Here is a 101234-nt window from a genome sequence, read left to right as displayed (position 1 = left end):
GAAAGCATCTAAGCGCGAAGCGAGCCCTGAGATGAGTCATCCCTGATACTTTAAGTATCCTAAAGGGTTGTTGGAGACTACGACGTAGATAGGTCAGGTGTGTAAGTGCTGCGAGGCATTGAGCTAACTGATACTAATTGCCCGTGAGGCTTAACCATACAACACCCAAGGGGTTTTTACGGACTCCACGAAACRCTTGAATGGTGTTTGAGAGACTAGTCAGATTTTCCCAGATTGCTATTTACTGCCATTAGGTGGTGAATAAAACAGAATTTGCTTGGCGACCATAGCATTATGGACCCACCTGATCCCATGCCGAACTCAGTAGTGAAACGTAATAGCGCCGATGGTAGTGTGGGGTTTCCCCATGTGAGAGTAGGACATCGCCAGGCTTCTAATTTAGATATTCATATTGAACGATGGATATCGGATAGATACGTAAGTATTTATCACCGTGTGGAGCGGTAGTTCAGTTGGTTAGAATACCGGCCTGTCACGCCGGGGGTCGCGGGTTCGAGTCCCGTCCGCTCCGCCAATTATACTAAACCCGAGTCTAACGACTCGGGTTTTTTTATGCCTGAATAATGTGATTGTTTGCCCTTCGGTCGAATGAGTACTGCTGGAATGTTAGCCCAGCCAGCCCTCTACCACTGATACTAAGCCCAAGACTAGGCGTCCCCCGACGAAAGACTTGGGCTTTTTTACGTCTATATATTTGTGATTTGTCCTAAGGATAAATGAGTCCAGCTGGAATGCCTGCTCAGCCGCTCCGCCTCTGATATTTATCCCTGAAGTTTAAAGCTGTTCAACAGTATGGCGAATATGGTTAATAGTGTCAGCCCCAACTTTTTGCATGGTTTCCTCTTTAAAGTGATGGTGGTTATAGGTAAATGTGATCTCTAATTCACCGTTGCGTACGGTATAGATGATGTACCAGAGACTCTTACGCATTAGCTGTTCATTACGCCAGATTTCATCGAGCTCAAGTGCATCATCAAAACGTGGGTTAAACCATGGGCTATTAATAGCTTCAGGTTCACTGAACTCTTCAAGTTGGAAGTTGATTGCGACTTCCGGAGTACTCAGAGAGGAGATAAAGTGCTGAGTAGAGGCTTCATCATTGCAGTATTTCAGTAAGGGGAAGCCTGGTGCTCGTCGATTGAATTCACTAAATTGTTCGACCGTATACTGTAGCTGTTGTATCGGCGTACCAGTACTTTTCAGGGTGAATGGAATACTGAACATCTCAGTGAAGTAGCCGACGGTCCGGCTCATATCAAGTGGTAGCCCAAGTTCATTCCGGCCATGTTTTTGGACATCGATCAACACTTGCTGGTTGCGACTACGCTGGCTAATTTGATGTAAGACAGCATCTAACACTAAGGCTCGTAGTGATAATTGTCGATGAGGTTGGAGCTTATCTTTTATCGCTAAGACTTCTTCTCGAGGAAGGGTAACGCTTATCCGTCGGTCGTCTCTAGCAATGTTGTTGTGATCTGCTCCAGTATGATCCTTATTCATCGGTGAATGGCCATGCCAATCCAAGTTCCGGATAAAATCAAGTTGCTCTTGAGCCTGAGATGACCGACAAAAGGCTTGTAACCCTTGGGTATAACGGATAAATGCATGATCATTAACGGCTTTCGTTACTGCTGAGGCCGGCTGGGTTAGTGCTCTACCATAATCATCACTTAACTCATCAAACATGATATTGAGGGAGTGCCCGTCAGCTAAAAGATGATGAATGATATTGAGCAGGTAGCGTTTGTTGTATTTAGGGTAGCTAACTAAACAGAAGTGGACTGGCGAACTGGCCAAAGTGATATCTTTTTGGAGCTCGATAAGCACACCTTTGAGATGTGTAGTGAGGTCTGGTATCTGCTCAGTGAAAGTTAGCTGGCTGAAAGGAAGTGGTGAGTCATCGGAGTTAATATGCTCAAAACACTGTTTAGCTTTGAAGTGCATATTGACTCTTAGGGAATCGTGCCTCTGGTATAGAGCCGTTAAAGCCTGTCTGAGTGCCGCCAGATTAAAGTCTTTATGGGTGATTTCAAGTACTGTTAGCGCATTCCAGTGGTTAAGATCGAGATGGTCCCGTGCCGGCTGAATACATTCTTGCATTTCATAACGGTTAGGCAATGAAAGTAGTTCCTGTGACTTCCCTTCGGGTGTGAGTTCAACATTTAGTGCTGGTATTTCTAATGGAGGGGTTTCAGTCAGTTGTGCCAAGTGCTTGAGAGTGGCATTTTCACGAAACTGGTTTAGAGCAAAGTCGAGATCTTGTCGAACACATTCAGATTTAAGCATAATGAGACTTAGAGAATCACCTCCTAAGTCAAAAAAGTTATCTTCACGGCCTATTTGAGGCTGGCCTAACAAGGTTGACCAGATCTTGCTGAGCTTTATTTCTTTTTCCGTTTCGGGAGCTGTATACATATTACCAAGTAGCTGCTGAGAATCGGGCGTTGGTAATGCCTTACGATTAACTTTACCGTTTGGCGTCAGTGGTAGGCTATCAAGTAATTGATAAACCGAAGGTTGCATGTAAGCGGGTAAGTGCTGCTGGGCGTGTTTTTTTAATTCCTGAATGGCGGATTGACCCTCAACGCCTTTCCCTGTCACTAAGTAGGCGACAAGTTTTTCAGGCTTTCCTGCCACTTGAACAACAGCTTGATTGAACGATGGATGCTGTAGTAAACAGGTTTCGATCTCTCCCAGTTCAATCCTGAATCCACGTAGTTTTACCTGAAAATCGGTACGGCCAATGAATTCTAGTTCCCCTGAATCTAGGCGGCGTACGAGATCGCCAGTTTGGTAAATACGTTCATGGCTAAGCTCTGGTACTGGGTGCTTGATAAAGCGCTCTGCGGTGAGGTCGGGACGGTTATGGTAACCTCGGGCCAATCCATCCCCCCCTATAAATAACTCACCTGCAACCCCTTGTGGTACTGGGTGGCCTTGCGGGTCAAGAATATAAAAGGTCGTATTAGCGATTGGAGTTCCAATACGGGCTGGTGCTGTGTGCGTGACTTCACTAACGGCTGACCAGACACAGGTTTCGGTTGGACCATACATATTCCACAGCTGTAGGCTAGGAGATGCAAGTAAATTGTCTTGTAGGCGCTGGGTTAAAGCTTCGCCGCCACACATTGCCTTAAAGCCTGAGGGAGCTCGCCATTGTTGCTGAGTCAACATTGTCCAAGTGGCTGGTGTGGCTTGCATTGCCGTCACATCATGGTGTTGGATAAGGCTATCGAGTGCCTGACTGTCGAGAGTTTGCTCTCGGGTTGCAATAACAACTGTTCCGCCTTCTTGCAGAGGTAAGTAAAGCTCAAGTGTATGAATGTCAAACGAAATTGAGGTGACAGCTAGAAGTGTATCATCGTCAGTCAGCCCAGGTTGTTGCGCCATTGATGACAGGAAGTTACTGAGATTACGATGCTCAAGCATGACGCCTTTGGGCTTGCCAGTACTTCCTGAGGTATAAATAACATAGGCAAGATGGTTAGGTTTTAGTCCTATGTCTGCTGTACTTAAATTGGTACAGGGTTGGTGTGCTAGCTCAGTTTTATCGTCAAGAGAGATAGAGCGATATCCCCCGGCGGGTAGTTGCTCTTCAAGGTGATGCTGAGTGAGAACAAGATGAGCGTTGGCATCAGCCAACATATACTCGATACGCTCTGTTGGGTACTGTGGGTCAAGCGGCAAGTAAGCGCCGCCCGCTTTCATGATACCTAGCAAGCCGATAAGCATTTCCAGAGAGCGATCAACGTATAGTCCTACAAATTGATCGGGCCCTATCCCTTCTTGACGAAGTCGATGAGCCAGCTGATTTGCCCGTTCGTTTAATGCCTGATAGGTCAGTGCATACCCCGCGCAGTAGGCCGCAATGCTCGATGGGTTATGCTTTGCTTGTTGCTCAACTCGCTGATGAAGAAAGGCGTTTTGCTGGGTGTCTGTTGGCACTGGGTTCCAGTGGTTGAGCATTCGTTCCCGCTCTCGCTTTTCCAATAATGGCGTTGTTAGGCACTTAGCGTTAGGGGTCTGACAGATATGCTGAAGTGCAGTTAAGTAATACTGTCCGGCTGCTTGAGCTTGTTTGTTAGAGATATAATCTTGCTGATAGGACAAAGCAAGGTTGATGTCGCCAGTTAATCCCTGATGGAATGAGGTATGAAATTTGAAGCTATTTTCTTCACGGATCTCTCCATTAATAACATTGAAGCCTCTGATATCTTGCACATGCTTATAGATGTGAAAGTGGGTGTAGTTAAAGCCGAAGTCACTGAGTGGCGTAGCGTGTTGCTTGACCAGTTCCGCAAAAGGGTAGCGGCGATAAGGTTGGTGTTGCTGGAGCTGAGCTTCAATAGCTTGAGCCAGGCTTAGCCAAGAGTGATCAACTAGGTCAATAGCCAATGGAAGGCTATTGATAAATAAACCGATGACGCGTTCACCATCTATTTTTTCTAGACGACCGTTAGTCACCGTGGTGCTACACGTATCGGTACGGTTGGTGAGTAAGCCGATGACTCGAAGGTGAGCGGCTTGAAGCAAACTAGTTAGGCGTAGACCATGGCTTTTAGCCGTCTCTGCCAAATTATTGATCAGCGGTCTTGGTAATGCTGAGCGCCATTCCGCTATGCCTCCGGGCCGCTCGTTATCTGGGCGTAAGTTTGGTAGTTCATGGTACTCAAATGCGGCTAGCTGTTGCTGCCAATACTGACGGGTTACTTCATCTTTCAAGCATTTACGCTCAGCTTTGATAAAGGCTTTATAGTTTGATTGAAGCGGTTGGTCGGGGACCTCTGGGAGTAACCCCTGAATTATCAGGTAGCGCTGGAAAAGTTCAGTCAACAAGGTTGCCATACTCCACCCATCAAGGATCATGTGGTGGGCATCGATCAGTAATTGGAATTGCCCTGACTCTCTCAATAAGACCGTGAAGCGGATCTGACTCGGCTCGGTGAGGTTTAATGGTGATGCTTTGAGTTGATTGATCGTTGACTCGATCTGCACGTCAGCCGTTGGTTTATCAGCCAGCTGGCGTACTTCAAGTCTGACAATTCCCTGCTGATGAACCAGCTGCATCGGTTCACTGAATTTGGTGGCGTTAAAACTGGTGCGCAGTAATGGATGTTGGCTAAGGGTTTGTTTTATTGCTTGGGTAAATGCAGCCTGATCCCAGCGGGTTTGAAGATGTAAATTGAAGACATCATGGTATAGGGATGAATGGGTATTTAGTTGGTTATGGTAATGCATGCCAGCTTGCATTCGGCTAAGCGGGTAGCCATCAATCACTGGTGGAAGGGTCTGCTGTTGCATGGTGATATCCTTTTCATATGCCCTGCCGTATACGGCAGGGCCTTCCAATGTCGGGTTAACTGAATAGTTTTTCTCGGTCTGCATCAGACATCAGATCAAAGTCATCGTCTTCTTCTTCGATGTCGTTGGCTGGCGTTGATTGGCGAGCAATGTCAGCAAGTTGCTCAATAGTTTGGTGCTCGAACATATCTGCAACGGTAAATAGCAAACCGACTTGCTCAGCTTTGGCTACAACTTGAACGCAAAGGATGGAGTCCCCGCCTAGCTCGAAGAAATTATCTCGCACCCCAAAGTTGGTGCTTTCGAGTGCTTCTTGCCAAATCGCTGCCAGCTGCTGCTCTGAGTCATTACGTGGCTCAACACATTCGGCCGCAGATGCGTTACTTTGCAAGGGAATATCCGCTAATACTTGTCGGTTAACCTTGCCATTTGGTAGTCGTGGAATGTCATCAACAAAGGCGATGGCACTCGGCAACATACTTTCTGGTAACGAGCTGGCGAGATACTGGCGTAATTGAGCAGGATTTGGTGGTGTTAATACGGTGCTTTTTACAAAAGCGACGAGTTGGTTAGCGGCTTTGACGATGACAACAGCCTCCTCGATGGCATCATGCACTTGGAGTGAACGTTCGATCTCCCCGAGCTCAATGCGGATCCCGTTGAGTTTCACCTGTTGATCTATTCGACCTAGGTATTCAAGTTGACCATTGCTGTTTAATTTGGCGAGATCTCCGGTTCGATACGCGAGTCCTTCACCAAATGGGTTGGTAATATATTTAGCTTTGTTTTCCTGACGATTATTGAGGTAGCCCAAACCGACGCCAATACCGGCGATTAACAGCTCACCCGATACTCCGGGGTAGGTAGGGGCTAATGTTTCTTGATTGATGATATGCAATTGGCAGCCCGGTAATGATTGACCAATGGGCAGTGGCATTCGGGTTGATTGGATATCAGTATGTTTCAAATAAAATGCACTGCTGATGTCAGTACATTCTGTTGGGCCATATATGTTGGCGAGATCGCATTGTTGATCGCCTTGACTTAACCAAGGTGTCAGCTTGTTAAGATCGGGTACTTCCGCCCCCATCGCGACAAGCTTAAGGCTCTGCAGGTGACGATAGTGATGGCTTTCACTTGCTTGAACCAAGCTGTACAGCACGCTTGGTACGCAGTTAAAGAAGGTAATTTGTTCAGAGGCAATTAATTCACAGGTGGCAAAGGCATCAAAACGACCTGAAGGTGCAAGCGTCAGCTGGGCACCAGCCATTAGAGGGGCAATGATATTTTTGATACTTGCATCGAAGCTGAACGGGATTAGCTGAAGCACTCTACTTGCAGGCGTAAGTTTGGCAAACTCAATATACCATTGGCATAGGTTAGCCAATGATTGCTGAGCAATTTTAACGCCTTTAGGTTGGCCTGTAGAGCCAGATGTATACAGCACGTAGGCTAGAGCCTCATTCGCCGTTGCGATATCAGGCAGACTATTTGGGTAATCACCAAGGAAAGCTTCTGCCTCATCAAGCTGGATAGTCGCACCGCAGTAGTCAACTAACTGTCCCTCAAGCGATGAGTGGGTGAGCAGCAGTTCGGTATCGCTGTCTTCCAGCATGAATTCGATTCGGCTGTCAGGGTAATCTGGATCCAATGGTAAGAAAGGGATCCCAGCTTTGATACAAGCCAGTACGGCAATAACCAAATCGGTGGATCGTTCAAGGTAGATCCCAACAGGTACATCAGGTTCTTGAGCTATATCCCCAAGGAAGTTTGCTAGGCGATTAGATTGGCGATCCAACTCTGCCTGAGTCAGCTGTACTTTAGTGGTGCTAACGGCAATTTTGTCTGGATGCTCAAGGGCGTGCTGATGGACTTGCAACCCGACTTCGCGGAAGCTCATTGTGGGTGGTGGTGGATTGCTGGCTGGCGCGGTTCGATCCAGCCAAGGGGTTACCTCTGATAGGGGTTGTTCAGTGTTCGTTACCAAGGCTGTTAAAATTTGTTGGTAGCATGCCATCATCTGATTAATGCTGGTGGCATGGAACAAATCGCTATTGTAATGGAAAGTGGTACTTAGGCTTTGATCGGCTTGCTGATCAACACTTAAGGTCAGATCATACTGGGCCGCTGCGTTGTCTTGTCCTTCAACTGTCGTTTCAAGTCCTATCCCTGCAAGTTCATCACTTGGATTAATGTTGAATAGAAATTTAACCTGAAACAGTGGAGAGTATTGTGGATTACGGTCGACGCATAACCCTTCAACGAGTTTATCAAACGGTAATTCCTGATGGGAAAATGCCTCAAGCGTTGTTGTTTTTACGTTGTCGATCAAGGCCGCAATCGAAGCATTAGGATCGATTTGGTTTCGTAAAACAAGCTGGTTTACGAAAAAGCCAACCTTATTACCCAATTGAGGATGGTTACGATTGGCAATATCGGTGCCAACAATAATATCGTCTTGATCAGAAAGGGCACGCAGCAAAATTTGGTAAGCCGCGAGCATTACCATAAATGGTGTTGCTCCATGTTGATTGGCGACGTGCTTCACTTGCTCAATCAGTGTCGAAGGAAGTACTTCGGTATGCTTGCCGCCATTGAAACTTTGGCGAGCAGGTCGGACTGAATCATAGGGTAACTCAAGCAGTGCCGGTGCGCCGGCAAGTTGCTTCTGCCAGTAACTAAGCAGTGCTGGGGTGGACTCGGCTAATTGATTATTTTGCCATTGGCTGTAATCGATATAGCTGATATCCAAAGCCGGTAAATCGGCTTGAGTCTTCGCTTTAGCTGCTAAATAGCAAGCTTTTAGCTCTTTTAGCAGTATGCGCATAGACCAGCCGTCCACTGCAATGTGGTGAACAGTGAACAGCAGTTGGTGTTGTTCCGGCCCCAGAATGACGAGCTTAGCGGCGAAGATTGGCCCATGCTCGAGGCTGAAATTCCGTTTCGCTTCATTAGCTTGAACTGTTTCAAGCTGTTGTTGGCGTTCAACGTGATCTAGATGGCTAAGATCTATTTCGCTCAGCGTGACATCGACTTGCCCTTCTACTTGCTGTTGGGGAATACCATTATTCGCTGGGTAACAGGTCCGAAGTGTTTCGTGGCGATTGACCAGATATTGTAGGGCTTCTTGCAAGCTGCGGCGATCGAGATCGCCGCTAAGTGTTAACTTGAGAGGTAAATTACAGAGTTCCCCATACCCTAGCTGGTTCATCAACCAGAGTCGCTGCTGGGCTGAAGATAGGGGGGCGACTATCGCGCCTGTTCGCGGGACTGCTTTCTCCGGTTGTACGGCAGGTTGTGACGTCGCTTGTTGTATAGCCTGTTCAATGAAGGTTGCCAATGTGCCGAGCGTTTGATGTTCGAACAGCAATGCGTTGTCGAGGGTGAGTGAAAAATGTTTCTCGGCCTCGGCAATTAGTTGAGTGGCAGCCAGTGAATCACCACCACTATTGAAGAAGTGGCTTTCAGGTGTTAGCGATGAGGGATCGTTAAGCTTTAGTACTTCTGCCCATGCTGGTGCTAGCTGAGCCATGACATGGTTAGCCGTTATAATTTGGCTTGCCGTTTGTTTCCCATTTGAGGCTTCGGTTTCTGCAACAAGATCGGTGAAGTGACCATCGTGAAAACGTTGTTTGGTTAGTGTGCGCTGCACCTTACCACTTGATGTTTTGGGTAGAGTGCCGGGTGGTAGCAGTAGAACGGTGTCAATGCTTAGTTCCAGCTCTTGGCTGATGGCTGACTTCGCAGCTTGGCGAATTTGATCGGCTAATGGCGCATCTTGTAGTTGCTTGAGCTGGCGAGGGTTAATTTCGACCGCGAGGATCACATTGTCGTTATGTTCGCTAGTAAAGGCGACGCAGCACCCGGGGCGGATTGCGCGGTGGCTTTCTTGCCCAATACGTTCTAAATCTTGTGGGTAGTAGTTTTGGCCTCTAACGATAATGACATCTTTGATCCGACCTGAGATATAGAGCTCGCCATCAGTACAAAAGCCAAGATCGCCAGTACGCAGGTAAGGGGTGTCATCATTGGCTAATTGAGCGCCAAACACCGCTTGGCTTAGCTCTTCTAATTCCCAGTAACCTTTGGCTATACTCGGGCCTGCAACCCAAACCTCACCGACTTGCCCTTCATTGAGGATTTGTTGGCTATCTGGATCAACAATGTGAAAGTGGTGGTGTGGTGGAAAAGCACCACAGCCTACCAGCTTCTGTCCTTGTTCTTTATTGTCTGTAAGTGTGGCTTGTCGGTTTTTGAGTTGCTGCTTATCAAACAGGCGGATCACGGAAGGTGCTGCTGCTTGGCCACCAGAAAGAAAGACGGTTGCTTCGGCCATTCCATAACTAGGATAGAAAGCATTTGCTTTGAATCCCAGTCCTGCAAATCGCACGCCGAAACGGGCGAGTGTATCGGGATTGATCGGTTCTGCGGCGTTGAAGGCAATGCGCCATTGGCTGAGGTCGAGTTCAAAATAGTCTTCAGGGGCAATCTTGGCGACACACAAGTCGAAGGCAAAATTCGGAGCACCACAAATTGTGCCTTTGAACTCAGAAATAGCCTCGAACCAGCAACTCGGGCGTTTAACAAAACGAACAGGGCTCATTAATACGGAGTGTGAGCCAAGGAAGACGGGAAGTAGCATGGTATTAACGAGGCCAAGATCGTGAAATAAGGGTAGCCAGTTAACAAATACATCATCACCGTTACAGCCAGTCTGTGCGGTGAGTGCTTCTAGATTCGCCACAATGTTACCGTGACTGATCTTAACCCCCTTCGGAAGGCCTGTTGAGCCAGATGTATATTGTAAAAAAGCTAAGTTATCTTCAGCAATCGGGGGGAGAGCTGGCTGAACCGCTGTTGAGTGATTATTTGTGTCGCGCAGTAATTGATCGGTCTGTAGTAACTGGTGCGGTTGAAAAATACCATGTTCACCTGAGAAGGCATGGATCCCTTTGGCAACCTGATCATTGAAGAGAGCTAATTGCGCATTGCAACTTTTGACCACCTTGTCGATACGATCCAGCTTTTGGTTTGGTGCTGGTGGATAAAGTGGTACCGCGACGATCCCCGCATAAAGGCACGCATAAAAGGCGCGTATATAATCAAGGCCTGGGGGATAGAGCAATACGGCGCGATCTCCTTCATCTAGCTTGGTTTTTAAATGGCGTGCCAAGCTAGTTGCATCACGATGCAGCTCACTATAGCTGATGCTACTGCGTTGGTTCTTGTCATCAATAAAGGTAAACGCCGTTTTGTCGGCTTGGTGAATGGCACGTTTGGCCAGAATTGCGAGTAATGAGCGCGGTGCTTCGTGTTGTTCAATGTGTGCGTTCATGATTAATTGGCTTCCTTGTCATCATACGGCCAGCACTGCTGGCCGACATATTGGGTTAGCGAGCGCTGAAAATAATTTCATCTTTACCAAACAAGCGTTTTCCATTGCGGCCTTGCTGCTTGCAGTAATCAACGAGGCGTTGCGATTCTTGCATTTGGGCATCGTCATCGTTGTAGACAATCCCCATAAAGTAGCGATACCAGGGCTCCATGCCGAGTGCGTAAACATTGACTGTTTCGACATTAAATTTTTCAACTAGACCGACAGCAGCATTGAAGTCAGACCCGTTAAAGCGACGAGATTCATTCATTTCTTTGCTGATAGGTTGGGTGAGTAGTGAGCCATAAAGCCACTTTAGTGGGCCTCCAGTACATTCCATGCCTATGTAAAGGGCATCAACATCTCCGCTAAATTGATAGATATGTTCATAGAGGTGATGGTCGATATTCGATGAGTCGGCAGCTAGTAGTATTTTGCGACCTTTCAGGTTAACAAGCCAAGCTGCCTTAGAGCGAACGTTGACATCAGCATGCTCGCCTAAGAACGGCAAGGCAGTGATTTTTCCATCAGATACTGTCAATGACTCCATGTCTTCCATTTCTTGTACACGTGGAAAACCGAGATGTTGGAGCATCAGTTTGATGGATGGATCGGCCAGGCTGCCACCGTTATTTTTCGGTACTAGAATGGTTCCAATCTTATGTTTTAGCTGAAGCAGTGTTTCTATACAGACGTGATCCATATGGGTGTGGGTAACCATCACGTAGTCAATAAATGGCGGAAGATCTTCAAACGTGAGTTTGTCTGTATATTCATCGTTGGTGTAGGGGATCACCGGATCGACCATAATACAGGTACGATTGGTCTCCACCATAACGCCAGCATGGCCAAGATAATTTACTTTTACATCTTGCCCTTGATAAGCATTTGAGCGACGTGGTGCTTCGGTCGTGAACAAGGATTCAAAATCAAGCCCGCCTGCCAATTCACTCTCTCCGAGTAACTCTCGTAGATATTCAAGAGATTGGGGCTCTTCACGCATTCTGAAGATAGCCTCTGTAAATGGGTGATCAAACGGTACTTTGATGTGTAGATGGTGTTCATCGGCCAGTCGTGGGGTACTGAGTACAAAGGGACGCTCATCACTATGCTGGACCCCAAAGCACAAGCTCTGCCCTTCAGGTTTGTAGAACTCGCTGAGGTAGAGCAAACCTTCGATCAGACGGTAAGATGGCTGGTTATTTAGGTCGTAAACCAACTCAACATAGCCTTTTAGACACTCAGGCACCTCTGCATACAGTGGCTCAAGGGATTCACCGTGCGCTTTTTCGCGCAGTAGGTCATCGAGATCACGGATAGCCTGTGCAAAATCGAGTAAGTTGGCGTGAGTTGTCTGGGTTTGCTGCAAAATCGCTTTCACTTGGTCAACTTGCTCTTCACGACAATCGACCATCGAGCTACCCACCATGGCTTTATGTTTAGCAGAAGCGGCATGGAGTTTGGCGTTGGCAATAAATGATTTAAGTAGACGCTGCTGGTGGTTTGCCATATTCATTGCACCAGTGGCAGGTGCAAGGAGATAGGGCCAAACATACCAGTTATTGAATAGTGGCTCGAAATAGACATCGGAGCGAAGGTAATATTGGTTAGCCATGTTTTATTAATCCTTATTATTTATATAAATTCCGTATAACCAGTTACTAAATACGCAGGTGTTTTTGGCGTGACGAAAGGTCACGGGATCATCTTCGGTTAGCCCTGAGGGAAAGGCAGTGTTTAGGCCCTGTGCACTATCGCGCAGGTACTCGTTGAGTAATCGTTGAGGGGAGTACTCCGGGTGGCCAAGGCTGAGTAAGATTTGCTGATTAGTCGAACACAGTAGACCGTAACCAATATCAGGGTGTTTACCGATACCTAACCATTCACCACTCGAGATCAGGGCGTCGGCTTGCTCCGTGTTGAAGGTGGCATAGGTACTGACTGGCCAGTGGAATGTCTCTTCCATGCCTTCCATTAGCGGTAGACTTGGCTGGGGGTTGCTAAAGCCATAAACACCGAAGGCTTTGTTGGTGCTAACCTGCTTATCTAATCCATAAAGTTTGGCAACGGCCATAGCCCCCCAGCAGACTCCTAGAAGACGGGTACCGTTTGAAATAGCATCGTGCAAAATGGCACAAAGCTCCTGCCAATATTCAACATCCTCGAAGCGTAGCTTTTCAACAGGCGCACCAGTTACGACGATTAAGTCAAAAGGCTTGGCCTGTTGTAAGGTTGGGTAGTGGAAGTCAGGGACTTGCGCACTTTGGTGCCCATTTTTTTTATCTGATAGGTGGATCCAAGACAAATCATAAGAATACCCCTTTAGTAAAGAGGTTATTTCATTTATATATAACTCAGGATCCGGCATCAAATTAATAATACCGATATGCATAGTTTTATCCGTTACCGTAATAGTTTATTTATGTGGTGAGATCTAATTGTTTATCAAGCTGAGTTGTTATTTCTCTTACTGACCCTTGATCCATAACCACAACTTTATCTGCGCAATCGAAATAGCGGTCGTCGTGTGAAATAACAATGACGACTTTTCCTTGCTGTTTTAAATCGGGCAAAATAATTCGATAGAATATATCTTTAAATCTAGGATCTTGATCGGCGGCCCATTCATCAAATAAGCAAATATTACGGTCTTCAAGTAATAGGCTGAGTAAAGCAAGGCGCTTCTTTTGACCATCAGATAATAAGGTGGTACTGAATCTGTTATTGATGATTTTTACTTTATTATCGAGCTCAAGGTAGCGAAGGTATTCGTTGATTTTTTGATTATTCCATTGACCATATAATTCTGGGAATAAATGGTAATCGGTATATATTGCTGAAATTTTCTCACGAGCACAGGCTAGGTTATTATTCGATATTACTTGGTCACTTAAGAATAAATGACCCTGGGTAGGTTGGTAGTGAAGTGAAATGATTTTTGATAGGGTTGATTTACCAGAACCATTTCCGCCAATAATAAAAGTAATTTCTCCTTTATTGAAAATAAGGGATATATTATCGAGAGCAAAACTACTGTTATTACCTGGGTAGCGGTAGCTTACGTTATTGAGTGACAACGCTGACCAATTGGGTGAGATGGCAGCAGAGCCAGCTGACTCTTCGCTATCTAAATCATGGTAAAAGTCTTGTAGCTTACTTAGCGCAACTCGCCCTTTCTGCAGGTGTTCGAGGTTTGTGAGTATTGCGGCAACTGGACCCGTGAGGTAAAGCAGAGCCATAACGATACCAAAGAGCTCTATATTTCCGAGTGGATATTGATAGGGCAGGTGGAAGACAACAACACCAATGATTAGAAAGGCAATGATTTCACCGTATACCTGAGTAAAGGTAAGTATTGAGAGCCCTTTAATTTCAGCGTTAAGTGCCTGTTCTTCGGGATCTACCAACTCTTTATCGGTAAAGGTTTTCGTTTTCACCGCGCTGAGTTTTAATTCTTTGGCACCAAGGATGAGACCTCTGACCCCTTGCTGAACGCGGTCATATTGTTCTCGTGAGCGTGTGAGATAGCGGTTGGCATACCAGATTGGGAGTTGATAGGTAACTATAGCTCCGATTAGGCACATTAAAACAAAGCTGAACACTTTAATATCAAGGTAAATCAGATAGCCCAGCGTACCAATAATCGTAATTAGGCTGATCCACACTAGAGGGAGGCTCGTCGCAGCCAACGTGATGTGTTTGATATCGACATTCAGTAGATTAATGAGCCTAGCTTGGCCAATTTGTTCTAATTTCACATAGGGCAAGTTGTTGATTTTTTTATATATCTCTATTCGGTGTGCCACAGCGCCATGGTGAGCGATAATCGCTGATAAGATATACGAGGTTGATTTAATGACAATGATCCCAAGGCAAGTCGCGAGAAATACGACGGCGAGATCTGCCGTGGGCGAGGCAAAAAAATGGAAGTTTTCTACCTCTAAGCTGAGATCTGGTTGCCTGTCTGAATTGGTCGCATAGATAATAAACGGGATCAGTAGGGAATAGCAGATCCCGGTTACCACACCAAGCAGCACTGACAGAAAAAATAAATTAGGTTTGGTGCGCCAATAGAGATCTGAAATCTTTTTAAGTCCCATTATTGCAGCTCCGATTTGGTTGTGTGCTGAGGTAGAAGCGTAAGGTTATGTGCTTGCTCTTGACCGATAGTGGTGTAGCGACCCTGCTGGTGGCGTGGGAGCATGTCATCATAATGGGGGCTAAGTACATTACCTGATTGGCCTGTAGAAAGGCTGAATGCTGCTTGATGGGGCTCTGACATATCAATGACTTGACGGAAAGTTGCACCGTAAAATTGGGCAAATCGACTTTCTTCAGCAAAACTAGCAGGTGCCACATTCACGGTATAGCCGCCACCTACGGCTGATATTGAACGATGGAATACAAAGTCCCATGGATACTCAACGTCGTCTGGTAAATCAGGGCCAAAGTTAGGATCACTGAACGGGAAGTGTGGGTAGTGTGCTTTGTGAGCATTCCCCCATTGCCAATTATTGATGTTGCTGCCTAGCTCTCTTTCTAATTCATTAATGGTGTGGTCGAGTGAAATGGAGAGCAACTCAAGGCAATCCTGTGTTCCTTCTCGACGTAAATAGTTGCACCAACCTGAGCTGTTATTTTTAAGAGTGCGGACAATAAACGGTAGGTTATCCTCTAGAATCAGCTCCCGTAGTAATTGTTCTGCCTGTTGCGTGTTGTTGATCCTTTCAGCATTATCTTCAAGTAGTAGACGTTTATAATGTTGCATCCAAGAGTAAAAAAGCGTTGCTTCACTACTGTCAATAGCCATGTTGCCATCCCAGCTTAGCAAGGGGGCAATAAGCTGGGCTTTACTTGGTGATGTTGCTGAGATTTGCTCAATATAAGGACGAAGTAACACAAGTGCTGGGGAGGTAACATCCAGCTGTATCGACTGCATATCACTGGCTGTCAGCTTTCCTCCCTGCTCATTAATAAGCGTATCAAGTTGTTGTTGAATATGCTTGGCACGGTAGCCTGGTGCCCAATCACTACCAAGGTAGTATGGATAGTCATCGCCAGGAACATTGTTATTGGCTGTAATGATATAGCCGCGCTCGGGATTGTACTCTCGGGGCCATTGCGCAGTTGGGATCCAACCTTGCCAGTCATTTTCACTTAGCCAGCCAGCAACTGGGAATGGACCATTATTGCTTTTGCGTAATGGGAAAGCTCCGGGTGCAAGGTAGCCAATATTGTCTGATTTATCGGCGTAGACGAAATTATGTATTGGCGCGACAAAGTCACTGAGTGCGGTATTGAAGCTCTCCCAATCTTTGGCATAATTTAAAGCGAGAAAGCTCTTGAAGGTGCCTCCTGTTTGGTCATCAGCTGTCGAGCGTACACTGTATGCGTAGTTATTCTGTGGAATAAAAACATCACTTAAGATCGGGCCGTGATGGGTACGACGGACCTCAAGCTGATAGGGCTCAGGCTGACGTCGTAATAAATCTTGCTTAATTGCTATCTCTTCGACAGAGACTTCCATATCGCGGTATTGACCATCTACTTCATATTGATAGCGATTGTTTGGATTGATTTTTTCAAGGTAGACATCTTCATTGTCAGCGAGCATGTTGGTCATGCCCCAGCTGATGTGTTCATTGGCACCAATTACAATGAAAGGAAGGCCCGGGAAGGTTGCTCCTTTTATGTTGATCTTATCGCCCTGTAAACTGGCTAGATAGAAAATTGACGGCAGGGAATTATTTAAATGCGGATCATTCGCCAGTAAAGGCTTTTTGGATGCAGTATGACGGCCGCTGACTACCCAACTGTTACTGCCCATATGAGGTTTGGGTGCCGAGATATTGTCTGGCGTCATTTTGAGCAGGGAATCTAGGCTTTGACTATTAAATGCTAAGGTATCAGTGGCCAGATCTAATGGATAATTTGGGAGTAAGTCTTGAACTTTGTCGACGCCAAATGATTGAACTAGGGTTGCTGCAGCGATTTCTCGCCACATACTCGCGCTGAGGCGAAAGCTCATCAGTTGCATCCAGAGCATAGAATCAACATCGGTCCAAGCTGCTGGTGTGATACCAAGTAGGTGATATTCTGTGGGAAGGGTATTGAGTTGGCTAATACCTTGATTCACGCCTTTTACATAAGCATCAAGTACTTGCCGTTCCCATCCTGTAATCGCCGCCGCCATGGTTTCAGCGTTATGTTTTAGCCCCATAGTGCGCATTAGAATATCGGATTGTAGGCCTTCTTCACCAATTATCGTACTCAATTTACCTGCAGCAATGGCTCTATTGGTTTCCATTTGCCAAAGGCGATCTTGAGCATGGGTGAAGCCAAGAGAGAAAAAAGCATCGAGATCGGTTGCTGCTTTTATTGTTGGTATCGCATTGGCATTTCGGCTAATGGTGACTTGTTGAGTGATGCCTTCGATCGTAATCACTCCACTCTGTTGTGGCAGACTTTGTCGAAAGTAGAGTAAGGTAGTAGTCAGAAATATGATACTGGGTACACCTACCCAGATGAATACTCTCGATAGGAGAGGAAACCTCTTGAGGGATAATATGTATTTACGCAATGGAAAATGTCCTGTAGTGGTTTTATTTATTGTTACCCGTACTGGATGAACATCTTGATTTTTTGTTAAATAAAAGTGTCGACGTGGATTTTATATCTGCATAAATAAGATTGATATTGTTTGAATTGATTAAATTGATGATAATTAATTCATCACGGGTTACTTAACATTTATATTAAATGTTAAGTTTTGTTTTATTTAACTCTGTGATATCTGCTTGTTTTATTCTAATGTTAATTGATATTGAGTTCATATTGGTGTATTTGGTACTTTCATACTGATAAGGCTAATAATTGAATCTGACTCGCAAAATAAATTGAAAATATGAAATATATAGTTAATGACTATTTATTGAATTATTCTATCGCTATATTTCAAATGTTTAATTATCTTTAAAATATTGTGGATATTACATGGACAAAGTAATAAGTTTAATGCCTGGGAAAGTGACAATATTAGGCTATCATCATATTTATAATGAAAAAATGATGAGTGAACGGTTAGGTTTTTATCCTGATTTTGAAATGAATGAGAGTGACTTTATTAACGAAATAGAACAGTTATTAGCACTGGATGTAGATTTTGTTGATATGAATTTAATATCAAATAAGAATTTATCACTAAATAAACCGTCGGTAGCCATTACATTTGATGATGGGTTCAGTAATTATCTAGATATAGCCCTTCCGATCCTAGAAAAAAGAGGTATACCTTCGTGTGTCTATATAACTACGGGGTACCCTGATGGCGAAATTGTACATGTGGCGGGAATTCTTCACGATCTTATATTGAAACAGAAACACGTTAATCTCTTGGTGGAAGGGCAATGCTATTCTGAATCGTGTTCGGGTATTGAAGAAAAAAAAGCAGCATATGAAACCCTCGTTTCAGTCTTGGATAAATGTGCTTATTCATTACGAGACATGAAGCAGGTATTTGAAAGTAACGGCATTGATACAGAACGCTATCGTTCTTTCTCTCTGAGCTGGGATCAGATCAGGCAGCTTGATAAGCATCCATTGGTAACCATTGGCGCACATACGGTCACCCACCCCAATTTAACTCGATTGAGTGACAAATTGGCGCGACAAGAGATAACTCAGTCAATAATGCGGCTTAATGACAATGGGATTGCGGTGAGCCACTTTTCATACCCTTATGGCTGTTATGGTGCTAGAGAGGTTCACTTATGCCACCAGGTTGGCATGAAAAGCGCGGTAACGATTGATCCTCTGGCTGAAGAGGGGGAAATGTTTGCATTGCCAAGACGGTTATCGAACGGGCAAAGAGAGTTCGTGATAGCTGAAAAAGCCTTGTCTTGAAAAGAAAAAGGGTAGCGTAGCTACCCTTGTCGCGAATACCGTAAACGGCTTGCGAAATGTAACAGCTATACGCGTGTTACTTTAGGACTCAACAGCAGTGTCAATACTGGCAGCGTTAGATCGCCGCCAGCATTGAAAGGGGGGATCGTTAAATATCTAAAAATGCTTTAAGTTGCTGAACAACCTTTTCAGCTTGCTCTTGGTTCTCCATTTCAGCGAAAAGGCGTAGTAATGGTTCAGTACCAGAGAAGCGGGCTAGCGCCCAACCGCCATTTTTGAAATAAACCTTTGCACCATCGGCATAGCTAACTTTTTCAATGTCCCATTCAAATTCAGGCAGTTCTTTATCGGTATAAATTTTGTTATAGAGGCGCTGTCGGTCAGTTGGCTTGAAAGTACAGTCGCCTTCTGCGGTGTAGGCATAGCCATATTTGCTATAAATTTCATCGAGCATTTCGGACAGTTTCTTGCCTGTAACACTGATCATCTCAACCAATAAGCTAGATGCAAATACACCGTCTTTACCCTTAATATGGCCTCGAATAGTTAAACCACCAGAGCTTTCACCACCGATCAGTGAATCATCCGCTTCCATTTGCGCACTGATGTGTTTAAAGCCTACTGGGACTTCAAAGCTCTTTTCACCATAGCCTGCGGCAATTTTATCGAGCAAATGAGTGGTTGCGATATTTCGAACGACAGAACCTTGCCAGCCTTTGTATTCCAGTAAGTAGTAGTAAAGCAGCATTAATACTTCGTTAGGGTGAATGAAGTTACCTTTTTCATCGATAATCCCCAAGCGGTCAGCATCGCCATCGGTACCAATACCAATGTCATAACCTTCATGAGCGACAAGGTGCTTTAAGCGGTATAAGGTGGCAGCATTAGGGGATGGCATCAGGCCACCAAATGATGGATTTTGGCCGTCATTGATGACATCAACATCACAGCGCCCTGATATTAAAACGGTTTGTAGCGCATTCTTGGCTACCCCGAACATTGGGTCGATGAGTACGCGAAGGTTAGCGCGTTTAATTGACTCAATATCAATAAAGTCGATGATTGAATCAACAAACTCATTCATCGGGTTAATTGAGATAACTAGTTTGTCATTAAGAGCGCTTTCAAAGTCAACCGATTTAACATCACAGCCCTTCATGGCACTAACTTGCTGTTCAATTTTTTGAGTGATCACTTCGTCGGCATCTCGGCCACCTTCGATAAAGACTTTAATACCGTTGTAGTCAGCTGGGTTGTGAGACGCTGTAATACAGGCTGAGTAAGTTGCACCAATTTGCCCTGACTTGAACATGACGATTGGGGTTGGTACATACTTATCGATAAAGCTGACGGTGATACCATTACCTGCAAGTACTTCGGCAAACCATACTGCGGCTTTATCAGACAAAAAGCGGCGGTCATAACCGATAACAAAGCCGTTTTCTGTGACTTTTTCTGTGATCATGATATTGGCTATGGCCTGGGCCACGATACGTACGTTTTCTTTCGTGAACTCTTCACCGATCAGGGCGCGCCAGCCACCGGTTCCAAACTGAATCATGGTGGAACTCCTATTTCTCTCATTTATCGCAAAAGTGGGAGCGCAAAGGACGCTCCCGAAAAAGTTAGCCCATTACAACCGTGACGATGTTAGTGGTTCCTTCCGCCTGTGGAGGGATCACACCGTTAATAACCTCGCCGTTAAGGGTGATTGATTTCACGCCTTTACTGATACCGTCAGGGTTTTCAACATTGATTTGGTAGGTCGCACCACGCCACTGTCGGCTAACCTCAAATCCCGGCCAATCGGTTGGAATACAAGGTTCGATGCTCAAACCGGAGAATCCAGTTTGTATTCCTAAAATGAAGTTGGTGACGGCAAAGTATGCCCAGCCTGACGTACCTGTCAGCCATGGGTGATTTGCTCGACCATGATCTTGGTGATCTCGACCCATAACGAACTGCACGTACGAGTATGGTTCGGCAATACGTTTCTCGATCATGTCGTTTTGGTTGTATGGGTTAAGGGCATCGAAGAACTTCATTGCCTGATCCCCACGCCCGAGTTTTGCCTCTGCAACCCAAGCCCATGGGTTAGGGTGCGAGAAGATTGCGCCGTTTTCCTTAACGCCTTGATATACACGGGTAACAAACCCAATATCGTCATTCGGAGTCGAGAATGACGGTGCATTAAGATGGAGACCATACTCTGAGTACAAGTTCTCATCGACAGCATCCATCGCTTTCTCGCCACGATCTTGCGAAGCAAGACCAGAGAGAACCGCGAGAGTATTTGACTCTAGGTGAACACGGCCTTCGGTTTGTTGTGCGGTGCCAATCTTATCGCCATCTTTCGTCAAGCCACGGATATACCATTCGCCTTCTTCATCCCATAGATGAGTTTCACAGGCTTCGCGAACATCGGCAGCCATTACCGTGTACTTGTCGACATCCTCTGTTTTGCCAAGGTATTTGGCAAGTTCGATGAACTCTTGCAATGCCCAAAAGTGAAGGAAAGACACCATTGCTGACTCGCCACCACCTAGATTGAGACAATCATTCCAATCGGCGCGTAGACCTTTACAAATTCCTGTTTGACCCACGTATTCAGCGGAGAAGTTGAGTGCTGCTTTCAAGTGCTCATAAACAGAAGCATTGCCACCATCGGCATAAGGGATCACTTCATCAAAGAAGCTTTCTTCACCTGTTTCCATTACGTATTTACAGATAGTTGGGACGAGCCATAGGTGATCGTCCGAACAGGTATCTTGAATACCGTGAATTTTATCTTCATCAGATGGTGTCGGGACAACTGTCGGTGACTTCGAAGGCTCAACATCGGCTTTTTCTGGATCGAACCAATCAGGATCGAATAAGTGTAAGCCGTAGCCGGCTTTAACTTGGCCGCGGAGCAGATCGACAAGGCGTTTGCGTGTCATTTCAGCATTAGAGTGTGGCACTGAAATCGCGTCCTGAGCGGTATCGCGATAACCGAGGCCAGTACGGCCACCGACTTCAATGAATGAAGCAAAGCGAGACCATACAACACAAGTTTCAGCTTGATATAGTGTCCATGTGTTGATCATGGTATCAAGGCCTTCATTCGGCGATTTGACTTGGAACTTCGAACAACGTTCATCCCAATGCGCTTTGATACCGTTAAATGCAGCATCAACTTCTGCCAAATTTTGGTATTTTTCGCGTAGGCGCTCGCCGTTACCTTTACCAATACCCAGAATGTAGGCAAAGCGAACCTCTTCACCGGGTTGTATGGTGAACTGTTTGTGTAAAGAGCCACAATGGTTGTAACAGGTTTGCGCACTGTTAGAGCACTGGCCTTTCTCTACCGCTATTGGGTTTGCTTCATCACGGTATAAACCTAAGAAGCTATCACGTTGACCGTCGTAGCTGTCTGGGGCAAATGTTGAAGCTAGGTAGTAGAAGCCTTCAGCATCATTGGTGTTGTAATAAAGATCGTACTCAATTACGCCTTCACGGTAAGCCGTGCCTGCTGAGTACAAGCTCATCTGATGGTTTTGGTTATCTGACTGAATATGACTGAATGAGAACTCAACAAAAGAGAATGCACTGATGGTACGTGGAGTATCACCTGTGTTTTTGATTACGACATCCCAAATTTCAGCATCTTCCCCTTTAGGTACAAACAGGGTCTTAGTGGCTGTAATATCGCTATATTCACATTTGAACTTAGAGTATGACAGGCCATGGCGTACCTCATAATTCGCCTCATCAAGGCTTTTGGCTACAGGTTGCCAAGAGATTGACCAATAGTCGCCTGTTTGGTCGTCACGTAGGTAAACGTAATGCCCTGGACGGTCGAACGTCGCGTTAGGACGGAATTTTGTCACACGGTTGTATTCAGGTGAGTTATAAAAGGAATAGCCGCCTGCATTTTGCGAGATCACAGTACAAAACTTTTCGGTACCTAGGTAATTCGTCCAAGGTGCAGGCACATCGGGACGGGTAATCACATACTCTCTGTTGTCGTTATCAAAGTAACCGTATTTCATTGTGTTCAATCCTTTAAATGTATTCGTGTTCCTGCGTTTTATTCGCAGTGGCGGTAATTGATCCCCGCCTTATCTAAATAAGCTAACTGGCCATTAAGGCGTGCCTTGAAATCTGACCAATTACGGTTGTTTGGTGCTGTCCAGCAAATTTCAGCTATTGCTAGCAAGCGAGGGTAAAGCATGAATTCGAGTCGACTCTGGCTATTGACGATTTCGCACCAAAGGGCGCACTGAATGCCTTTTATATGTTGGTGAGCAGGATCGTCAGCTGGAAGTTCAGCAAGTGGGTGGTAAGTATAGATATGGTCAAGTGGGAGCTTTCCGGCCCAATCAACGCCCGGCTCTTCTGCAGAGTAACCCTGAGCTAAATCGAGGTAAGTGTATTGCGCTGGTTGCATGATGACGTCAAAGCCTGCTTGGGCGCATTCGAGGCCCGCTTTTTCATTTTGCCAAGAAAAAATAACGGTATCTTTGCTGACTTTGTCACCATGGGTTGCCTCTTCCCAACCCATCATACGTTTGCCTTTAGACTGAAGGTGTTCTTCAGCAAAGCGTAATATATGACCTTGGAGTTCTTCTGGGTGTTGGTAGCCATGTTCTGTCATAAGGGCGTGGCAAGCAGGGCTATCAGTCCATACGCCTGTTGGTACCTCGTCACCACCAATATGAATGTATGGGCTTGGGAATAGTTCACAGACCTCATCAAGTACATTGGTAATAAAGGTATACGTCCCTTTGATTGCGGGTGATAAAACATTATCAGGGTAGTTCTGAATACTGCGATATTGCGATTTATCATCAGGATCAATAAGTAAATCTGGCAACGATCGAATCGCGGCGCGACAGTGGCCTGGCATGTCTATCTCAGGAATAACGGTGATCCCGCGATCTTGAGCATAGGTAATAAACTCTCGGATATCTTGCTTGGAATAGAAGCCACCATAACGCTGGCTGATCGTTGTGAATTGAGGCTGGATAGCTTCATTTGGCCCACGCCAAGCACCAATTCGCGTTAACTCGGGGTAAGCATCAATTTCAATTCGCCATGCTTCATCATCAGTTAGGTGCCAATGGAAGGTATTGAACTTCAAACGCGCAAGTTGATCGATAAGAAATTTGAGACGCTTGATGGGGTGGAAGTGGCGAGCACAGTCCAGCATCATGCCACGATAGTGGTAGTGGGGCGCATCGTGCACTTCTATCATCGGAATATGATAGGCCGCTTGCGCTTGATGGCTTAGCGTTGTTGGGATCAGCTGCAATAACGTTGCGGTTGCATGAGTGAAGCCTGCTGCGGAGTTTGCTTGAAGCCAGATATTCTCGGCTTCGACTAATACAGAGTATTCACCGTCACTAAGGTTCTCATTCTGCTGATAGATGATATTGCCACTTTGGCTTGTTGGGATATCTTCATGTAGCAGAGTCGTTAATTGCGCTTGAAGCCAACGACAACTGCCAGCTGCTTCGCTACAAGGTTTTGCTATTGAAGTATGCCGATTGAGGGCAAATACACCGTCCAATATCTGCAGTGAGCTTGGAGCCGGGATAATATTAATCGCGTTTGCTGGCGGTAAAGCGGTGGTGAATCGCTCTTGGGTTTGCTGTTGCAAGTCAATGGTTGTGACTTCTACCGGGATTGGGGTAATGAAGCTCTCACTGGTATTTATGGAGAGAAAAGCTTCAGGGATCCCGTCGTCAAATAAGCTAAATGGCGCGGTACCAATTGTAAATTCAGTATAATAGTGACAATTGGGTGCCAGCGTATTGCGACTATTGGGTTGAAAAATACAATAACTTCCAAGCTGCTGTAATGAACCTTGAGTTAATGAGTTGGGGGTGATCCAGCGACCAATGCTAAAGTGCAAAGACCAATTATCTAACGGTTTATCAGTTAGATTATGAAGGGTCAGTGCAAAGCGTGACTGCTTGGCTTTTTGTTCTATAACGGCAAAATCCAGACGGTAGCTCATGATTAGCCTCGCAGTGGGTATAAGTTATGGTGTCCGTGAGCCATGGTAAGTGCACCATCCATCGCATCGCCTTGAGGAACGGCGACATGCTTCTGCATAGGAGGGATCAGCCATGGCACTATCCGTTCTGCAATGCTGCCCATTAGGCAGATTTGCTTCGCGCCTTTATTGATAAGTGCTTGCATCCACATTTCAATATCAGCCGCTGTTTGGTTGAGCATTTCAATACCAAGTTGATCGCCTTGGCTGGCATATGAAAAAATTGCGGGGGAAAATTGTCCATAATCACAAGGTCTAGCGGTTTTTGACCAGCTAACAATGGCATCAATATCATGGTTGAAGTGTTCAAGCACATATTGAGCAAGTGGGGTTGTGGTTCGAATACCATCAGATGCGAGTAGTACTTGCTGGATCAGGCGTAACCCCATGACAGCACCGCCACCTTGGTCGGAAATTGGAAACTCTCGTCCACCAACAATATGTTGTTCACCGTTGCTTAATAAAATGCCGCATGAACCAGTACCAGCAATTAAGATTGCACCATCCTGTCCCCGCCAAGCACCAAGACAGGCACCGTAAGCATCCGTATTCAATGTTACTGACGCATAAGGATGTGGCAGTGACATGAACTCATACCACGCGTCTTTTTGTTCTGCGCCAGCAAGCGCTAGACCAACAGCCATTTGGGTATAGTGTTGCTCGTTTAATCCCGCGATCTCTGCTGCTGTCGCAATGGCATCCTGAATAGAACGCATTGCGACATCAGCCCCTAATAAGATGTTGGCACTGCCTGTTTTTGCTTCACCCAGTAATGTGCCGTTGATATCGGTAATACGTGCTCGGCAGGATGTGCCGCCACCATCGATACCAACGAAGTAAGCGATAGAGTTAGCCATGGTGACGCTCCTTATACTGCAAGGTTATGGCGAGCAGGTACCAGCCAGCATGTGGGATCCATTGTTCACCCCAGCGCCAGTTTTGCAGTATGTCTTGATCGTGTGGTTTGGGGTTGAAAGCGATATCGTGTTCATTTTCAAAGCCAGCGGTGATGCCATTACAGACCCCTCCTTTGGCATTGTGAAAACCTAACTCTGAGAGGTAGTCAGGATTATTTCGTCCATGCCCATCTATCATCGATATATCAAAAGGATTAAGGCCAACAAGCCAATCTGTTAAACGCTGTGCATAGATTTTTAATGCAGGGTGTAAAGGCGAAGCGGCTGAGCACTGTAAAGCCATATAGGCCATTGCAGCTAGTGAGGCAATTCGAGCATTTTCACCTTGCCACCAATAACCTGTTTCGTTGTTGTGAGGAATAAAAAAAGCACTGTGTTTATGGCTATTAATTGCTTTGACATACTGGCGAGGGTAGCCAAATGGGTTGTTAACCTCATTCGTGATGCTTAATTCAAATTTAAGCGCATTATGAACCACGTTCCCTAAAGCCTGAATGCGTTCAGATTCGGTTTCAATGTTGAGGTATTGCATAAGGCTGATCGCGGGTAATCCTGCTTCAGCTGCATGATAATAAGGGCGACTCCCATCACTATTAGCAGACCAATAGTGGCTATATTGCTCATCGTTAACTTGTCGTGCAGCCAGTTGATCAGCCCAGCGACGTGCTTCGTTTAAGTAACGGCTTTCTGCCGTTGCGCGATAGAGCTCTATTGCTGCGAGTAGGGCACAATACTCATCAATAATATTTTCGCAGCCATCATCAAGGTAGCGAGAGTTCATTTCAATCAGGTGCCAATATCCCTCTTTGGCCGCATCTAGGTAAGCTGCTGCTTGCTTTGCGTCACCAAAACCAAGGGCTTGTACCGAATGATCATCGAGTAGACGAGCCGCATTCGCTAAAGCAGCAATGGCAACGCCTGCTCCTTGACGGAAAGCGGCCTGATACTGATCTGATTTAACGCCACACTGCGTGGCATAGCTGCAAATTTCACGTTGCTCAGTTGATTTACTCCACTTATCAAACACCGTCATATAAAAATAACCATCAGGTGATTTCATCCGCAGCAGGAAGTCTGCACCGTGTAGTGCTTCTTCCAATAATCGAATGCGCGTGAAGTTAGCAATATCTTGCTCATTACCTAGCAGCTCAAAGGTATTAAGCATGTTCCATACGATCATGGGTGTTTGCTGTGGGTTTAAGTAGTTACTATAAGAAAGGTGACTGAAGTACTTACTAACATCGCCCGATGCATCGTACCAGCCACCTCGGGCATCAACGGTTTTATCGCTACCAAGAACAGGCGCGTACTGATCTGCCTTTTCATAGATCCCGCCACAGCGTTGTGACTTGAAGTAATGGAGTACATCGCTAAATGTGCGATGCATTAACAGCCCCTCGGCAATCTTAAATGGCGACGACTGGGTATCCCCAACACGAAGAAAGAACTCACCACATGTATCTAGTGCGGTGAAATCGATGGTGTAGGTATATCCGGTGTGCCACTGGTCTACCGGACCACAGGCCTTGAGAGGCAGCTGTAACATGGGCTTGTTAGTTGAATTGCATACCAGCTCTGCATTATTAAAGTGCTGAGGTTGAGATGCTTGCAAGATAGCTTGCTTAGCGCTATGGCGCTCATAACCCAAGTGATTCGTTAACAGCTGCATGGATCCTCCGATCAGTTTTCGTATAAATAGCAACGGACAAAGTGGTTGTCAGACAGCTGGGTTATCCCCGGTAGCTGTTCACGACACTTGTCTGTAGCGTGGGTGCATCGGCCTGCAAATGGGCAACCAAGGCTATCTGGCGTCCAAAGAGGGATTTCCCCTTTGTTACCTTTTAGTTTTTCATGGATTGATTTGCTCGGATCGGGAACGGCAGACACTAATAACTGGGTGTATGGGTGCTGGGGATCGTGGATGATCTCTTCCGTATCGCCCCATTCAACCATATGACCGACATACATCACGGCAAGATCTTCTGCAATGTAACGCGCCGTCGCTATATCGTGTGTGATGTATAGCAATGCCATTTCACGCTCGAATTTCATTTCTTCCATGAGGTTGAGAACACCTGCTCGGATTGAAACATCAAGCATGGATGTTGGTTCATCGGCGAGTACAACCTCGGCACCAACGGCAATGTTACGTGCAAGGTTAACGCGCTGACGTTGACCACCGGAAAGCTGGTGAGGGTATTTAGCCGCTGTCTCTTTCGGTGGGATCAAGCCCACCTGATCAAGTAGGCTATACACCATTTCTTCTAATTCTTTCTTGTTGCCTTTAGTGACCTTGTTGTGGATCAGTAATGGGCGCGCAATATGGTGAAAGATCGTATGTGTTGGGTTTAGTGAGCCAAACGGGTCTTGCCATACCATTTGAACGCCTTGGCGGTATTGCATGAGATCGTTCTTTTTTTTAATCGTCGCAATATCGCGGCCAAAATACTCAATGTGGCCACTGGTTGGGGCATACATTTTAGCGATCATTTTGGCGGTGGTTGATTTACCCGACCCCGATTCACCGACAACCGCGAGCCCACGGCTTTTATACATCTTGAATGACACGTCATTGATTGCTCGCATCAGTGACTTTTTAATGGAGTTGCTGCTTACAGGGAAATCTTTAACCAGATTCTTCCCTTCGATAATTGGTTGTCCTAATGGTTTGCTCATAATGCCTCCTAATTCTTCTCTTTATTAACTGCTCTTGTTGAATAGGTGGCAGTTGCTTAAACGGCTCGGTTCTAGTTGACGTAACTGCGTTGCTTTAGTGAAACAAGCGTCATGCGTCTTGCTACAGCGAGCCTGAAAGCGACAACCTGTTGGCACTTCTAATAAGTTCAGCGGGTTGCCTGGGATCCCAGTTAAGCGGGTTTTTGGCCCTGTTAATGGCGGGAACGAGCTACCCAACCCTTCGGTATAGGGGTGGAACGGAGTTTCTAGTATTTGTTTTGATGGCGCGACTTCAACTAGCTCACCGGAGTACATGATGCCGATACGGTCAGAGAACTCGACCATCAGTGATAAGTCATGGGTAATGAATAAAATCGAGAAGCCAAACTCTTCTTTCAGTGCATAAATTTTCTGAAGAATTTCTCGCTGAACCACTACATCCAGTGCCGTGGTAGGCTCATCCATGATGATCATTTTTGGGTTAAGCGCGAGTGCAATAGCGATAACTAATCGTTGGCGCATACCACCAGAGAACTGGTGCGGATAGTCACGCAGTCTATTAGGGTGAATATCGACAATTTCCAGCAGGCCCTCTGCACGACGAACCGCCTGCTCACGGCTAAAGTTGGTATGACGCATGATCACGTCACAGAACTGCTCTTCTATGGTAAGTACTGGGTTAAGTGCATTCATTGCACTCTGAAATACCATCGAAATCTCACTCCAGCGGAAGGCTGTCATTTGCGAGTCGCTGTATTTCAAGATATCACCGTGGCCGTCGAAGATGACTTCTCCACCAGTAATGAATGCTGGTGGCTTATGCAGGCGCATTAGTGCCATAGCAACGGTAGATTTTCCGCAGCCAGACTCTCCAGCTAGGCCAAAAACTTCACCTTTTCCGATATCAAAGCTAACGTTGTTTACGGCTCGAACGTCACCTGATTCTGTAATGTAGTCAACACATAGGTTGCGAATGGAGATTTGTGGATTGGTCATTATTTTTCTCCCCCTTCAAGGGCTGGCTGTGCGTCAACAACAGCTTTTTCTTGTGCTTGGTTTTTCTTTGCCATGTTCTGCCAGCGACGCATACCTTTATGAGAGCGAAGCTGTGGGTTAGCGATTTCATCAACGGCAAAGTTAAGTAAGGCAAGGCCAATTGCAATGAAAATCAAAGCAATACATGGTGCTAAAAGTTCCCACCAAGCGCCAACAAGCATTGATGAAGATGTACGAACATTGTTAAGCATGACGCCCCAGCTAATAGTGCTAGCGTCACCAAGGCCAAGGAATGACAGTGTTGCTTCTGTCATGATGGCGAGCATGACTGAGCCAATGAAACTTGCGCCGACGATAGAGACGAGGTTTGGCAATATTTCAACAAAGATGATGCGCCATGATGATTCACCCAGTACCTCAGCAGCTTTAACGAACTCTTTTTCTCTAAGAGATAGCGTCTGCGCCCGTACTACTCGTGCCCCCCATGCCCAGGAGGTGACCCCTATTACAATGGCGATGGTGAGAGGCCCTGCTTGCCCGATAAAGGCTGCTATCACAAATAGGAGCGGGAACTGCGGTATAACCAGCATGATATTCATTGCCGCTGTCAGCACATCATCAACTCGGCCGCCGAAGTATCCGGCTGATACCCCAATGATTGTCGCTAAGAAGCACACTACAATACCTGCACCAAAACCAACTGCGAGTGAGGTGCGTGTGCCGTAAACAACTTGCGACCAGATATCGCGGCCCATGCGAGATGTGCCTAAAACATGATCCGCATCTTTCGACATAAGCAAAGTACGGCGGTTATCTGCTAGGTTTTCTGCAACCCAACCATCTGGGTTGTTTTGCGCTGCTTTTACGACAAACGCAGGGTATTCGTGTGGGTTACCCGTTTTACGATCTGGTGCGTGTTTGGTGATCACTGGGGCAAATATGGCGCCCAGAATAAAGGTGGTGATAATAATAAGGCCGACCATCGCCTTGCCATTATTCGATAATAATTTGAATAGTGCTTTCATGATTATTTACCTCCCTTACGTAGGCGAGGATCCAAGGCAACAATGAGTAAGTCAGCAAGGAAGTTAAAGAACAGCATGAACAAGGTCATGATCAGTAATTGGCCTTGTAATACTTGGTAATCACGGGCGTTGATTGCATTAAGCAGCACAGTGCCAAGGCCTGGGTAGTTAAAGATGATCTCGATGATAAGCTGACCACCGATAGCCATACCAAGAGCCATGGAAAGGGCGGTGACACTTGGCAACATGGCGTTGCGAGCAGCATAGTTAAAGACCACGCGATTCTCACTCAGCCCCTTACCTTTAGCCATGGTAATGTAGTCTTCATTTAGCAGGTTGATCATGTTGTTACGCATGCTGATCAGGAAGCCACCAATTTGGATGATAGTGGCACACACCAAAGGCAGTACAGCATGATAAGCGACATCTTTGTAGAACGCCCAACTGCTCCAGTCGGCAACGTTACCGGCGGTATATGCGTAACCACTCGGGAACCATTTAAGGCTGACCGCAAAGGTATAAAGCGCAATCATCGCGGTAACGACAGCGGGAACAGCTTGAATAACCAGCATTGCAGGTGAAATAAAGGCATCGTATTTGCTGCCGCGTTTCCATGCTGCAAAAATACCTAGAACCGAGCCAATGCAGAACGAAAGGATAACTGCAGTACCGGCTAGAAACAGTGACCAACCAACAGCGTTACCTAGCATGGTATTTACTGTTTGTGGGTAGGTCTGAATAGAGATCCCTAAGTTCCAGCTGAAGATACTTTTAAGATAAGTAAAGTATTGCTCGTATAACGGTCCATCGACAAAGCCTAATAGCTTGGTCATAGCGGCAATACGCTCAGGCGTAACTTGAATCGTTGCGTTGGCAAACATCATGGTAACGGGGTCACCAGGCATAGCCCGCGGTATTATAAAGTTGATCGTAGCGGCCACGAGGAACGCTATGAAATAAAACGATAAACGTCGTAGAAAGAAACCCATAACTCACACCTTTCCATACCAGCAACATTCCCGGAGCTGGATTCAGGACAAAAAACCCCCTGACGACTGGCGCCATAAACTACAGTGGGAGGGGGGAATACGCGGTGCGCAAGACGCACACCGCAAGTTAAACAGAAATTAAGCTTTTGGTTTTAGGTCAAGTACCTGAAGTAGACGCTCCTGAACACCAGCCCATACCATTGGGCGGCCTTTAGGGTTGTTCTCATTCCACCAACCGTCAAAACGAGTTGTGTTGTACTGGAAGTTAAACGCACCAGTTGTAACAGGAATCGTGATTTGATTTTCAGCGATGATCTTCTGAATGCTATGGGCAATTTCTAACTGCTCATCACGGTCAGCTGTTTTGTAGAAGCTGTTTAGAAGTTTGTCTAGCTGCGCGCTCTTGAAGTGGTGCATGGCGAAACGAGGTTTACCTTCACCTTCTTGAAGTGCTGAGTTGTAGCCATCATTCCAGTAAGTATGAGGATCGGCACCAAGGAAGTAGTTGGTATAAGCTACATCATAAGTACCATCTTGCATCGCTTTGTTGTAAACCGCGAAGTCAGGTGTACGAGCTCTTGCGTTGATACCAACATCTTGAAGCTGTTCTACACCAAGCTGTACGGTGTTATTGAAATCAGTCCAGCCATTTGGAGAAATGATATCAAAGACAATTTTTTCGCCAGATGGGGTTTCTACAAAACCATCACCATTGGTGTCTTTAAAGCCGGCTTTTTTCAGCAATGCTTTTGCATTATCCACACTGTAAGTGTTGAAGTCTTTGTACTTGTTATAGACTTCAGGGTTTGACCAGCTCTTATGTGCGTCACCTAGACCTGAAGCGTAATGGTTTGGTGAACCGTTACCATAGAAAGCAATATCAATGATTGTCTGACGGTCAATAGCCATAGAGAACGCACGACGGAAATCAACGTTGTTGATTGCTTCGTTATTGCCTTTATTTGGCGACTTGTAGTTCAGAAGGAATGATTGTGTGCCTGCCGCAGGGTACCAATACTTGTGGTTTGGATTTGCTGCTGCGTAAGTGCTATCAATGTCAGGAATGAACGATGAAGTCCAATCAAGCTCTGAGTTGATAACTTTAGCCAGTAACTGGTCGTTACCTGCGATTTGCGGTAAACGAAGACAATCTACATCTAGGTTGTCTTTATCCCAATAGTTCGGGTTTTGACACTGCGTGTAAAGTTGTGGAGTGAAAGTGTCGATAGTTGTAAATGCACCAGAACCTACAGGGTTTTCGTTAGCAAAAGCTTCTGGGTTTTTCACTTTGCTCCAGATGTGTTTCGGAACAAAAGATACTTTCGTAATCTCAAATGGCGCATTTGATGTCGCTTCAGTTAGAGTGAAGATAACCTTGTTACCTTTAGTCTTAACTGATTTAACCCACTTATTTACACCAGTACGGTCAAGCTCAGGTTGTTTCTGAAGTAGCTCGATGGTGTATGCAATATCTTCTGCCGTCAGTGCTTCGCCATCAGACCACTTAAGGCCATCACGCAATTCAAACGTAACCTGCATTAGGTCATCAGACATGTAATAGTCTTTAGCTAAACGCATTACTGGCTCATTACCATGCATTTGGTTAAAGATAACCAATGGCTCGTAAATGAACTCAGTTGTTGTGTGCAGGCTGGTGTCTAAAAATGGGTTAAAGTTGCGCACCATTGTAGGGTAGAACTGAGGCACAATTGTTAGCTCGCTGCGCTCTGCTGCTGAGACAACGGGTGCTGTCAGTGCTGAAGCTGCTGCGGCAATAACTGCCATTGCTAAATGAGTTTTCTTTATATTGGCAAGCATAGCTGTTCCTTACTCTTTGCTTTTAGTTTCACTTATTGAAAAGAGCCCTCGCAACTTACGAGGGAGTTTGGAACCTACTTCGTTTAGATATGAGTAAAGCGATCTGAACGAATGGCCTTGTAGGCTCTCAATGCCTTAAGGAAACTCCGGATTAACAATTAGGTCAATCTGGCAATCCGTTAAAAACGTTAAAATGCTTGCCACTCTCGTAAAAAACGTTAATTAACGACTGTGATCTCGCACTGCACACTTGCTTGGTTGTGAGGAGTGTCATGAAACCTACCTTCCGTTACATTTCGCATGTTAGTAAACACTATCGAAATAGCCATTACCTAGTGGTGTTTTAATTGTCTGAATATGAAACTGTGATGTAATGCGGGGGGATTTCGTGGTTAATTCCCTGCGGAAATTTTTAGGCGTGGATTTGTTGTGATAGTTGTCTCATAAACTAAAACATTTTCCTCATTGAGGTATAAACCGCCACTATTTATCGACTTATGCGGTTATTTTACACAGATTTTCTCAGTGCGATTGTCGGTTTTTAACCGATATTTTATGGATAATTTGAGGCATGAAAAAGCCCACCATTAAGGTGGGCTAGTAAGGCTAGCAAGTCTCTATTGATGAATTAAGTGCTGGAGTTGTGCCTTCATCGTACAGAGCTGCTCTCGTTCATTTAAAGGGGTATGGCAGCGGTCTAGCACAAAGTCTATCGTGCTTAAGACTGTGCGCCAGCGTGGCGTTTTTGGCAAGGTTTCAAGGTGTAAATACTTGTCTAAGGTACGCGTTTGTAGCGTGCTACGATCAAGGTACACGCGCCATAGGCCGCTTTCTTCGGCTAACTCGAACTTCGTTTTCTTAGACGAAACCTCCCAAAGCTTCAGCGTTGCTTTCATTATCTCAACCAGTAGCTCACGTAGCGTATCGTGCTTGTCTTTCCCTTTATCATCTAGTTTGTCAGCGAGGTGACTAAACTCATCGCCAAGGGTTCTGAGTTTATCTAAGTTGCCTTTGTCACCATCGAAAGCAAAGCCTGATATGACCTCAACAGCATTTTCTAATAGTCTAATACGATGCTGCTCGGTTGGGCCGTGGTTATCAAAAATAAACATTCTTAATAGGCCAGACTCTTCCGGAAGGTTTATCACATCAGTATCGAGAGGGGTAAGCTGGTCTCCGATACGGAACATTAAATTACCGTGGAAGTGATGACTATTACTGATATCTTCGGGTAAATGTGTCGCTAAAATATCTTCGATATTGTGGCGTTCAATGTGCTCAGGTGCGCGTTTAAACAGTTTACCTGCAGCGCCATTTGCGTAGCGAATACGCCCACCACTTTGTACACAAAGGATTGCTTCGTTAGTCGATTCTAATAAGCCCAGTAGGCGGCTTTGTGTTTCGATAAGCCCAGCTTCTACTTGTACCCTTCGGCCTATTTCCTCGGCTAAACGTTGATTTTCATTACGTTGCTTTTCTGTTTGGCTCGCTTTCAAGTGCGCATTGATACGGGCATTAAGTTCTTCTTTATTGAACGGTTTTGTTAAGTAATCGTTCGCACCAGACTCAAACCCTCTGACTCTATCTTGAACTTGGCCAAGTGCTGAAAGCATGATAATAGGTAAGTCGAGCAAGCTATATTGCTTTCGTAAGTATTCACAGACCTCATAACCTGACATCTCTGGCATCATGATATCAAGCAGCATCAAGGCTGGTGGTTGTTCTTCGATGATTTTTAACGCTTGCGGCCCGCTTTCTGCTGTGACAACTCGGTAGCCCTCTAGGCGTAAGAAGTTGTTTAAAACCTGCAAATTAACGGGTTCGTCATCAACAATTAGCAGTAACTCACCGTCCGGATTTTCAGGGATATCTTCAGGCTCGCACACCATGGTATCGGCGAGAGGTGCCTGAAAATGCTTATTTCGGTTTGTTAGTTGGCTACTAGCAATATCATTGTCTGACGCGAGGTTAATGGTAAAGCTAAAGGTTGTTCCTATCATAGGCTGGCTGCTGACATACAATCGCCCACCCATTAACTCGATTAACTGGCGACTGATTGATAGCCCCAGACCAGCCCCTTGGCGATAATTTGAACCACTTGCCTGAGTTAAAGGTTCAAAGATATGTTCCAGTTGTTCTGTTGGGATCCCTTGACCGGTATCGACAACTTGAATTCTAAGCTGGTTTTCTAAAATGGTTGCGGAAAGGATAATTTTCCCTTCAGAGGTGTACTTAATTGCATTACCAACAAGGTTGTACAGTACTTGCTCAAGGCGCTGTTCATCACCGAGGACAAGGGGTAAGTCATTTGGAATCTGATTGATGATCCTGACTGGTTTACTGCCGAGCAGGTGGCTTGAAAGCTCCAGAACTAAACGCGCTGCAGAAGCAACGTCTACAGCTTGTTTTTGGATGTCCATGTTGCCATAGCGCATTTTATGGTAATCAAGTAGATCATCGACTAAGTTAGTCAGCCGTTGGCCACTACTGATCATGATCTCAAGTTGGCGACGTTGGGAATTTTGCACGGGTCCGTTGGCGCCAGCAAGTAGGGATTCGGCTATACCCACCATGCCATGGAGTGGCGTACGAAGCTCGTGAGAGGTGGTAGCAAGGAATTCATCTTTAAGTTTATCGGCTGTTTGCAAATCTTTGTTTTGCTGCTGAATAACTTGAAGATTTTGCTCTAACTCGGTGTTTTGCTCTCGGATTAAGCTGATCTTATCTCTTATTGATGATTGCATCCGGGAAAAACTGGTCGCGAGCCGTCCTATTTCATCACTTCTTTCTGTACTTTCAATTTTTTGTTCTAAATCACCGGCAGAAGCTCGCTCTGCGGCCCAAGTTAACCGTAGCAATGGGGCAGTAATTGAATTGGATAGCCAATGAGAGGCAATAATCACTAAGACAATTGCGGTGAACATTGCGATCAAGAAGATTTTTTCTAGTTGACGAATACGAGCGAAGGCTTCTTCTTCTGGTAATTCCACCACTAAAGCCCAAGGGGTGCCCATGATATTCATCGGTGCAAAGGCACTGAGGACAGGGATCCCGTTGAAGTTGGTAAAACTACCCACGCCGCTGTTGCCTGCTAGGGCACTATCGATGCTGCTGCTCGTTAGTGTGGTTGGTGCATTGTCTACTATGGGTAAGCGAGAGAGGTGATCCTGACCGACCAGTAATGTCTGAACATAGTAGCTGGAATTACCGGTATCAGAGAGGAACTCTCGAATTGATTTGTTGCTTAGCTTAAAGAATACATAGCTATGGAGGTAGCCTTGTTGAATGATTGGAGCTGCAAACCATGCCGACAATTCAGTGCTTCCCGACTCTTCGACAAAATCGGTAAATACCACAGGTACTTGCTCTGGTTCCTTCAGGGACTGCTGGGTTTTTTCTTTTATTGCTTGGAACGTCTCGGCTAATGCCGCGTATGCTTCAGGGGGTTGTTCAAGATCCACACTAAAGGAATCTGGGCTGTTTGCCGCGTAAACAACATTACCTTTTAAATCAACCAGTAATATATCTTTGAAGCTGGAGCGTTTAAGATATTCATCGTAAGCCCAATTGTAGCGTTTATACATTAAGCGATAGCGTTCGTGTCCAACATAGCTACCTGAGCTTTGGTCGATATTTAGTTTTCGAGTAAGTGTTTTGGTGTAGTAGGTACTACGACTGGTGTTACTAATTTGGGTATTGATGTCGCCTAATTGGTGATAGGCACCGACTAAACCATAGAATCGGCCACCACTGGCATTAGCCAATTCAGATCGGGCAAAACTTTGTACTTCAGATTCTCTAGCGGCAAAAAAGCTATTTAGTTGCTTTTGTTTATTATCCAGCAGTGAAGCTAAATGGTTAGTACTTTGTTCCGCTAAATCGGTCGTATGAGAATTTAGAAAAAATAAAGCGGACAGTGTCAGGGGAGTGATACTGAGCATTAAAAAGGCCAACATAAGCGTATGCTGGAGGCGCTTGAAACGGGTCGTTTTCTGCATTCCGGAGCCTGAAATTACCTATGGTGTAAGGTTTATTTAACTAAATGATAATTAAGAAAGTTAAATTGTTTTCAGTGATGTTTTGCCGAGGGATTTAACGGTATTGACGTCTTGCTAATCGGCTAATATCACCTTAACCGATCGTTATACTTGGTTTTTTCGCGGAGGCAAGGAAGTGTATAGGGAAGCGTGTGCCGACACACAGAATTGACGTAATTTACCTCAGTAAAGGGCTGGATTACGCTCATAATTGGTCATGGCAGAATAAAGAGCCGGTACAGAGCCCGGCTTTATGTCTTTATTTTTGCGCAGTGTAAATATTGAATTTATTGCTCTTAGCACTGACTTCACAGTGGCCTAAACTTGCTTCGATTAATGGTGGGTAACGTAAGAAGCTATTTGCAACAATAATCAACTTTCCGTTGTGAGCCAAATGGTTAGGCGCTTGAGCAATGAAGTCTTCTGTTGCAGCATAGAATGTTTTTAGCCCGGCATGGAAAGGCGGGTTGCTGATCAGGTAATTGTACGGGCCCGATAATGCCGCATATACATCCGTTGCAGTAAAGTTCGCTTCTAGCTGATTCACCCGGAAGGTTTCTTTTGCGGACTCAATAGCGAGAGCACTGATGTCACATAGCTCAAGGGTTATATTGGGGTTTTTTGCTTTCATCACCGCGCCAATAACGCCTGCACCACAACCGAAATCGAGTACTTTTCCTGATAACTTAGGCAGAGTTTCAAGCAGTAACTCTGATCCTTTATCAAACTCGCCGTGGCTAAATACCCCAGGCAATGAGCGGATCGTTAATTCGGTATTCGCCACTGATAGTGGGTAACTGCGGTACCAGTCATTAAGATTGAAAGGCGATGCTGCGTGTTCACAGCGTCCCCAATAAAAGCTACAGCGACGTGCTGAGTCGTATTTGGTCAATGGACCATAGTTGCTAAACATCTTCTCTGCGCTGCGTACACCGCTGCGGTTTTCACCAACGATACAAATTTCAGTTTGCGGACCAAACTTGGCTAATAACATCGAAAGTAAATAATCAGCTTCAGCTTTGGCTTTTGGCCAATATAGCAGGATCATGTCGATATCTACTTGCTCGGTGAATTCGGCACCGAAGTAAGCTTGAACTTTTGAACGGCCTGACAGACTGCGAAAGTAACCATAGTTAGTCGTAAAAACTGTCACAGAGCTAGCGGTATTGGCGAGCTCGATAGGGAATGAGTCAGACAGTTCACCGGCGACCAGTACTTTTCGATTTTCAAAAAATTCTAACTGGCGGGCGACGACTTGGCTAGCAGCAGAGTAAGACATAACGGCCTCAAAAATGGGTGCATGGATATCGGGCGCGAATTGTTCCATAAATTACAGAATAAGAAAAGGCAGACCCAGCATTGAGAAGGCTTGGTCTACCTGCATTATTTGTATTTAGCGTAAATCTTGTTGATCGAGGAAGTCTTTAAATTCGACTTCATACAATTTAAACAGCACCAGTGTGACGGCAAAAATGATTGGACCGTAGACCAGGCCGATTAAACCAAAGACATGAAGCCCGCCCAGAATTGAGAAGAATATTAATAATGTACTCATACCCGAGCTGCCTTGCATGAGTAATGGCCGCAGGAAGTTATCGATAGAGCCTACAACGACAGCTCCCCAAGTCGCAAGGAAAAGTGCCCACTCCCATTTACCGATCAATAGTAGGTAAATACTGGCCGGTAACCAAATCAGCGCAGTACCGACTACTGGAATTAAAGAGGCAAAGGCCATCATCGAGCCCCAGAATAGCCCTGGGAAGCCTGCCATCCACATGGCAAAGCCCCCGGCAAAACCTTGAGCCAAGGCCGTAAGTAGTGAGCCGAGCACGGCAGACTTTGCCACTTCCTCAACTTCATTTAACACAGCATCTTCTTGGGTACGCGATAGTGGTAAAACGTGACGGAGGGCAGCCACCATTTTGCTGTGATCGCGCAGTAGAAAAAATAAGACAAAGAGCATCAGCATGAAATTAATTACAAAGTTGGTTGCATCCCCAAGGATCTTCGCACTGATATTGAGTAGCTGAGCACCGAATTTAGACGCGGCTGTTGCGACTTTTTGAACAATTATTTGAGTGTCTACTGGTTCAAAAGGTGAGTATTTTTCAATAAGTGCAAATAGCTTAATGACATAGGGGTGAGAGAGTACCTCTTGTACACCGCCTGATGTCAGCCAAATATAGCTATCTTTCGAGAAGGTCGTGCCTTGGTGAATAATGGAGCTGAAAACGACCAGTAGCGGAATGACAATCATAAAGGTCAATAAGGTACATGAAATGACCGATGCAGCATTTGGTGAGCTTGGCATCCACTTTTCGACCTTAAGGTGTGCAGGGTAGTAGAGCAAAGAGATGATAAAGGCCATCACGATTGAGCCGATATAAGGCTGAATAAGGGTGTAACTGGCATAAGAGGCCAGAGCAAGGGCTCCTATAAGCAACCAGTGACGAGATTCAACTCTAAATTCTTTTGGCACAATTACATCCTTTCAAATGATCTAATTAGATTAGCAAACTATTTTGGTTAAGCATCGCTTAGGCTTAACTGGCATCGTTATGGTGTTGTTTTCTTTTATTGCTATGATTGCACCGCGTCGAGAAAGAGGCAATAACTTGCTGTGTATTAATGTAACCCGTTGGCGACTGGTTCAGAATTTTATGTCGTATGAGAGTGTTAAATACTTCGATGATTTAGGGTGATGTCGCAAGCGGTTAATAACGAGTGAAGGATTGATATGGGGTGTTGTGATTGTGGTACGAAGAAAAAGCGTCGTCCTTCTTTGGCGGTAGTGATTATTGTGTTGCTTGCCGTGTCCGCTTTATTTTTCTGGCAATAGTATTTAGAGAAAAGGTACAGGTTGCACCTTGAAAAAATAATGCCACTCATTGAGCGGCATTATTATTTTTGTCTATTCCAGCTTATTACTTATGCTGCTTCTTTTGCTAGAGTCGCAAATGCAAACTCTGCGGCTTCAAGTGTCGCTTCAATTTCTTTATCACCGTGTGCCAGTGAAGTGAAGCATGCCTCATAAGCTGAAGGTGCAAGGTAAATACCTTTTTGCAACATCAGATTAAAGAAGCGTTTAAAGCGTTCAATATCGCACTTCGCGACATCACCATAGCAAGTTACACTGCTTTGATCGGTAAAGAAGAAACCGAACATCGCACCGACTTGGTTTGTATTCAACGGAATACCGTACTTGTCTGCAAGGTGTTGGAAGCCATCAGCAAGGCGCTTGGTGGTATTTGCCAGACGTTGCTCATTACCTTCTTTGGTCAGCACGCTTAGGCAAGCGTGACCTGCTGCCATTGCTACTGGGTTACCAGATAATGTACCGGCTTGATATACAGGGCCTGTTGGCGCAACGTATTCCATGACTTCACGACGGCCACCGAAAGCACCGACAGGCATACCACCGCCGATCACTTTACCAAGCGTGGTAAGATCTGGTTTGATGTTGTAGTAGCCTTGAGCACCGCCGTGTGAAACACGGAAACCTGTCATCACTTCGTCTAAAATCAATAAAGCGCCAAATTCGTCACAAATTTCACGTAGACCTTCTAGGAAGCCAGGTACAGGTGGAATGCAGTTCATGTTGCCAGCGACTGGTTCTACGATAATGCACGAAATTTGCTCAGGGTGTTCAGCAAAAGCTTCACGAACCGACTCTAGGTTATTGAAGGTGCAAGTTAGGGTGTGCTTAGCAAAGTCTGCTGGAACACCTGGAGAGCTTGGCTGACCAAGTGTTAATGCGCCTGAGCCAGCTTTAACTAATAGGCAATCAGCATGGCCGTGGTAACAACCTTCAAATTTGATGATTTTATCGCGGTTCGTAAAGCCTCGTGCTAAACGGATAGCACTCATGGTTGCTTCAGTTCCGGAGCTTACCATGCGTACCATTTCCATTGATGGCACAAGTTGAGACACAAGCTCAGCCATGGTGATTTCCATTTCTGTTGGTGCACCGAAGCTAAGGCCTTGTTGAGCGGCTTTGATCACGGCATCACGAATGGCAACATGGTTATGGCCCAAGATCATTGGTCCCCATGAACCAACGTAATCAATGTACGCCTTACCATCAGCATCAAAGATGTACGCGCCGTCTGCACGCTCGATAAATAATGGGCTTCCGCCAACGCCGGCGAAGGCACGAACTGGTGAGTTAACACCACCCGGAATAGTCTTTTGTGCTTTGGCAAATAAGTCTGCTGACTTGCTCATTATGATGTCCTGTTTTCAAATAAGGTCTGATTTGAACTGTCGGCATTGTACCTAGGGTCTATTGGCCTTTCAAATATGTCCTTGTGAACTGGGTAACGGATTGATGATGATATACGTAAAGTTCAAGGGTTCTTCACGGTTGTAACGGCAATAGACAAGAAAAATGTGCCTGACGAGACGATCATCGGTGGTCAATACTTGAACGAGATAGTCAGGTATTAGATAATCACGATAATGACCGAGTGTATTGGAGAGGTTTTTTAATGAGCGATGCTAATTTGCCGCTGAATTTTTCTGAAGTTGCAGCGAATAAAGTGAAGACGCTTATCGCCGAAGAAGAAAACCCGGAGCTGAAACTACGTGTTTATATCACCGGTGGTGGTTGTAGTGGTTTTCAGTACGGCTTTACTTTCGACGAAAAAGTAAATGAAGGTGATACGACAATTGAAAAAAGCGGTGTCACGCTGGTCGTTGATCCAATGAGTCTGCAATACCTGATCGGTGGCACGGTTGACTATACAGAAGGGCTGGAAGGCTCACGCTTCTTTATAGATAACCCGAATGCAACAACAACCTGTGGTTGTGGTGCATCGTTCAGCGTATAAGCGTACTTAACGTTTTACGACAAAAAAGCCGCACCTGAATAAGGCGCGGCTTTTTTATATCTGCGGTCTCGACCTGAGGTAAGCTAAGCGATTACCTAGCTTCGATTACCTAGCTTCGATTATTCAGCAACGGGCTATTATCGGCAATGAACTGGCTAAACTGATTGAGTTGGGCCATTCGCTCGCTGGCATAGCGTTTGAACTGGGTCTTTTCTTTTCCTTTTAGCGATTGCGCTTGAGGAAGCTTCACTGTGCGTGGGTTTTTGTGCACGCCATTTACTAAGAATTCATAATGAAGGTGAGGGCCTGTAACCCTACCGGTTCCGCCCAATGTACCAACGGTTTGCCCTTGCTTAACACGTTGACCAGTTTTAACCGAACGTTTAGTCATGTGTAGGTATTTAGTGATATAGGTTGAGCTATGACGAATAAAGACGTAGTTACCATTAAACTGGTTGTAACCCGATTTCATGACGACACCATCGCCCGCTGACCAGATAGGCGTACCGACCGGGGCGACATAGTCCGTTCCACGGTGCGCTCGAACTTGACCTGTCACAGGGTGAAGACGGTTAGGGTTGAAGTTAGAACTAACGTAGCGGAAGTTGATCGGGGAGCGTAAAAAAGCTTTACGCATGGCAATCCCTTCTTGGTCATAGTATTTACCGCTTTCACTACGAATAGCTGTAAATGTCTGGCCGAGATTAGAAAAGGTTGCGGCAATAATATTGCCTTTGCCAACGGGTTCACCTTCAATGAATTTTTCTTCAAATAGAACCGAGAAGCTATCGCCAGCACGAATGTCTAGGGCGAAGTCGATATCCCAACCGAAGATACCTGCAATCTCCATGATTTGGTTCGCGGTTAGGCCCGCTTTATCAGCCGCATTCCAAAAACTTGAGGTAATCACAGCTTGAGCAAAGTTCAGCTGCGTGTCGACTTTTTTACTTTTTAGCTCTGAATAAAAACCGTCAGTAGTGCGGGTGATCACTAACGTATCCGTTGCACTTTGAGGCTGAGTTAGTTGAACAAGGTTCTTATCTTCGTCAAAGCCAAATTTTAATTTATCGCCTGGGCGTAAATTCGTCAGGGACTTTGTGCCGTCATCGGCATTTACCAGACGGTATAGCGTGCCGGGTGATAACCCTACTTTATCAAACACAACCGCTAAGCTTTCACCTGATTTGACGGTGTGTTCTTTCCAAGTTAGCGGGGGGATAGCGGGAATATCATCTTCCGCCATCGGTCTGAGTTGGGTTGTCTCGAAATCAATATCAAGAGGGTAAAACTTACCAATTTCAAATCGACGTTCTGGATGCCCCGTGTTTTCCGAGCTCGGCCAAAGTAGTAGCAATACCATAAAGGCACTGATCACTGTAATGAGTGTCTGGTGGATCTTGGGTAATTGGCGGAGTTTCGATACTAGCATTAGCGATTTTTTTGCGTATTCGGAAAAAATAAGACAGCGTGTAGTCTAACTGGTTTCAAAAAACATCGCTATTCAAGTAAGATGTTCGATTATTACTTTTTTGCCAATTCTGTGGGAGCGAACAAGAATGGCCAGTATTGAACAAGCATTAGCTGAGATTAAGCGCGGTGTGGATGAGCTGATTCCGGAAGAAGAGCTAATTGCCAAGCTAAAAGAAAACCGTCCATTACGCATTAAATTGGGTGCCGATCCAACAGCGCCGGATATTCACCTTGGCCACACTGTCATTCTTAATAAGCTACGTACTTTCCAAGAATTGGGCCACGATGTGACCTTCTTGATCGGTGACTTTACCGGTATGGTTGGTGACCCAACTGGCAAGAACACAACTCGCCCACCATTGACGCGTGAAGATGTTTTAGCCAACGCAGAAACGTATAAAGAGCAAGTGTTCAAGATCCTTGATCCAGCGAAAACCAAGATTGAGTTCAACTCAACGTGGTTGTCAGAGCTAGGTGCAGAAGGCATGATCCGCCTTGCCGCGAATCAAACCGTTGCACGCATGCTTGAACGTGACGACTTTAAAAAGCGTTATAACGAAGGCCGTCCAATTGCGATCCATGAGTTCATGTACCCACTGCTTCAAGGTTATGATTCTGTTGCAATGGAAACGGATGTAGAGCTAGGCGGTACCGATCAGAAGTTTAACTTGCTGATGGGACGTGAGCTGCAAAAAGCCAATGGTCAGAAGCCACAGGTTGTACTGACAATGCCACTGCTTGTTGGTCTTGACGGTGTGAAGAAGATGTCTAAGTCTGCGCACAACTACATTGGTGTTGCAGATGTACCGAACGAGATGTTTGGTAAAATTATGTCGATCTCTGACGATCTGATGTGGAACTACTTCGAATGTCTGTCTTTCCGTCCTCTGGAAGAGATCGAGCAGTTCAAAACAGACATGGCAAACGGCAAGAACCCACGTGATGTGAAGATCTTGCTGGCGAAAGAAATCATTGCCCGTTTCCACTCAGAAGCTGATGCTGATGCGGCAGAGCAAGAATTCATTAACCGTTTCCAGAAAGGCGCAATGCCAGAAGAAATGCCAGAATTTGAATTCGACGCTGGTCTGGCAATCGGTAATATCTTAAAAGAAGCTGGTCTAGTGAACTCTACCTCAGACGCGATGCGTATGATCCGCCAGGGTGCCGCTAAGATTGATGGCAACAAGATTGAAGATACCAAGCTTGTGCCTGCAGCTGGCACTGCGGTCTACCAAGTTGGTAAGCGCAAGTTTGCCCGTATTACAGTGAAGTAATTTGGCTGTGATATAAAAAAGGCGCCTTTAGGGCGCCTTTGTTGTTTATCTAGCCTGAATTAGTTACGTAAGGCGAACGTTGGTAGTGATAAGTGCCAACGGATTGCGGCTAGTCGGATGGTCAGGGTAGTAGTGATCCCGGCAAGTGTCGCGACGCTCGGATCGACATTTATATATAACGCAGTTGTATGGACAATACCACCAACGATACAGGCTGTCGCATACACTTCGGTACGCAGTACCATGGGAATCTCCCGGGCGAGTACATCACGGATAACCCCGCCGCCACAACCCGTCATTACTCCCATTAGAACAGCAACCATAGGTGTTGCGCCAAAACGAAGAGCCTTCTCTACACCAATGGCCACAAAGACCGCTAAGCCGATGGCATCTGCAACAGGTAAAAAGTACCAAGGCATCTGTTTGGGCTTACGAATGGCAATCATGCTGATTAAGCAGGTAATGAAAATCACCCATAAATAGTTAGGATCGGTGACCCAGAATACAGGGGTCGCACCTAATGCCATATCACGGATTGTTCCACCACCAATTGCCGTGACGCTAGCCAACACGACAACACCAAATGGGTCCATACGAAGACGGCCTGCGAGTAATACACCCGATGCGGCAAAGACAGCCGTGCCGAACATATCGAGAATATAGATAAGCATTGGGTTACCTGTAAGGTCTGAGTAAAAAAGTCGGTGAGATTGTACGACGAATTATCAGCGGTACAACTCGCTAATACGGCTTTGTGAGGCGACTCACAGTGAATGTTGACACCCTGTTACGAGGCTTCTCTAACCAGATCAAGGTAGTCACAGACCTGCTCAACGGCAAGAATTGTGCGTGGCGTTGGGCGGTTGAGCCAGTCGGCAGTCAGAGTGAAAAGGTGATCTTTTTGCACGGCTGGAAGTTGGTGTCGCCATTTGTTCCAGATACTGACTTTGGTATCAGCATGTGGGGTGCCAAAAATCACTTCAGGTTGCCTAACGAGCACTTGCTCTTCCGAGACTTGTGGGTATGCCACAGCACTGTCAGCAAAAATATTTTCACCACCACATAACGTGAAAACCTGGCTTGGCCAGCTGTCACCAGCAACGGTAATAATTGGCGTGGCACTTAATTGGTAAAAATAGCTAACTGGCCGCTGGGTTTGGTGGTTTTGTCGTAATGCATTAAGCCGGGTACGAAACTCATTGGCTGTTTGTTGTGCTTGCTTAGGCGAATCGGCGTATTGTCCGAGATCTTCAAGGGTAGAAGCAATATCGTCTAGCGTTTTCGGGTTGGAATAAAATACTTTAAAGCCGAGTTGTTCAAGGCGGGCCATTTCGCGGGTTGGGTTGCCACCTTGCCAAGCCAAAATCAAATCGGGCTGAAGGGCAACAATGCGTTCCATTTTTATGCCCCGGTAATTGGCAACGCGCTCCAGTGCTTTAGCCTGTTCAGGATAATCACTGTAGTCACTGGCAGCGATAAGCTTATCGCCCAGGCCTGCGGCATAGGCCAATTCTGTGGTGTGTGGTGATAAGCTAATCACTCGCTGAGCGGCGGCCATTGCGTTATGAGAAAGCGTCAATGTGAAAGCGAATAAACAGAAAGCAGCGAGACGCACTTAGCGGACTCCTTGAAAAAGAATGAGTAGTGTACTTTGTATTATTAGCCAAATGATCAGGCGTGTTTTGGTCAATTGATCGATCTGCGCGAGGTGCAAAGCCGCAGGGGCAATTTTACCACCAATTCGCGGACGTTCCATTTTGGTTTGATCATAAATCGCAGGTCCGCCGAGTGACAAGGAAAGCTTGTGACCCGTTGCAACGAGTAACCAGCCAGGGCCGGGTAATAGCCAACTCTCCCCTTGGCGAGCAAGACCTTGTAAGGCGACCTTCGCATTACGGCCGAAACTGATCAGCAAGGCAAACAGGCGCAAGGGGACAATGTCAAAAATAGCGAGCAGTTTGACGGCAGGTTGCCCGAAAGAGCGGAACAGCTGACGGCTAGGTGACCACTCACGTGCCAAGCTAACGGCGAGGCGGTACATGATTGCCCCAATCCCTCCCGCTAAGGCATACCAGAATAAAACACCAGCGACGAGGCGGCCATAGGCCAGTAACTGAGTTTCGGCCCCTGCTTTACCAAGCCCCAATAACGATAAGCTGTCAGTGTTTCTATTGAGTTTAGGGGTGAGTAGCTGACGGCAAAGCGTTTTATTTTCTTGGCTGTAAGCTCGAATAAATTGCTTGCTGAATTTTGCAGTATTGCGCCACTCAAGAGCGAGCCATAGCAGCACAAGGTGGAAAGTAGTATCTATCCAAACCAATTGGTAGAGGCAAATAAGTAAGGTAAGCATGGTTAACCACATTAGGCTCCATGCGAGTAGGCCGGAAAATTGCTGTTGGCGTGGCGAATCATCGGGCTTATTAACTTTGTTTGCGATGGCTGCTGCAAGTTGCTGCCAAATATTGATTGGGTGGAGTAAGGGGGGAATAGGAAGAAGCCATTGCATGGCCAGCGCGCCCCATAGTGCAAGTAGGGCGCTGCTACTGGTGAGTAGTGCAATGGCTTCGGTCATGGTTACTTCAGTAGCTCAACCATTTTATCGATCATTACCGAAGAGCTCTTGGCTGCTAGAGGCAGGAACTCATCAAAGCTCATTGGTGATTCTTTATCAGCAACATCAGAAATAGCACGCACAACAACGAAAGGTACGTTGAACTGGTGACAAGCTTGAGCGATAGCTGCTGCTTCCATTTCAACAGCGATAACCGTTGGGAAGTGTTCACGGATGAATGACTGGCGTTCTGGTGAACAAACAAACTCGTCACCAGTACAAATCAGGCCACGTACAGCGTGGGTGTTTTCCATGCTCGCAAGGGCTTGTTCGGCTACATCCATCAACTTGTTGTCAGACAAGAAAGCGGCTGGCTGTTGTGCCATTTGGCCCATTTCGTAACCAAATGCGGTTACGTTGGCATCGTGGTAGCGAACTTCGGTAGAAATGACAACATCACCAAGGTTCAGACTGCTATCAAAACCACCAGCAGAACCGGTATTTAGTACCACATCCGGTTGGAAGATCTCTAGTAGTACTGCAGTACCGACTGCAGCGGCTACTTTACCAATACCAGACTGCAGTAAGACAACATCGGCACCATTTAGGGTACCAGTGTAAAATGTACAACCTGCCTTGTTGTGCGTCTCACGGTTAGTCAGTTGATCTTTTAGGATGGCAACTTCTTGTTCCATCGCGCCAATAATACCGATTTTCATCAATAGGTTCTCTTGTGCAGTGAAAGACGCTCCCAGAACGGGAGCGTTTATAATGCACCGATTGTAGCATGAGCGAGGCGGCAATTACCAAATTGCCGATGCTCTATACCTCAAGAAAATCAAGGATCCCTTCTGCGGCTTTTCGCCCTTCATCAATGGCGGTAACGACTAAGTCAGAGCCTCTTACTGCATCACCGCCAGCAAAGATTTTCTGGTTGCTGGTCTGGAATGCAAAGCTTGCTTGCTCTGGGGCTTTAATTCGCCCCCATTGATCTAGCTCGACATCAAACTCATTGAGCCATGGCATCGCGTGGGGCTGAAACCCAAACGCCATGATCACTGCATCGGCAGGTAGAATATGCTCGCTGCCTGCTATTGGTTCCGGTCGTCGTCGGCCTGCTTCATCTGGCTCGCCGAGTGTGGTTTTTATAACGTTTATCCCGCTGATATGACCGTTATCATTCAGTTCAAGTCCCGTTGGCTGAAGGTTGAACATGAACTTTACGCCTTCTTCTTTAGCATTTTTTATTTCACGCTTAGATCCTGGCATATTGGCTTCATCACGACGATAGGCACAGGTTACGCTTTTGGCACTTTGGCGAATTGACGTTCGAACACAATCCATCGCGGTATCGCCGCCCCCAAGCACGACAACTCGCTTCCCTTTCATATCAATGAAGCCTTGTGTTGCCTCTAAACCCATCACTTGGTAAGTGTTCGAAACCAAGAACGGGAGGGCATCATACACACCAGGGGCATCTTCGTTGTCGAGACCTGCCCGCATGTTCTTATAGGTACCAACGCCTAAAAATACGGCGTCGTAGTCAGACAATAGCTGTGCCATCGAGATGTCTTTACCTACATCTGTATTGAGCTGGAACTCGACACCCATTTCGGTAAAGATCTGGCGACGATTGATCATTACTTCTTTCTCGAGTTTGAAAGAAGGAATGCCAAAGGTCAGTAGGCCACCAATTTCGGGGTAGCGATCAAAGACAACAGGCTTTACCCCGTTACGGACGAGGATGTCAGCACAGGAGAGACCTGCGGGCCCCGCACCGATAATCGCGACCTTTTTGTCAGTCCATTCAACCTGTGACATATCAGGTTTCCAGCCCATTTTAAACGCTTTGTCGGTGATATATTTTTCGACATTACCGATTGTCACGGCACCAAAGTCGTCGTTTAGGGTACAGGCGCCTTCACAGAGCCTGTCTTGGGGGCAAACACGACCGCAGACTTCTGGCAAGGTATTGGTTTGGTGTGCCAGTTCAGCGGCTTCAATGATCCGCCCTTCATTGGCAAGCCTTAGCCATTGGGGAATGTAGTTATGTACTGGGCATTTCCACTCACAATAAGGGTTGCCGCAATCAAGGCAGCGGTCGGCTTGCGCGCTGGCCTGCTGCTTGGTAAACGGTTCATAGATCTCGACAAACTCAATTTTGCGCACTTTTAGTGGCTTTTTAGGTGGGTCGATCCGCGCAACATCAATAAATTGGTATACGTTCTGGCTCATCGGTTTCCCTCCCTATTGTGCTTGAACGCGTAGCTCGGCAGACGAGCGACTCTGATGGCCGAGTAAAGTATTTACATCGGCAGATTTTGGCTTAGCGAGGTAGAAACGTGGGATCCACAAGTCAAACTCGGCTAAAATTTCTTGCGCACGGTCTGAGTTCGTTTTCTCAAGGTGCTGATCGATAAGTCCACGCAGATGCTCTTGGTGAATCTTTAATTTTTCTAAGGGGATAGCTTCAACTAACTCTGGGTTAACGCGACCCGAAAAATCACCATCTTCATCCAAGATATAAGCAAACCCTCCGGTCATGCCTGCGCCAAAGTTAACGCCAGTTTTACCTAATATGGCAACGATACCCCCAGTCATATATTCGCAGGCATTATCACCAGCCCCTTCAATGACTGCGACAGTGCCTGAATTACGTACCGCGAAACGTTCACCTGCTTTGCCGGCAGCAAACAGCTTTCCACCCGTTGCACCATAAAGGCAGGTATTACCGATAATGGTGGCATCGCTGGATTTAAATGCTGAGCCTAATGGGGGGCGGATCGTAATCTCACCGCCAGTCATGCCCTTACCGACGTAATCATTGGCATCACCTGTTAGGCATAGATTCAACCCTCCGGCATTCCATACCCCGAATGATTGGCCAGCCGTACCTGTCAGGTGAAGGTTGATTGGGTTTGCCGCCATACCTTGATTGCCATAACGTAGGGCGATTTCACCAGATAGTCGGGCGCCGACTGAGCGATCGGTATTGCGTATTTCGCGGTAGATATCGATGCCAGCACGCTGCTCTATCGCGGGTAGCGCCAGTTCAAGTAACTCGGCATTGAGTTTGGCATCATCAAATGGTGTGTTGGGTTCACTGCAATAGAGTGTTTTACCTTCAAGCGGTGTTGCTGTTGCAAGTACCGGCGATAAATCGAGTTTACTCTGCTTGGCGGTATAGCCTTCAAGTACTTCGAGAAAATCAGTTCGGCCAATTAAATCCGTTAACTTTTCGACCCCTAGCTGAGCGAGCAATTCTCTTACTTCTTGGCCAAGGCCGATAAAGTAATTCATGACTTGTTCAGGCAAGCCTTTAAAGAAGTCGCGGCGTAAAGTTTCATCTTGAGTCGCAACACCTGTCGCACAATTATTGAGATGGCAAATACGTAAGTATTTACAACCGAGTGCCACCATAGGCGCGGTGCCAAAACCAAAGCTTTCAGCCCCAAGAATGGCGGCTTTCACTACATCAAGTCCGGTTTTAAGGCCACCGTCGACTTGTAAACGGATTTTATGGCGTAGGCCGTTAGCAACGAGTGCTTGTTGGGTTTCTGCAAGCCCAAGTTCCCAAGGGCTGCCAGCGTATTTTACGGAGGTAAGTGGGCTTGCACCGGTGCCGCCGTCGTAACCTGAGATAGTAATTAAGTCGGCATAGGCTTTGGCGACACCTGTGGCAATGGTGCCAACGCCGGGCTCTGAAACCAACTTAACCGACACCATGGCGGTCGGGTTTACTTGCTTAAGATCGAAGATCAGCTGGGCTAAATCTTCTATTGAATAAATGTCGTGGTGAGGCGGTGGTGAGATGAGCGTTACGCCAGGTACGGCATAGCGCAGTTTGGCTATTTCTGCTGTGACTTTGTGCCCAGGGAGCTGACCGCCTTCACCAGGTTTTGCCCCTTGGGCAACTTTAATTTGCAGGACATCGGCATTAACCAGATAGTGTGGCGTTACCCCGAATCGACCTGACGCGACTTGTTTGATCCGTGAATTACGCTCACTGTTAAACCGTCGCGGATCTTCGCCACCTTCGCCGGAATTAGAGCAGCCGCCAAGCCGATTCATCGCGATGGCGAGTGCTTCATGGGCTTCAGGGCTTAGCGCGCCAATTGACATAGCAGCTGAGTCGAAACGCTTATAGAGTGCTGTTGCAGCTTCTACTTGCTGTATATTAATTGGATTATCGGACTGTTTCAGCGCCAGTAGATCGCGTATTGCAGCCACAGGACGTTCATTCACTTGATTGGCAAAGGCAAGGTAATCTTGGTAATCGCCGGACTTCACGGCTTGTTGCAAGGTACCAACCACGTCAGGGTTATAGGCATGGAACTCGCCGCCGTGTACATATTTGAGCAACCCACCATGTTCAATGGGTTTGCGTTTGAGCCAAGCTCGGCGGCTCAAGTTGAATAGATCTTGCTGGAAGTCTGAGAAATCAGCGCCTTGGATCCGGCTAGAGACACCTTTGAAGCAGAGGTCGATCACCTGATCATTTAAGCCTACGGCTTCAAACAGCATCGAACAGCGATATGACGCAATGGTTGAGATCCCCATTTTGGACATTATTTTAAACAGTCCTTTGTTGATCCCATTACGGTAGTTCACCATGATTTCACGATAGGGTTTAGATATTGCACCGTTGTCGATGAGTTTACCTAGCGACTCATAAGCAAGGTATGGGTAAACGGCGGTGGCGCCAAAGCCAAGCAAGACAGCGAATTGATGTGGATCGCGGGCAGTGGCGGTTTCAATCACGATGTTGGCATCACAGCGTAGGTTTTTCTCGATCAAACGATTTTGAACCGCACCGACAGCCATCGCAGCAGGGATTGGCAATTTGTCAGGGTTGATACCACGATCAGACAGAACCAGCAATACGGTGCCGTTTTGTACTAACCGTTCAGCCTGGTTGCAAACATCAATAATGGCTTGTTCGAGATCTTTCTCTGCCGGGGCGAAATTGATATCGATAATACTATTACGGTAGTGCTGATTATCGAGTTCAAGCAACTGAACAAGATCAGAGTAAAGCAAAACTGGAGAGCCAAATGCCACCCGATAAGCATGGCCATCGGTTTCGCAAAAGACGTTCATTTCTCGGCCAATACAGGTTGCCAGTGACATGACATGCTTTTCGCGTAGCGGGTCAATGGGCGGATTGGTGACCTGAGCAAACATTTGTCTGAAGTAGTCGGTGATAGCACGTTCTTTTGACGATAACACCGCAACCGGAGCATCATCACCCATTGAACCTGTTGCCTCTTGGCCGTTTTCGCCGATGACTCGTAGTACTTGATCCAGCTCTTCGCGGTTAACCCCGAAGAGCTTTTGATAGGTATTAAGCTCATGATCATCGAGCGAGCGATTCCCGACTTGTTCATCGCCTAAATTTTCAAATGGTATAAGACGCTTAACGTGGCTATCCATCCAATCCTTATAGGTATGGCGGCCCATTAGTTCATTATCAATATCTTTTGAGTGCCACGTTTTGCCAAATTTTGTGTCGATCACCAGCAACTCGCCGGGACCGACTCGACCTTTTTCTGCTACCTCATCTGGCGCGTAATCCCAGATCCCAATCTCTGACGCTAATGTGATCAGCTTGTCTTTGGTGATCACATAACGAGCAGGGCGAAGACCGTTACGATCAAGGCTGCAGGCGGCGTAGCGACCATCAGACATGACGATGCCTGCAGGGCCATCCCATGGTTCCATATGCATGGAGTTAAAATCATAAAAGGCGCGTAATTCCGGATCCATATCGGGGTGGTTTTGCCATGCTGGTGGTACGAGCATGCGCATGGCACGGAATAGATCCATACCACCAGAGAGGAAAAGCTCTAGCATATTATCGAGGCTGGATGAGTCAGAGCCGGTTTCATTGACAAAAGGTGCCGCTGTTTGCAGATCTGGGAGTAACGGTGAAGCAAATTTATAAGCCCTCGCGCGAGCCCATTGGCGATTGCCTGCGATGGTATTGATCTCACCATTATGGGCCAGATAGCGGAAAGGTTGGGCGAGTGGCCAACGTGGCTGGGTATTGGTGGAAAATCGCTGGTGGAACAGGCAGATAGATGATTCAAGCCGAATGTCACCAAGATCTAAGTAGAATCGAGGTAAATCGGCTGGCATGCATAACCCTTTATAAACCGTTACTTGAGTCGATAGGCTGCAAATGTAAAAGTCAGGATCTTGGGTTATACGTTTTTCAATACGACGGCGTGCAACATAGAGGCGGCGATCAATATCACGGGGCTTCCAACCTGCAGGGGCGTTGATAAACGCCTGTTCGATATTTGGCAAGGTTTCGTTGGCAATTGGGCCAAGTACTTGTGGGTTGATCGGGACTTCGCGCCAACCTACCAATGATAAGGTTTCTTTGGCTAATTCTTCGTTAATGATGGTACGAGCTTGTTCGGCTAATACCGGGTCTTGGCTGAAAAAAATCATGCCAAGGGCAAATTCTCGTGATAGCTTCCAGCCTTTTTCTTCGGCGATAATGCGATAGAAACTATCAGGCTTTTTCATTAATAAACCACAACCGTCTCCGGTTTTACCATCGGCAGCAATACCACCGCGGTGGGTCATGCGATCTAGAGCCGAAATGGCGGTGCGAACCAGTTTGTGGCTGGTATCTCCTTCGATATGGGCGATAAGCCCAAAACCACAGTTGTCTTTATCTAGCGTTGGGTCATACAGTGTCATTGCAACTCTCCCTTGCTTCTGCCTTATTAAGCAGTATTACTGCATTTTGATGACGGTCCTTATCATCGAGAACTTACCTCAGCACTGTTTTCTTTAACTTTATGCTGTGCTCGTCGGGTACGGCTATAGGTATTTATGTGCTTCCAGCGACTTTTCAAGTTAACGACTATTTACAAAAAGGTCAAACTTTCACCAGCAGATTCACATTCTGTCTCGCGAGTGAGATCTCATTTGGTAGAAGGGGGACATGAAGAGGATAAGTTTTGGTTTGGGGGGAGTTGTGCGGAATAAAAAGCCGGCTCATTAGAGCCGGCTTGGTATTTATGCCATTTTCATTTGACTTAGCGAGAGCGTAATTAAACGTTTGAAAGCATCAACGAGTCAGCTCTTGCTTCTAAGTTCGAATCACCCATCAAGAAAGCATCAATTTCGCGGGCACATTCGCGACCTTCATTGATACAACGTACAACCAGTGATTGGCCTGTGCGCATATCGCCAGCGGCAAAAATGCCTTTTTGGCTAGTCGCAAAACCTTGAGTTGCAACATTGCCACGTTCATCAAGCTTGATATCAAGCTGAGCAAGGACACCTGTTGGCTCTGGATGCAAGAAGCCCATTGCTAAGAACGCCATATCACAAGGAATGATACGCTCTGAACCCGCAACTTCGTTGAAGTTTGGACGCTCGCCCGGCTTGGCTTCTTCCCATTGAATATCAGCAATGCGCAAGGCTTTTACGTTGCCCGCCTCATCGCCAATGAATTCTTTGGTCAAGATATTCCAGTGACGGTCACAACCTTCTTCATGTGACGTCGAAGTCTTCATGATCATCGGGTATGAAGGCCAAGGTTGGTTGGCTGGACGCTGCTCCGGTGGCAGTGGCATGATCTCAACTTGAGTAATGCTTGCTGCGCCATGGCGGTTAGAGGTTCCGACACAGTCTGAACCCGTATCACCACCACCGATGACCACAACATGCTTACCTTTGGCGTGGATTTCCTCGGTTTTTAGGTCGAGGTCATTGGCTCGTCGGTTATTCTGCGCCAAGAACTCCATCGCATAGTGAACGCCTGTCAGCTCACGACCTGGGATAGGCAAGTTACGAGGAACCGTTGACCCACCCGTTAGCAAGACCACATCAAATTCTTGGCGTAGTTGAAGGGCATTGATATCAACACCAATGTGAGCGTTAACCTCAAACTTAATGCCGGCATCGGCCATTAAATTGATTTTACGATCAATAACATCCATACCCAGTTTGAAATCAGGGATGCCAAAGCGCAGTAGGCCACCCACTTTTTCATCACGCTCGAATACAGTTACACAGTGGCCAGCACTGTTTAGCTGTTCGGCAGCGGCTAGACCTGCAGGGCCTGAACCGATGATCGCAACCGTTTTTCCTGAGCGAGAGCGAGGGACTTTAGGTTTGGCATAGCCTTCACGGTATGCCGTTTCAACAATGGTTTTCTCGATATTACAGATCGTGATTGGATCTTGATTAATCCCTAATACACAGCCACTTTCACAAGGTGCTGGGCATACACGTCCGGTAAATTCCGGGAAATTATTGGTTGAACTTAAAATGTTCCACGCTTCTTCCCAACTGTCACGATAAACAGCATCGTTGAATTCAGGGATGATATTACCGATCGGGCATGAGTTATGGCAAAACGGTACACCACAATCCATACAGCGTGAGGCTTGCGTATTGATCTTATCACCGAACTCTTCGTTCAGAACAAACTCCTTGTTGTCCTGAATACGAACGCTGGGATCTAATTTCTTTGGTAGCTCACGACCAAATTCTAAAAATCCTGTAGGCTTACCCATTGATGGCCTCCAACTCTTCCTTGTTTTCTGCTTCAGCCTTACGCTTCTGTAGTACTGCTTTGTAATCCCTTGGCATCACTTTGACCATTTTCTGAAGGTTTGCTTCAAAGTTAGATAGGAAAGTTTCTGCTACAGTACTGCCTGTTAGCTCAACATGCTTGGTTAGCATGTCAAACAGTAGCTCTTTGTCTTCTTGCTCGATAGGGTCGAGGTCAACCAGTTCTGGGTTTAGTTTGGTATCAAAGTCTTCGAATTGGTCCCAAACATATGCCACACCGCCACTCATACCAGCAGCGAAGTTACGGCCTGTTTGACCTAGGATTATGGCTGCACCGCCAGTCATGTATTCACAACCGTGGTCTCCCACACCTTCAACGACGACTTTTGCCCCCGAGTTACGTACACAGAAACGCTCGCCTGCCATACCGCGGATGAATGATTCACCTGAGGTTGCACCATAGAAACACACGTTACCGACGACGATGTTGTCTTCTGGGACAATGTCAGATTTCGCATCAGGGTAGAGTACTAATGTACCGCCAGATAGGCCTTTACCCCAGTAGTCATTCGCATCACCTTCCACTTCAAACTTGACGTTTTTCGCTAGGAAGGCACCAAAACTCTGCCCAGCTGAACCTTTGAACTTCACGTTCATTGGTTGTGGCAAACCTTTGTCTTTGTAGATTTTTGATATTTCGTTCGACAGCATCGTACCGGCGCTACGGTCGGTATTGATGATGTCAAATTCAGCCTCAACGGATTTACCTTCGTACAGTGCTGGCGCTGCCACTTCAATTAACTTGCGATCAAGCACGTCTTCAAGGTTATGATTCTGTTCACGCTGGTTGTATACCCCATCTTCTTCACGAGCCGGCTCGATAAACAGTACCGGGCTAAGATCGAGGTTCTTGTATTTCCAGTGGCCGATGTTTTCGCGGATTTTCAGTTTGTGTGACTGACCAACCATTTCTTCAATGCTGCGGAAACCAAGTTCAGCCATGATTTCGCGTAGGCCTTCAGCCATGTACTGGAAGAAGGTGACGACATCTTCTACGCGGCCATCAAAGCGCTCACGCAGGCTCTTGTTCTGAGTCGCGATACCCACAGGACAGGTGTTTTTATGACACTTACGCATCATGATACAGCCTTCAACCACCAAGGCCGCTGTGGCAACACCCCATTCTTCAGCCCCCAGTAGCGTTGCTACTGCAAGATCTCGCGGTGTTTTCATTTGGCCATCGGTCTGAACGACGATACGGTTACGTAGGCCGTTTTTCAGTAGGGTTTGATGCGTTTCCGCTAGTCCTAGCTCCCACGGTAGACCCGTGTGACGAATAGATGACATTGGCGATGCGCCTGTACCGCCATCAAAGCCTGCGATTAGTACGACATCTGCTTTGGCTTTTGCTACACCAGAGGCGATCGTACCGACACCCGCTTCAGATACTAACTTAACGTTGACACGACCCGCGCGGTTGGCATTTTTCAGGTCGTAGATCAGCTGAGCTAAATCTTCGATTGAATAAATATCGTGGTGTGGCGGTGGTGAAATTAGGCCTACTCCAGGGGTGGAGTGGCGCGTTGCACCGATCCAGTCATCAACTTTATCACCCGGCAGTTGACCGCCTTCGCCTGGTTTTGCGCCTTGAGCCATCTTGATCTGAATTTCTTCAGAGTTAGTCAGGTAGTAAGAAGTCACGCCGAATCGACCAGAAGCTACTTGCTTGATCGCCGAACGTTCCCAGTCACCGTTTTCTTTCTTCTCAAAGCGGTCAGGGTCTTCACCACCTTCACCTGAGTTAGATTTCGCACCGATACGGTTCATCGCAACAGCAAGCGTTGAGTGAGCTTCGTAAGAGATTGAACCAAAGCTCATGGCACCTGTGGCAAAACGCTTCAGAATGCTGTCAATTGGTTCTACTTCATCGAGTGGTACCGAGCCTGTTGGGCTCTTAATAAACTCAAGTTGGCTACGAAGTGTTGCTGCGTTATCGCCTTGAGCATCAACCTCTGCGGCATACTCTTTGAATTGGTCAAAGTCTTTGTTTCGGGTCGACTGCTGTAGCAATGAGATAGTTTCAGGGTTGAACAGGTGCTTTTCACCACGCTGTTTCCACTGATAAACACCACCAACATCGAGCATCTGGATTGGCACTTCACGTGTTGGGTAACCCACGCGATGGCGTACCAGTACTTCTTTGGCGATATCATCAATCGTTAAGCCTTGAATACGTGAAACCGTACCCGTGAAGTACTTATCGACCACAGATTTGCTGATACCCAGAGCTTCAAAAATTTGCGCGCCATGGTATGACTGTAGCGTTGAGATCCCCATTTTAGAGAAGATTTTAAGTAACCCGCCATTAACCCCTTTACGGTAGTTGTTGAACAACTCTTCCGTCGGTAGTTCTGGGTCAAGCTTACGTTTACGCTGCAGATCAACGATGGTCTCGGTTACCAGATATGGGTTAACCGCATTTGCCCCGTAGCCCACCAGTGTTGCAAAGTGGTGCGTTTCACGTGCATCGCCGGTTTCAACAACGATGTCACACTTCGCACGCAGACCTTTGCGGATCAGGTGGTGGTGTACCGCGCCAACAGCAAGCATGGCCGGAACTGCTGCGTGGTTAGAGTTTACTGCACGGTCAGTCAGAATAATGACTGAGTAGCCATCATTTACTGCATCTTCTGAATACTGACAGATACGCTTCAGGGCACGCTCTAGCTTGCCTTCTTCACCGCTGGCACGGAATACGATATCCAGCGTTTTCGCTTGTAAGTGCTCTTTATCAATCGCGCGCAGCTTTTCAAGTTCAGCATTGCTCAGAACTGGCGACTCGAGCTCTACTTTTTGGCAGTGCTCTGGGGTTTCCGCCAGCAGGTTCTGATCTTTACCTAAGTAGGTATTAAGCGACATCACCATACGTTCACGGATTGGGTCAATCGGTGGGTTGGTCACCTGAGCAAAGAGCTGCTTAAAGTAGTTAGATAGGTGCTGTGACTGGTGCGATAGTACCGCCAGTGGCCAGTCTGCACCCATTGCACTTAAAGGTTCATAGCCAGTTTTAGCCAGCGGAACGAGAATGTCGTTCACTTCTTCTGAGCTCATACCAAAGGCTTGTTGATGGTTAAGCAGGCGCTCTGGAGTGGGCTGGTGGTGCATATTATCAGCTTCTGGTAAGCCTTTTAATGTCAGCAGGTTGTCTTTTACCCACTGCTCATAAGGTTGCGCTGAAGCGATGCTATCTTTGACTTCTTCATCAGAGATAATGCGACCTTGTTCAAGATCGGCAACAAATATACGTCCCGGTTGCAAACGACCACGGAATTGAACGTTTTCTGGTTCAATTTCAACCACGCCAGATTCTGAGGCCATCACGAGGAAGTCATCTTTGGTCACGGTATAACGCGATGGACGCAGGCCATTACGGTCAAGAGTTGCACCCACTTGCACACCGTCGGTGAAACAGACAGATGCTGGGCCGTCCCATGGTTCCATGACATTGGCATGGTATTGGTAGAAGGCACGACGCTTAGGATCCATAGTCTTATTTTCTTGCCAAGCTTCAGGGATCAGCATCATTAGTGCGTGTGGCAGGCTACGGCCAGAAAGAACCAGTAACTCGAGTGCCATATCGAAGTTGGATGAATCTGAACTGCCTTCTTGGCATATAGGCAGCAGCATATCGATTTCTTGCTGACTAAATAGATCTGATTCTAAGATCGCTTCACGCGCCTTCATCCAGTTAAGGTTACCGCGAACAGTGTTGATTTCACCATTGTGGGCAATGTAACGGAAAGGCTGTGCTAGACGCCACCTTGGGAAGGTATTGGTTGAAAAACGAGAGTGAACCAACGCCAGAGCCGTTACCATTGATGGGTTTTGCAAATCAAGGAAGTACTGGGGAACCTGCTCGGTCGTCAACTGACCTTTGTATACTAATGTCTTGTAAGACAGCGAGTTAATATAGAAGTCGTCGCCAATGTTAGAAATGCTTTCTAAGCAAACACGTACCGTATAGTTACGCAATACATACAGTTTGCGTTCAAGAACAGCTGGATCAAGGTTTGCACCGCCAGTGATAAAGACGTGTTCGAACTGAGGCTCGGTACTCAGCGGATCTTCACCAATCATCGAGTTATCGACAGGTAAAACGCGGTAGCCAATGACTTCAAGATCAAGGCGCTTGGCATTGCGCTCTAGAATATCGCGGCATTGCTGGCGTTTGTACTCGTCTTTAGGGAATAGTACTACACCGACACCGTACTGCTCGAATGCAGGAAGGCGAATGCCGAGTTTGACGGTTTCTTCAAGAAGAAACTCATGGGGTTTTTGCAGCAGAATACCCGCACCATCACCACTACATGGATCACAGCCTTGGCCGCCACGGTGTTCCATCCGTGCAAGCATATCAAGGGCTTGGGTGACGATTTCATGGGATTTGCGGTTCTTCAAGTGGGCCACAAAGCCGATACCACAGGCATCGTGCTCTAATTCAGGCACATAAAGTCCCTGAGCATTCAGCTCTTGATCTGTCATAGATACTTCCTTCCAGTTTCAACAGGCGCCAATCCAGGCGTCTGAGTTATCCCTAATTTGTTTTGGCATTACTGACAACCTGTAATGGACTCCTGTCCGGCGGTCAATAATGGAGTTTGCTGTCGGATGACGTTAAAAATCATCAGCAAACTAAATTCTGTGGCACTCTCGCTCTGGTATGCAAAAGCACTACTTTTTTGAGGGGTTGCGATATATATCACTCAAGATTAACAATATATAGTCACATTTATCGTTCATAAATTGCACACAACTGTAACTATCCTACATTTTTGAATTATTAATTACCAACAAAAATTAACCTATTGCAGTCTTCCTTCTGGCTGACAATGAATCATTTCTTTTCAAAACTGAGATATTATTCGGGAATAGTTCTCATTTTGAATAAAATTCGTTTTATACCCGCTGTTATTTTATGGTTATAAAAAATGGCACTGTAATGTGGTCCTCTTTATCCTGTTGCTTATTTTCATTGAGCTGATGAGGCACGAAAAAACGGTTTTCTTTGCTTTGGCACAAACCTTCGGTAGTTATTCGGTGCTAACCTGTGCCGCTTTTTTCGACAATCCCCAATCGCTAGGTGGCAAAATGCAACTCCATGAACTGGTCAATACATTTGGACAAGATTTACAACGCCGTTATGGCGAAAAAGTACACAAGCTGACCCTGCATGGTGGTTTTAGCTGTCCGAACCGTGATGGCACGATTGGGCGTGGTGGTTGTACATTTTGTAATGTCGCTTCATTTGCCGATGAGCAAGCTCAGTACAAATCGATAACAGAGCAGTTGCATCAGCGTGCTGGCGCTGTTGATCGGGCTAAACGTTACCTTGCATACTTTCAGGCCTACACTAGTACCTATGCTGAAGTACAAAAGTTAAAGGCAATGTATGAAGAAGCGTTAGAAGCAACCGATATTGTTGGCCTATGCGTAGGAACACGACCGGATTGTGTGCCCGATGCAGTATTAGAACTGCTTGCTGGTTATCACCAACAGGGGTATGAAATTTGGTTGGAACTCGGCTTACAAACTGCCAACGATAAAACCTTAAAACGTATTAACCGTGGTCATGACTTTGCCTGTTATGAAGCCATCGCTAAGCGAGCTCGAGCATTAGGGCTAAAAGTCTGTGCCCATTTGATTGTTGGCCTACCTGGGGATAGTAAAGAAGATAACCTTGATACGATTCGCCGCACGGTTGCTGCAGGTGTTGATGGGATCAAATTACATCCCTTGCACCTTGTTGAAGGGAGTATCATGGGGCGCTCTTGGAAGGCGGGTCGGCTGGATGCATTAACGCTTGAAGACTATACCGATATTGCATCAGAAATGATCCGACTGACACCGCCTGAGGTTGTTTTTCACCGTGTCTCTGCCAGTGCCCGTAAGCCGACCTTACTTGCGCCTGAGTGGTGTGAAAACCGTTGGTTAGCCATGACTGAAATTGGCCGTAACCTTGATACTCAAGGTGAACAGGGCAGCGCAATTGGTATGCCATTTGTCTACCTGCCAACAAAGATTAATCGCTAGCCATGAGTTATCGCTGTAAATTCATCGAGAAGGCTTAAGATCCCGCAGTGAAGTATGATAGATTACGAGGAATAATATGTCCCTAATCAATAACTATGCGCACTTTCTGGCAGGAAATACGTTTAAACCTTTCTTTGTTCCAACGCCGTTGTTTGACGCCTCATTCTATTAGGGCGACGGCGTCAGAGTTGTTGGGGATGAAAACCATGGTATCAATAATATTGATTTTGTTGCCATGGTTTACGGCTCCTGCATGGGCTTCAAGCGAAGCTGTTTATAACCACCCGGCATTATTCACCTCTCTGCTTATTATTGTTGCTGTCGTAAGCTGTGGCTTACTGGCTTTGCTCTTCCATCATCTTGAATTTGTTTCATTCCGTAAGCTACACGCCATCTTAACTTATATGCCAATCGCTGTAGCGGTCGTTAGGAAAAAGGACGGCCATTTACTTTACGGTAATAAGCCCTGCCGTGAATTAATGGGGGTACGGAAGCTGCATGACAGGTACCTATATCCCGATGAGCTCAATGTGCAGATGGTACGAGATTTTATTCGCCCTCTTGCCAAGCTCCATGGTTTTAACGATATTGTCGAAGAATTTAAACTGGCAAACGGAAAAACCCTGAAGTTTTCTTTTTCTGGCCAATCAGTGCGTTGCAATTGGCAGTCGTATTGGATGCTGTTCATCTATAAAGAGAAAGAGCACCAAGATCACCACGAAAAATTTGAACAAGATCAACGGGTCTTCCTGCAGGTACTCAATTCATTATCTGAGTTGGTTTATTATCAGAACAAAAGCGGAGCGTTGATTGGCACCAATAAAGCTTTTGACCGATTTTGGCGTGGACGTGTTGAAGAAGGCGTCGTTGAGCACGATATTGAGCTACCTATGATAAGCGGGGCGAATCATTCTTGGACGACGGCTCCAGATGGTTCGAGCCGTTTGCTAGAAACCAATCGCAATCTGCTTATTGGGGATAAGGGTGAAGCCATTGGTACGTTGAGCATTAGCCATGATGTTACTGATTGGCATGAAATGCAGGAAGTATTGAAAAACGAAATTGAAAAGCGCGAAGTTACCGAGCTGGCACTGGCGCAACGCAACATACTACTTGATACGATCTTGAACGCCAGCCAAGACCCTATTGGTTTATATAATGAATATGGTGTGTACGTCGGCTGTAATGAACCTTTTGCTCGGTCGCTAGGGTACACACAAGAAAGCTTAATCGGCAAGCTAGCGAAAGATATTTTACGACCAGAACAGTGGGGCGCATCCCAGCAAACCGATTTACAGGTGCTCAAAACTGGTGAAAGCATCAAAATGGATGATTGCGTTATGCTGGAAGATGGGACACTGGTTTGGTATGAAGTACTGAAGTCACCCTATAAAGACCCAACAGATGGCACGATGGGTGTACTGGTGATGGCAAGGGATGTTACCGAGCGGAAAATGGCGGAGCAACAACTTGCAGATGCAATTATGGAGCTGCAGGAGCTGAGTTTTATTGATAGCTTAACAAAAGTTGCTAACCGCCGAAGTTTTGATGAGCAGTTACGGAAGATGTGGCATGGCCACATTCGTGAGCAAAACCCGTTAACGTTGATCTTGTGTGACATCGATTATTTTAAAGCCTTTAATGACAATTATGGCCATCAACAAGGTGATATTGCGCTGCGAGAAGTGGCGGATGTACTGCGTAGTGTTGTACGTCGTGAAACGGATGCAGTCGCCCGGTATGGAGGCGAAGAGTTTGCCTTCTTATTACCTAATACCGATCTGTCTGGTGGTGAAGCCGTTGCATGCAAGGTACATCAACGCCTTGCCGAAAAAGGGTTAAGCCATAGGTACTCAAAGGTTGATACAAAATTAACGGTGAGCTTAGGCGTTGCGACAATCACCCCAATGCCAAACCAAGACTATGGTGAGCTTGTTGAAATGGCTGACGTCTCTTTATATAAAGCCAAAGCGATGGGGCGAAACGGAACAATGTCAATGTCAGATAGCGATGACTTTTAACGCTGACTTACCAAAGCCTGCATGATGCGGGCTTTGTTATTTTTGGGGTAAGCGTTGGGGCTGTGTTTTAGTACAGCACAATTGTGGAACATATCCTTGGGTTATCTATCGTTGCCCTTTATGATGGAAGTGCTCTCCTGATGGAATTTACGGGAAAAAGAATGAAACAAATCAAAGTACTTGCACAATTTTATGTCGATCTCATGGTCAAGCTTGGTCTGGTCAGGTTTAGCTTACTCTTAGCTCTCGCCTTAGTTGCACTCGCCGTGGTCGTGCAAATAGGGGTCACACTGGTGCTTCAAGGTGAAGTTCTGGATATTGATATCGTACGTTCAGTGTTCTTTGGTTTATTGATCACCCCCTGGGCTGTGTACTTTCTTTCTGTGGTTGTTGATCAGCTTGAAGAATCACGCCAACGGCTTTCAAAACTCGTCACCAAGCTCGAAGAAATGCGCTCTCGAGACATGCAGCTCAATAAGCAGCTACAGGACAACATTAGCCAACTTAACCTTGAAATTGAAGAGCGAGAGAAAGCGGAAGAAGCGCGGCAAGAGGCGATGTCTGATCTCGAGAACGAGGTTTACCAACGAGAAAATGCACAGTTGGAGTTGGCAGAGCAGAGTGTGTTGCTCAAATCATTTTTGGATGCGTCTCCTGACTTGATCTATTACCGCAATGAAAAGGGCGAGTTTTCTGGCTGTAACCGTGCTATGGAAGAGCTAACTAATCGCACTGAAAAGCAATTGGTTGGTTTAACCCCGTGGGATGTGTATAGCGAAGATATTGCGAAGAAAATTGTCGAAACTGATCAGCATGTTTTCCTTCAGAACGTCTCATTGACCTATGAGCAATGGTTAGATTACCCCGATGGCAGTAAAGCATTATTTGAACTACGAAAAGTCCCATTCTATAACCGAGAAGGACGTCGTTTGGGTTTGATGGGCTTTGGACGTGACATTACAGAGCGTAAGCAATATGAAGAAGCTCAGGAAAAAGCGAGTCGAGATAAAACGGCGTTTATTTCAACTATCAGTCATGAATTGCGTACCCCACTCAATGGGATCGTCGGCCTTAGCCGAATGTTATTAGAAACCAAATTAAATACTGAGCAGCATGGTTATATGCGCACAATTCATGTTAGTGCGATCACTTTAGGTAATATCTTTAATGACATTATCGACATGGATAAATCTGATCGCCGTCGCTTAGAATTAATGCCAAAGCCGTTAGACTTTGATGATTTTGTTAGTGAGATGAATAATATTTCTAGCCTAATGGCTGATCAAAAAGGACTACGCTTTGATCTCGAAAGGCTGACCGACTTACCTCATAACATAAATGTCGATGCGACCCGTTTACGCCAAGTGCTTTGGAACCTGATTAGCAATGCAACCAAGTTTACCCAAGATGGCGGCGTTGTGATGTCTGTGAGTAGCGAAACTATCGATCAACAGGCACATATTACCTTTGAGGTTGAAGACAGTGGCATTGGAATGCCAGAGGCTGAGCTTGATAAAATATTTGCGATGTATTATCAGGTTAAAGATGAAAACGATAACCTCCATGCGGTAGGCACGGGCATTGGCCTAGCCGTTTCTCGTCAGTTGGTGCAAATGATGGGAGGGGATATCACCGTCGCTTCTGAAGTGGGGGAAGGGAGTACGTTTACGGTCACTTTAACCGCGCCATTAGTTGATATGGTCGAGGAAGAAGAGGTGATGCCACATGCCCAACAGCTGGGGTTAAATATCTTCATGGTAGAAGATATTGAACTCAATATTACCGTTGCGAAGGCACTCCTTGAAACGTTGGGGCATGAGGTGACCGTTGCTATGCGAGGTGATGAAGCGCTGGCGATGTTTGATCCTGAAGCTTATGATTTGGTCTTATTAGATATTCAGCTACCTGACATGTCTGGCTTTGATATTGCGACAACATTACGAGAACAGTACGACTACTTACCGGCCTTGGTTGCACTGACGGCGAATGTGATTAAAGACAAGAATGAATACCTGGAAAAAGGGATGGACGATGCAATCAGCAAGCCGCTGAGTGTAAAAGCTATTACCGATGTTATTCAGCGCCTAGTGCTGACCTGCCCGCTAGATGACGAAGACGAGGTCGATGTGGTTGAGCTGCAAGATGAGCCTGCTGGGACGAGTGATGAGATGGTTAATCAGTTGCTAGACTTGGAGATGCTAAGCTCATATGTAGAGATCGTTGGGACGAAACCTGTGTATGACAGCATCTCGATGTTTGAAGACAAAATGCCAGAATATATTGAAATTTTAGACTCGAACATGACCGCGAAAGATCAAGATGGCATCAAGTTCGAAGCGCATAAAATTAAAGGTGCGGCAGGCTCTATAGGCTTGAAACACATTCAGCAGGTCGCTCAAAAAGCCCAATCTCCCGAATTACCCGCATGGTGGGAAAATATTAATGATTGGGTTGATGAAATTAAAGAGGGCTATCACAATGATCTTATCGTGCTTAAAGAGTGGCTCGCCCAGCAGGAGAAGAAATGATGAAATCAAGGATGTTAGTTTTGTTGGCTGCCATGCTGGTTATTTTGACGGCGTGCAGTGAATCGGAACCTCAGCCGGAAGAGAAGCCAGCAGTTGATAGCCCAAGTGTTAAAGTGCCAGCGGATACCCCTGAGGTTGATCCGCAGCCCGTGCAGTTACCTGCTGACGTTGATATCTGGCAGTCGCCGGAGGTGCTGGAGCTATCGGGTGTGAAATTGCACTTGGGCAGTGAACTATGGCTAAACACCATGCCTGTGATTGGTGATGATGGCACAAGCCCAGCCAACAAACTGTATGCTTCTATTAAGTTGCTGACTCAAGAGATGAAAACCTTACCGGAAGGGATCGAAGTGGTACAGGTGATGGTGGCTCAAGAGGAACAGCAATGGCTAGCAAAGGATGAGTTAGATATTCGCGCTGAAGGTGACATGAGTTTGGAAGCCGCGTTACATGGTGGACCAGAGTGGTTACCCGGCAGTAAAGCCGATATTGCGGTGACGGTAAGCTTTGATGGTCATGAACATACACTTATCGAGAAGGGTGTACTGATCAATCAGGTGTTCTAGATATTAGCTGTACTCAGGGGCGGCATAAAAAACAAAAAAGGCTCTAAAATAGAGCCTTTTTGCATTGACTACTCAGTACACTAGGCACTGGCTAGATCGACGAGGGATTACTCTTCGTCTAAATCACCACAAAAGCGGTAGCCTTCGCCGTGAATTGTCGCGATGATTTCTGGTGTATCAGCGACAGACTCGAAGTGCTTACGGATACGACGGATCGTTACGTCAACAGTACGGTCATGTGGCTTAAGCTCACGGCCTGTCATTTTCTTCAGCAATTCAGCACGAGTCTGGATTTTGCCTGGGTTTTCACAGAAGTGAAGCAGTGCACGGAACTCAGAGCGTGGTAGCTTAAACTGATCGCCACTTGGACTAACCAGTGAGCGGCTGTTGATCTCAAGTGACCAACCGTTAAATTCATAACGCTCAACAAGACGCTTGTCTTCAGTTGGTAAGCCCTGGTTCATCGCACGGGTTAACAGGTTACGAGCACGGATTGTCAACTCACGTGGGTTGAATGGCTTAGTGATGTAGTCATCAGCGCCGATTTCAAGACCAAGGATTTTATCAACTTCGTTGTCACGACCTGTTAGGAACATCAACGCCATATCGCCTTGCTCTCGTAGTTCACGAGCAAGTAATAGACCATTTTTACCTGGAAGGTTGATATCCATGATCACTAGGTGAACAGGGTGTTCTGAAAGCATTTGGTGCATTTCTGCGCCATCATTAGCTTCAAAGACAGTATAACCCTCTGCTTCAAAGATGCTCTTTAGTGTGTTACGTGTTACGTGCTCGTCTTCTACAATAAGAATGTGAGGGGTTTGCATTGGCAGTACCTAATTTCTCAAAACGGAATCTGGTCAAAAACAGAATAGTTAAATTCTATAAAATAAATTCACATACAGGCAAAGAATTACGAAAAATATGCTTCATTTCACAACGAAGCGGCCTGTCTGGTACGCCATCCATTTATCCAGCATTATCAAAGATGATTCTTTGTTGCTGGAAAAGCCCAAAGTTGAGGGGCATTGGCTACAATTTCCCTGAGATGGCGACGATTGTATTCACTTAACAGCTCGCTAACAATAATAGGATTTTGTTTCGATGCTGCTTTCGGACACTTTCTTGATTTATATCAAACGGCATGAACTGTAATTACGATTCTCGACATTGTTTAACATTAGCTACAAAAAAATGCGTCGTGCTCAAGGCATAACTGATTATGTGTGAAAAAGTCTCGCAATGGTGTAACTATCAATCGATTGTTTTCAATCTCAAGCAACACCCTGTTTACCCTTGCTTTGCAATTCTAACAGCATTTAACCCGAGAAGCATTGTTATTAGCGATTCTCAGAATAATGTTCGACATCAAAGACTAATTTCTGAGCTTCGAGCCGTTACTCAGCAGTTATTACCCATAATTTGTAGCGATCCAAGTGGGCAATGGCAAGAGCAAGGCGTCATGATCGGCATACCGTTAGACGTTGCCAAAAATTATGCCGCTCAATGGGGGCAAAATGCTATTTACTGGGTCGAGGGTGGCAGTTTATTCTTAGTTCCTGTTTTACTGCAAGGTTATGAAATACAAAGGTTGGGTGATTGGCGAGGCTTTTTCTACACTTAATGAATGGGCTTTACCGCGATTTCATTCTAGCGATGCAAGGAGAAAAGCATGAACGATCTCTTACCCGATTTATGTGATCATTATGAACAGGATATTCATTGGTTACCTTTGGCGATGCACGATTATGGTGGTCGAAGTGTCTTTTATGGCGAGCTGGTGACACTGCGCTGCTTTGAAGACAACAGCCTTGTTCGAGATATTGTTAGTTTACCGGGAAAAGGCAAAGTACTGTTTATTGATGGTCACGGCTCATGTACGAAAGCCTTACTGGGTGATCAGCTTGCGTTGCTTGCTCATAAAAATGGTTGGGAAGGCATTGTTATCAATGGGGCTGCGAGAGATATTGCCACGTTAGCAACGATTGATATTGGGGTTAAAGCACTGGGAGTATGTCCAATTAAAACGGTGAAGCGGCAGACTGGCGAGAAAAATGTAACGCTAATTGTTGCCCATACTCTGATTTATCCTGGGGATATGATTTACGCTGATCTTAATGGTGTGATTTTTAGTAAGCATTCTCTCGATTTATCGACACTATAGACACGATGCTGGCCGATATGAGATCGGCCAATCATGTGCGTTTCACTGAAAAAGAAAGGTAGCTAGAACTTGAACCCAATACCAAGTTGGTAGATTTGCTCAAGCGCTTCGTAATCCATTGTTGCATGAAGGTTGAGTCGTTCAGTTACTTCATACTGGCTGGATAGCTCCACCCCCATAACGGTTTCTTTTTCATGGGTTTCTGATGTGACCGCGCTATTTAAACTTAATTTACGAGAGAGATTGTACTTAACCCCAGATAACAGCCCACGGCTGGGTGAGTGTTGAGCATTACCTGATTTCAGGCGAGTACTGAGGTAGAGCTCGGTATTGCTACTGAGTGAATAAGTGTAACCGCTATCGATTTGCCAAAGATCAAACTGTTCTGCCCCCTTTGATTGAGAAGACATAAACCATCCTGATGCATCACTATCATCAAGGATATCGAATAATCCTTTTTCTGCTGCTGTTGTTGGTAATGCCACTACCAGCAGGGCAACTGTGATCAGCATTTTTTGCATGCATCACCTTCCCTGTGTTTTTTTATTGTGTTGTTAACGTTTTTAAACGCCTTTATTTTTATTTAACCAAATAAGAGTAGGACAAGTTGCATAAAAATAACACTGTTAAATTTATGCACTGGGATGCACCTCTGTTTTATCGCTCCAGCCGGAGTTTATTACTGTATGGGTACACATCTTCGTAGACCCCATTGGCAATATTGACCTGTAACTGTTGCCAATAGGCCGGGTCAAAGAGATCGCTGTGAAGCTCGTTAAACAACGCTCTGACCGTAGGGTTTATCAGCAAAAAGGTTCTAAATTCTTCAGGGAAAACGTCATTGACCCCAACGCTGTACCAAGGTTCAGCTGCCATTTCATCCTCTGGGTAGCGAGGAGGAGGGATCTGACGAAAATTCATTTCGGTCATATAGCTAATTTCATCATAATCATAAAACACCACACGTTTATGCCGTGTTACCCCAAAGTTCTTAAAGAGCATATCACCGGGGAAAATATTGGCAGCGGCGAGTTGTTTGATTGATTTACCATACTCATCAACGGCATGGCGTAATTCGGTTTCGTTAGCTTGCTCAATATAGATATTGAACGGGATCATCCGGCGCTCTGTGTATAAGTGCTTAATGATGATTTGCTCATCTGTCACGGTAATGATCGACGGGGCAACGTTAAGTAACTCTTCCAATAACTCGTCACTGAAGCGGTGGCGTTCAAAGGTAAAATTACGGTATTCCTGCGTATCGGCCATGCGGCCAACCCGATCATGCTCTTTGACTAATTTATATTTTTCTTTAACTGTCGCGTGGCTGATGTCTTTTTGGGGGGCGAATTTATCTTTGATAATTTTGAATACGAAATCGTATGAGGGCAATGTAAATACCGACATTACCATCCCTTTAATACCTGGAGCGGTAACAAACTTATCGTTGGAATGCTCTAAATGATGGAGGAACTCACGGTAAAGCTCTGTTTTACCATGTTTCTGACAACCAATTGCGGTGTATAGCTCGGCTTTGGTTTTATTGGGAATGAGTTCATTTAAAAAGTGCACTAAAGCACCTGGTGCTGGTGCATAAACCATGAAATAAGAGCGGGCAAAACCAAATAAAATGCTGACATCACTTACATCACAAATGCAGGCATCGACGTATAGGGTATTTTCGTCAGTATTTAAAACAGGCAGCACCAATGGAATACTATTGTGATCATCTATTCGGAGCCGACCAATTAGATAAGCCGCTTTATTGCGGAAAAAGGGCTCTCTGATCATCTCAATCACGGGTTGGCTAGTAATCGCAACCCCAAGTTCGCGGTGTAAACGTTGGCTGATCACTTGCACGTCACGCGCTTTATCTTGCCATTCTTGGGTAAATGGCGTGTCGTCAAGAATCCGCTCTAGTAACGAATGTAATCCAGCCCCGGTGTTATATAGGCGAGTTAAAGAGGTTGGATAGGGGGGAATACGATTTTCTTGTGAACTATGGACGAATAGTTTATCCCGGTTAATATTCCGATGTTCAAATATTCGACAATAAACCGAATTAAAAAAACTTTCTGCAATTTCATAACGAGGATAATCGAGCAGGAGATCTTCATAGGCACGCTTCACCCCCATTAGAAAGGTGTGATTGGCATAACGTTTACCCAGCATGATCTGAATCTGGCTGGTTACAAGGCCTACATGGTGATCATAGAACTTTATACGTGTTTTTAATGCTTGATGAACCGCTGACCAGTTTTTTGCCTCGAAGCGCTCTTGAGCACCGGCGGTAACATCCAAAAAACGACCATACATGGCATCAAAGCCTTGTAAAATCGTATGTGCGACTAATTGTTCCATTGCTGCAGTCATTCGGGATCCCTCCGAATCAGTTATGCTTATACTTGCTTAATAATCGGTACTATACATATGTGTATTTTTGGCACTGATTTACCCAATAGGCAAATTGTATAAAAAACAGACACAGCAATACTATGCATTGAGAGCGAGAGAACTGCAATCAATTGCGGCTTTTTATGCGTCTTAAACATACTTTGATGTTGTTTTATTGCACGGTTTGCTAATGATGTCGCCATCGTAAATGTGATTTATAGTTGACTCACTGCCGTTATTCCGGTAAACGTAAATGAATACAAACTATTGGCCGTTTTTTAGGATAGCTATGTTTAACGTAATCAGCTCAATTATTACCACCACCATTATTACCGGCACCATGTGTGTTGGGGCGGGCTGATGCGTAGAGAAATTTAAAAAAAGCCCGCACCCTCCAAGGTGTGGGCTTTTTTTTTAACTATTGAAATTGTTTTGCTCTGTATGTGCAGAGATCTGGTTAAGGAAGTTGGGAGTAGGGAATGCGAGTATTAAAGTTTGGCGGTTCATCGTTGGCAGACGCCGACCGTTTTTCAAGAGCGGCAGACATTATTGCGAATAATGCGCAGCAGGGTGAAGTGTCTGTGGTGCTATCAGCGCCGGGCAAAGTAACAAACAAACTGGTGTCGGTCATTGACAGTACGGTTCAACATGGCGAATCTGAATTACAGTTGGCTGATCTTGAGTCGGTATTCAAGGCGCTGTTCTCTGGCCTAAAGGAAGTCGAACCTGCATTTGATAAAGCAGCATTGGATAGCAAGCTTGCTAGCTCTTTAGGCCAGCTGAATCAATATGTGCATGGGATCAAATTACTTGGCCTTTGCCCTGATAATGTGTATGCCAAAATTATCAGTAAGGGTGAGCGCCTTTCTATTGCCACAATGAAAGCGCTATTAGAAGCAAAAGGCCAACCCGCGAGCTTGATTGATCCTGTTGCTTACCTTTATGCCGAAGGCGATTACTTAGAAGCGCATGTAGATATTGAAGTCTCGACGCAAAACTTTAAGCGCGATCCACTTCCAGCCGGACACGTTAATATTATGCCTGGCTTTACTGCGGGCAATGAAAAAGGTGAGCTAGTAACGCTTGGTCGCAATGGCTCAGATTATTCCGCAGCAGTATTAGCCGCGTGTTTACGTGCAGAGTGTTGTGAAATTTGGACTGATGTCGATGGTGTCTACAGTTGTGATCCTCGCTTGGTGCCAGATGCTCGCTTATTGAAGTCACTTAGCTATCAAGAAGCGATGGAGCTTTCTTATTTCGGTGCCTCTGTTTTACACCCGAAAACCATTGCACCAATTGCTCAATTTCATATCCCTTGTCTGATTAAAAACAGCTTTACCCCTCAGGGGGCTGGTACATTAATTGGCCTTGATACAGGGGAAGATCAGTTAGATATTAAAGGGATCACAACCCTAAAAGATCTGACGATGGTTAATATTTCAGGTCCTGGCATGAAGGGCATGGTGGGTATGGCGGCAAGGGTCTTTGGCGCCATGTCGGCTGCTGGTGTGTCAATTGTCTTGATCACGCAATCTTCATCGGAATATAGCATTAGTTTCTGCATTGAGAGTCTCGATAAAGATTGTGCGCAACAGGCGCTACAAGATAACTTTGAACTTGAATTGAAAGAAGGCTTCCTTGAGCCTGTTGAATTTATGGATAAAGTGGCAATTGTTACCTTGGTTGGTGACGGTATGCGCACTTCTCGTGGTGTTGCTTCGCGCTTCTTTACTTCACTGGCTGAAGTCGACGTTAACATTGTTGCCATTGCTCAGGGCTCATCAGAGCGAGCTATTTCGGCGGTTATTCCCGACGTGAAAGTGTCAGAAGCGGTGAAAGCTTGTCACGAAAACTTATTTAACAGTAAGCACTTCCTTGATGTTTTCGTGATTGGGGTCGGCGGTGTTGGTGGTGAGTTAGTTGAACAGATCCGTCGCCAGCAAGCCAAACTGTCAGAAAATGGTATTGAGATCCGAGTCTGTGGTTTAGCCAACAGTAAAGGTTTGCGACTTGATAGTAATGGCTTAGAGCTTGATAACTGGCGCGATTTAATGGGTCAGGTAGAGGAGCCATTGAGCCTAGCGCGAATGATCCAGTTGGTACAACGCAACCACATTATTAACCCTGTCATTATTGACTGTACCTCAGACGAAGGCATTGCCGAGCAGTATGCAGATTATTTGGCTGCGGGTTTCCATGTGATCACCCCAAACAAAAAAGCAAATACTGCAAGCATGGCTTATTACCAACAGTTACGCCAAGCGGCACGTTCAACACGTCGTAAATTTATGTATGACACCACAGTTGGCGCAGGCTTGCCAGTCATCGAAAATCTACAAAACCTAATGGCTGCGGGTGATGAGCTCGAGCGTTTTTCTGGCATTTTATCGGGTTCGCTTTCTTATATCTTTGGCAAGCTAGATGAAGGTATGAGCTTTAGTGATGCGACAACAGTCGCGCGTGATAATGGGTTCACTGAACCTGATCCGCGTGATGATCTTTCTGGGATGGATGTCGCGCGCAAGCTCCTTATTCTTGCTCGTGAATCGGGTTTAGCGCTGGAGCTGGAAGACGTTGTGGTTGAGCAAGCGCTACCACCTGGTTTTGATGATAGTGGTTCAGTTGATGATTTTATGGCACGTTTGCCAGAAGCTGATGCCTATTTCAAACAGCTGTCTGCTGAGGCTGCGAAAGAGAATAAAGTACTGCGCTATGTGGGTGAAATCGATGAGGGACGTTGCTTCGTTAAGATTGCAGCAGTGAATCCAGATGATCCGATGTTTAAGATTAAAGATGGTGAAAATGCATTGGCATTCTACAGCCGCTATTACCAGCCAATTCCTCTGGTATTGCGCGGTTACGGCGCAGGTACAGAAGTGACGGCCGCTGGTGTGTTTGCGGATCTGATGCGTACACTTGGCTGGAAATTGGGGGTATAACATGAGTGTCGTTGTTTATGCGCCAGCTTCTATCGGTAATGTCAGCGTGGGATTTGATGTACTTGGTGCTGCGGTATCACCCATTGACGGTACGCTGTTGGGGGATCGGGTAAAGGTTGCTGCTGGTGATCTGCCATTTGCTTTGGAATGCGTTGGCCGCTTTGTTGATAAATTGCCACAGCAAGCTGAAGAAAATATTGTTTACCGTTGCTGGCAGGTTTTTGGCCGGGAGTTAGATAAACAAGGCCAAGCTTTAAAGCCTGTTGTCATGACGCTTGAAAAAAACATGCCAATTGGCTCAGGTTTAGGCTCGAGTGCTTGTTCAATTGTTGCTGCGCTGGATGCGTTGAATCGCTTTCATGACCAACCACTTAATGAGACCGAGCTATTAGCTCTCATGGGAGAGATGGAAGCAGAAATATCCGGTAGCCTTCACTATGATAATGTTGCACCTTGCTATCTAGGTGGGTTGCAGTTCATGGTCGAAGAGCTGGGGATTATTAGCCAATCGGTGCCTTGTTTTGACGAATGGTACTGGGTTATGGCTTACCCAGGTATAAAAGTACCGACGGCAGAAGCGCGTGCAATTCTACCATCGCAATACCGTCGCCAAGATGTCATTGCACATGGTCGTTACCTTGGTGGCTTTATTCATGCCTGCCATTCTCAACAACCTGAACTCGCAGCACAAATGATCAAAGATGTTGTCGCTGAACCTTACCGTGAACGTTTGTTGCCTGGCTTCTCAGATGCGCGGCAATACGCACTGGGTGCTGGTGCTCTGGCTAGTGGAATATCTGGCTCGGGACCAACGATGTTTAGTGTGTGTAATGACCTTGAAGTAGCAAAACGTATTGCACGTTGGCTGCAAGATCATTATGTTCAGAATGATGAAGGATTTGTCCATGTTTGTCGTTTAGACGGACAGGGCTCGAAAGTAACAGGAAGTGAGCTGTAACCATGAAGCTATACAACTTAAAAAACCATCAAGAACAAGTATCATTTGGGCAGGCTGTGCGCCAAGGACTTGGTAGTAACCAAGGCTTATTTTTCCCAACTGAACTGCCTTATTTCGATAATGTAGATGCATTACTCGATATGGACTTCAACAGCCGTAGCAGTAAAATATTATCGGCTTTTATTGGTGAAGAACTGTCTGCGGAAACGGTGGGGCAAATGGTTGGCAATGCTTTCCAATTCCCAGCACCGGTTGCGAAAGTGACAGATGATATTTATGCATTGGAACTATTCCATGGTCCAACCTTGGCATTTAAAGACTTTGGTGGGCGTTTCATGGCGCAGTCACTGGCGGCGGTAACGGACACCGATGGACGTATTACGATACTGACTGCCACATCGGGTGATACCGGTGCTGCTGTTGCACATGCGTTTTATGGTATGGACAACATAAAAGTTGTGATTTTGTATCCGAAAGGAAAAATCAGCCCATTACAGGAAAAGATGTTCTGTACGCTTGGTGGCAATATTACTACCGTCGCGGTTGAAGGCACATTTGATGACTGTCAGGCTTTGGTTAAGCAAGCGTTTGATGATGCTGAGTTACGTCAAGAAATTGGCCTAAACTCTGCGAACTCAATTAATATCAGCCGTTTAATGGCGCAAATTTGTTATTACTTTGAAGCTGTTGCCCAATTACCAAAAGCACAACGCAACGAACTTGTTATCTCAGTACCGAGCGGTAACTTTGGCAACCTAACGGCTGGCTTGCTTGCGAAAGCGATTGGTTTGCCTGTGAAACGATTCATTGCGGCAACTAATGAGAATGACACGGTTCCTCGTTACCTGAAAACGGGAACTTGGGCGCCAGAGCCAACGGTCGCCACTATTTCTAATGCGATGGATGTAAGCCAACCAAATAACTGGCCTCGTATTGAAGAGCTGTGCCGGCTTAAAGGTTGGGGGCTAGACGAGCTAGGTTACGGTGCAGTAAATGATGAGCAAACCGCCGAAACATTGAAAGCAATGGATCAAGCAGGTTACTTGTGCGAGCCGCACGGTGCAATCGCTTACCGTGTGCTAACCGAGCAGCTTGCTGAAGGTGAAACGGGCTTATTTTTATGTACCGCTCACCCTGCAAAGTTCAAAGAAGTGGTTGATGAGATCCTTGAAAAAGACATTGAACTTCCAGCCCCTTTGGCGAAGCATAATGCGATGGAATTATTGTCTCTAGAGCGTGAAAACGATTTTGAACAAATGAAAGCCGTGTTACGTCAAGTCCAGTAATTAGGCGTCAGATTACCGTATAAGAAAAGGGAGCCCATGGGCTCCCTTTTGCTATTTCTGTCGTTTATATATTGGCGTTATACAGTTTGCGAGCTTGTTTCCGTATCTGTTGGCATGGTATCCGACAGCATGTCTTCTGGCTCTTCTGCAAACTTATCCACCCACATAGCAAGCGCACCGTCACCGGTAATATTACATGCTGTACCAAAGCCATCTTGAGCTAGGTGCAGGGCGATTTGTAAGCCAATCATCGCTTCGGTAAAGCCCATCATTGATCCCAGTAGACCAACGGCTGCCATTACAGCTCCGCCCGGTGCTCCCGGCGCGGCAACCATTGTAATACCCAACATGCCAATAAATGGCAGTGCCTCAAGGAAGCTTGGCACGGTGGCGTTGCCTGTCACTAGAATAACGGCCACGCACACCGATGTGATGCTAATCGCAGAGCCCGACATGTGAATGTTGGCACACAGTGGGATCACAAAGTTAGCGATTGGCTTCTTCACCCCATTTTCTTGGGTTTGACGTAGAGTCACTGGCAGACTCGCGGCAGAAGACATAGTACCAATTGCTGTTACGTAAGCAGGTATCATTGTTTTCAGTAACTTAAGTGGTGAGCGACCCAGTAGTGCACCTGTGGTAATAAACTGGAAGCTTAGCCATAGCCAGTGAAGGGCAATAATCAGCATCAGTACAAAGGTGAAGGTTTTCAAGGTTGAGAAAACAGTACCCTGAATCGTCATATCGGCAAATACGCCAGAAATGTAAAACGGTAAAGATGGCACCATTACTTTCGATAGGAAAAGCTCGATGATATTACGGCCTTCGTCACTCGCTTTTCTTAGTTGCTCACTGTTGGTTGCGCTGATCCCCAAGCCAAAGATAAAGGCGATAGCTAACGCAGTCATCACCCCCATAACCGGTGGGATTTTTAAATCAATCAGCGGGGCAAGCGTACGAACCGCATTACTGACTTCACCTGGGCTAGTCAGTACCGAAGGCAGTACTTGGCTGGCAACAAGGTAGGCCATTGCACCAGCACACATTGTCGACATATAGCTTAAGCCGACAGTTTTACCCAGTAATTTACCGGAGTTCTTGGGAAGGTTAGCAATGCCGCTGGTAACAAAAAATAGAATTAATAAAGGGATGGTAAAACCAATCAGCTGGCTGATCAGCGCTTTCATTGTTATGAGGATTTGCACGAGTACATCAGGTGCAAATAGGCCGACAAGAATACCAGCTACAATACCTGCAATGAGTTTTAGAATTAGTTTCATCGCCAACGTTCCTATTGAGGAGTTTAAAAAATCCAGAAAATTAATTAGTCATAATTAAGCGAACGGAGTTTTATCACTTCTAGAAGTAGGATGCCAAAAAAGCGGGCTTTTTATGTCGTACTAGCTACAAAAATGAAATTGCATGCAGTAAATATCCCCATAACGGTTATTTCTTTGACATGCATTAAGGTGATGGGTGTAAATAGGTATGAATGGGCGTTTTTTGCGTGCTAGGCAGCATATCAATAGCAGGTGGTATACCTGCTATTGACAGAAGACGTTAATAAGTGATTGGTTTGATTTAACTATTAGTCTGTGTTTGCTGAGCGGTCTCAGGTTGAGGAGACTGCTTGGCAAACTTATTTACCCAAAGTGAAATCGCACCGTCTCCAGTAATGTTACAAGCTGTGCCAAAACTGTCTTGTGCCATGTACAGTGCAATCATCAGTGCTAGCTCTGCTTCTCCAAACCCGAGCATTGTCGACATCAAGCCTAGAGCAGCCATAACCGCACCACCAGGTGCGCCTGGGGCGGCGATCATCGTAACGCCAAGCATCATGATAAATGGCAGCATCTCGATAAGTGATGGGATTGCAATGTGCTGGCTTAGTGCCATCACGGCAGTTGAGCAGATCACCAACGTAATGGTCGATCCGGAAAGGTGGATTGTGGCACATAATGGGATGGTGAAATTTGCAATGGAATCGTTGACGCCATTTTCTTTGGTCTGGCGCAGTGTCACAGGGATGGTGGCTGCCGATGACATGGTACCAATCGCTGTAAAATAAGCAGGGAGCATGGTTTTAAGAAGCTTGAATGGAGAATGGCCTAAAGCCAGACCAGTAACGGTGTACTGGATTGTCAGCCATGCCCAATGCATAAAGATAGCCAGCGCTAACACGACACCAAAGGTTTTTAAGGTCGAAAAGACGGTGCCGTCGGCCGCCATTTCAGCAAAGACCCCTGAAATATAGAATGGTAGGAAAGGGATGATGACTTTTGCGAGTAATAAATCAATGATCCCACGGCCATCTTCAGCAATTGTTTTTAATGGCTTACTATCAGTAATGCTAATACCCAGTCCAAACAGGAAGGCGGTTGCCAGCGCAGTCATGACACCAAACATCGGCGGGATTTCAAGAGTGATAAAACTTGTTAGCTTATTAGCACTTTCAGCACCAGAGGTTACAGTTTCTGGGATCCCTGCAATAACGGTACTGGCAACAAGAAAGGCGAGGCTACCAGCAATAATGGTGGAGCCATAAGAAAGGGCGACAGTTTTGCTCAGCAGTGAACCAGAGTTTTTCGGAAGACTGGCAATCCCACTGGTAATATAGAACAGAATAATAAGCGGAATGGTGAAACCAATGAGCTGGCCGCCGAGGAGTTTGATGGTTAGCAAAGCGCGGATAATAATGTCAGGGGCATAAAATCCGATCAGGATACCGAATAATATACCAGCGATAAGCTTGAAAATTAACTTCATGTATGGGCTCCAAATTGTTGTTATATATGTAACTCCGTTGCGTTTATTGCCCGTGCATACAAATTATTGATGGTAGGCAATGCTGGGAATGTACGCTTTATTTAGCATTAATGCCTAATATTCGATCACAAATTAGCAATGTATATAACAAAAAGAAGAGATTTAATTCAAAACTTAGATACAAGCGAGTGTTTAAGAGAGAGGACTTATTACGAGTATAAAAATGTGGGTATAAAAAACGGCATCGCTAAGATGCCGTTTTTCTACTGACAGCGAACTGTAATTACAGGCTGTTAGTGAAAGTACGTGCGATTACGTCTTTCTGTTGTTCTGTTGTAAGTGAGTTAAAGCGTACAGCGTAACCCGATACACGAATAGTTAGCTGTGGGTAGTTCTCTGGGTGCTCAACGGCATCTAAAAGAGTTTCACGCTTCAATACGTTAACGTTCAGGTGTTGACCACCTTCAATTTTTGCTGGAGCTTCGATCGCAACTTCACGAGACTCATATTCGCCTAGGTCTGCAGCTGGGATTACTTGGTCAGCATCGAAGCCATTGATTGCTACAACACAACGCGCTTCGTTCTTTTCGCTATCTAGCAGCCAGATCGAGTTTAGTAGATCGTCATTTGCCGCTTTAGTGATTTGAATACCTGTGATCATGACTTACTCCTTCCGAGGATGTAGTTAATTTTTTCGATTTTATTGTCGAGCTGCGTATTATATACCTCGAAATGTGTAAAATGATATTGATTTAGATCAAGTTACTACAAAAAACATTAAAATGTATAAGGTTGTTTTATTGAGCTATGTCAATTAAGCCGCATATACATTGGTGTTGCATGATAGTTTTATTAATTAAAAAAAAGTTTAAACGATCATTTGTAGTAAAATTACAACATAATAAGAGCTGAAAGCGCGCTCGAATACAGTAAAATGCGGTGCAAAGAGAGACTGTTTTGTATTGAGCTACGTTTGTAAGCAACGTCAACATTTATCGAGAGTAAGTAGACAATGAAATTGATTGGAGCACACGTATCAGCAGCTGGTGGTGTATATAAATCACCAGAAAATGCGCATCAACTAGGTGCTAATGCGTTTGCATTTTTTACCAAAAACCAACGGCAGTGGGTTGCCAAACCATTGGAAGATGATGTGATCGCTGCATTTAAAGCACGCTGCCAGCAATATGGGTTTAATCCAGATTCGATTCTTCCCCATGACTCTTATTTAATTAATCTTGGTGCCCCAGAAGCAGAGAAGCTTGAGAAGTCTCGAGCGGCTTTTGTTGATGAAATGGAACGTTGTAATCAGCTTGGTTTAACGTTACTGAATTTCCATCCAGGTAGTCATCTAAAAAAAATCAGTGCAACTGAGTGTATTGCTTTGATTGCTGAGTCGATTAATTTAGCGCATCAACAAGTGCCTGATGTTGTTGCTGTGATAGAAAATACTGCAGGGCAAGGTAGTAATTTAGGGTGGCGCTTTGAACATTTGGCAGAAATTATTACGCAGGTAGAAGATAAGTCTCGAGTCGGGGTTTGCATTGATACCTGCCATGCTTTTGCTGCCGGTTATGATTTACGAACAGAAGTGGCAACAGACGTCACTTTTACGGAGTTTGATCAAGTTGTTGGGATGCAATATTTACGAGGGATGCACCTTAATGATTCAAAAGGAGGCCTAGGTAGCCACCTTGATCGCCACCACAGTTTAGGTGAAGGCCAAATTGGCTGGGAGTGCTTTCGTTACCTTATGCAAGATCAACGCTTTGACAATATACCGCTGGTGTTGGAAACCATTAATCCGGATATTTGGCGACAAGAAATAGAAACATTGCGCTCATTTATCCCTGCAAAGTAAAGGGCTACTGTGGGGCAATAATCACCATTTCAGTGCAATTAGGGACAAGCCAACGACTACCTTTGCTTTAAGTGATTGATAGTGCTGAATTATATATTTTATTTCATGTTGGCATTCTTCTTTCATAGTTCTATTGGTAAGGACGAAAATTGATACTTTTTGCAAGGAAGCACTATGAATACTGAAATGATGATTTTAAACCTCACTATCTCTCGCTTACCACAGGCATACCGGTATAACCAAGGGCGGGGGCATTGGCGGACGCCCGTTGTCCCTATTTTGAAAGAACCTTTAGATAAGCGTAATGAGAAGTAGATTATCGGCCGCTGGCGTTTGGTATAGAATGTGGGGTCTATTGTTGATTAGGACCTAGTCATGAGCCCAAAAATGAGTTGGCAGGATGTGATCCTCGCTGAGCGTGAACAACCTTACTTCCAGCATGTTGAGCAATATGTGACTGCTGAGCGTGCTGCCAGCAAATCTATTTACCCTCCTCAGGATGACGTGTTCAATGCTCTTGAGGTAACACCCTTAGAAACTGTGAAGGTGGTGATTCTGGGCCAAGACCCTTACCATGGCCCGGATCAAGCGCATGGCTTAAGCTTTTCAGTGCGACCTGGTGTTAAGGTTCCCCCTTCTTTAGCCAATATGTATAAAGAGTTAGCGGAAGATATTCCTGGCTTTTCTATCCCTTCTCATGGTTGTTTGCAATCGTGGGCGGAGCAAGGGGTGCTGTTATTGAATACCGTACTAACCGTAGAGCAAGGTAAGGCGCATTCACATGCTAAAATCGGTTGGGAAACATTTACCGATAAACTTATCGAGGTTATCGATCATCAATGTGAAGGGGTGATTTTCTTACTCTGGGGGGCGCATGCCCAAAAGAAAGGTAAGAAGATTGATGCACAAAAGCACCATATATTGCGCTCTGCTCATCCATCACCACTATCGGCTTATCGAGGCTTCTTTGGGTGTAAGCACTTCTCGCAGACGAATTCATTACTGGAAGGAATGCAGAAGTCACCAATAAATTGGGCATTAAAAGATTGCATTTAATTAAACCAAATGTGATTGAAATGTAATTTATCTGTGCATTTAATAATCAAGATCAAAGTGATTTTATCCATCCCCGCATAAACTTTCACTAATGGAGAAAGTTACTGGGAGGTAAACACAATGATGTTAGATGACATTCATACTGAGCATGGTTATATCGGCCGACTGTTGAAGGTATTGCAGTTTAAATTAACGGCAATACGCAATGGTCAGTCAGTGAACTACAGCTTGATTAAAGATATTGTTGAGTATTTACAAAAGCATGCAGAGTGCTGTCACCATCCTAAAGAAGATATTCTTTACCATTACTATCAATCGAAATACGCTGATGATAATGGAAAGATGCAGAGCCTTGAAGATGAGCATGAAGAGCTTGCCAAACTGACCCATGACTTTGCAGATACTGTTGATATGATCTTGATGGATGCGGTGATCCCTCTGGATCTATTTGCAGATAAGCTTAATACCTTCGTTGTGCGGCAGCGATCGCACCTAGAGTTTGAGGAAAAAGAGATTTTTCCGCTTATTCGCCAGCACTTTACTCAAGATGACTGGCTTGCGGTATCACGTGATTACGATGAATGCGAATGCGATCCGCTATTCGGTCAACGTGTTTCAGAGCGTTTTCGGCATTTGGCTGAACGATTACAGGCTTGATCTGAATTCGCAGCGAGCAAATAAAAGAGTCGGTTTAAGCCGACTCTTTTTGATTGCAACTCGATCATCAGATGAAGCCCCTAATTGACTGTGATTAGCTTAGGGGGATTACTCTTTAAAATTCAATATCATCGCTAGGGCTCACCCTAAACATATCAATATCTGCAAGTTCTTTTCGAAGCCGTTGTCTGTCCTTAAGGGCTTCAATTTCACGCCATTTACGTTTTACAGGCTTACTGCGAGCACTTCGGCGTGGTGTATCTGTTGCAAGAATGTCATCGAATGCGTAGCTATCCATAGAGCACCTCTTCTCACACGTTGGGTATCAAATAAATATCATAAGAAGGGTAAACATAAAATTGATGTGTTTCGCATTTGTTGCTAAATCATGAATTTTTTATGTGTTTGACCTCTCAAAACCTTCATTTTGGAGAATGGTTGAGTGAATGTTGTACAGGCATGGGACGTTTAATCAATACTGGCGAGATGCCATATCAGTGATTAAATGGTTAATAACGTATAACTTTGCGTTTAGATTGCGGTGACTTCTTGATTTTTACTGGTTAACTTTGCATGATCATCTGCCACCTACAGTTGCATCAATAATATCATCCGTTTATAAAATAGATTGGGTAGCAGATATTCACATAACGATAACAAGATATCTGTGCAGGCAGTGCATTACGGGGATACCCGTTGAGTGTGGTTACTGTCATTTATTACATAATAAAACTAAGGTTGTAGTACTGCTGTTTGTCTCAATAAGCCGCACTTGCTATGACTAATATTTCTAATGGTTCAACCTATACGGGTTCAACGATTAGTTTGAATTGAATTTTAAGAGGTAGACGTGTCAAGTCAGATTAACTTTTTAAACGATCTGTTGTGGGGCTCTGTACTGATTTATTTGTTAATCGGTGTTGGCGTATTTTTTACTTATCGCTTGGGCTTTATTCAGTTTCGTCACTTTGGTCACATGTTTAGTGTGATGAAAAATAGCCGTAAATCTGACAAGGCAGGGATTTCGTCTTTTCAGGCACTTTGTACTAGCCTTGCTGCCCGTGTCGGTACTGGCAACATGGCCGGAGTTGCCGTTGCTTTAACGCTAGGAGGCCCTGGCGCTATTTTTTGGATGTGGTTGATTGCGATGCTGGGTATGGCCACGGCATTTGCAGAAAGCGCACTCGCACAACTGTATAAAACCCGAGACGATAATGGCAACTATCGAGGCGGGCCTGCTTATTATATGGAGAAAGGGCTAGGCATGCGCTGGATGGGCGTTGTCTTTTCTATCTTTCTGATCATTGCCTTTGGCTTGGTGTTTAATTCGGTACAGGCAAACTCGATTACTTTGGCGATGAATGTGGCCTTTGGATGGAACCCAGCCTATGTTGGGGTCGTGCTGGTGATAATGGCTGGCGTGATCATTTTTGGTGGACTGCGTACAATTGCCCGCACTGCTGAAATCCTTGTTCCAGCGATGGCGCTATGCTACTTGCTGCTCGCGTTATTCATTATGTTCAGTAACATCGAGAAGCTTCCCGATGTATTGAGCTTAATATTCCGCAGTGCCTTTGGCCTTGAAGAGGCGGCCTCGGGTGCCTTAGGCTATACCATTGCCCAAGGCATGATAAATGGCTTGAAGCGTGGTTTATTCTCTAATGAAGCTGGTATGGGCTCTGCACCGAATGCCGCTGCTTCTGCAACACCGTATCCACCACACCCAGCCTCTCAGGGCTATGTACAGATGTTGGGTGTTTTTATGGATACGATTGTCATTTGTTCTGCGACTGTCGCTATTATCTTAATGTCAGGTGAATATGTACCTCATAGTGAAATCACTGGTATAGAGCTCACTCAACGGGCATTAAGTTCACAAGTGGGTGGTTGGGGCTCAATATTTATTGCTGTTGCTATCTTCTTTTTTGCTTTCACATCGTTAGTTGCTAATTATTCTTACGCGGAAACCAACCTGATTTTCTTAAAACATAATCATAAAATAGGGCTGACACTTTTCCGCTTAGTGGTGCTGGGCATGGTGATGTTTGGTGCGATGGCTGACTTGCCTACGGTATGGGCAATGGCTGATGTATCGATGGGGATGATGGCGATTATAAACTTAATCGCGATAGTCTTACTGTCTGGTACGGCGGTGAAGCTGGCCAAAGATTACAACAAACAGTTAGCGCAAGGAAAAGTACCAACCTTTGATAGTAACGACTACCCAGAGTTACATGAGCAGCTTGAAGAAGGCATTTGGGATCAGTCGAAGAAAGACTAGTGTTTATCGATTGATTCCATCGTCATTGAGAATGCCGATGGAAGTAATAGAAAAGACCACGTGACAATCACGTGGTTTTTTTTTGCGTTGATGGTAACCTTCAAGTGTCAGTTTAAAAAGGAAATCCTTATGCTTATTGTGGTTTCACCGGCGAAAACCCTAGACTATGAATCGCCTTTGGTTACGCAAACATATACCCAGCCCGAGCTTGTCGATCATTCCGCTGAGCTTATTGATGTTTGTCGTGAGCTAACACCTGCTCAGATTGCCAGTTTGATGAAAGTTAGCGATAAAATTGCAGGATTAAACGCTGCTCGTTTTGCGGAATGGACGCCAGAGTTTTCGTTTGAGAACGCGCGCCAGGCCATCTTGGCATTTAAAGGTGATGTATACACAGGTCTTGCCGCAGAAACCATGGATGAGGGTGAATTTGCTTATGCTCAGCAACACTTACGCATGCTCTCAGGTTTGTATGGTTTGCTAAAACCATTAGATTTAATGCAGCCATACCGTTTAGAGATGGGGACGAAGCTTGCGAACCAGCGTGGTACGAATTTGTATCAATTCTGGGGCGATATTATTACTGATAAGCTCAATGCGGCATTGGTTGAGCAAGGTGACAATATACTGGTTAACTTAGCCTCTAATGAGTATTTTAAATCGGTGAAGCCGAAGAAGCTTAATGGTCAAATCATCACGCCAGTCTTTAAAGATTGCAAAAATGGCACCTATAAAGTGATCAGCTTTTATGCCAAGAAAGCTCGTGGCATGATGGCTCGCTATATTCTTGATAACAAAGTTAATTCAATAGAAGCATTGCAAGCTTTCGATACGGCTGGCTACTATTTTGTACCTGCAGAGTCGACAGCGACCGAGTTGGTCTTTAAGCGTGAAGAGCAGTAATGATTGAATGAAATGAGATAGGCCTTACAGGCTAATCGCTGAATACAAAACGGGCTGGTGATCATATCACCAGCCCGTTTCTATTTAGGTCTTAATAGTTGCCGAGATTTATGGGCTTATTTTTTCGACTTTTTCTTTTTTGCGACGACTTTTTTCTTTACGTCTTTTTTCTTTTTCTTTTTCACTGTCGCTGGTTTTTTGTGTGCTGGGCGTAACCCTTCAACAAAACGCTCTGGCACTTCTTCTTTCATGTAACGGCCCACACGTTCAATCATCGATTGGTCATGTGCTTCAATTAATGAAACTGCCGTTCCTTTCTTACCAGCACGAGCGGTACGACCGATACGGTGCAGGTAAACATCTGAGGTGCGTGGCATGTCGAAGTTAATAACATGGCTCACATCTGGTAGGTCGATACCACGAGCAGCAACGTCAGTGGCTAGCATTAGGTTAATTTCGCCTTCGCGGAAACGACGAATGGTATTGTTACGTGATACCTGAGCCATTTCACCTTGTAGCCAGCAGCAGTCAATTTGCATAGAAGCTAACTGGTCACGAAGTTCAGCTAAGCGTTCACGTGTCTTCACAAAAATGATAGTACGTTCAGCTTCGCCGAGAATATCCTTCAGTAGATCTAGCTTGTGAGTCATTGAATCACAGCGGTGGTAATACTGGTGGATCTTCTTGCGTTCACGGCGTGGCGGTTCTGCGTTGACTTCAACTGGTTCAGTTAGGATCTTTTCTGAGAAGTCGCGTACACCTTTACCTTCAAGCGTTGCTGAAAATAGTTGGCTCTGACGGCGCCAGCGACATTCATGGTTGATGCGCTCAACAATTTTCGCAAAGCCCATATCGAGCATGCGATCAGCTTCATCGAGGATCAGGCATTCGATAGCACGGCAATCGAAACGCTCAGATTCAATGTACTCCATCAAACGTCCAGGCGTTGCCACAACGATATCTTGGGTTTTTCCTAGTAGTTCTGCATGTTCATCGTAAGAAATACCACCTGTAATAGTGAATACTTTTAAGTTGGTATATTTCGATAATGCACGTGCGTGATCGGCAACTTGAATCGCTAGCTCGCGCGTTGGTGTTAGTACCAAAATACGGGCTGGCCCAGGTCTTTTACGAGGAAAATCCTGAAGATGCTGAAGCATTGGCAGAAGAAACGCGGCGGTTTTTCCGGTACCGGTAGGAGCGGAAGCCAATACGTCACGGCCATCTAGCGCATGAGGGATTGCCTCGGCTTGAATAGCTGTTGGACGCTCGTAGCCAGCTTCATCAATGGCTTGCAGCAGCTCACTATCTAATTCTAATTCGGAAAAGTCTCTCACCAGTCATTTCTCCTAAGGAATAAGGCTGATACCCGTTACTACCGGTGGTTGCCGGCTCAGGCTAAATCTATAAGGGGCGGCATTATAGGCAACTATCAAGGATAAAAGTAGGAAAACTTGATGATAACCACAAACCCTGTCTACATCTTAAGGTAGAAGTCGTGAGTTAGAGCAATAAACTCGGCTGAGTATTGGCCTTGTTGATGGATCACCAACTGCTCTGTCACGGTTTCTCTCTGCTCTTTTGATAACGAGATCAGTAATCGATTCACCAGCTTTTTATCGGTAGAGCGGACTTCACATAAGCGTAAGCAGTTTAACGATATTTTGCTTGCCAGTGTAATGAATTGGCGGCCTTCATACTCGGGTAAAATTAAATTGGCTACACCTGTCTCGGATAGCAGGTGGTTGATGCTATCGAGTAAATGTTGGTGTGATAGTGAATCAGTATGGCGAGCCGTTGCTCTGGCTTGGCAGTTTGCCTGTTCGCCGCTGTTAAAGTAAGGCGGATTACATAGGATGGTGTCGATACAACCTGCAGGCTGATTTGCACACCAATCAACGATATTACCCACGAGTCCAGTCAATTGCGTTTGCCATGGTGAGTCAGCAAAATTACGTTGCGCTGCTGCAACTGCTTTGTCATCGATGTCGATAGCCAAAATCGACGGGGAATATGTTTGGGTACGCTGTGCCGCCATTAGGGCGAGCAAGCCGCTGCCTGTTCCAATATCGGCGATGATCCCATGTGGATTTAATGTGGCCCATGAGCCCAATAAAACACCATCAGTACTAACAGGCATACCACAATCATGGTCATTGATGTGGAACTGTTTGAATGTGAAGCCTTTTGCCATTCTATGCCCTGTAGCGGTAAATTTTTTGACTTACTATTATAGCCTGTTTACCTGCGAGGTGGTCATTGTAACTCGCTGTTAAATTAATGTTAACCAGTCATTAGTTCTGTTTTTTATCTTTCTCATAAGTGTTTTTTATCGGTGTTATGTTCTTGTGCGGAATCTCCAATAAGAATATATGACTGGTTTTTTGGTCTGCCATCCTTATATTGTGGTGTTTTTGACTGCTGTGTTGCTTATTGTCCGCTTTTTGGTCATTATGCTGTGAGTAAGGTCACATTCAGTTTTAACTTTTTGTGGTCAAAAAATTAATAATTCTTATAACACATGCAGACATATCATCATTAACGAGTGGAAGGTGCAGTTTGAAAAAAACACTCAAAGTAACAGACATCATGGCGTTAGGTTTTATGACCTTCGCATTTTTCCTTGGTGCAGGTAATATCATATTTCCGCCTCAAGCAGGCCAACAAGCTGGTGATCATTTAATTCCAGCCATGCTTGGCTTCCTTTCTACGGGCGTTAGCCTACCGTTAGTCGCAATTATTGCTGTTGCTGTTGCGGGCGGCTGGAAAGGCATGACACAAGATCTACCGTCGAAAGTGGCCACTTTCCTTGCGGTGATGATTTTTATTGTCATTGGCCCTGCGTTCGCAGCTCCTCGTGCTGGGCTTGTTGCCTACGAGATGGGCGTAAAACCGTTTATTACCGATGCTGGACAGCTTAGCCTAACTTTATTTTCTATTGTCTTTTTTGCTATTGCGCTGTTCCTTTCTCGCTCTCGTGGCAACTTGGTGGATTTGGTGGGTAAATTCCTAACGCCAATTCTGTTTGCTGCACTAATTGTATTAGCCGTATCTGTACTGATTAACCCGCAAGATGCAATTGAAGCGGCGAAAGGTGACTATATCGACATGCCATTTATTAAAGGCTTTGTTGAGGGCTATAACACGCTTGATGCTGTTGCTGCACTGCTATTTGGTATGGTGATTGTGGATGCTGTACGTAGTAAAGGTGTGACGGATGAAGCGGCAACACGTAAGTACCTTATTCTTGCGGGCTTAATTGCTGCTTCAGGTCTGGCGTTTGTATATATCTCGCTATTCTACTTAGGCGCAACTAGCGTTAACATCGCAGCGGGTGCGTCGAACGGTGGTGACATTCTAGCCATTTACGTTGCTGCGCTATTTGGTCCAGCGGGTCAGATGATGCTGTCATTAATCGTACTGTTAGCATGTTTAACGACGGTTGTTGGCTTGATCAGTGCGTGCTCTGAATATTTCTCGTCACTAACAAGCTGGTCTTATGAAAAGTGGGTTGTACTACTATCAGTGACGTGTTGTGTGGTAGCAAACGTTGGTTTGAATCAGTTGATTGTATTGTCACTGCCTGCATTGTTCGCGCTATACCCAATTGCAATGGCACTAGTTATTCTGACGTTTATTCGTAAGTGGTTGCCAAACCCTCAACTGTCTTATCGTGTTGTAATGATTGTTGCATTGTCATTTAGCTTGATTGACGCGGCAAAAGTGGCTGGTTTTAATGTGTCAGCTTTCCGTGTGCTACCTTTGTTTGACTATGGCATGGCATGGTTAATGCCGACCTTTGCTGCGCTTGTGATCACTTATTTCGTTGGCGCGAAAAAGAGTACTCAGCAAGAGCGACAAACGGCTTAATAATTAAGTCATGCTTAAATGCTAAAACGGGATGCCAAGGCATCCCGTTTTTGTTTGCTAGCAAATGATGTACTCAGACCAACAGGAGTCGTGTTTATAACGTCTCGCTGTATTCCGTCAAAATTTGCTCGCACCATGTTGTAATACGGTCATCACTGAGCTCAAATTGAGTGTCTTCATCTAATGCTAAGCCAACAAAGTATTCTTTATCTTCAGTTAGAGCTTTAGAAGCCTCAAACTCATAGCCTTGGTTAGGCCAATAGCCAACAAAATTAGCGCCAGTCGGTAGCAATTTCTCATGCAGCATACCCATCGCATCAAGAAACCACTCGGTATAACCTTCTTGATCACCTAAGCCAAACAGCGCCACGGTCTTACCATCAAGTTGTAACCCGTCTAATTGTTCCCACACCGCTTCCCAGTCTTCTTGCAACTCACCAAAGTCCCAAGTCGAGATACCCAGGATCAGCATGTCAAACTGGTTCATGGTACTGGTATCTGCTTCTTTGATGTTATGCAGTTCGACCAGTTCGTCACCAATACACTCGCGGATTTTCTCCGCTGCCATTTCGGTATAACAAGTGGTAGAGCCATAGAATAAGCCAATCTTCATACTGCGAGTCCAATGTGTTGCGGGTAAACAATAATAATAACGATTCTACCTAGCTTCTGGCCGCTTGACTAATATTGAGTCAAATCGGAGGCCGTTCTCACCCAATAGTAAAGAGTCGTTACTTTATTTGGGAAATCGACTACCATATAACTACTGTGTATTTATCCATGTGTTTGGTGATAATTTACCAACTCACAGTCATAGGAATATTGAGGTTTGAGTGGAAAATGATGATGTGATCATCGAGCGGTTTCTCGATGCGATGTGGATGGAGCGAGGGCTATCGGAAAATACGCTGATGTCGTATCGTAACGATCTCAAAAAATTGGGAAATTGGGTGGATGATCAGGGGCTGAGTTTAGATAGCATTTCGGTCGATGATCTGCAGCGTTATCAGCAGTGGCTGTTTGATGCTGACTATAAGCAAACATCACGTGCCCGCATGGTCTCTGCTATTCGTCGTTTATTCCAGTATTTGCATCGTGAAAAAGTGCGTGACGATGACCCGAGTGCGATGCTGGTTAGTCCGAAATTACCCCAACGCTTACCCAAAGATATTACAGAAGAGCAAGTCGATGCGCTGCTTGATGCCCCCGATCCCAATGATCCTATCGAGCTACGTGATAAAGCAATGTTAGAGCTGCTTTATGCGACGGGATTGCGTGTTACTGAGCTGGTTAGCTTGACGATGGAAAACGTCAGTTTGAGGCAAGGGGTTGTAAGGGTGACGGGTAAAGGCGACAAAGAACGGCTCGTGCCAATGGGGGAGAATGCCATTGACTGGATTGAGCAGTTTATCGAATCTGGTCGCCCTCAGTTATTAGGAGAAAAAAGCTCTGATGTTGTATTCCCTAGTCGGCGAGCAAAACAAATGACACGTCAGACTTTTTGGTATCGAATTAAGCATTATGCGGTTATTGCAGGTATTGATTCCGAAACGCTCTCACCCCATGTGATGCGCCATGCCTTTGCGACGCACCTTCTCAACTATGGGGCTGACTTGCGTGTAGTCCAGATGTTACTTGGCCACAGTGATTTGTCGACAACGCAAATTTACACGCATGTTGCTTCCGAGCGACTAAAACAGCTGCATGGTACGCATCACCCAAGAGCCTAAGCGTTTTATGTGTCTTTATACTGGTTGCTTATGATTAGGATTGGTTATAATGATAAATTCGAGGGTAAGTTTTTATTGAACTTTGAAAGTTTTTTAGCCTCTTAAGGTCTTACTCTGTATCTTATTTTATTTTGAAAGGAAATCGTCGAATGCGCTTTTTTGGCCGTACGTTACTTGCGACAGCGGTGGTTATGACTGCCTTTACAGCATCAGCCAAGCCTGATGAAGCCGCGATCACAAGTAAGCTGAGTGGTATTGGGCTTACGCCAGTGTCGATCAGTTCTTCACCACTGCCGGGTATTAATGAAGTGGTTACTGAGCGTGGCATTGTGTATGTATCTGACGATGGTGGCTATTTCCTTGCTGGGCACCTTTATCAGAACGATGGTGTACAGCCGCTAAACCTGACAGAACAAAAGATGGCGGAGCAGAATAAAGGTAAGCTAGCAGGCATGGAAGATGAAATGATCATCTACCCTGCAAAAGATGAAAAGTATGTCGTCACCGTTTTTACCGACACTAGCTGTGGCTATTGCCGCAAACTGCATAATGAAATGCAAGCCTATAATGATGCTGGTATTACTATCCGATACCTTGCCTTCCCTCGTGGCGGTGAACGTTCACGTAACTTTGGTGAGATGAGCGCTATTTGGGGGGCAAAGAACCCTGCAGAGGCGATGAATGATGCGAAAAACGGCAGCTTTGATCCTAGCGGTGTGAAACAACGTGAGGATCTTGTTCGTAAGCATTATCAACTGGGTGTTGCAATGGGCGTGAGTGGTACGCCTGCGATGGTGTTAGCCGACGGTACGATGCTACCGGGTTACCAGCCAGCCGATATGCTGCGCAAGATGCTAGATAGCAAAAGCTAATCTAATCATCCAATATGCTTTATTCGACAACCCGAGTCAGTCTGCTGACTCGGGTTGTTTTTTCTAAGCGAGACCACTTTCTGAGTAAGCATGTTGAGGCAATTTGCGTATAATGCCTAACATAAGTAAGAATTTTGACCGATTCTAATCACTGAATTCCCTGCCAATAAGATTATCCTGATGATTGAGATAAAGCGCCGTCCTGAGGCGGATACCAGCCAGTTTACTGATGCCACACATCCCTTGCTGCAGCGCATTTATGCGAGTCGAGGGATTATCAATGAAACCCTGCTTGAAAAAGGTGCTCGCCACTTATTGGGCTTTAATCAGCTGCATGGTATTCAGCCTGCGGTTGATCTGCTAAAAACGGCCTTGGCAGAGCAACGCCGGATCATTGTTGTGGGGGATTTTGATGCCGATGGGGCAACCAGCTCAGCTTTATCCGTCCTCGCACTGAGAATGCTCGGGAGTCGAAATGTCGATTACTTAGTACCGAACCGATTTGAAGATGGTTATGGCTTAAGCCCTGATGTGGTTGAGCAGGCTGCGGCTCGTGGGGCAGAAATGATCATGACGGTGGATAACGGTGTCTCGTCTATTTCTGGTGTTGCAGCGGCAAAAGAGAAAGGGATCCAAGTGGTGGTAACTGATCACCATTTACCCGGTGATACGCTGCCCGAGGCTGATGCCATTGTTAATCCCAATCTGCATGAGTGTGACTTTCCATCAAAGGCACTGTGTGGGGTTGGTGTTGCATTTTATCTTATGCTGGCGGTACGGGCTGATCTGCGTAAAGAAGGTTGGTTTGCTGCTCAAGGCATTGCTGAGCCGAACTTGGCTGAGTTATTAGATTTGGTCGCGCTGGGCACCGTGGCAGATGTCGTGGCGTTAGATGGCAACAACCGTATTTTGGTGCATCAGGGATTACAGCGTATTCGTGCAGGTAAATGCCGTCCGGGGATCAGAGCGCTGATTGAAGTTGCCAATCGTGATCCGGCTCGTTTAGTTGCCAGTGATTTAGGCTTTGCACTTGGTCCGAGGATCAATGCGGCAGGTCGATTAGATGATATGTCATTCGGGGTAGAGTTGCTGTTGTGTGACAATATTCAAGCAGCACGTCGAATGGCATCGGAGCTCGATGCCTTAAACCAAACCCGTAAAGAAATTGAACAGGGCATGAAAGAAGAAGCACTGGCGATTTGTGAGCGACTTAAGTTTAACAAACAAGATATGCCTTACGGTCTTGTGCTGTTTCAACGCGATTGGCATCAGGGGGTGATCGGTATTTTAGCCTCACGGATCAAAGAACTTTATCACCGCCCCGTCATTGCTTTTGCTGATGCAGGAAAAGGGGAAATTAAAGGTTCTTGCCGTTCTATTCCTGGCTTGCACATGCGGGATGTACTCGATTCCATTGATACCCAAAACCCAGGTATGATCCTCAAATTTGGCGGCCACGCGATGGCAGCTGGATTAACCGTGTCTGAAGGTAAATTGGATGCATTTAGCCAAGCCTTTGATGCTGCTGTACGTAAAGAACTTGATAGTGATGCATTGAAAGGTGTGTTGCTTACCGATGGTGCGTTGAATTCGCAAGAGCTTAATTTACAGACCGCTGAGCTGATCCGTGCTGGTGGCCCGTGGGGACAACAATTCCCTGAACCCATGTTTGATGGCCGTTTCCGTTTACTGCATCAAAAGTTAGTCGGCGGGAAGCATCTGAAAGTGATGCTTGAGCCACTAGAAGGTGGTGGGGTGATTGATGGTATCGCGTTTAATATTGATGTGCGCCGCTGGCCTGATGCTTCGGTACAGCAAGTTGAATTGGTATACCGTTTAGATGTGAACGAGTTCCGTGGTAATTGCAGTGCGCAGTTAATGATTGAGCACCTCTCGGCCCTGTAGGCGAACGAATACCGTACAGATTTATTTCTAATTACCAGAAATGGACGGTGTTTGTCATATTTGCAGGTAGTGGTGTGGCTACCTGCTGACAAATCAGAGTAAACAGAATATTTCAAGTTCGTAAGTTATCTGTTTCTGTGACCAAGCTAGAAAAATAAAATCACCGATAACCTTTCTTCTCCTCTGTATATTCTATCTACAATTCGATAGAATCCTTCGGTTATGATCATTTCGGCGATGAAGAGTGGCAATGTTCGAGATTAATCCAATTAAAAACCGACTTGAGGATGTGTCAGCACGTACTGATATCCTTAGGGGGTACCTTTGACTATGATGCTAAGAAAGAGCAACTAGAAGAGGTCAATGCAGAACTAGAGCAACCAGAGGTATGGAATGAGCCAGAACGTGCTCAAGCTCTAGGTAAATCACGTGCATCATTAGAAGCTGTGGTTGAAACTATCGATCAACTAGACTTGGGCGTTGAAGACGTTGCAGGTTTACTTGAATTAGCGGTAGAAGAAGACGACCAAGAAACATTTGATGAAATTGAGCCTGAACTGGCCGAATTGGAAGCGAAGCTAGCTAAGCTTGAATTCCGTCGCATGTTCTCGGGTGAATACGATGCATCAGATTGTTACATCGACCTACAAGCAGGCTCGGGCGGTACAGAAGCTCAAGACTGGACATCAATGATGTTACGTATGTATTTACGTTGGGCTGATGCGAAAGGTTTTAAAACTGAGATCATCGAAGTGTCTGCTGGCGATGTTGCAGGTCTAAAATCAGCAACTATTCGCCTTGTCGGTGAGTATGCCTACGGCTGGCTACGTACTGAAACCGGTGTTCACCGTCTAGTGCGTAAATCCCCATTTGATTCAGGTGGCCGTCGTCATACATCATTTGCTTCTGCGTTTGTTTATCCAGAAGTTGATGACAACATTAACATTGAAATTAACCCTTCTGATTTACGTATCGATGTATACCGAGCATCAGGAGCGGGTGGTCAGCACGTAAATACCACGGAATCGGCGGTACGTATTACGCACGTTCCAACCAACATTGTGGTGCAGTGTCAGAATGACCGTTCTCAGCACAAGAACAAAGAACAAGCGATGAAGCAGTTGAAAGCAAAACTGTTCGAGTTTGAGATGCAAAAGCAAAATGCTGAGAAGCAAGCCAATGAAGACTCTAAGTCAGACATTGGTTGGGGTAGCCAGATCCGTTCATACGTACTGGATGATTCCCGCATTAAAGATTTACGTACTGGGGTAGAAAATCGAAATACCCAAGCAGTACTTGACGGCGATTTAGACCGTTTTATTGAAGCCAGCCTGAAATCAGGTCTGTAACCGAATTTCGGTTAAAACATTTAAGGTTAACCCATGACTGATCAATTACAAGATGAGAATAAGCTGATTGCTGAGCGTCGCGCGAAATTAGATATGATCCGCGAGAACTGCAAAGCAAATGGCCACCCGAATGATTTTCGTCGCGATAGCCTAGCGGCAGACCTGCAGGCTAAATTTGGCGAAATGAACAAAGAAGAGCTAGAAGAAGCTGGCAACGTTGTTGCTATTGCTGGCCGTATTATGGCTAAGCGTGGTCCATTCCTAGCGATTCAAGATGTTTCTGGCCGTATTCAGGCATACGCTGCGAAAGACGTACAGAAAGAACTAAAAGGAAAGTATTCTGGTCTTGATATCGGTGACATCATCGGTGTTAAAGGTACGCTGCATAAATCAGGTAAAGGCGATCTTTACGTGAACATGAACGAGTACGAGTTGTTAACCAAAGCACTTCGTCCTCTACCAGAAAAGTTCCACGGCCTTACTGACCAAGAGATGCGTTATCGCCAGCGTTATGTTGACCTGATCGTTAACGAAGATTCTCGTACTGCGTTTATTATCCGCTCTAAGCTGGTAACCGCTATCCGTAACTTCATGGTCTCGAAGCAGTTCATGGAAGTAGAAACGCCAATGATGCATGTGATCCCGGGTGGTGCAACAGCACGTCCATTTATCACGCACCATAACGCGCTAGACATCGATATGTACTTGCGTGTTGCACCAGAACTTTACTTGAAGCGTCTAGTTGTTGGTGGTTTCGAGCGAGTATTCGAAGTAAACCGTAACTTCCGTAACGAAGGCTTATCGCCACGCCACAATCCAGAATTCACCATGATGGAATTCTACATGGCGTACGCAGATTACAAAGATCTGATGGATCTGACGGAAGAGATGCTATCGACGGTTGCGACAGAAGTTCTTGGTTCATCTGCGATGCCTTACGGCGACGAAATGGTTGAATTTGGTGGTAAATATGCACGCATGACAATGCTAAATGCAATTAAACACTACAACCCAGATCATGCAGATATCCAAGCGCTAACAGAAGAAGGTGTTCAAGATCGCGACCTAATGGTTAAGATTGCGAAATCTGTTCATGTTGAAGTGGAAAGCTTCTGGACTTGTGGTCAGCTACTTGAAGAAATCTTTGGTGAAACAGCTGAACCACAGCTAATTCAACCAACATTCATCACGGGTTACCCTGCAGATATCTCACCGCTTGCGCGCCGTAGCGATGACAACCCATTCTTCACTGACCGTTTTGAGTTCTTCATCGGTGGCCGTGAAGTTGCAAATGGTTTCTCTGAGCTTAATGATGCACAAGACCAAGATGAGCGCTTTAAAGCGCAGGTTGATGCGAAAGATGCTGGTGATGACGAAGCAATGTTCTACGATGCTGATTACATTACCGCACTAGAGCACGGCTTACCGCCAGCGGCTGGCCAAGGTATTGGTATTGACCGTTTGGCAATGCTGTTTACCAACACGCATACCATTCGTGATGTGATCCTGTTCCCTGCGATGCGTCCGCAAAACAACGCTTAATTCGAAGCGATATTGATTGTTGAAAACCACCCTTTGGGGTGGTTTTTTTTATCGCCATGATTACGTTTCTCTCCAAGCTCTCACTTATTTCAAGTTCATCACTATATTTCCAATAGTGGAAATAGTTTACTTTTTGTCCTGTTTGTCGATTTTACACTGTGATCGAATGCACAATTTCGCTATTTCCACCCAATATAAACAGAATGCCATTCTGCTATATTTTATTCTATTTGCTGCGTGAATAAGTGGCGGTTTTTTAACGTGTTTAGTGAATTGTACTGTTTTTAAAGTTAATGAATACTCATTGATTTTATGTTTCATTTGTTTAAAAAATGTAACCAATCGTCTTTCATCTTTTATTTTGCTATGTAAAATGTCGGCCAATCCTACGGTTTACAGTGGGAACAGGAAGTAAACAAGATATTAACAAGCACAACCAACTGGAGATGGACGATGAAGAAATCGCTATCAGGAAAGATATTTGTAGGACTGTTTGCCGGTCTGATTATCGGTACGGCAATTCAGTACTTGTTTAACGGCGTGACATTAATGGATACCTATGCCCTTGGCTTAGCTGAAGGTGCTGGTGGTATGTTTGTATCACTGATCAAGTTATTGGTCGTGCCTTTGGTTTATGTTTCGATTGTATGCGGTATTGTTGATCTTAAAGACATCACGGCATTTGGTCGCCTCGGTGGTAAAACTTTTGCCCTTTACATTATTAACACCATCATAGCGATCACTGCTGCATTAACTGTGGGAATGATTTTCCAGCCGGGAGCTGATGCGAACCTTGCTGGCACGGTGTCTGAAACCGTTGAGCTGACCACGACAGAAACACCCGATATATTTTCTTTGATCGTTAACATCGTACCGAGTAACCCAATACAAGCTTTTGCCAGCGGAGATATGCTACAAATTATCTTCATGGCGATCCTGACAGGTCTTGCTATTCAGGCACTTGATAGCCGTGGTGGCCCAGCGATTAAAACGTTTAAAATGGCTAACGAAATCATGATGAAGTTAGTTGGCCTTGTGATGAGCCTAGCTCCGTTTGGTGTATTTGCCCTGATGATCCAATTGGGTGCGACGCTCGATGCCAATACCTTGATGTCAGTAGCGGGTTATGTCGCCTTGGTTGTGGCAATGCTGGTGTTCTGGATTTTCTTCTTCTACCCAATGATGGTTGGTCTGACAACAGGCATCAAGCCAACGGAATTTCTACGTCATACTCGTGAGCAGATCTTGTTTTCTCTATCGACAGCAAGTTCAAATGCGACAATTCCAGTGACAATGCGAACGTTGACAGACAAGATTGGCGTGTCGAAATCAGTGGCAGGTTTTGGTGTGCCATTGGGTGCAACCATGAACATGTCTGGTGTTTCTATCTATATTGCACTGGCAACGATTTTTGTTGCGAATGCTTTTGGCCAGCCAATCAACAGTGCTGATATCTTTACACTGGGTTTGACTATTTTGCTACTTTCGATTGGTGCTGGTGGCGTACCTGGTGGCGGTGTTGTAATGGTCGGCGTATTGCTTCACCAACTAGGTTTACCGCCAGAAGGTTTGGCAATTATTGCTGCTGTCGACCGTATTAATGACATGTTCTGTACGAGTTCAAATGTTGTTGGTGATACTGCGGTTAATACGATTGTGGCAAAAAGTGAGAATGAAATCGGTGTTGAAACTCAAGCTGAGCAGCCAGAAGCTGTGACAGTGAGTTAAGTCGCAACATTGTGTTCGGAATAAAGCGCCTTCGGGCGCTTTTTTGCGTTTTGATACCACAATTTATACGAAAGTTGATAGCCAGCTATACTTACGATAGCAAACTTGTTGCACTTGGTGTTGTAGGCAAATTATTATTCGCTAAATATTTTGGCTCAAATAAGGTGCTATCGTTGAATAAAGGTTTTGTCCTTGGCGCTCGCAAAGGAAGGTGTTGATGAAAAGGGTATCGAATAAGCATAGTTCGGTATTAGGGACGTTGGTCGTCCTTGGAGGTGGTGATGTTCCTTGGGTAGCATCGCTAGAGAAGGTTGGTTGGCTATGTCATCGTTGCTATGACTTGCGTACCGCGGAAGCCTTACTGCTAGAGGTTGGGCCTTGTATCGGTGTTGTGGATCTCACTCGAGATGACTTTAGTTTAGCCGGGATCGCTGGCGTAGTTAATCGCAATAAGCAGGCTCGTTGGTTGGCTGTTGCACGAGAAGATCAGCTTAACAATGATGCGATTTGCCAGTTTATTGTCAGCTTCTGTATCGACTATTTTACTGCGCCTGTACCTGAATCTCAGCTACTTAAAACCATTGGTCACCAGTTAGGTATGCTGCAGCTAGAACGGCGAGTATGGCCTGAATTGGGTCAATTTGGTCAGCACGGGTTACAAGGTGATCAAGCCGCCATGAAAAAGCTTCGTCATCAAGTCAAGCGGATGGCTGTTGCTGATATGCCGGTGTTTGTACTGGGTGAAATAGGCACAGGCAAGGAGTTGGTTGCCCAAGCTATCCACCAAGGTTCAACAAGGGCGAAAGCGGCATTTATAGGTATTAATTGTGAAACATTAAGATCTGACTGGCTAGTTGATGATAGCCATGTACTTGGTGGAGACTGCTGCTTTAAGGTGGCGAATAAAGGCACGTTATTTCTTGATGAAATTTCATCGTTAGATGATGAGCGGCAGCAAGAGCTACTTTGCTTCCTGCAAGATGGACACTTCACTTCTGTTGGCGGGCAGCAAGTCGAGTCAGATGTACGCTTGATTGTTTCAACGCGTTATTCGTTGGAAGAGCTATTGGAAGAAGGCGCATTACGTGAAGATCTGTATTACCGGCTGAACGTATTGAGCTTAAGTGTCCCATCACTACGGGATCGCGGGGAAGATATCATCTTATTAGCGGAGTATTTATTGTTGAAGTTTTCTCGACAATATAACAGTCAGGCGAAACAACTCAGTAGTGAAAGTAAAAAGCTGTTATCCAGCTACTCTTGGCCTGGAAATGTCAGGGAGCTTATTAGTCAAATTAAGCGAGCAATTCTTTTAGCGGAAGGCAAAGAGCTATTATCGGATCATTTTGACTTACCGCGGCTGGCTGATGATAAGCAGAGCCTTAAAAAAATCAGAGAAGACTCTGAGCGTAGTGCACTGCTGAGTGTGTTGGAAAATAACAAGGGACAAATTTCTGCGGCAGCCAGAGAGCTAGGGGTTTCTCGAGCTACGATGTATCGGTTATTGAATAAGCATGACTTAGTCCCGCCTCCGCGCCATTTTCGTCAGGGGTAAATTGACGTAGCGGTATTGCTATTGCGGTGTTCAGGGTAGCTTTCTCTAAATATTAGAGTTAGTTAGGGGAATATTTCAGCTTCGCCCCAGCCAGTGGGGTTGGATACAGAAGATAATTGTTTTGTTTCTGTATTGGCAATTATGTGCTTGTTTTATAATCAGCGTTGTTTAAAATTAAACCATATTTCACATCTTCATAACTTATTACCGGAGGAACATACGATGCGACTGATATCTCTTATATGCACCTGTTCAGCCGGTGATACCTCGAAACAACCAATTCATTAACGGCAATCCGCTGTGTAAATGGGCCGCGGATCACTGTCGCGGCTAGTTAAGTTTTTACTTAAGTTGTCAGCCTGAAACGGCAGTGTTTCTCGTCCCTCAATATTAATCATTGTATGGAGAGCATCACTATGCGCCAATCAGTCTATTTACGCCTTGCAGTATTTTTT

66 protein-coding genes, 1 tRNA gene, 2 rRNA genes and 1 other annotated feature (1 of these 70 cut by a window edge) are annotated in these 101234 nt (G+C 45.6%); of the genes, 30 read left to right on the top strand and 39 right to left on the bottom strand.

Annotated elements, in window-relative coordinates; all coding sequences use genetic code 11:
• From L4D09_RS05505 to L4D09_RS05495, 3 genes are all read left to right on the top strand, one after another.
• A 23S ribosomal RNA gene (locus L4D09_RS05505) occupies positions 1-158 on the top strand; the annotation flags it as partial.
• A 118-nt stretch (positions 159-276) separates the two neighbouring features.
• Positions 277-392, top strand: a 5S ribosomal RNA gene (gene rrf / locus L4D09_RS05500).
• Positions 393-458: 66 nt separating this feature from the next.
• A tRNA-Asp gene (locus tag L4D09_RS05495) sits at positions 459-535 on the top strand.
• 260 nt (positions 536-795) lie between these two features.
• On the opposite strand, the gene L4D09_RS05490 is transcribed toward L4D09_RS05495, so the two are convergent.
• The 6 genes from L4D09_RS05490 to L4D09_RS05465 are packed head-to-tail and all read right to left on the bottom strand — an operon-like array spanning position 796 to position 17141.
• Positions 796-5322, bottom strand: coding sequence for a non-ribosomal peptide synthetase (locus tag L4D09_RS05490; RefSeq protein ID WP_428456490.1), 4527 nt, complete (start codon positions 5320-5322; stop codon positions 796-798).
• Between the two features lie 55 nt (positions 5323-5377).
• Positions 5378-10657, bottom strand: coding sequence for an amino acid adenylation domain-containing protein (locus tag L4D09_RS05485; RefSeq protein ID WP_428456489.1), 5280 nt, complete (start codon positions 10655-10657; stop codon positions 5378-5380).
• Positions 10658-10712: 55 nt separating this feature from the next.
• On the bottom strand, positions 10713-12311 hold the full coding sequence (locus L4D09_RS05480) for an MBL fold metallo-hydrolase (protein ID WP_428456488.1): 1599 nt from the start codon (positions 12309-12311) through the stop codon (positions 10713-10715).
• A gap of 6 nt (positions 12312-12317) precedes the next feature.
• Positions 12318-13088: a homoserine O-acetyltransferase/O-succinyltransferase family protein gene (locus tag L4D09_RS05475; RefSeq protein WP_428456487.1), complete on the bottom strand. Its 771-nt coding sequence runs from the start codon at positions 13086-13088 to the stop codon at positions 12318-12320.
• 28 nt (positions 13089-13116) lie between these two features.
• Entirely contained in the window at positions 13117-14796 is a 1680-nt protein-coding gene (locus L4D09_RS05470; RefSeq protein ID WP_428456486.1) for a cyclic peptide export ABC transporter, read from the bottom strand.
• Complete coding sequence (locus tag L4D09_RS05465; protein ID WP_428456485.1) at positions 14796-17141, bottom strand: penicillin acylase family protein; 2346 nt, start codon at positions 17139-17141, stop codon at positions 14796-14798. Before L4D09_RS05465 ends, L4D09_RS05470 begins: the two co-directional genes overlap by 1 nt.
• A gap of 548 nt (positions 17142-17689) precedes the next feature.
• Between L4D09_RS05465 and L4D09_RS05460 the strand changes: the two genes are divergently transcribed.
• Positions 17690-18598 (top strand): polysaccharide deacetylase family protein, encoded by a 909-nt coding sequence (locus L4D09_RS05460; RefSeq protein WP_428456484.1) that lies wholly within the window; start codon positions 17690-17692, stop codon positions 18596-18598.
• Between the two features lie 148 nt (positions 18599-18746).
• Here L4D09_RS05460 and L4D09_RS05455 read toward each other — a convergent pair whose 3' ends face one another.
• The 14 genes from L4D09_RS05455 to hemL all read right to left on the bottom strand — a co-directional run bounded on the left by L4D09_RS05455 (position 18747) and on the right by hemL (position 41320).
• Positions 18747-20159: a phosphoglucomutase/phosphomannomutase family protein gene (locus tag L4D09_RS05455; RefSeq protein WP_428456483.1), complete on the bottom strand. Its 1413-nt coding sequence runs from the start codon at positions 20157-20159 to the stop codon at positions 18747-18749.
• Between the two features lie 64 nt (positions 20160-20223).
• Positions 20224-22629 carry a glycoside hydrolase family 94 protein gene (locus L4D09_RS05450; RefSeq protein ID WP_428456482.1) on the bottom strand — a complete coding sequence of 802 codons (2406 nt, stop codon included), beginning with the start codon at positions 22627-22629 and terminating at the stop codon, positions 20224-20226.
• A gap of 38 nt (positions 22630-22667) precedes the next feature.
• On the bottom strand, positions 22668-24599 hold the full coding sequence (locus L4D09_RS05445) for a beta-N-acetylhexosaminidase (RefSeq protein ID WP_428456481.1): 1932 nt from the start codon (positions 24597-24599) through the stop codon (positions 22668-22670).
• Between the two features lie 2 nt (positions 24600-24601).
• Positions 24602-25495 carry a glucosamine kinase nucleotide-binding domain-containing protein gene (locus L4D09_RS05440; RefSeq protein ID WP_428456480.1) on the bottom strand — a complete coding sequence of 298 codons (894 nt, stop codon included), beginning with the start codon at positions 25493-25495 and terminating at the stop codon, positions 24602-24604.
• Complete coding sequence (locus tag L4D09_RS05435; protein ID WP_428456479.1) at positions 25488-27224, bottom strand: glycoside hydrolase family 9 protein; 1737 nt, start codon at positions 27222-27224, stop codon at positions 25488-25490. Before L4D09_RS05435 ends, L4D09_RS05440 begins: the two co-directional genes overlap by 8 nt.
• Before the next feature lie 11 nt (positions 27225-27235).
• The gene (locus L4D09_RS05430; RefSeq protein ID WP_428456478.1) at positions 27236-28231 is read right to left on the bottom strand and encodes an ABC transporter ATP-binding protein; all 996 of its coding nucleotides are present in this window, start codon (positions 28229-28231) and stop codon (positions 27236-27238) included.
• 24 nt (positions 28232-28255) lie between these two features.
• Positions 28256-29227: an ABC transporter ATP-binding protein gene (locus tag L4D09_RS05425; RefSeq protein ID WP_428456477.1), complete on the bottom strand. Its 972-nt coding sequence runs from the start codon at positions 29225-29227 to the stop codon at positions 28256-28258.
• On the bottom strand, positions 29227-30252 hold the full coding sequence (locus L4D09_RS05420; protein WP_428456476.1) for an ABC transporter permease: 1026 nt from the start codon (positions 30250-30252) through the stop codon (positions 29227-29229). The genes L4D09_RS05425 and L4D09_RS05420 overlap by 1 nt, the downstream gene beginning before the upstream one ends.
• A 2-nt stretch (positions 30253-30254) precedes the next feature.
• Complete coding sequence (locus L4D09_RS05415; protein ID WP_428456475.1) at positions 30255-31241, bottom strand: ABC transporter permease; 987 nt, start codon at positions 31239-31241, stop codon at positions 30255-30257.
• Positions 31242-31379: 138 nt separating this feature from the next.
• On the bottom strand, positions 31380-33059 hold the full coding sequence (locus tag L4D09_RS05410; protein WP_428456474.1) for an ABC transporter substrate-binding protein: 1680 nt from the start codon (positions 33057-33059) through the stop codon (positions 31380-31382).
• Between the two features lie 617 nt (positions 33060-33676).
• Complete coding sequence (locus tag L4D09_RS05405; RefSeq protein ID WP_428456473.1) at positions 33677-37057, bottom strand: response regulator; 3381 nt, start codon at positions 37055-37057, stop codon at positions 33677-33679.
• Between the two features lie 298 nt (positions 37058-37355).
• Positions 37356-38375 (bottom strand): 16S rRNA (guanine(1207)-N(2))-methyltransferase RsmC, encoded by a 1020-nt coding sequence (rsmC, locus tag L4D09_RS05400; protein ID WP_428456494.1) that lies wholly within the window; start codon positions 38373-38375, stop codon positions 37356-37358.
• Positions 38376-38489: 114 nt separating this feature from the next.
• Positions 38490-39575 carry an AI-2E family transporter gene (locus tag L4D09_RS05395; RefSeq protein ID WP_428456472.1) on the bottom strand — a complete coding sequence of 362 codons (1086 nt, stop codon included), beginning with the start codon at positions 39573-39575 and terminating at the stop codon, positions 38490-38492.
• Between the two features lie 449 nt (positions 39576-40024).
• Positions 40025-41320 (bottom strand): glutamate-1-semialdehyde 2,1-aminomutase, encoded by a 1296-nt coding sequence (gene hemL / locus L4D09_RS05390; RefSeq protein WP_428456471.1) that lies wholly within the window; start codon positions 41318-41320, stop codon positions 40025-40027.
• A gap of 263 nt (positions 41321-41583) precedes the next feature.
• Here hemL and erpA point away from each other — a divergent pair, with 263 nt between their 5' ends.
• A complete protein-coding gene (gene erpA / locus L4D09_RS05385; RefSeq protein WP_428456470.1) occupies positions 41584-41925 on the top strand; it encodes an iron-sulfur cluster insertion protein ErpA in 342 nt (113 codons plus the stop codon).
• Between the two features lie 109 nt (positions 41926-42034).
• On the opposite strand, the gene shyC is transcribed toward erpA, so the two are convergent.
• Positions 42035-43354, bottom strand: a complete 1320-nt coding sequence (gene shyC / locus L4D09_RS05380) for a peptidoglycan DD-endopeptidase ShyC (protein WP_428456469.1) — start codon at positions 43352-43354, stop codon at positions 42035-42037.
• Positions 43355-43481: 127 nt separating this feature from the next.
• On the opposite strand from shyC, the gene tyrS reads away from it, so the two are divergent.
• Positions 43482-44669: a tyrosine--tRNA ligase gene (gene tyrS / locus L4D09_RS05375; RefSeq protein WP_428456468.1), complete on the top strand. Its 1188-nt coding sequence runs from the start codon at positions 43482-43484 to the stop codon at positions 44667-44669.
• A 59-nt stretch (positions 44670-44728) separates the two neighbouring features.
• Here tyrS and L4D09_RS05370 read toward each other — a convergent pair whose 3' ends face one another.
• From L4D09_RS05370 to gltB (L4D09_RS05335), 8 genes are all read right to left on the bottom strand, one after another.
• Positions 44729-45340: a TRIC cation channel family protein gene (locus L4D09_RS05370; protein WP_428456467.1), complete on the bottom strand. Its 612-nt coding sequence runs from the start codon at positions 45338-45340 to the stop codon at positions 44729-44731.
• 116 nt (positions 45341-45456) lie between these two features.
• Positions 45457-46284, bottom strand: a complete 828-nt coding sequence (btuF, locus tag L4D09_RS05365) for a vitamin B12 ABC transporter substrate-binding protein BtuF (protein WP_428456466.1) — start codon at positions 46282-46284, stop codon at positions 45457-45459.
• Entirely contained in the window at positions 46285-47241 is a 957-nt protein-coding gene (locus L4D09_RS05360) for a cobalamin biosynthesis family protein (protein WP_428456465.1), read from the bottom strand. It abuts the gene before it with no gap.
• A gap of 2 nt (positions 47242-47243) precedes the next feature.
• The gene (gene mtnN, locus L4D09_RS05355) at positions 47244-47939 is read right to left on the bottom strand and encodes a 5'-methylthioadenosine/S-adenosylhomocysteine nucleosidase (protein ID WP_428456464.1); all 696 of its coding nucleotides are present in this window, start codon (positions 47937-47939) and stop codon (positions 47244-47246) included.
• A gap of 103 nt (positions 47940-48042) precedes the next feature.
• Positions 48043-49455, bottom strand: a complete 1413-nt coding sequence (locus L4D09_RS05350; RefSeq protein ID WP_428456463.1) for an FAD-dependent oxidoreductase — start codon at positions 49453-49455, stop codon at positions 48043-48045.
• A gap of 12 nt (positions 49456-49467) precedes the next feature.
• Positions 49468-53931: a glutamate synthase large subunit gene (gene gltB / locus L4D09_RS05345; RefSeq protein ID WP_428456462.1), complete on the bottom strand. Its 4464-nt coding sequence runs from the start codon at positions 53929-53931 to the stop codon at positions 49468-49470.
• A 356-nt stretch (positions 53932-54287) separates the two neighbouring features.
• Positions 54288-55760, bottom strand: a complete 1473-nt coding sequence (locus tag L4D09_RS05340; protein ID WP_428456461.1) for a glutamate synthase subunit beta — start codon at positions 55758-55760, stop codon at positions 54288-54290.
• A complete protein-coding gene (gene gltB, locus L4D09_RS05335; protein WP_428456460.1) occupies positions 55753-60300 on the bottom strand; it encodes a glutamate synthase large subunit in 4548 nt (1515 codons plus the stop codon). Before gltB (L4D09_RS05335) ends, L4D09_RS05340 begins: the two co-directional genes overlap by 8 nt.
• 606 nt (positions 60301-60906) lie before the next feature.
• Here gltB (L4D09_RS05335) and mnmL point away from each other — a divergent pair.
• The 4 genes from mnmL (at position 60907) to L4D09_RS05315 (ending at position 66963) form a co-directional block, all read left to right on the top strand.
• The gene (gene mnmL / locus L4D09_RS05330; RefSeq protein ID WP_428456493.1) at positions 60907-61848 is read left to right on the top strand and encodes a tRNA modification radical SAM protein MnmL/YtqA; all 942 of its coding nucleotides are present in this window, start codon (positions 60907-60909) and stop codon (positions 61846-61848) included.
• 206 nt (positions 61849-62054) lie between these two features.
• Positions 62055-63869 (top strand): sensor domain-containing diguanylate cyclase, encoded by a 1815-nt coding sequence (locus L4D09_RS05325; protein WP_428456459.1) that lies wholly within the window; start codon positions 62055-62057, stop codon positions 63867-63869.
• A gap of 161 nt (positions 63870-64030) precedes the next feature.
• Positions 64031-66397, top strand: coding sequence for an aerobic respiration two-component sensor histidine kinase ArcB (gene arcB, locus L4D09_RS05320; protein WP_428456458.1), 2367 nt, complete (start codon positions 64031-64033; stop codon positions 66395-66397).
• Positions 66394-66963 carry a hypothetical protein gene (locus L4D09_RS05315; RefSeq protein ID WP_428456457.1) on the top strand — a complete coding sequence of 190 codons (570 nt, stop codon included), beginning with the start codon at positions 66394-66396 and terminating at the stop codon, positions 66961-66963. Before arcB ends, L4D09_RS05315 begins: the two co-directional genes overlap by 4 nt.
• 107 nt (positions 66964-67070) lie before the next feature.
• Here L4D09_RS05315 and arcA read toward each other — a convergent pair whose 3' ends face one another.
• Positions 67071-67790: a two-component system response regulator ArcA gene (gene arcA / locus L4D09_RS05310; protein ID WP_036816827.1), complete on the bottom strand. Its 720-nt coding sequence runs from the start codon at positions 67788-67790 to the stop codon at positions 67071-67073.
• A gap of 395 nt (positions 67791-68185) precedes the next feature.
• On the opposite strand from arcA, the gene L4D09_RS05305 reads away from it, so the two are divergent.
• Both L4D09_RS05305 and L4D09_RS05300 read left to right on the top strand, forming a co-directional pair.
• Positions 68186-68587 (top strand): DUF3293 domain-containing protein, encoded by a 402-nt coding sequence (locus L4D09_RS05305; RefSeq protein ID WP_428456456.1) that lies wholly within the window; start codon positions 68186-68188, stop codon positions 68585-68587.
• Positions 68588-68635: 48 nt separating this feature from the next.
• Positions 68636-69127, top strand: coding sequence for a putative 4-hydroxy-4-methyl-2-oxoglutarate aldolase (locus L4D09_RS05300; protein WP_428456455.1), 492 nt, complete (start codon positions 68636-68638; stop codon positions 69125-69127).
• Positions 69128-69189: 62 nt separating this feature from the next.
• On the opposite strand, the gene L4D09_RS05295 is transcribed toward L4D09_RS05300, so the two are convergent.
• A complete protein-coding gene (locus L4D09_RS05295) occupies positions 69190-69648 on the bottom strand; it encodes a hypothetical protein (protein WP_428456454.1) in 459 nt (152 codons plus the stop codon).
• Between the two features lie 136 nt (positions 69649-69784).
• A complete protein-coding gene (aceK, locus tag L4D09_RS05290; RefSeq protein ID WP_428456453.1) occupies positions 69785-71500 on the bottom strand; it encodes a bifunctional isocitrate dehydrogenase kinase/phosphatase in 1716 nt (571 codons plus the stop codon).
• Positions 71501-71820: 320 nt separating this feature from the next.
• Positions 71821-71937: a sequence feature (Thr leader region), on the top strand.
• 63 nt (positions 71938-72000) lie between these two features.
• On the opposite strand from aceK, the gene thrA reads away from it, so the two are divergent.
• Genes thrA through thrC form a run of 3 tightly spaced genes read left to right on the top strand, consistent with a single transcriptional unit; the run spans position 72001 to position 76704 of the window.
• The gene (gene thrA / locus L4D09_RS05285; RefSeq protein WP_428456452.1) at positions 72001-74460 is read left to right on the top strand and encodes a bifunctional aspartate kinase/homoserine dehydrogenase I; all 2460 of its coding nucleotides are present in this window, start codon (positions 72001-72003) and stop codon (positions 74458-74460) included.
• Between the two features lies 1 nt (position 74461).
• Complete coding sequence (thrB, locus tag L4D09_RS05280) at positions 74462-75418, top strand: homoserine kinase (protein ID WP_428456451.1); 957 nt, start codon at positions 74462-74464, stop codon at positions 75416-75418.
• A 2-nt stretch (positions 75419-75420) separates the two neighbouring features.
• Complete coding sequence (thrC, locus tag L4D09_RS05275) at positions 75421-76704, top strand: threonine synthase (protein ID WP_428456450.1); 1284 nt, start codon at positions 75421-75423, stop codon at positions 76702-76704.
• A 77-nt stretch (positions 76705-76781) separates the two neighbouring features.
• Here the strand turns inward: thrC and L4D09_RS05270 are convergent, their stop codons facing one another.
• The 3 genes from L4D09_RS05270 to grcA all read right to left on the bottom strand — a co-directional run bounded on the left by L4D09_RS05270 (position 76782) and on the right by grcA (position 80131).
• The gene (locus L4D09_RS05270; protein WP_428456449.1) at positions 76782-77984 is read right to left on the bottom strand and encodes a dicarboxylate/amino acid:cation symporter; all 1203 of its coding nucleotides are present in this window, start codon (positions 77982-77984) and stop codon (positions 76782-76784) included.
• Positions 77985-78285: 301 nt separating this feature from the next.
• Complete coding sequence (locus L4D09_RS05265) at positions 78286-79470, bottom strand: dicarboxylate/amino acid:cation symporter (RefSeq protein WP_428456448.1); 1185 nt, start codon at positions 79468-79470, stop codon at positions 78286-78288.
• Positions 79471-79753: 283 nt separating this feature from the next.
• Positions 79754-80131: an autonomous glycyl radical cofactor GrcA gene (gene grcA, locus L4D09_RS05260; protein ID WP_428456447.1), complete on the bottom strand. Its 378-nt coding sequence runs from the start codon at positions 80129-80131 to the stop codon at positions 79754-79756.
• Between the two features lie 351 nt (positions 80132-80482).
• On the opposite strand from grcA, the gene nfo reads away from it, so the two are divergent.
• The 4 genes from nfo (at position 80483) to L4D09_RS05240 (ending at position 83044) form a co-directional block, all read left to right on the top strand.
• A complete protein-coding gene (gene nfo / locus L4D09_RS05255; protein WP_428456446.1) occupies positions 80483-81331 on the top strand; it encodes a deoxyribonuclease IV in 849 nt (282 codons plus the stop codon).
• Positions 81332-81505: 174 nt separating this feature from the next.
• Positions 81506-81646 (top strand): hypothetical protein, encoded by a 141-nt coding sequence (locus L4D09_RS05250; protein ID WP_428456445.1) that lies wholly within the window; start codon positions 81506-81508, stop codon positions 81644-81646.
• 60 nt (positions 81647-81706) lie between these two features.
• Positions 81707-82387 carry a uracil-DNA glycosylase gene (gene ung, locus L4D09_RS05245; RefSeq protein ID WP_428456444.1) on the top strand — a complete coding sequence of 227 codons (681 nt, stop codon included), beginning with the start codon at positions 81707-81709 and terminating at the stop codon, positions 82385-82387.
• Between the two features lie 120 nt (positions 82388-82507).
• Positions 82508-83044, top strand: coding sequence for a hemerythrin domain-containing protein (locus L4D09_RS05240; RefSeq protein ID WP_428456443.1), 537 nt, complete (start codon positions 82508-82510; stop codon positions 83042-83044).
• 115 nt (positions 83045-83159) lie between these two features.
• Here the strand turns inward: L4D09_RS05240 and L4D09_RS05235 are convergent, their stop codons facing one another.
• The gene (locus tag L4D09_RS05235) at positions 83160-83342 is read right to left on the bottom strand and encodes a DUF3545 family protein (RefSeq protein WP_428456442.1); all 183 of its coding nucleotides are present in this window, start codon (positions 83340-83342) and stop codon (positions 83160-83162) included.
• A gap of 552 nt (positions 83343-83894) precedes the next feature.
• Between L4D09_RS05235 and L4D09_RS05230 the strand changes: the two genes are divergently transcribed.
• A complete protein-coding gene (locus L4D09_RS05230) occupies positions 83895-85325 on the top strand; it encodes an alanine/glycine:cation symporter family protein (RefSeq protein ID WP_428456441.1) in 1431 nt (476 codons plus the stop codon).
• Between the two features lie 129 nt (positions 85326-85454).
• Positions 85455-86228, top strand: coding sequence for a peroxide stress protein YaaA (yaaA, locus tag L4D09_RS05225; RefSeq protein WP_428456440.1), 774 nt, complete (start codon positions 85455-85457; stop codon positions 86226-86228).
• Positions 86229-86344: 116 nt separating this feature from the next.
• Here the strand turns inward: yaaA and srmB are convergent, their stop codons facing one another.
• Complete coding sequence (gene srmB / locus L4D09_RS05220) at positions 86345-87565, bottom strand: ATP-dependent RNA helicase SrmB (protein ID WP_428456439.1); 1221 nt, start codon at positions 87563-87565, stop codon at positions 86345-86347.
• Positions 87566-87705: 140 nt separating this feature from the next.
• Entirely contained in the window at positions 87706-88422 is a 717-nt protein-coding gene (locus tag L4D09_RS05215; RefSeq protein WP_428456438.1) for a tRNA1(Val) (adenine(37)-N6)-methyltransferase, read from the bottom strand.
• A gap of 365 nt (positions 88423-88787) precedes the next feature.
• On the opposite strand from L4D09_RS05215, the gene brnQ reads away from it, so the two are divergent.
• A complete protein-coding gene (gene brnQ / locus L4D09_RS05210) occupies positions 88788-90098 on the top strand; it encodes a branched-chain amino acid transport system II carrier protein (protein WP_428456437.1) in 1311 nt (436 codons plus the stop codon).
• Positions 90099-90192: 94 nt separating this feature from the next.
• On the opposite strand, the gene fldB is transcribed toward brnQ, so the two are convergent.
• A complete protein-coding gene (gene fldB / locus L4D09_RS05205; protein ID WP_428456436.1) occupies positions 90193-90711 on the bottom strand; it encodes a flavodoxin FldB in 519 nt (172 codons plus the stop codon).
• Between the two features lie 220 nt (positions 90712-90931).
• On the opposite strand from fldB, the gene xerD reads away from it, so the two are divergent.
• The 8 genes from xerD to L4D09_RS05165 all read left to right on the top strand — a co-directional run.
• Positions 90932-91828, top strand: coding sequence for a site-specific tyrosine recombinase XerD (gene xerD, locus L4D09_RS05200; protein ID WP_428456435.1), 897 nt, complete (start codon positions 90932-90934; stop codon positions 91826-91828).
• 149 nt (positions 91829-91977) lie between these two features.
• Positions 91978-92700 (top strand): bifunctional protein-disulfide isomerase/oxidoreductase DsbC, encoded by a 723-nt coding sequence (gene dsbC, locus L4D09_RS05195; protein WP_428456434.1) that lies wholly within the window; start codon positions 91978-91980, stop codon positions 92698-92700.
• Positions 92701-92880: 180 nt separating this feature from the next.
• Positions 92881-94605: a single-stranded-DNA-specific exonuclease RecJ gene (gene recJ / locus L4D09_RS05190; RefSeq protein ID WP_428456433.1), complete on the top strand. Its 1725-nt coding sequence runs from the start codon at positions 92881-92883 to the stop codon at positions 94603-94605.
• A gap of 250 nt (positions 94606-94855) precedes the next feature.
• Positions 94856-95954 (top strand): peptide chain release factor 2 gene (gene prfB, locus L4D09_RS05185; protein ID WP_428456432.1). Its coding sequence is split into 2 segments (ribosomal slippage): positions 94856-94930 and positions 94932-95954, totalling 1098 coding nucleotides; the frame shifts between segments, so codons are not numbered across the junction.
• A 33-nt stretch (positions 95955-95987) separates the two neighbouring features.
• On the top strand, positions 95988-97496 hold the full coding sequence (gene lysS, locus L4D09_RS05180) for a lysine--tRNA ligase (protein ID WP_428456431.1): 1509 nt from the start codon (positions 95988-95990) through the stop codon (positions 97494-97496).
• Positions 97497-97949: 453 nt separating this feature from the next.
• A complete protein-coding gene (locus L4D09_RS05175) occupies positions 97950-99224 on the top strand; it encodes a dicarboxylate/amino acid:cation symporter (RefSeq protein ID WP_428456430.1) in 1275 nt (424 codons plus the stop codon).
• 217 nt (positions 99225-99441) lie between these two features.
• On the top strand, positions 99442-100779 hold the full coding sequence (locus L4D09_RS05170; RefSeq protein ID WP_428456429.1) for a sigma-54-dependent transcriptional regulator: 1338 nt from the start codon (positions 99442-99444) through the stop codon (positions 100777-100779).
• Positions 100780-101195: 416 nt separating this feature from the next.
• On the top strand, positions 101196-101234 hold the 5' portion of the coding sequence (locus tag L4D09_RS05165; protein WP_428456428.1) for a hypothetical protein. The gene runs 207 nt beyond the window's last position; the window shows 39 of its 246 coding nt (coding positions 1-39); it begins with the start codon at positions 101196-101198; its stop codon lies off the right edge, out of view.

The organism is Photobacterium makurazakiensis (assembly GCF_050336715.1).
GTDB classification, from domain to species: Bacteria; Pseudomonadota; Gammaproteobacteria; order Enterobacterales; family Vibrionaceae; genus Photobacterium; species Photobacterium makurazakiensis.
Note: the sequence above shows the minus strand (reverse complement) of the source record. Positions and strands in the feature narration are given on the sequence as shown.

Coding starts and splice junctions, on each gene's coding strand:
- L4D09_RS05490 (WP_428456490.1), bottom strand. CDS start 5,322: ATGCAACAGCAGACCCTTCCACCAGTGATTGATGGCTACCCGCTTAGC.
- L4D09_RS05485 (WP_428456489.1), bottom strand. CDS start 10,657: ATGAACGCACACATTGAACAACACGAAGCACCGCGCTCATTACTCGCA.
- L4D09_RS05480 (WP_428456488.1), bottom strand. CDS start 12,311: ATGGCTAACCAATATTACCTTCGCTCCGATGTCTATTTCGAGCCACTA.
- L4D09_RS05475 (WP_428456487.1), bottom strand. CDS start 13,088: ATGCATATCGGTATTATTAATTTGATGCCGGATCCTGAGTTATATATA.
- L4D09_RS05470 (WP_428456486.1), bottom strand. CDS start 14,796: ATGGGACTTAAAAAGATTTCAGATCTCTATTGGCGCACCAAACCTAAT.
- L4D09_RS05460 (WP_428456484.1), top strand. CDS start 17,690: ATGGACAAAGTAATAAGTTTAATGCCTGGGAAAGTGACAATATTAGGC.
- L4D09_RS05455 (WP_428456483.1), bottom strand. CDS start 20,159: ATGATTCAGTTTGGAACCGGTGGCTGGCGCGCCCTGATCGGTGAAGAG.
- L4D09_RS05450 (WP_428456482.1), bottom strand. CDS start 22,629: ATGAAATACGGTTACTTTGATAACGACAACAGAGAGTATGTGATTACC.
- L4D09_RS05445 (WP_428456481.1), bottom strand. CDS start 24,599: ATGAGCTACCGTCTGGATTTTGCCGTTATAGAACAAAAAGCCAAGCAG.
- L4D09_RS05440 (WP_428456480.1), bottom strand. CDS start 25,495: ATGGCTAACTCTATCGCTTACTTCGTTGGTATCGATGGTGGCGGCACA.
- L4D09_RS05435 (WP_428456479.1), bottom strand. CDS start 27,224: ATGCAGCTGTTAACGAATCACTTGGGTTATGAGCGCCATAGCGCTAAG.
- L4D09_RS05430 (WP_428456478.1), bottom strand. CDS start 28,231: ATGAGCAAACCATTAGGACAACCAATTATCGAAGGGAAGAATCTGGTT.
- L4D09_RS05425 (WP_428456477.1), bottom strand. CDS start 29,227: ATGACCAATCCACAAATCTCCATTCGCAACCTATGTGTTGACTACATT.
- L4D09_RS05420 (WP_428456476.1), bottom strand. CDS start 30,252: ATGAAAGCACTATTCAAATTATTATCGAATAATGGCAAGGCGATGGTC.
- L4D09_RS05415 (WP_428456475.1), bottom strand. CDS start 31,241: ATGGGTTTCTTTCTACGACGTTTATCGTTTTATTTCATAGCGTTCCTC.
- L4D09_RS05410 (WP_428456474.1), bottom strand. CDS start 33,059: ATGCTTGCCAATATAAAGAAAACTCATTTAGCAATGGCAGTTATTGCC.
- L4D09_RS05405 (WP_428456473.1), bottom strand. CDS start 37,057: ATGCAGAAAACGACCCGTTTCAAGCGCCTCCAGCATACGCTTATGTTG.
- rsmC (WP_428456494.1), bottom strand. CDS start 38,375: ATGTCTTACTCTGCTGCTAGCCAAGTCGTCGCCCGCCAGTTAGAATTT.
- hemL (WP_428456471.1), bottom strand. CDS start 41,320: ATGAGCAAGTCAGCAGACTTATTTGCCAAAGCACAAAAGACTATTCCG.
- erpA (WP_428456470.1), top strand. CDS start 41,584: ATGAGCGATGCTAATTTGCCGCTGAATTTTTCTGAAGTTGCAGCGAAT.
- shyC (WP_428456469.1), bottom strand. CDS start 43,354: ATGCTAGTATCGAAACTCCGCCAATTACCCAAGATCCACCAGACACTC.
- tyrS (WP_428456468.1), top strand. CDS start 43,482: ATGGCCAGTATTGAACAAGCATTAGCTGAGATTAAGCGCGGTGTGGAT.
- L4D09_RS05370 (WP_428456467.1), bottom strand. CDS start 45,340: ATGCTTATCTATATTCTCGATATGTTCGGCACGGCTGTCTTTGCCGCA.
- L4D09_RS05360 (WP_428456465.1), bottom strand. CDS start 47,241: ATGACCGAAGCCATTGCACTACTCACCAGTAGCAGCGCCCTACTTGCA.
- mtnN (WP_428456464.1), bottom strand. CDS start 47,939: ATGAAAATCGGTATTATTGGCGCGATGGAACAAGAAGTTGCCATCCTA.
- L4D09_RS05350 (WP_428456463.1), bottom strand. CDS start 49,455: ATGAGCCAGAACGTATACCAATTTATTGATGTTGCGCGGATCGACCCA.
- gltB (WP_428456462.1), bottom strand. CDS start 53,931: ATGACACTGTATGACCCAACGCTAGATAAAGACAACTGTGGTTTTGGG.
- L4D09_RS05340 (WP_428456461.1), bottom strand. CDS start 55,760: ATGGGTAAGCCTACAGGATTTTTAGAATTTGGTCGTGAGCTACCAAAG.
- gltB (WP_428456460.1), bottom strand. CDS start 60,300: ATGACAGATCAAGAGCTGAATGCTCAGGGACTTTATGTGCCTGAATTA.
- mnmL (WP_428456493.1), top strand. CDS start 60,907: ATGCAACTCCATGAACTGGTCAATACATTTGGACAAGATTTACAACGC.
- L4D09_RS05325 (WP_428456459.1), top strand. CDS start 62,055: ATGGTATCAATAATATTGATTTTGTTGCCATGGTTTACGGCTCCTGCA.
- arcB (WP_428456458.1), top strand. CDS start 64,031: ATGAAACAAATCAAAGTACTTGCACAATTTTATGTCGATCTCATGGTC.
- L4D09_RS05315 (WP_428456457.1), top strand. CDS start 66,394: ATGATGAAATCAAGGATGTTAGTTTTGTTGGCTGCCATGCTGGTTATT.
- arcA (WP_036816827.1), bottom strand. CDS start 67,790: ATGCAAACCCCTCACATTCTTATTGTAGAAGACGAGCACGTAACACGT.
- L4D09_RS05305 (WP_428456456.1), top strand. CDS start 68,186: ATGTGTGAAAAAGTCTCGCAATGGTGTAACTATCAATCGATTGTTTTC.
- L4D09_RS05300 (WP_428456455.1), top strand. CDS start 68,636: ATGAACGATCTCTTACCCGATTTATGTGATCATTATGAACAGGATATT.
- L4D09_RS05295 (WP_428456454.1), bottom strand. CDS start 69,648: ATGCAAAAAATGCTGATCACAGTTGCCCTGCTGGTAGTGGCATTACCA.
- aceK (WP_428456453.1), bottom strand. CDS start 71,500: ATGACTGCAGCAATGGAACAATTAGTCGCACATACGATTTTACAAGGC.
- thrA (WP_428456452.1), top strand. CDS start 72,001: ATGCGAGTATTAAAGTTTGGCGGTTCATCGTTGGCAGACGCCGACCGT.
- thrB (WP_428456451.1), top strand. CDS start 74,462: ATGAGTGTCGTTGTTTATGCGCCAGCTTCTATCGGTAATGTCAGCGTG.
- thrC (WP_428456450.1), top strand. CDS start 75,421: ATGAAGCTATACAACTTAAAAAACCATCAAGAACAAGTATCATTTGGG.
- L4D09_RS05270 (WP_428456449.1), bottom strand. CDS start 77,984: ATGAAACTAATTCTAAAACTCATTGCAGGTATTGTAGCTGGTATTCTT.
- L4D09_RS05265 (WP_428456448.1), bottom strand. CDS start 79,470: ATGAAGTTAATTTTCAAGCTTATCGCTGGTATATTATTCGGTATCCTG.
- grcA (WP_428456447.1), bottom strand. CDS start 80,131: ATGATCACAGGTATTCAAATCACTAAAGCGGCAAATGACGATCTACTA.
- nfo (WP_428456446.1), top strand. CDS start 80,483: ATGAAATTGATTGGAGCACACGTATCAGCAGCTGGTGGTGTATATAAA.
- L4D09_RS05250 (WP_428456445.1), top strand. CDS start 81,506: ATGAATACTGAAATGATGATTTTAAACCTCACTATCTCTCGCTTACCA.
- ung (WP_428456444.1), top strand. CDS start 81,707: ATGAGCCCAAAAATGAGTTGGCAGGATGTGATCCTCGCTGAGCGTGAA.
- L4D09_RS05240 (WP_428456443.1), top strand. CDS start 82,508: ATGATGTTAGATGACATTCATACTGAGCATGGTTATATCGGCCGACTG.
- L4D09_RS05235 (WP_428456442.1), bottom strand. CDS start 83,342: ATGGATAGCTACGCATTCGATGACATTCTTGCAACAGATACACCACGC.
- yaaA (WP_428456440.1), top strand. CDS start 85,455: ATGCTTATTGTGGTTTCACCGGCGAAAACCCTAGACTATGAATCGCCT.
- L4D09_RS05215 (WP_428456438.1), bottom strand. CDS start 88,422: ATGGCAAAAGGCTTCACATTCAAACAGTTCCACATCAATGACCATGAT.
- fldB (WP_428456436.1), bottom strand. CDS start 90,711: ATGAAGATTGGCTTATTCTATGGCTCTACCACTTGTTATACCGAAATG.
- dsbC (WP_428456434.1), top strand. CDS start 91,978: ATGCGCTTTTTTGGCCGTACGTTACTTGCGACAGCGGTGGTTATGACT.
- recJ (WP_428456433.1), top strand. CDS start 92,881: ATGATTGAGATAAAGCGCCGTCCTGAGGCGGATACCAGCCAGTTTACT.
- lysS (WP_428456431.1), top strand. CDS start 95,988: ATGACTGATCAATTACAAGATGAGAATAAGCTGATTGCTGAGCGTCGC.
- L4D09_RS05175 (WP_428456430.1), top strand. CDS start 97,950: ATGAAGAAATCGCTATCAGGAAAGATATTTGTAGGACTGTTTGCCGGT.
- L4D09_RS05170 (WP_428456429.1), top strand. CDS start 99,442: ATGAAAAGGGTATCGAATAAGCATAGTTCGGTATTAGGGACGTTGGTC.